General features: G+C 60.1%; 79 protein-coding genes, 1 tRNA gene, 1 pseudogene and 1 riboswitch (1 of these 82 only partly in view). Of the genes and pseudogenes, 29 read left to right on the top strand and 52 right to left on the bottom strand.

The features are described from left to right. Positions 1-74: 74 nt before the first annotated feature. Both ACXAHG_RS11435 and ACXAHG_RS11430 read right to left on the bottom strand, forming a co-directional pair. On the bottom strand, positions 75-1,421 hold the full coding sequence (locus ACXAHG_RS11435) for a hypothetical protein (RefSeq protein WP_475057350.1): 1,347 nt from the start codon (positions 1,419-1,421) through the stop codon (positions 75-77). Between the two features lie 8 nt (positions 1,422-1,429). Then, complete coding sequence (locus ACXAHG_RS11430; protein ID WP_475057347.1) at positions 1,430-1,978, bottom strand: hypothetical protein; 549 nt, start codon at positions 1,976-1,978, stop codon at positions 1,430-1,432. A gap of 315 nt (positions 1,979-2,293) precedes the next feature. On the opposite strand from ACXAHG_RS11430, the gene ACXAHG_RS11425 reads away from it, so the two are divergent. From ACXAHG_RS11425 to ACXAHG_RS11410, 4 genes are read left to right on the top strand one after another with little or no spacing between them, the layout of a single operon-like run. Then, positions 2,294-4,879, top strand: coding sequence for an ATP-binding protein (locus ACXAHG_RS11425; RefSeq protein WP_475057345.1), 2,586 nt, complete (start codon positions 2,294-2,296; stop codon positions 4,877-4,879). 17 nt (positions 4,880-4,896) lie between these two features. Continuing rightward, positions 4,897-5,547 (top strand): hypothetical protein, encoded by a 651-nt coding sequence (locus ACXAHG_RS11420; protein ID WP_475057342.1) that lies wholly within the window; start codon positions 4,897-4,899, stop codon positions 5,545-5,547. Continuing rightward, complete coding sequence (locus ACXAHG_RS11415; RefSeq protein ID WP_475057339.1) at positions 5,544-6,149, top strand: HNH endonuclease; 606 nt, start codon at positions 5,544-5,546, stop codon at positions 6,147-6,149. The genes ACXAHG_RS11420 and ACXAHG_RS11415 overlap by 4 nt, the downstream gene beginning before the upstream one ends. Next, positions 6,124-7,788, top strand: a complete 1,665-nt coding sequence (locus tag ACXAHG_RS11410) for an Eco57I restriction-modification methylase domain-containing protein (protein ID WP_475057336.1) — start codon at positions 6,124-6,126, stop codon at positions 7,786-7,788. Before ACXAHG_RS11415 ends, ACXAHG_RS11410 begins: the two co-directional genes overlap by 26 nt. A gap of 137 nt (positions 7,789-7,925) precedes the next feature. Here the strand turns inward: ACXAHG_RS11410 and ACXAHG_RS11405 are convergent, their stop codons facing one another. Together ACXAHG_RS11405 and ACXAHG_RS11400 are read right to left on the bottom strand one after the other, a co-directional pair. Further along, positions 7,926-8,114, bottom strand: coding sequence for a helix-turn-helix transcriptional regulator (locus ACXAHG_RS11405; protein WP_475057334.1), 189 nt, complete (start codon positions 8,112-8,114; stop codon positions 7,926-7,928). Between the two features lie 197 nt (positions 8,115-8,311). After that, complete coding sequence (locus ACXAHG_RS11400; protein WP_475057332.1) at positions 8,312-9,205, bottom strand: phage integrase N-terminal domain-containing protein; 894 nt, start codon at positions 9,203-9,205, stop codon at positions 8,312-8,314. A 942-nt stretch (positions 9,206-10,147) separates the two neighbouring features. Between ACXAHG_RS11400 and ACXAHG_RS11395 the strand changes: the two genes are divergently transcribed. Next, entirely contained in the window at positions 10,148-10,462 is a 315-nt protein-coding gene (locus ACXAHG_RS11395; RefSeq protein ID WP_475057330.1) for an H-NS histone family protein, read from the top strand. A 76-nt stretch (positions 10,463-10,538) separates the two neighbouring features. Here the strand turns inward: ACXAHG_RS11395 and ACXAHG_RS11390 are convergent, their stop codons facing one another. After that, on the bottom strand, positions 10,539-11,204 hold the full coding sequence (locus ACXAHG_RS11390) for a hypothetical protein (RefSeq protein ID WP_475057328.1): 666 nt from the start codon (positions 11,202-11,204) through the stop codon (positions 10,539-10,541). Positions 11,205-11,272: 68 nt separating this feature from the next. Further along, entirely contained in the window at positions 11,273-11,515 is a 243-nt protein-coding gene (locus ACXAHG_RS11385) for a hypothetical protein (protein ID WP_475057326.1), read from the bottom strand. A 649-nt stretch (positions 11,516-12,164) separates the two neighbouring features. On the opposite strand from ACXAHG_RS11385, the gene ACXAHG_RS11380 reads away from it, so the two are divergent. Further along, complete coding sequence (locus ACXAHG_RS11380; RefSeq protein WP_475057324.1) at positions 12,165-12,842, top strand: tyrosine-type recombinase/integrase; 678 nt, start codon at positions 12,165-12,167, stop codon at positions 12,840-12,842. Here ACXAHG_RS11380 and ACXAHG_RS11375 read toward each other — a convergent pair. Then, positions 12,839-13,180 (bottom strand): hypothetical protein, encoded by a 342-nt coding sequence (locus ACXAHG_RS11375; protein ID WP_475057322.1) that lies wholly within the window; start codon positions 13,178-13,180, stop codon positions 12,839-12,841. The genes ACXAHG_RS11380 and ACXAHG_RS11375 overlap by 4 nt on opposite strands. Before the next feature lie 447 nt (positions 13,181-13,627). On the opposite strand from ACXAHG_RS11375, the gene ACXAHG_RS11370 reads away from it, so the two are divergent. Then, positions 13,628-15,052, top strand: coding sequence for a tyrosine-type recombinase/integrase (locus tag ACXAHG_RS11370; protein ID WP_475057320.1), 1,425 nt, complete (start codon positions 13,628-13,630; stop codon positions 15,050-15,052). Positions 15,053-15,266: 214 nt separating this feature from the next. Here the strand turns inward: ACXAHG_RS11370 and ACXAHG_RS11365 are convergent, their stop codons facing one another. Continuing rightward, positions 15,267-17,438 carry a helix-turn-helix domain-containing protein gene (locus ACXAHG_RS11365; RefSeq protein ID WP_475057318.1) on the bottom strand — a complete coding sequence of 724 codons (2,172 nt, stop codon included), beginning with the start codon at positions 17,436-17,438 and terminating at the stop codon, positions 15,267-15,269. Between the two features lie 44 nt (positions 17,439-17,482). Beyond that, positions 17,483-18,595: a tyrosine-type recombinase/integrase gene (locus ACXAHG_RS11360; protein ID WP_475057316.1), complete on the bottom strand. Its 1,113-nt coding sequence runs from the start codon at positions 18,593-18,595 to the stop codon at positions 17,483-17,485. A gap of 85 nt (positions 18,596-18,680) precedes the next feature. Between ACXAHG_RS11360 and ACXAHG_RS11355 the strand changes: the two genes are divergently transcribed. Then, positions 18,681-18,781 (top strand) — tRNA-Cys (locus ACXAHG_RS11355). A 235-nt stretch (positions 18,782-19,016) separates the two neighbouring features. On the opposite strand, the gene ACXAHG_RS11350 is transcribed toward ACXAHG_RS11355, so the two are convergent. Both ACXAHG_RS11350 and ACXAHG_RS11345 read right to left on the bottom strand, forming a co-directional pair. Beyond that, complete coding sequence (locus ACXAHG_RS11350; protein WP_475057314.1) at positions 19,017-19,889, bottom strand: copper resistance D family protein; 873 nt, start codon at positions 19,887-19,889, stop codon at positions 19,017-19,019. Further along, entirely contained in the window at positions 19,886-20,227 is a 342-nt protein-coding gene (locus tag ACXAHG_RS11345; protein ID WP_475042196.1) for a copper resistance CopC family protein, read from the bottom strand. Before ACXAHG_RS11345 ends, ACXAHG_RS11350 begins: the two co-directional genes overlap by 4 nt. A gap of 278 nt (positions 20,228-20,505) precedes the next feature. Here ACXAHG_RS11345 and ACXAHG_RS11340 point away from each other — a divergent pair, with 278 nt between their 5' ends. Beyond that, a complete protein-coding gene (locus ACXAHG_RS11340; RefSeq protein ID WP_475057312.1) occupies positions 20,506-20,835 on the top strand; it encodes a DUF2322 family protein in 330 nt (109 codons plus the stop codon). A 103-nt stretch (positions 20,836-20,938) separates the two neighbouring features. Here ACXAHG_RS11340 and ACXAHG_RS11335 read toward each other — a convergent pair whose 3' ends face one another. Next, the gene (locus ACXAHG_RS11335; protein WP_475057310.1) at positions 20,939-21,373 is read right to left on the bottom strand and encodes a response regulator; all 435 of its coding nucleotides are present in this window, start codon (positions 21,371-21,373) and stop codon (positions 20,939-20,941) included. 464 nt (positions 21,374-21,837) lie between these two features. Here ACXAHG_RS11335 and ACXAHG_RS11330 point away from each other — a divergent pair, with 464 nt between their 5' ends. Both ACXAHG_RS11330 and ACXAHG_RS11325 read left to right on the top strand, forming a co-directional pair. Then, entirely contained in the window at positions 21,838-25,557 is a 3,720-nt protein-coding gene (locus ACXAHG_RS11330; RefSeq protein WP_475057308.1) for a chemotaxis protein CheB, read from the top strand. 10 nt (positions 25,558-25,567) lie between these two features. Then, complete coding sequence (locus ACXAHG_RS11325) at positions 25,568-25,981, top strand: response regulator (protein WP_475057358.1); 414 nt, start codon at positions 25,568-25,570, stop codon at positions 25,979-25,981. Positions 25,982-25,993: 12 nt separating this feature from the next. On the opposite strand, the gene ACXAHG_RS11320 is transcribed toward ACXAHG_RS11325, so the two are convergent. The 12 genes from ACXAHG_RS11320 to ACXAHG_RS11265 all read right to left on the bottom strand — a co-directional run bounded on the left by ACXAHG_RS11320 (position 25,994) and on the right by ACXAHG_RS11265 (position 42,038). Then, positions 25,994-27,607: an AMP-binding protein gene (locus tag ACXAHG_RS11320; protein WP_475057305.1), complete on the bottom strand. Its 1,614-nt coding sequence runs from the start codon at positions 27,605-27,607 to the stop codon at positions 25,994-25,996. A gap of 1 nt (position 27,608) precedes the next feature. Beyond that, positions 27,609-28,769, bottom strand: coding sequence for an acyl-CoA dehydrogenase family protein (locus ACXAHG_RS11315; RefSeq protein ID WP_475057303.1), 1,161 nt, complete (start codon positions 28,767-28,769; stop codon positions 27,609-27,611). A gap of 110 nt (positions 28,770-28,879) precedes the next feature. Beyond that, on the bottom strand, positions 28,880-29,686 hold the full coding sequence (locus tag ACXAHG_RS11310) for an enoyl-CoA hydratase family protein (protein WP_475042183.1): 807 nt from the start codon (positions 29,684-29,686) through the stop codon (positions 28,880-28,882). Continuing rightward, a complete protein-coding gene (locus ACXAHG_RS11305; protein WP_475057301.1) occupies positions 29,683-30,135 on the bottom strand; it encodes a MarR family winged helix-turn-helix transcriptional regulator in 453 nt (150 codons plus the stop codon). Before ACXAHG_RS11305 ends, ACXAHG_RS11310 begins: the two co-directional genes overlap by 4 nt. Next, complete coding sequence (locus ACXAHG_RS11300) at positions 30,132-30,857, bottom strand: SDR family NAD(P)-dependent oxidoreductase (protein WP_475057299.1); 726 nt, start codon at positions 30,855-30,857, stop codon at positions 30,132-30,134. The genes ACXAHG_RS11305 and ACXAHG_RS11300 overlap by 4 nt, the downstream gene beginning before the upstream one ends. Then, on the bottom strand, positions 30,854-33,148 hold the full coding sequence (locus ACXAHG_RS11295; protein ID WP_475057297.1) for a bifunctional salicylyl-CoA 5-hydroxylase/oxidoreductase: 2,295 nt from the start codon (positions 33,146-33,148) through the stop codon (positions 30,854-30,856). The genes ACXAHG_RS11300 and ACXAHG_RS11295 overlap by 4 nt, the downstream gene beginning before the upstream one ends. A gap of 159 nt (positions 33,149-33,307) precedes the next feature. Next, entirely contained in the window at positions 33,308-35,548 is a 2,241-nt protein-coding gene (gene ptsP, locus ACXAHG_RS11290; protein ID WP_475057295.1) for a phosphoenolpyruvate--protein phosphotransferase, read from the bottom strand. A 271-nt stretch (positions 35,549-35,819) separates the two neighbouring features. After that, the gene (locus ACXAHG_RS11285; protein WP_475042174.1) at positions 35,820-37,058 is read right to left on the bottom strand and encodes an aspartate kinase; all 1,239 of its coding nucleotides are present in this window, start codon (positions 37,056-37,058) and stop codon (positions 35,820-35,822) included. Between the two features lie 324 nt (positions 37,059-37,382). Further along, entirely contained in the window at positions 37,383-38,831 is a 1,449-nt protein-coding gene (locus ACXAHG_RS11280; RefSeq protein ID WP_475057293.1) for a TrkH family potassium uptake protein, read from the bottom strand. 47 nt (positions 38,832-38,878) lie between these two features. Further along, complete coding sequence (locus ACXAHG_RS11275; protein ID WP_475057291.1) at positions 38,879-39,670, bottom strand: hypothetical protein; 792 nt, start codon at positions 39,668-39,670, stop codon at positions 38,879-38,881. Between the two features lie 300 nt (positions 39,671-39,970). Further along, the gene (gene folE2, locus ACXAHG_RS11270) at positions 39,971-41,074 is read right to left on the bottom strand and encodes a GTP cyclohydrolase FolE2 (protein WP_475057289.1); all 1,104 of its coding nucleotides are present in this window, start codon (positions 41,072-41,074) and stop codon (positions 39,971-39,973) included. Between the two features lie 112 nt (positions 41,075-41,186). After that, complete coding sequence (locus tag ACXAHG_RS11265) at positions 41,187-42,038, bottom strand: LysR substrate-binding domain-containing protein (RefSeq protein WP_475057287.1); 852 nt, start codon at positions 42,036-42,038, stop codon at positions 41,187-41,189. A 110-nt stretch (positions 42,039-42,148) separates the two neighbouring features. Between ACXAHG_RS11265 and ACXAHG_RS11260 the strand changes: the two genes are divergently transcribed. Together ACXAHG_RS11260 and ACXAHG_RS11255 are read left to right on the top strand one after the other, a co-directional pair. After that, the gene (locus ACXAHG_RS11260) at positions 42,149-42,937 is read left to right on the top strand and encodes a HalD/BesD family halogenase (protein WP_475057285.1); all 789 of its coding nucleotides are present in this window, start codon (positions 42,149-42,151) and stop codon (positions 42,935-42,937) included. Then, positions 42,934-44,184, top strand: coding sequence for a M24 family metallopeptidase (locus tag ACXAHG_RS11255; RefSeq protein ID WP_475057283.1), 1,251 nt, complete (start codon positions 42,934-42,936; stop codon positions 44,182-44,184). The genes ACXAHG_RS11260 and ACXAHG_RS11255 overlap by 4 nt, the downstream gene beginning before the upstream one ends. 105 nt (positions 44,185-44,289) lie before the next feature. Here ACXAHG_RS11255 and metZ read toward each other — a convergent pair whose 3' ends face one another. Continuing rightward, a complete protein-coding gene (gene metZ, locus ACXAHG_RS11250) occupies positions 44,290-45,480 on the bottom strand; it encodes an O-succinylhomoserine sulfhydrylase (RefSeq protein WP_475057282.1) in 1,191 nt (396 codons plus the stop codon). 61 nt (positions 45,481-45,541) lie between these two features. Next, a riboswitch (SAM riboswitch) is annotated at positions 45,542-45,620 on the bottom strand. 134 nt (positions 45,621-45,754) lie between these two features. Between metZ and ACXAHG_RS11245 the strand changes: the two genes are divergently transcribed. Next, positions 45,755-46,444: a glutathione S-transferase N-terminal domain-containing protein gene (locus ACXAHG_RS11245; protein ID WP_475042161.1), complete on the top strand. Its 690-nt coding sequence runs from the start codon at positions 45,755-45,757 to the stop codon at positions 46,442-46,444. A 106-nt stretch (positions 46,445-46,550) separates the two neighbouring features. Here the strand turns inward: ACXAHG_RS11245 and ACXAHG_RS11240 are convergent, their stop codons facing one another. The 4 genes from ACXAHG_RS11240 to ACXAHG_RS11225 all read right to left on the bottom strand — a co-directional run bounded on the left by ACXAHG_RS11240 (position 46,551) and on the right by ACXAHG_RS11225 (position 50,064). Beyond that, positions 46,551-47,162, bottom strand: a complete 612-nt coding sequence (locus ACXAHG_RS11240; protein ID WP_475042159.1) for an inner membrane-spanning protein YciB — start codon at positions 47,160-47,162, stop codon at positions 46,551-46,553. A gap of 29 nt (positions 47,163-47,191) precedes the next feature. Beyond that, entirely contained in the window at positions 47,192-48,094 is a 903-nt protein-coding gene (locus tag ACXAHG_RS11235; RefSeq protein ID WP_475042157.1) for a DMT family transporter, read from the bottom strand. A gap of 84 nt (positions 48,095-48,178) precedes the next feature. Next, positions 48,179-49,348 carry a signal recognition particle-docking protein FtsY gene (gene ftsY, locus ACXAHG_RS11230; RefSeq protein ID WP_475057281.1) on the bottom strand — a complete coding sequence of 390 codons (1,170 nt, stop codon included), beginning with the start codon at positions 49,346-49,348 and terminating at the stop codon, positions 48,179-48,181. Positions 49,349-49,425: 77 nt separating this feature from the next. Next, on the bottom strand, positions 49,426-50,064 hold the full coding sequence (locus tag ACXAHG_RS11225) for a lysoplasmalogenase (protein ID WP_475045255.1): 639 nt from the start codon (positions 50,062-50,064) through the stop codon (positions 49,426-49,428). Positions 50,065-50,197: 133 nt separating this feature from the next. Between ACXAHG_RS11225 and ACXAHG_RS11220 the strand changes: the two genes are divergently transcribed. Continuing rightward, positions 50,198-50,593, top strand: a complete 396-nt coding sequence (locus ACXAHG_RS11220) for a hypothetical protein (RefSeq protein ID WP_475057280.1) — start codon at positions 50,198-50,200, stop codon at positions 50,591-50,593. Between the two features lie 41 nt (positions 50,594-50,634). Here ACXAHG_RS11220 and xseA read toward each other — a convergent pair whose 3' ends face one another. Then, positions 50,635-52,134: an exodeoxyribonuclease VII large subunit gene (gene xseA, locus ACXAHG_RS11215; RefSeq protein ID WP_475057278.1), complete on the bottom strand. Its 1,500-nt coding sequence runs from the start codon at positions 52,132-52,134 to the stop codon at positions 50,635-50,637. Positions 52,135-52,269: 135 nt separating this feature from the next. On the opposite strand from xseA, the gene purD reads away from it, so the two are divergent. Continuing rightward, positions 52,270-53,535, top strand: a complete 1,266-nt coding sequence (gene purD / locus ACXAHG_RS11210) for a phosphoribosylamine--glycine ligase (RefSeq protein WP_475057276.1) — start codon at positions 52,270-52,272, stop codon at positions 53,533-53,535. 1,273 nt (positions 53,536-54,808) lie between these two features. On the opposite strand, the gene ACXAHG_RS11205 is transcribed toward purD, so the two are convergent. From ACXAHG_RS11205 to ACXAHG_RS11195, 3 genes are all read right to left on the bottom strand, one after another. Further along, positions 54,809-56,575 carry a DUF1217 domain-containing protein gene (locus ACXAHG_RS11205; RefSeq protein ID WP_475057275.1) on the bottom strand — a complete coding sequence of 589 codons (1,767 nt, stop codon included), beginning with the start codon at positions 56,573-56,575 and terminating at the stop codon, positions 54,809-54,811. Positions 56,576-56,782: 207 nt separating this feature from the next. Beyond that, a complete protein-coding gene (locus ACXAHG_RS11200) occupies positions 56,783-57,592 on the bottom strand; it encodes an FG-GAP repeat domain-containing protein (RefSeq protein ID WP_475042146.1) in 810 nt (269 codons plus the stop codon). After that, positions 57,592-57,915: a 2Fe-2S iron-sulfur cluster-binding protein gene (locus tag ACXAHG_RS11195; protein ID WP_475042145.1), complete on the bottom strand. Its 324-nt coding sequence runs from the start codon at positions 57,913-57,915 to the stop codon at positions 57,592-57,594. Before ACXAHG_RS11195 ends, ACXAHG_RS11200 begins: the two co-directional genes overlap by 1 nt. Before the next feature lie 165 nt (positions 57,916-58,080). Here ACXAHG_RS11195 and ACXAHG_RS11190 point away from each other — a divergent pair, with 165 nt between their 5' ends. From ACXAHG_RS11190 to ACXAHG_RS11180, 3 genes are all read left to right on the top strand, one after another. Further along, the gene (locus ACXAHG_RS11190) at positions 58,081-58,530 is read left to right on the top strand and encodes an OB-fold nucleic acid binding domain-containing protein (protein WP_475057273.1); all 450 of its coding nucleotides are present in this window, start codon (positions 58,081-58,083) and stop codon (positions 58,528-58,530) included. Positions 58,531-58,602: 72 nt separating this feature from the next. Continuing rightward, positions 58,603-59,133 carry a peptidoglycan-binding domain-containing protein gene (locus ACXAHG_RS11185; RefSeq protein ID WP_475042141.1) on the top strand — a complete coding sequence of 177 codons (531 nt, stop codon included), beginning with the start codon at positions 58,603-58,605 and terminating at the stop codon, positions 59,131-59,133. 88 nt (positions 59,134-59,221) lie between these two features. Then, positions 59,222-59,890 carry a Crp/Fnr family transcriptional regulator gene (locus tag ACXAHG_RS11180; protein ID WP_475042139.1) on the top strand — a complete coding sequence of 223 codons (669 nt, stop codon included), beginning with the start codon at positions 59,222-59,224 and terminating at the stop codon, positions 59,888-59,890. A 350-nt stretch (positions 59,891-60,240) separates the two neighbouring features. Here the strand turns inward: ACXAHG_RS11180 and ACXAHG_RS11175 are convergent, their stop codons facing one another. Continuing rightward, positions 60,241-61,728, bottom strand: a complete 1,488-nt coding sequence (locus ACXAHG_RS11175) for a Do family serine endopeptidase (RefSeq protein ID WP_475042137.1) — start codon at positions 61,726-61,728, stop codon at positions 60,241-60,243. 343 nt (positions 61,729-62,071) lie between these two features. Between ACXAHG_RS11175 and ACXAHG_RS11170 the strand changes: the two genes are divergently transcribed. Continuing rightward, positions 62,072-64,249 carry a methyl-accepting chemotaxis protein gene (locus ACXAHG_RS11170; RefSeq protein WP_475057272.1) on the top strand — a complete coding sequence of 726 codons (2,178 nt, stop codon included), beginning with the start codon at positions 62,072-62,074 and terminating at the stop codon, positions 64,247-64,249. A gap of 107 nt (positions 64,250-64,356) precedes the next feature. Here ACXAHG_RS11170 and ACXAHG_RS11165 read toward each other — a convergent pair whose 3' ends face one another. From ACXAHG_RS11165 to rpiA, 5 genes are all read right to left on the bottom strand, one after another. Beyond that, positions 64,357-64,551 (bottom strand): DUF2065 family protein, encoded by a 195-nt coding sequence (locus ACXAHG_RS11165; protein ID WP_475057270.1) that lies wholly within the window; start codon positions 64,549-64,551, stop codon positions 64,357-64,359. Then, a complete protein-coding gene (gene hflC / locus ACXAHG_RS11160; RefSeq protein WP_475042133.1) occupies positions 64,551-65,432 on the bottom strand; it encodes a protease modulator HflC in 882 nt (293 codons plus the stop codon). The genes ACXAHG_RS11165 and hflC overlap by 1 nt, the downstream gene beginning before the upstream one ends. Next, a complete protein-coding gene (hflK, locus tag ACXAHG_RS11155; protein WP_475057269.1) occupies positions 65,432-66,580 on the bottom strand; it encodes an FtsH protease activity modulator HflK in 1,149 nt (382 codons plus the stop codon). The genes hflC and hflK overlap by 1 nt, the downstream gene beginning before the upstream one ends. Positions 66,581-66,659: 79 nt before the next feature. Continuing rightward, positions 66,660-68,015 (bottom strand): glutathione-disulfide reductase, encoded by a 1,356-nt coding sequence (gor, locus tag ACXAHG_RS11150; RefSeq protein ID WP_475057268.1) that lies wholly within the window; start codon positions 68,013-68,015, stop codon positions 66,660-66,662. 348 nt (positions 68,016-68,363) lie between these two features. Next, positions 68,364-69,152, bottom strand: a complete 789-nt coding sequence (rpiA, locus tag ACXAHG_RS11145) for a ribose-5-phosphate isomerase RpiA (protein ID WP_475057267.1) — start codon at positions 69,150-69,152, stop codon at positions 68,364-68,366. Between the two features lie 162 nt (positions 69,153-69,314). Between rpiA and ACXAHG_RS11140 the strand changes: the two genes are divergently transcribed. Next, complete coding sequence (locus ACXAHG_RS11140; RefSeq protein WP_475057265.1) at positions 69,315-70,091, top strand: methyltransferase domain-containing protein; 777 nt, start codon at positions 69,315-69,317, stop codon at positions 70,089-70,091. Positions 70,092-70,166: 75 nt separating this feature from the next. Here ACXAHG_RS11140 and ACXAHG_RS11135 read toward each other — a convergent pair. Then, a pseudogene (locus tag ACXAHG_RS11135) lies at positions 70,167-70,936 on the bottom strand (transposase); the annotation flags it as partial. Then, positions 70,926-71,228 carry a TrmO family methyltransferase domain-containing protein gene (locus tag ACXAHG_RS11130; RefSeq protein WP_475057356.1) on the bottom strand — a complete coding sequence of 101 codons (303 nt, stop codon included), beginning with the start codon at positions 71,226-71,228 and terminating at the stop codon, positions 70,926-70,928. The gene ACXAHG_RS11130 and the pseudogene ACXAHG_RS11135, both read right to left, overlap by 11 nt. A gap of 117 nt (positions 71,229-71,345) precedes the next feature. Here ACXAHG_RS11130 and ACXAHG_RS11125 point away from each other — a divergent pair, with 117 nt between their 5' ends. After that, on the top strand, positions 71,346-71,927 hold the full coding sequence (locus ACXAHG_RS11125; RefSeq protein WP_475057263.1) for a TetR/AcrR family transcriptional regulator: 582 nt from the start codon (positions 71,346-71,348) through the stop codon (positions 71,925-71,927). On the opposite strand, the gene ACXAHG_RS11120 is transcribed toward ACXAHG_RS11125, so the two are convergent. The 5 genes from ACXAHG_RS11120 to ACXAHG_RS11100 all read right to left on the bottom strand — a co-directional run bounded on the left by ACXAHG_RS11120 (position 71,928) and on the right by ACXAHG_RS11100 (position 75,938). After that, positions 71,928-72,599, bottom strand: a complete 672-nt coding sequence (locus tag ACXAHG_RS11120; protein ID WP_475057261.1) for a glutathione S-transferase family protein — start codon at positions 72,597-72,599, stop codon at positions 71,928-71,930. It abuts the gene before it with no gap. Positions 72,600-72,608: 9 nt separating this feature from the next. Then, positions 72,609-72,977: a protein tyrosine phosphatase family protein gene (locus tag ACXAHG_RS11115; protein WP_475057259.1), complete on the bottom strand. Its 369-nt coding sequence runs from the start codon at positions 72,975-72,977 to the stop codon at positions 72,609-72,611. A 58-nt stretch (positions 72,978-73,035) separates the two neighbouring features. Beyond that, complete coding sequence (locus tag ACXAHG_RS11110) at positions 73,036-73,920, bottom strand: DMT family transporter (protein ID WP_475042117.1); 885 nt, start codon at positions 73,918-73,920, stop codon at positions 73,036-73,038. Positions 73,921-74,189: 269 nt separating this feature from the next. Beyond that, positions 74,190-74,822 carry a tyrosine-type recombinase/integrase gene (locus tag ACXAHG_RS11105; protein ID WP_475057257.1) on the bottom strand — a complete coding sequence of 211 codons (633 nt, stop codon included), beginning with the start codon at positions 74,820-74,822 and terminating at the stop codon, positions 74,190-74,192. A gap of 192 nt (positions 74,823-75,014) precedes the next feature. Then, positions 75,015-75,938 (bottom strand): LysR family transcriptional regulator, encoded by a 924-nt coding sequence (locus ACXAHG_RS11100; protein WP_475057256.1) that lies wholly within the window; start codon positions 75,936-75,938, stop codon positions 75,015-75,017. A 90-nt stretch (positions 75,939-76,028) separates the two neighbouring features. On the opposite strand from ACXAHG_RS11100, the gene ACXAHG_RS11095 reads away from it, so the two are divergent. From ACXAHG_RS11095 to ACXAHG_RS11075, 5 genes are all read left to right on the top strand, one after another. Beyond that, positions 76,029-76,865 carry a TauD/TfdA dioxygenase family protein gene (locus tag ACXAHG_RS11095; protein WP_475057254.1) on the top strand — a complete coding sequence of 279 codons (837 nt, stop codon included), beginning with the start codon at positions 76,029-76,031 and terminating at the stop codon, positions 76,863-76,865. Positions 76,866-76,885: 20 nt separating this feature from the next. Further along, positions 76,886-78,517: an arylsulfatase gene (locus ACXAHG_RS11090; protein ID WP_475057253.1), complete on the top strand. Its 1,632-nt coding sequence runs from the start codon at positions 76,886-76,888 to the stop codon at positions 78,515-78,517. A 352-nt stretch (positions 78,518-78,869) separates the two neighbouring features. Further along, positions 78,870-79,577: a glutathione S-transferase family protein gene (locus ACXAHG_RS11085; protein WP_475057252.1), complete on the top strand. Its 708-nt coding sequence runs from the start codon at positions 78,870-78,872 to the stop codon at positions 79,575-79,577. Beyond that, entirely contained in the window at positions 79,577-80,950 is a 1,374-nt protein-coding gene (locus ACXAHG_RS11080; protein WP_475057250.1) for an L-serine ammonia-lyase, read from the top strand. The genes ACXAHG_RS11085 and ACXAHG_RS11080 overlap by 1 nt, the downstream gene beginning before the upstream one ends. A gap of 199 nt (positions 80,951-81,149) precedes the next feature. Further along, the gene (locus ACXAHG_RS11075; protein WP_475042105.1) at positions 81,150-82,064 is read left to right on the top strand and encodes a DMT family transporter; all 915 of its coding nucleotides are present in this window, start codon (positions 81,150-81,152) and stop codon (positions 82,062-82,064) included. Between the two features lie 3 nt (positions 82,065-82,067). Here the strand turns inward: ACXAHG_RS11075 and ACXAHG_RS11070 are convergent, their stop codons facing one another. After that, positions 82,068-82,733, bottom strand: a complete 666-nt coding sequence (locus ACXAHG_RS11070; protein WP_475057248.1) for a thiamine diphosphokinase — start codon at positions 82,731-82,733, stop codon at positions 82,068-82,070. A 119-nt stretch (positions 82,734-82,852) separates the two neighbouring features. On the opposite strand from ACXAHG_RS11070, the gene ACXAHG_RS11065 reads away from it, so the two are divergent. Beyond that, positions 82,853-85,045, top strand: a complete 2,193-nt coding sequence (locus ACXAHG_RS11065; protein ID WP_475057247.1) for a chemotaxis protein CheA — start codon at positions 82,853-82,855, stop codon at positions 85,043-85,045. Between the two features lie 138 nt (positions 85,046-85,183). Here ACXAHG_RS11065 and ACXAHG_RS11060 read toward each other — a convergent pair whose 3' ends face one another. From ACXAHG_RS11060 to nthA, 5 genes are all read right to left on the bottom strand, one after another. Beyond that, entirely contained in the window at positions 85,184-85,420 is a 237-nt protein-coding gene (locus ACXAHG_RS11060) for a DUF2842 domain-containing protein (protein WP_475042101.1), read from the bottom strand. Beyond that, positions 85,420-86,733 (bottom strand): adenylosuccinate synthase, encoded by a 1,314-nt coding sequence (locus tag ACXAHG_RS11055; protein WP_475057245.1) that lies wholly within the window; start codon positions 86,731-86,733, stop codon positions 85,420-85,422. Before ACXAHG_RS11055 ends, ACXAHG_RS11060 begins: the two co-directional genes overlap by 1 nt. A gap of 1,206 nt (positions 86,734-87,939) precedes the next feature. Then, complete coding sequence (locus tag ACXAHG_RS11050; protein ID WP_475057243.1) at positions 87,940-88,272, bottom strand: nitrile hydratase accessory protein; 333 nt, start codon at positions 88,270-88,272, stop codon at positions 87,940-87,942. Continuing rightward, entirely contained in the window at positions 88,269-88,946 is a 678-nt protein-coding gene (gene nthB, locus ACXAHG_RS11045; RefSeq protein ID WP_475057241.1) for a nitrile hydratase subunit beta, read from the bottom strand. Before nthB ends, ACXAHG_RS11050 begins: the two co-directional genes overlap by 4 nt. After that, entirely contained in the window at positions 88,943-89,569 is a 627-nt protein-coding gene (gene nthA / locus ACXAHG_RS11040) for a nitrile hydratase subunit alpha (RefSeq protein WP_475057240.1), read from the bottom strand. The genes nthB and nthA overlap by 4 nt, the downstream gene beginning before the upstream one ends. A gap of 174 nt (positions 89,570-89,743) precedes the next feature. Between nthA and secG the strand changes: the two genes are divergently transcribed. After that, on the top strand, positions 89,744-89,779 hold the start of the coding sequence (gene secG, locus ACXAHG_RS11035) for a preprotein translocase subunit SecG (RefSeq protein ID WP_475042091.1). 324 nt of this gene lie beyond the right edge of the window; the window shows 36 of its 360 coding nt (coding positions 1-36); the start codon lies at positions 89,744-89,746; its stop codon lies beyond the right edge, outside the window.

Here is an 89,779-nt window from a genome sequence, read left to right as displayed (position 1 = left end):
ACTATTTCCTCCGGCTTGTGCCGCTTGTTCGCCATTCTCAGTCCTCCGTTTCCTAAACATAACGGTGGGCCAATTCAGATGGGGCACTCCAGAGCGCCGCCGTCTTCCAAGAGTTCGCGCAGGGTGTGGATGGTCGCCCCCGGAATATGCAGCAGCAATCGCGTGATATAGCGGAAGATGACATTTTGCTTTTGGGTCATGCCCGCATCAAGAAGTGAGCCCAGCACGAAGTCATAGAGTTCTAAAATGGAGTTGGTTAGCCGTTCCCGATCTAATGGCGCGTATTGATCCAACCGCTCTAATCCAGCATCGAACAGATTGAGTGCTACAGGCCATTCAATGTCAGTGGGATCAATGTGCACCAACCGATCAGCTAACGCCCCTCCTGGGGCAAAAGCATCAAGCCCTGCAATGTTGTTGATAAGATCGCTTTGGCTGTCGATAACAATAATAGACGCGCTACCGGCGGCAACAGCCTCTAAGTCCCGTAAGATCAGGTGTTGAAGGGTTTGAGTTTTGCCGTGACCGCTACCCGCCACAATATGCATATGCTCAAATCGCGTGGCATTCGGGAGTGTTACTGGTACGGGGAAGTTCAGAAGGCTTTGAAGAGGTGTTCCGCCTAAATAAACCTTGGCGGCATCATGATCCGATATGGATTTGTTCTTTGTCGGCAGTTTAATTTGACGTGCAGAGAGTTCTTTTCCGGGAATGCCACCAGAAGCAATGATCAGATTGTGATTGAGGCGGGCACGTATCTGCTGGCAGAGCTTAAGAGGTGTGAGTTCCGGTGAGAACGAAACTTGAAGCATCTCCTCAACTCGCTCAGGAATGTTTTCCAGTAATCCCAAGAGATCCGAGTTAAAGCTGATTGCCGGTTTCTGTGTTTCTCCGGGAAGTAACAACCCGGAATTTCTCTGCACCAGCGGCCCAATGAGAACAGTTAGATAACGAATGATCAAAGCAGAGGCTTCTTCATGGCGATCACAAAAGGTTCCAACCCGTCGCACATGATCTTCCCATTCCCAAAGATCAGAACGCTGGACAGATGAGGTTGGTATTTGAGGCACAAAAAACCAGCCTTCATATCGAGCTATTTGCGCGATAATGCCAATCAAGTGATCGCGGAAAGCATCATGAGGAACACTGCCGCATGCAGCCTGCAATGCCTGATCTACGATTTGAATGCTCCATCGGCACACGTCGTCGTCAGACCTAAATCCTGCTGAACTGCGTTTTTCCGCAACTTCAGCCGCAAGTTCCCTCGCATCTGATAATTCATTACTGAACTGTTGGTCAGCAGACCGTTCTTTAATATCTCGCACGATCTGATCGCGTATGCCCCAGCCGGAATAGGCAGAGCCAATGCTCTCACCAATAAACCGGCCCACCTGCAATGCGAGACCAAAATGCTTCTGCATATGGAAACCTAGCTGGCCAGCTTCAGAATCGCGTGTTTGAGTTCGCTGCGGTCCAGAGGCTCAATGGTGATGGCCTCTCTATCATCCCAATACTTGCCGCTTTCGATCACTTGCCGGAGAAATTGGCACATGTGATTGAGTTCATTTTCTTTCTTGATCAGTGTCACAACGCTGTCGCAGTGAAAGAGCCGCCCTTTGCCGAGCAGGTCATTCACAATGATCTGTTCCCGCAATGACCGGAAATAAACAAAGGTCATAACCAGTGTCACGATGAGAGAAACTGAGAAAGCCAAGCTGGATGAGATCAAAAACCATGTCACAACGAAGCAGAGCAGCCCGAGCACAAGGGCAGGACGAAAGCCCTTCTTGAGGTCTTCAACAGTATCGCTCGTGACGAGAGCAGCGCTTTCCAGATCGTACTTCTGGAGAAGCTTCCGCTCTTCATCATCTAGTTCCAGGCTAGCTCTCAGTCTGAAGATGACACCGCTTCCGATCCTCAGCGGCACCAAACTGAAAACAGCACTGTCCGTCTGCCCTCGCTCCAGCAACAGCTTCATGGCTTCTCCTCCCACGACAAAACACTCTATACGTGATTCTTGATCACAAATACATCATATGGATGTTCACATGGCTAGCCGTGTCGCTTCATGAGAATACACGCTTGGGGGAAACACAGGGGGATACCGTAACCACCACTACACACCCATCACCGACATGAAAACTTGGATGCGGAGGGCTTTGCTTGGCCTTGGAATTTTATACCTTGAAGACACGCAATGCATACTTCTCAAACGTATAACAGCATGTTATTGTTCAGTAATTATGGACTTTGATATTGCTATTGAGGTCATCCAACAACAAGGCAAGATAGAATGTCGAAAGTTTCGTTTACAGTTTCTGCGCGGGCTGCACGCCTCATCGGTAAGGAGAATGTTGCAACTTCCCAAGGTGCAATTACTGAACTGGTAAAGAATGCCTATGACGCTGACGCCCTTGCGTGTGCAGTTCTTTTCTTGCCTCGTCATGGAGAAGTTCCTCAAAAACTCTCAAGCTCCGATTATTTCGAGCTATCAAAACACATCGAATCTCCGAATGATTTTTACTTTGAGGACGAGGATTCCTTTTCGATCAAAGAAAATTTAAGTGGCGAACAAACAAAAATCTTAGAACAGGCATTTTCGGATATTCTTGACCTCTGGATTATAGACAATGGTCACGGAATGTCTGAAGAGGTGATAAGAGATAAATGGATGGTGATTGGAACCCCTTCGAAAGAACTTGATGACCGTTCTGCTGGTGGTCGCGTAGTTACAGGGGCGAAAGGTATTGGACGTTTCGCGCTTGATCGTCTTGGACAGGAGTGTGAGTTTTATTCCGCGGAAGAAGGCCCTTCCAATCTAGTTCATTGGATGGTTGACTGGGGTGAGTTCGAAGGTGTTGGGAAGACAATTGGTGATGTCGAAGCTGTACTCGAGACAGAAAAAGGTTCCTTTAGAGAAGTTATTGGAGCATGCGGCTTGGAAGCTGTTTTACCAAAAGAAACGCCACGAAATAATGGAGAGTCAAAGGAAGTTAACTTCACCCAGGGAACAGCCATAAAAATATCCAAGCTGCATGATGCTTGGGACATGCGAGATAGTAAGCGTTTAAGGAACACCCTTGAAGCATTGCTTCCTCCAAGGGATCAGCGTGAGTTTAATATATTTGTGCATGATCATCGAGCGACTGAGGACAGCGGCTGGATTGAAAATCCTCCGCCCGATCAGTTCGACTACAAGCTAGAAGCAACAGTCCAGGAGTGTGGAACAGTTTCAGTTGATATCGTGCGGAATGAAATTGATTTTTCCAAAATTAGCGAAACAACTTTCACTTTTCCTGCAATGAAGGAAGCTCCCTTCACACGAGAAGATTTCGAAAGAGGACAGGTAACGTACTCCACCTCACTTAAAGATGTTTTACGCCTGCGCGACGAATCCTTACTAGATGATTACCTGTCAATTGGGCCTTTTAGTTTTACCCTTTACTTCTTCAAGCTCCAATCGCCAAACACAGATATTCTTAAGAAGTATCCTCAGAAATCCTTTGACGCCACAAAAAGGCGGCGTTGGCTGAAGTCCTCGGGAGGCATTCGTCTCTATCGAGATGATTTTAGAGTTCGCCCCTATGGGGAGCCAGGAACGCAAGGTTCTGATTGGTTGCTCCTCGGGCAAAGAAGAGGTGGCAACCCTGCAGCAGTTTCTAGAATGAGTTGGACAGTCCCACCGCAACAAGTCGCAGGTACAATCCACATAACTAAGGACAAAAACCCGCAACTTGGCGACCAGTCTAACCGCGAAGGAATTATGAACGACAGAGCATTCGCGAAATTCCGGGATATAGTAATCGGCCTTATATCCGAATTTGAGAGAGATCGATCCTACGCTTATTTTCACTTCGAAAAGGCCTACTCAATAGATAGTGAAGAAGAAGCCACTCTAGAAGAAGGGAAGAAAATCGCTGATCAATTGCGCAAAGACGCGCAGAAGGAAGGCAAGAAAGATAATTCCAAACCTAGCGACAGCTCTAATGAGGTCGAGGATGAGGATGAGGATCAGAGCGATCGATCTCAGTCTCAGGCACAAGCTGTTGCTGCTGCCCTCGATATTTCTGAAAAGAAAAGAAATGAGCTGAAGGATGACTTGCAGGTAATGAGAGGAATGGCGACGCTAGGAACAGTCTTGGTGTCATTTACTCATGAGCTCAAGCAAATCAAGGCTAATTTGGGCGCTCGACGCTTTCGAATGGAAGGGTTGCTAAGGCCAGTAGTCGACCAAGATCAGGTGTCCAGTCTTAAACCTGCGGCAAATCCTTATAATCTTTTGGATAGATGGGAGAGTGAAGATGAAAAGATTAGCCGATGGCTCGAGTTCGCTTTGGCGGCAGTCTCACCCAAGAAGCGTCGCCGCAAAGAGGTAGATATAGGACTTTACCTCAAGTCCGTACGTGAATATTGGAGTGATTTTTTGGACGACTCCCAGGTTCATATGGATTTAAGTGAAAATGAAGGTATGGGATTAAACTTGCTGGCGCACGAGATTGACCTGGACAGCATCTTCTACAATCTGATTGTCAACTCCATTGAAGCCTTCTGGAGGCCTCAAAATCTTGAAAAGCGAATAATTAAAATTAGGGCAAGTGAGCTAGATGGAGATAGGATTTTAATTGAATACCAGGATAATGGCCCCGGGCTGTCTGATATCTTCAGTGTTCCGGAGGATATTTTTATTTATGGCAAATCTGCCAAGGCAGAAGATGGCGTTGAAGATGGTGTAGGCACAGGAACAGGGATAGGTATGTGGCTTGCCAAAGGCATTCTGGATGACTATGGAGGAAGTGTTCAACGGATTTCTGAAATAGGTGAACCAGGTTTCAAACTTTCTATCAGCCTGCCAATTCACGCAAAAGACAACAATCAATAAATTTCGAAGGCAAACTAATGGCGGAATTTAAGCCCAACATTGCATATATTGATGAGCAACAAGACGAACGTGACAACTTTGAAACAGATGTGATCATAAGCGATCTATTTGGAGAAGTATTTACGCTTCACCCAGATGCCCAACTGGATGATCTAGTCAGCCGCCTTTTAGAGCTCAAGATTGATGCTCTTGTTACCGATTTTCAACTTACGCAAGCGGGCCCATTAGATTATTCGGGAGAAGATATCGTCTCGGCATTTCAAGCGGTGAGATTTGACTTTCCCTGTTTTATTAGAACCTCCTTTGAAGATGATGCCCTTTCTTCTGCCGCAGACGTCAATAAGGTGTACTCCAAGGAGCACCCGAAGGGCGAACACGGCGATGGAACACTCTTCAATAGAATTGTAAAGCAAATAGAACATTACCATGCTCGCCTCGAGTCTTGGCAGAACGAACTAGAGGAATTGATTGATATTCCGGCAGAGCAGCGCAACGGAAAGCAAGTAGATCGCATTATTCAGTTGGACGGCATGATCGAAGCAAGCTTAGGAGCCGATAGTGGGATGCCCTCAGTAGCGAAGGAAACCCTATTTGCAGGAAGAGATGAGCTTATTTCTGAAACTAGAAAGCTCATCGAAGAAATGAAGGCGGAACTTGATAAGTCATGAATAAAGTTCACAGCGTGAAACCTAACAGACGCACAGGCTCCCCAAAGAAAACTGCCTATCGAGACTATCGTCCCGAGCTTCGTGAAGATTTCAACCAGGCTTGCGGATACTGCGACGATAGTGACTTACGGACTGACCGTATTGCTTTTCACATAGACCACTTTGCCCCCAAGAATCAGTTCCCTGAGTTGGAGCTGGTCTACGAAAACTTGGTTTATGCCTGTCGGTTCTGCAATATTCCCAAGTCAAATCATTGGGTTGGAGAAGATTCAAGCCAACCCAACAATGGTTTTGAGGGGTTTGTTGATCCATGTGATGACGCATACGATGAGCATTTGGAGCGTCAGGCTTCAGGAAAAATCGTTGGTAGAACGGAACTTGGGCGTTACATGGCCAGAAAGTTACGGCTTGGCTTGCTGCGTCATGAGTTGTTGTGGCAAGCTAGACAGGCAAGGATGTTGCGCGCTGAAATCGAGCCGTTGCTGGTTCGTTATCGCGAAGCTGGCCTGCCAAAAGGTGAAAAATATATAGAGCTTCTTGAACGTTTTGAGGGGCTTACAAAAAAGTTCGAGCATTATGAGCTTTCCGCAAACAATCAGTGATAGAGAGCTGATACAAAAAACTGGGGCAGTTTACACACCATCTGTAGTGGTGCGGTCGCTGCTTGCTTACGCTCAGCCTCTATTACCCGAGCGCCCTCTTTCAATCCTTGAGCCGAGTGTTGGCGACGGGGCATTTCTTTCTAAACTTGACGAATTGTACAACAACATTTCTCATGTGACTGCTGTTGATATTGATGAGCGTGCGATTCAGATTTGCCGCTCTCACAACCATTTCAATCATTTTGAAATTGACTTTGTGAAGGGTGACTTCGCGGAGTTTTCCGTTAACAGAATTTCTTCCAGCTCTCAGAAATTTGACCTTATTGTTGGGAACCCGCCATTTATCAAAAAGCAAAACTTCTCTAGCTCATTCAAACAAGCAGTCTCAGAAATTGGCGAGCTGGCTGACTACCCCGTCTCAAAATTGAAGAACGCCTGGGCAGCGTTTTGGATTTCTGCAGTTAAGATGCTGAGCGATGATGGGGTTCTCGCGTTTGTGTTGCCTTATGAAATCATGACTGTGTCTTATGGAAAAGAAATATTAAAGAGAGCTCAGAACGAATTTGAGCGTGTGGATGTGTTCATCTCTCGTGAGCGTGCTTTTCGATCAATCGACCAGGATGCAGTATTGTTTGTAGGGCAACGAAAATCCAGGTCTGGATCCGGCTTGTTTTTGAATGCGGTAGGAAATTTTGCCACACTTGAAAACTCACAGACAACAAGTGTTGAGCTTGGCGAAAGTGATCACAACAGCTTGGAATTAAATGGATTTCTGCTTGATGAAGAAATCCTCACCCTACTACGAGAAATCCGAGGTAGGGTTAAGAAAGTCAGTGATTTTTCCGGCAGCGCCCCAGGCATAGTTTCAGGCGCCAATGATTTTTTCATTTTGCGAAAAGATGAGGCCCTTCGACGAGGGTTGGAAAACTTTGTTATTCCCATTCTGAAAAAGAGCAGCATTCCCTCAAATGAAATAGTTCTATCGCCTTCTGCATTTGATGATTTGACGAATAGCAACCCGTCATTTTTGCTATCCGTGAAGCAAAGGGATGCTGAAATCTCGACAAGTTTGCAAGAATATCTCGATGAAGGCGAAGACCTTGGGGTCAACTTGGGTTATAAATGCCGAAATCGCGAGAACTGGTATGAGGTCCCGATCGTCAAAAAGGAAGAGGCTTTTATCTTTAAGAGGTCACACAGCTATCCTAAAATGCACCTAAATGAGGCTGATGTTTACCTGACGGACACAGCTTATGGATTAAGAGTGCGCGACGGGTTTAGCGCACGCGGAGTTTGTTACTCATTTTACAACTCCCTAACGCTGCTGTTTTCCGAAATTGATGGTAGATTTTATGGTGGAGGCGTTTTGGAGCTGTCCCCCAAAGAGTTTCGCGGCCTCCCAATGGTTTACAAGGAACCTAGTGACCAAGAGTTCCAAGAATTTCTTGAGGTTCATAAAGAGGCAAACGGGGACATTCGATCTGTTATAGAATACGGTGATCGATGGTTGTTGAAAAACTCCAGTCTTACGCTGGATGAAATTGATACGATTAGGCGGGCACTGTTCTTGGTGCGAGGACACAGGTTTAGGCATAGCGGGCATGGCCAGAACTTGCCAACCGTTCCAAACAGCAAATAGTTTTGAACCACCGACTCGTTGATAGGAACGGTATCCTGTGACACATCTGGTGTTTAGCTGGTTCACCTAACAGCGGATTTAGAAGAAATAAAAAGGACTGACCTCTCGGCCAGTCCTCCCGCTCTCGCCAAGGAGAGTCATTGGCGTTGATCACGTGCGTCGATGCGACTTTGAAGCCAGTCCTGAACCTCATCCTCAACCCACCCCACGCGGTTGTGGCCCAGCTTTACCCTCTTGGGGAATTTGCCTGCCGCTTCCAGACGCGCGATGTGCTGCGGTGAATACAGAACCAATTCAGTCACCTGCCGCTTGCTCAACATCTTCATCACAATACTCCTCTTGTTGAGGAGCATCGCGATGCCCCAAGGAAAGCCCCAGGGTGGTTCTTTGATACGAAACACAGCTTAAAGATGATAGCCTTTTCATCGGATCAGCTTGCTGAGCAGCACAACGAGCCCATGCATGATGGCGTGTACTGCCATCGCAAGCAGCCAGATCAATTGCCCCAGGATGATGAACAGGCTCACAAACATAGCGCGGCCCCTCCCTGAAGAAGGCGGCCCAGATACACATCGGTGATCTCGATGCGGTTGTGGCCGAGCTCTTTGGAGATCCGCTGGCGTGCCTGGCGATCCAGCTCATATTGCTCTTCGCTCATCAGGGAGCGTCCAGGACCTCCATTGATAGGGCACTTCATGCCTGTGAGCTTTTCATATCGGGCTTGCGCGTATCTGTGGCGCAGGCCATGCGCCCGGGCGATACCTGCCTTGTGCACCTGGCGCTCATAAATCCGCATGTGCTGGGCATAGCTGCGCTCTTCCGGGATCAAACTGCCATCCATGGCGATCTGGCTCACCGCAGTCAGCACAACCCGCTGATACTGGGACACAATCGGCACCGTGCGCGGGCGCCCACCTTTGGTCCAGCTTCCCTTGAGTTTCAGGCAATCCTTTCTGATGGCCTCCTTCGGAATAAACTTCATCGCTTCTTCCCGGCGCAACCCAAATGCAGCTTGCAGCATGACAGCAGCCTGCACATGGCGATCAGTCAGCGCGTTCAATTGATCCGGGTGCAGCGTGAAGGCGATGTTCTGCCGTTCAGTGCGGTCATCATTGAGTTCATAGGTGGCGTTGTCCTTGTCCAATATCGAAATCTTGTCCACCTTTTGCGCCCACCATCGAAGCCAGCTCATCCGGTTCCGGATGGTGGCTTTGGTGAGGCCACTGTCCCGCCAGTGATCAACCAGGGCATTTACATGCTTTGGCTTGATGGAGCGGGCTGTTTTTAGGGAATAGCCCAGATGTTTCAGTTCTGCCGCCATGGCTGTCAGGCCTCGTTTACGATTCTTTTGCGTCCCAAAAGAACCATCGCGGTTACGCTTGGTGAGGCGCACCAAGTCCATAGTGAGATTGTCCATCTCCTTTTCTTTCTGTTGTTTAAATACTGTTTAGTGTTGATGGCCAACCGGCAGCCCTCAGGCTGGACGGTCCGCAGGAGCGGAAAACTGGCCCAGACGGACAAGCGCCCTTGGCGCTTGTGTCTGTTGCCCCAATGGGCGGAAATACGCCCGGAGGCAGGATTTCAGGTTATGTGCTGCGATGCGCAGCAGGTTCGGCGTGATGCCGTATCTTCGTGAACAGACCGCTCAAGGCGGTTTGAGATGATCCATGATCATGCAGTGTCTCCTTTGTAAAATGGGATGAGATGGTTCGGGAAAGATGGACAGCACGTCCTCTTTCCAGGTTTCATGGGGATTATACCGGCAAGCCGATTTTCCTGCGACGAAATGATCAGAAATGATGAGAGACCGTTCGTGTTTCAGCCCGTCATTTGCCCGTCACTTGTCATTTTCTCTTAATAATGGCGGTAAGGGAGGCAAACCGAGCGCCGTCACTCCCGCGTTGCTGGAGTGACGGCGCAGCCGTGCATGGCCGTTGGCCATCGGGGGATACCCCCGCCGAGGCGTTGCCTCGCCCCCAGTGCTGCCTGGCAGCACGCGCAAACAAGTTGCGCCATTACTGTTTAGTGCTCAGGGGCGCTGCCCCTCGCGCGGCCAATGGGTAAAGGCTTCGCCCGCACAGGTGATTATTTTCCCCTGCTGCTCAATTCTCCGAATTGATCACCATTCCTCGCGCACCAAAATAATCACCTGCGCGCCCTTGTCCTTGCTACCCCCGCGTTCGCCACGTGGCAGGGTTCCAAGATGCTCTTGAAACCCGTGTCCATTATAGAGGGGGCACACTGGCGGTTTTATTGGAACATGCCGGATTGACCTCATGGCTTTAATCATTTCAAGCTGGACAAAGTACATTTATACCGGCACACCCCATTCAATCTTATACATAGTGAAAGACAGGCAATGACTGATCTCAACAATATGTCTCTTGAAGAACTGAAGGCTCTTGAAAAGGAAGTTGGCGCAGCCATCAAAACCTTTGAAGCCCGCAAGCTGGCAGAAGCCCGTGACGTTTTGACCGCTAAGGCCAAAGAACTGGGCGTCAGCATTGACGAGGTTTTTGGCGCTAAGGGAGCCAAGGTTAAAAAGGTTGTTGAGCCGAAGTACCGCCACCCTGAAAACCCAGCATTGACCTGGAGCGGTCGCGGACGTCAGCCGGGATGGTTCAAAGAAGCCATTCAGGGCGGTACCGCTGAGGAAGATCTTCTGATTCAGTAACTCTGTAGCTGTCGGACTAAGAAAAAAGGGAGCTGAACAGTCAGCTCCCTCTTTTGGGCAATAGCTTGAGGAATACTCAGGTTTCGTCTTTCACAGAGAAGTCGTATCCCCACTTTTCTTTGAGGTACTTTTGCGCAACTCCTGCACATGCCAACAGGTTCTCTTTCTCTGAGAAATACATATGATCCACGTCAGCATATCCTGTGACGATCAAACGGCTGACCTCCATATTCATGGAAGCAATCGTCTCCCTGTCACTGGTGATTTCACCAAGCCTTAATCCATAATCGCCATCATCAAACTGCGTCAGCCCAATAATGCAATCTTCTGGTTTGAGCGGTTCAAAAACGCGCACTTCAAAAGAGGCATGAGGTACGGTGACAGTCCAGTTAATGGCATACATATACAGGGCAATTCGTGACGCGATCTGCGAGGGAACTTTGTCAGCTTCTATTTGTTCGTAGACCCATTCATATGCGGTCGCGATAGCCAGTTGCCCGGCATCTCCGCCATGCATAAAGGTTTGCAGTACAACGTCATCCGCTTCATCGTCATCAAGAACATTGACAGCATTAAAGTAGATGGCATTTGCAAGGATGATCCGTGCTGTCCAATCGCTGCTAATATCCTGCAAGGTACCGAGTTTCTTGGTTCCAACGAATACGGGGCTATCTTCACCGACCATCCAGCGATCCACTTTACTGGTCCCGTTCAGGCCGCATTGATTGTAGGTTTCCTGCATTATCTTTTTCCTTTTGGAATCAAAAGTGCCCCGGTTTCCCGGGGCACAGTGATGCAACTTTAGTGATATTACCAGAAGCTCTTTTTCTCCTTGGACTTACCAACGAACAGCGCGTCGATGTCGTTGGAGGCATCGTCTGCCGCGATTTGCTGGCCGACACTCAGGCCATGATTAATACCGCCGGAACGGTAGCGGTTGGTGCCAGACATGCCATCGGAAATTCCCGAGTGCCCGCCGATCTTGTCAAAGTCTGAATAGGGCTTCTTCTTGCTGCCGAAGAGATCGCCGTCGTCGTCGTCAAAAATGCCCATGAGAAACTCCTTTGCTGGGCGGTGAGATTGATGAAAGTGGGAAAGGGACGGCCTACGGCGTGTAGACCTTGAGCGTGCCGTCAGACATGCCAACGGTGCACGACTCTGCTGTCAGGCGCGGATAGCGCCCTTGCGGCGTCCGCATGACAGCCTCTCTGACTTTGCCCGTGCAACCTTGTGTGGCGAGGGGCTGATACCCCTTTCGAGCCATGCACTGACCGTAAGCCCGCTTTCGAGCGGGGATATTTTGGTCTGTGACGGTCGTTTGCCCGCCCGCCCAATAACCGCCCTGCCAGAAGCAGCCTTTGCTATTGCAATGCTGCCGTGCCGGAACCCAGTAGCGCTGGCTCGTATGAGAGACATTGGCCACCGGGGCACGCTTGGTTGCCTGTCTGGTACAGGCTTCAACATCCCGGTTCCGTTGAAGAGGTGTAATGCCTTCTTTGTACTGCAATTCGGTTGTGACACACCCAGAGCAGAGCAAAAGCCCCAGCATCCAGCCCATTTTGCGCATCGCGTAACTCCTGTAGGATCAAACAGAATTCCCCATTCTGTTCAGCGCCTTGCAAAAGGTTGATTTTGCGATTGAACAGGAGTCGTTGCTTCATGTAGGATTCCGGTAAGGGTTGCTTCGGCAATCTCTACACCTTTGAAACAAAGGGCATTTTTTCTTCACCGAACAGAATGGGGAAGACTGTTCGGCGGAAAAAGGCAGACAAACCTCAACGAAAGCAAAAACATCCTGGGCGAAGTTACAGCGCGCACCAAGGGGCATATTTTGATGTCCGGGCCGTCGCTTCTTACCTCCACCGGCCACCGCAAATATCTCAATGCCGTTGAACGTGACCGCTTTCTTGCTGCTGCCCATGAACAACCAGACAAAGCCCGGCTGTTATGCCTGACATTGCTTTGGACAGGCGGGCGATTGTCGGAGGTGCTGGCGCTGAAGCCGGAACACATATCCCTTGATGAGAGGGCTGTGATCTTCCGAACGCTGAAGAAACGCGGCCAGATCATATATCGGCAAGTGCCTGTTTCGAGATCTCTGATCACTGCTCTGTCAGATGGCTTTGAGCCTCTGTTCCCCTGGAAGCGCACCCAGGCATGGACCATTGTGAAAACGGTCATGCAAGACGCTGGTATATCTGGCCCCCAGGCAACCGCCAGAGGATTGCGTCACAGCTTTGCTGTCCATGCTGTCACCCGAGGTGTACCGCTCCATCTTATACAGCGTTGGTTGGGGCACAGCCGATTGGAGACCACCGCAATCTATTCCCAGGCACTCGGGCCGGAGGAACGGCAGATTGCGGAGCGCATGTGGGATTAGAACTGAGATTGCTCCCAGGCATTGGCAATATCTTCAAAGCACCACTCCCGGAAACCACCTGAGGACAGGGATTTGCGGCTGAAACAGTCATTGAGGCCACTCTTTACCTTGAATTGCTGGAACCAAGACTGTGATCTAGGTTTGCCGCGTGTGTTTGTCTTGATGCTTCGAATGTGCAGCCCATTGGCCCATTGATCACGCGGATTGGCAACTGACCGACGATCTGCGAGGTATCTCCGCAGTTTGCGGATCACGACTTCATTAGGATCAGTGCTCAGTTCTGATTTAAAACTGTCAATGACCTCTTGAGCAGCTTGTTTGGCTGTTTCGGTCAGCATGTGTTGGAGCTCATGCTCCAGAAATATCATGGCAGGTTGTCCACTCATATATATACACCCTTTATCTAAATTAACGAAAAAAGGGCGCCACCCGGCGCCCCAAAATAAAAAAGCCGCATAGCTGCGACATTGAAAATATTTAACCACAAATGTCCCGTTTTGTCAATTAATTTCACTGTTGAAATTACCCAAATCACCTCCGAGAAGTGAAATGCGAGATTGCCGAAATGCGTACATGAAACGTACATGGCGAGGTGTAGCTTTATGAGGTGTTGGGTAAGTTATTGAAATATATGGTCGGGGAGATAGGATTCGAACCTACGACCCTCTGGTCCCAAACCGATTTTGCATGCAATATGAATATTGAGGATGTGTGTATAAGTTATTGATTTTCAACAATATATCATAATTTTTAAAAAATTTAATATTGCAATTTTTTCACAATTTATGCCAAAATGCGTACACCAGACGTACACGAGAAACAAAAAAACTGAAGGAATTTTGGCACGATTATACCTTACCGACACACTTGTTAGAACATCAATTTGCGAACCCACCAAGTCTCAAGAAATCATCCGAGATTGTGCGCTTGGTGTGGACGGCAAAATGCGAAATGATTCTGTTTCCGGTCTCGGACTTCGCATAACATCTCAAGGCGCAAAATCCTTCATTCACAACTACCGCTATAATGGCAAGGCTCGAAGAAAAGTTATTGGCACTCCAGACACCATGAACGTGTCATCCGCACGTCTCATCGTCAAACAGCGCAATACGGAAATTGAACAAGGCATTGATCCTGACGCAAATGTTCGCGTGGATTACCGGAAAAAGCATGCCGAAACCTTCGGTGAGGTGATTGATGCTTACTACGCTCAGCAACTTGCCTCCAAGAGCAAAACACATCGATCAGAGTTTGGACGCTTGGTTGCACCGTGGACTTGGGAGCCGCCTAAAACCTCAAACCGGGGACAAAGACGCAAATACAAAGTCACGATTGGTGAAACCTTCCGCGATGTACCGATGATAGACATCACGCCGCGCCACATCGGGCCGTATATTCAACAGTTTCGGTCAGACAGCACAGCCAACAACGCTCTTCAGCAGCTAAAAGCCCTCTTCAACTGGGCCATCCGCATGCAGTACGTCGATATGCGCAATCCATGTGACCCATTCACGAAGAGAAAGGTCATCAAACAGCGCCGCGACTATACGCCTGAACAGGTTCGAGAAATTGCTTGGCACGTGTTCAATCCCCCAATGCGTACTGCTGTCAATCTGGAGGGGCTTGCAGGGGAGGAGAAGCGTCTAGCCGCCCTCCAGGCTGGCCACTTTACGCGTCAGCACGAACACCTAACAGAGCTCTGTGCTTTCATGGGCATATTGTTCCTCACGATGGCGCGTCCGGCAGAGGTGAAACAGGACAAGTTCGAGCACTTCGACCTCGAGCGCCTCATCTGGCACAAACACAACACAAAGGGGATCAAGCTTTCTCGCAATCGGTACGAGTATGCGTATCGGTCGGTTCCAATCCATCCGAAGGTCGCTGATCTGGTGAGGGAGCAACGAGGGCGCTGGCCTGAGAGTGGATTACTGTTCCCGAACCATTCAGACCCATCTCAGCCACGTGACAACTTCAAGAGATCTATTCAAAGCTTCAAGAAGCTTGATGGCGTTCCTGAGTATTTTCAACTCTATGATCTTAAACGCATGGCGATTTCCTTGATGATCACTGGTCAAGGTGTGCGACGGGAAGACGTGTCTCACTACGTTGATCACAGAGGAAACCTAGATACTACCATGATCTATGATCTTGGATTTGTAGACCCTATGCGACCGGTGACCCATAAATTGGGTGAGCTTCTGGGGGTGTAGCCAAGGAAAGCTCGCGGGTTACAACTTCTCTACAACTCTGTACAACGACAATTCTGTTTTCGGTTAGTAGCTTCATTTTGCGCAACATCGCGGGCCCGCTCTTTTAACAGGAGCACGCAAATGACCTACTACATATCCGGCATCATTCTATTCATTATGAGTGTCGCAGCATTATTGACATGGTTAGACTTCAGCAACAGAAGAATATTGCTGATCATCGCCTTAGCTCAGCTAGCACAATTCTTTCTGCACTGGCTATAAAACCAACAGGGTCGCCAGAACCACCTGGCGATCCTTTTTTAATCGACTCAACAAATCGAAATCCAAATTTAATATGATCTTGTGCCTCATCAGTAGCTTCAACCTGCTCTTCACCGTCCGCCATACTCTCAATTTTTTTCATAATATAGCTCTTGCAAAGTTCGCAGATCTTTTCAACTCGCCTCTTTTTTCGTTTCTTTGCAATTGACCTAATTAGCTCTATCCTGTGAGGTATGTCATTGTGGCAATACCCACCACGCACGGAAATAGTTCCCTCCAAGCCGAGCAAAGCCATCTTTGACAACCGCTTCATTTCCGTTTCACCATCAGTCCTTATCTGTTTCAATTGAATCTTCGTGAAATTATGCCACGCAATCCAAAATCTCTTTTCTGATTCCAGGTCCAGGCACAAATCATAGTAAGCTAAAGCGCCTTTTTGGGAAAACTCTAAAGCTTCCTCATACCCCCCCACGCGATCCAAAATGTTAGCTAAGGTAATATAAGAGTTGGCAAGAAGTTCTCGGTCTAAGCATTCACCCCCCTCCAAGGCTCCAATGATTTCTCTCGTTAACCCCTCTGCATTCTTCAACCGATCCAAATAAATGTAACGATGTGCAATATCTCGTTTCACTTCTTCACGTAGATTCATCTCCCAGGCTGCACCTTCGGATTGAAGTAAATTTTCAAGTATCTTGACAGAAGCTTGATGCTGACCCATTGCCGACAAGTAGAGAGCAACTCCCTGAACTGCAACAATCTCGCTTTTACTTGCACCTCCCAGCGATCGGTTCAGCAAATACCCCATTATATGTTTGACATATACTTGATATCTAGGCCAAGAAGCAGAATCCTCTGCGTCGGTTTCTTTCAGTTTTCTACAGTAGGGAAGTGACTTCAAACAGAACTTTACGATGGAATTCCATTCTTCCGATTCACCTATAGAATACCTAGCTTCCACAACTTTTCTATGCTGATCGGAAACTATTATTGACCTCGTGCGCTTATCATACTCCAAGATATTCCAAGAAATTATCTCTCGGAAAATTCCTCTAACATGATCCCCGTCAACATCGGAAATTAAGACTTGAACAAACTCAACTGCCACTTCGAATTTGACACCACTCTTATGTGCATTAAAAACAACAAAGACACACGCCTCCACGAGAGGCTTTTCAAAAATTGAACCAAGGGCGTCCAACGTTTCAATAACTGAATGCTTAAATAACTCCATAACTCGGTGCGCATAATCACCCTTTTCATGAAAATTTTCAACCAGTTTCTCAGCGGAAACATCTGGGCATTTTCGCAGCAATACACATACTTGATTGTAGATAATAGGTATGCCGCCACACAGTTTCGACAACTCAACAAAATCTGAGCTCCTGCCTCCTAGACGTTCTTTCAGAAAGCGCACCCCAACATCAAAGCTCCACCTTTCAACTTTCAGCTCCACTCCTTCAAAGTTAGAAAAGGCATAACGGCTTGTAAAAATACTTGTGATATTCGGAGTGAAGCGCGCCTCCTGAAAAAACTCTTCTGTTTCCACATTATCAAACACCAACACACAACGCTCAGGGAAACTGGCCAGCCATTGGTTGACAAATGCAGATTGTTTTTCTCTGTTACTGCTCTTACGCCCCGAATAAAATGGCTCCCATGCCAAATTGAAAAGAGCTTCATGATATGAAAGCGATCGACAGCTTAACCAAATAATGTGACACTTTTCCAAGGCCATCTCGTAGCAAAACTCTCGTGCGAGTGCACTTTTCCCAATCCCATGCAGACCTGATATCAGAATTTGTTGTCCAGGAAGTTCAAGATGTCCCTTTAGCTCATCCATTTTTTCCTCACGTCCGAGAAAAGAGGATATTCTGTTCTTGTCCACTTTGAAGATGCATCTGCTCTCAAACGAGAGCAGATGCATCCATAGATCTTGCACCGTCATTTCAAAGCGTGAGGCGATTTTTTGGAGAACTTCTGTTCCAGGTGTACGTGTCCCAGATTCGATTCTGCTGAGGTATGACTTCCCCCCACCAATGCCGCATTTCTCGGCAAATTCTTCTAGCGTCTCTTCATTATCTTCGCGCAACAGCTTTATGAGGAGACCAATTTTCTTCTTGTCCAAGGATCACCTGTGTGAGTTTTAAAAGTCAGAAAGTAGGGCAATTATTAGAATAAATAGTCTCCAATGTAGGCGTCAAAGTGTTGTGTGGCTCGTAGCATCTCATCAAAATAGGAGTGCCGATTGTAAACTGCGGCAACCCCACTGATTGTGCCTGTAACATGGTTTAGAAGCTTCTCTGTAACATGTATCGGGGTGCCAATTTGGGCGTGCACAGTGGCAAAGGTGCGTCGCAGGTCATGAAGGGTGTAAGGATCAACATCTTCTAACCCTTCATCAAACCTCGCTTTGTGCCAAGCCCAGGTGGAGAAAGGCTTTTCAGGATCAGTAGCCGCTGGGAACAGCAAGTCGCCGGTATCCGGCAAACCTGAAATCACGTCTTGAGCCAAAGGTGACAAGGGGATGCGGTGTTCTCGCTTGTTCTTGGCAAAACCTTCGGGGAATGTCACTTCATCCCCATTGATCCAGGACCTGCGCAGAAGCCCGATTTCAGTGCGCCTCTGTCCGGTTAGGATCAAGAGCTGTACAATTGGCCCGAATGGGAAGGGGGTCTCCAGAGCGCGCCGATACACTTGTTTGAGTTCATCTTCACTCAACACGCGATCTCGCGCCTTCATCGTCTGCTTCATCGGTGGCACGACGGAATGTTCAATGAGACCATGCCGCACACACCAGTTCATCATGGTGCGGATGGCTACATAGGCATGAGACTGCTCTGATGGTGTACCTGACAAGCTCGACACCACCTCCATCACCTGTTTGCGCGTGACGTCCTGAACATCCTCTTTGAAGTTGAAATGCCTGTTCAGCAGCCGAGTATAGTCAGCCACGGTACGTGGCTTGTTGCGTTTCTCGCAGTCGCTGAGGAAACGCTTCTTGGCATCTTCGAATAGTACAGCCTGTCGAGAAGGCGCATCTTCTTCATCTTCTATCTCAACGAAGAAGCGCTTAGCCTGCGCACGAGCATCAGACAGTGACAGGCTTGGGTAGCGACCCAACGTCTTGAGGCGGCGTTTTTCCCCGTACATGACCACAAAAGACTTGCTCTTTGTTGAGCACCGCAAACCAAATCCTGGCATGACTTCATCCCAGTGAGTCACCTGTCCCTTCTCAGGAAGAGACAGCTTCTTGATCGCCATGTCGGTCAGTCGCAGTTTCACTTTAGTCTCTTTTTAGTCTCATAGATCGTGAGTGTAAGGAGGTGTTGCTATGTTCAGCTATAATCACAATTGCCCTTATTTTCAAGGCTAAAGCAGGTGGCGCGCTCTTCTATGTTCACCTATGAAACGTGCATTTCACGGATTGCAAATCCGTGTACACCGGTTCGATTCCGGTACTCGCCTCCAGCGCTTTTCGGTTTTTTGGCGCCCATCTCTCAGCATACTCCTCAACATTCTTGCTTCAGTCCCGTTCTGTTCCCTCAGACTGCGCAGGAGAGTTTTATTCACAGTTGAACCGCGCAGAACCAGCAGCCTGGCCGGTTCTGCTCCCACAGACAAGGCGGCGGCCAGAGCTAATGCACAGGCTGGGTTTCTTGCTGGCAGTTTACCAAGCGCAGTACGATCAGAGTTCCTGCGCGCCTTATCCAGGAAGCGTCAGAACGCTGGTCAAGGTTGCCGTCGCCGCAAGCACGGCCAGCAGGATCATGGCCTCTATTTCGATCACACGTGCCAAATGCCTGCCGGCGCGCGCCCCGCCTGCCTGCAAGGCAGGGACAAACCGCAGCTTGTTCAGGGCCGCCAGGAACAGCACCGCAGCGATCAGCGCCAGCTTAAGAAGCAATGCCTGACCATAGCCTGTTGTCAGCAGCAGCCGCGGATCGCCAAGCAGCTGCCAAGCCATCAGCAGGCCAGCACAAAGCAAGCCGGGAACCGCAATCATGGCCGCCTGCCCGAACCTGCGGCCAAGCAATGCAGCTTGCTCCAGGTGCTCAGGCTTGCGGGACAGGTCCCGCAGCGGGCTCAGGACGCCGATCCAAAACGCGATGCCAGCAAGATGCGCAAAGAGCAGGACCCGCAGGGGCAGCTGCCCTTGCACCGGGATGTGACCGATCTGCGTGAAAGACCAGAGCAACAGGACGCCGCCCGCCAATGCGGTCCAAGGGCCTGCCCGAGGCAACAGAAGCCCCGCGAGCAGCAGTAGAGCGCCGGCCAGGCGGCAAACCAGCGCGCTGCCGGCGGCGGTCTGCCACAGCAGCCCCAGCATTTCCGGGTCGGTCATGCCATCGGCACTGCCGGTCAGCGCCGCACCGCGCAGAGCAAAGCCCAAAACCGCGGCGGCAAGGGCAACACCGGCCAGCACCGCGGCTTGCGCATTGATCCGGGCACGCAGCGGCGCAACCAGCCCCGGGTAGGCAAGGCGGATCAGCACCAGCCCTGTTGCGCCGGTCGCACCGGCGTACAGGATCAGCTTGGCAAGCAGCGCGCCCGCCCCCCAGATGTCCGGCATGCTCATTCTACCGTGAACTGAAATGCGCCCTGCATTGGATGCCCGTCAATTCCCAACCCCCGCCATTCGATCCGGTAGGTGCCTTTCCCCACACCCTGGAAAGGCAGCGTGAAGCTGCGGGAAAAACTCTTTTGCCCGTCCAGGTCCAGCACTGCCGGAGCCCCATCCCGGTGGATCGCCTCAACCCGGGTCAGACGGATTTCATCTGCAAAATCAAAGGCAATCTCCAGCGGAACGGCAGCAATCCGGGCACCATCCGCAGGTGTCGTTGTGTCCACCTGGGAATGCGCGAGAGCCCCCGTGGCAAGGGCGCTGCACGCCAGGAAAGCCATGATGAGTTTCATTCGGATATTCCTTCAGTTGATCCCGGTTGCACCCTGAACAGCGCGAATGTAGCCGGCTTTTTTTGCCGCGTCACCGCAGGCTTGCTCTTGGATACTGGGCATGTTCCGGAACAGCCAGCAAAGGCCCTCCTCCCCTCTGGCACCGCAATGCTGAAACCTTTCGCAGGCCTGGCAGCCGGGAATACAGGCGACGCGGCTCAGCGGTGGAGCCGAACCATGGCGGCAGCCGGCCAAAGCTGTTAATCACGCGCAAACGCTTGCCACAACAGGACTGAACGATGATCCAGCCCACTGCGTCCTTTAAGGACAACCTGCAGCTTCTGCCGCCGATCGGCGGCCTTGCCCGTATCGACCTTACCGCCCCGGATGGCACCGCCGCCGCGTCAATCGAAAACCAGCCGGGCAAACAGGGCTCGCTCGCCGTGTATCAGTATTTGCAACAGAATTTCACAGTCCTGGACGCCAAGGCCGCGGCACACGGCCTTGCTGTTTTTGCTGAGCACACCACAGATGCAAAGAACCGCCCCGGCGCGCATCCGAACATCGACCGCTTGCTGGAAATTGCTGCTGGCGCCGCGCCGCTGCAAATCCAGCTGATTGCAGCTTAACAAGGCTCAGTTAGAACGCGGCAGGTGGCGGCATTTTGCCAGGCCGCCGCCCATCGCCGCCGGCGGCAGCCCCGGTGGCCGCGCCGCAGTCCGACCCCCAGCTTCAGGAGCTTCGCAGCGACCGGTACAGCCCAAGATCGGCCGGCAGGTCGGCAATGTTCCAGCGGTAGTCGCCATCCATCAGAAACCGTGACAGCTTGCGCCAGTTCACCGGTTTGGTCATGAAGCCGTCAACGTCATAGGCCAGGGCCTCCGCCCTGGTGCGGTCATCTTCGCAGAAGGTCAGCATGACCAGCTTGTTGCGCAGCCCGGCCTCTGCCTGCCGGATGCGCTGCGCGACGCGGGCGCCACGGCCGTCCGGCAGATTCTGATCTATGAAAATCACATCGTACCGCCCCGCAGCGATCTCTCCGAGCTTGCCCAATGCTTTCTTTTCACTGTCGCACAGCTCCACGCTGGAGCCGTCCAAATGCGCCTGAACAAGCTGACGGAAGCGAAAGGCACAGAATTCGTCGTCTTCGATCAGCAGGACGTTCATCTGTCTACCCCTGGCACCTTGTCAGCTTCACTTTTAGATTCTCCTTTAGGTAGCATTCAGGGCGGGGCAGGTAAATAAAAACAAACCCATCAGCGCATTTTAACGATATAATAATAAATTAATAATTTCACATTGATCTCCACATGTTAACTCTTTTTTAAGCATAACATGACCCCCCTTTGTTCTGCTTCGGGAAGCTTGACGCTGCGTTTTCGGGGCGTTTCGACGGGCTGACCCCAACCTGCAGGAAAGCTGGGAGGCGCCTTGCAGCAGGCAAAGTCCTCCCCAGCCCCGCTTTACCTTCCAAAACCATTCGCCTTGTGGCAAAAACCGGGACAAGCGATACTCCCGGGAAGCGGGTAATCGTAGATTGCAGATGCACTTTCGGATGCAGCACCCACTGGCAGGCCGGAAACCCCTGCCATAGGGGCTGCAGGGCAAGTTTATTTAGGCGGAAAACAGTCATGGCTGGAAAACACTCTGACACACAGAACGCGAATCTGAACGGCAACGGCACAGCGGCTGACCCGGCACATTCGATCGGCAAGGTCGACTCATCCTTTTACATCGTCGGCGTCGGCGCCTCGGCCGGGGGGCTGTCGGCGATCAAATCCATGCTGGGCGACATGCCGGAAGGTTTTTCCCACAGCATTGTCATCGTGCAGCACCTGTCCCCGGATCATGACTCCCTGATGGGGGAAATTCTGCGCAAGGAAACCGCCGCGGATGTCTGCGTGGTTGAAAACGGCATGCCGCTAGAGCCGGGCAAGATCTATCTGCTGCCGCCCAAGTGGAATGTTGTCATCCAAGGCACCTCGGCGGATTCCTCAGAGGCAGGCCCCGCCAGCACCAGCGATTTCGAAGGCCTGCGCTTTGCCCTGACCAAGCCCAGCCCGCGCAATCAGCTGAACCTGCCGATCGACCTGTTCTTCTCTTCCCTGGCCGAGGCAGTCGGATCCCGCGCCGTGGGCGTCGTGCTGTCGGGCACCGGCACCGATGGCAGCCGCGGCCTGCGCAGCATCAAGGAGCGCGAAGGGATTGCCATTGTCCAGGATCCCGACACGGCGGAATTCGACGGCATGCCCTTTGCCGCGCTGGCAACAACCGAAGCCGACTTTACCCTGCCCCCTACTGACATCCTGCCCGAGCTGTCCAAGGTGTTCGAACTGGAGCGCAACAAGCTGTTCGACCTTTCCGGCATTTTCGAAAACAGTGAACGGGACTATCAGGAGATCCTCAAGCTTGCCGGCACAGTGGCTGGCATCAGCTTTGAAACCTACAAGGAAGGCACCCTGAAACGGCGCATCGTGCGCCGGATGGGGCTGACAGAGCAGACGACGCTCTCGGGCTACCTGACGCTGCTCACCAACTCGCAGTGCGAACTGGAAACCCTGCACCGGGAGCTGCTGGTGGGGGTCACTGCTTTCTTCCGGGATCCGGCCGCCTGGGATAAACTGTCGCGGCGTCTGCCGGAACTATTCGAGGGCGGCGACACAAGCCAGCCGGTCAAAATCTGGTGTATCGGCTGCTCCACCGGCGAGGAGCCCTATTCCGTCGCTCTGCTTCTGGAAACCTACCGCCAGGACAACAATATCACACGCGATTTCAAGATCATCGCGTCGGATGTGAATTCGGAATCCCTGGAATTCGCCAAGCGCGGCATCTATCCGCTTGCAGCCAATGATGAGATCCCCAAATTTTACCGGCGGCAAGAGTTCCTCTCCTTTGCGTCCGGCAGCATCCAGATCGCCAGCAGGCTGCGGCGCAAGATCATCTTCACGCCGCACAACGTGATTGATGAAGCACCCTATATTCACACCGACCTGATCATCTGCCGCAACGTTCTGATCTATCTGTCGGCGGAGGTGCAATCCAACGTGCTCTCCATGATGTCCTATTCGCTGCGCAAGGGCGGGCTTCTGTTCCTGGGCTCCGCCGAAACCACTGGCCGGGGACAGATGGGCTTTGCCCCTCTGGATCAGATTGAACGGATTTACTCGAATGCGCAGAAGAACCACAGCTTCATCGGGCTGCGGGTGCTGAACCAGCGCTACAAGGATTTGCCGCATCCGCCCCCGTCCCCGTCACAGATGCGGCCGTTCAGCGTGTCTGTCGGCAACGAGGAGGCGCATGAGCTTCTGAAGCACACATTTGCCTCGCTGGATGCCTGCCTGTTTGTCCTGGACACCTCCGGGAACATCCTGGAAACCTTTGGCAATTACCGGAAATTCCTGAGCTTCCCCAATGACGGCTTCTCGACCCGGCTGCTCGACCTCCTGGACCCGTCACTGCGGTCCACCCTGCTGCTGCTGCTGCGCAGCGTCGAACGGGAGGAAGTCGCCGAAAAATCAGGGCTGGTGATTATCTCTGACGGTGAAAAGACTGTGGTGGATCTGATCTGCCGCAAGTCAACCCTCTATGACCGCGAGGCGGTCTTTGTGACCTGCCGCTCCGCCTCGCAGGCGACCGAAGGCGCGCAGCTGTCGGTTGGCGGCGAGGAAAGCCGCGAGATCATTGCCGGGCTGCAGCGCGAAATCTCCTCGCTGGAGGAGCTTCTGGCCGTTACCACCCACGACCTCTCCGTGACCAACGAACAGCTGCAGGCCGCAAATGAAGAACTGCTGACCGCCAACGAAGAGCTGCAGGCGAACAACGAGGAGATGCAAAGCACCAACGAAGAGCTCCATACCATCAACATGGAAGCCAATGATCGGATCGCAGAGCTCGAAACCGCCTATTCCGACATCGAAAACCTGCTCAGCAATACGGATCTTGGCATTCTATTCCTCGACGGCAGTATGCGGATCCGCCGTTTCAGCAAGGGGATCGAAAACTACTTCGACCTCACCGCGACGGATTTCGGCCGCCCGCTGACGACGTTTACATCCAACCTGACCCATGAATCCATGGGCGCCCTGCTGGAAGACACCCAGGCGGTGCTGGACACCGGCGAGACCCGCAGCCGCAATCTCCGGTTCAAAAAGGGCGGCCACGCCATCCTGATTGTCCGGCCCTTCATCCATTCCGAAGGCGTCAAATCCGGTGCCGTGGTCAAGCTGGTGGATGTCTCTGAACTTGTCGATCTGCAGGAAGAGGTCCGACAGCAGCGCGACGCGCTCGAAGGGCTGTTGGAAACCGAGACCTCGGGCTGGTGGGACTGGAACATTCCCGGTCACACAGAATACATGAGCCCCCGTTTCAAGGAAATGTTCGGCTACCAGGATCACGAGGTCGAAAACACGCCCGACGCCTGGATGCAGATGATTCACCCCGACGACCTCAAAACTGCGCTGAAGAACTTTGACGCACATGTGCAGACGAAGGGCGCCCACCCGTATGATCAGGAGGTCCGCTACTTCCACAAAGACGGTCATACGGTTTGGGTTCTGTGCCGCGGGCATGTGACGGACTGGTCCAGCGATGGCGAACCGCTGCGGATGATGGGGGTTCATGTGGACATCACCCATCTGCGCGAACGCGAAGCGGATGTGCAGCGCCGCGCCGAGGAGATCCGCCGCTTTGCCTTTGTGGCAGCCCACGACCTGGTGCAGCCCTCGCAAACCATTCAGGACAGCATCTCCTCGCTGGTCGAGGACATGGACGGCCGGATGGAAAAGAGCGACCACAAGCTTGCCAACTTTGCGACCAAGGCAGCAGAGCGCCTGAGCCACCGTATTTCTGGTATCCTGGAATACGCACGCCTGCAGGACAACAGCGCAGACCCGGCCGTTGTTGACCTGGACACGGTGATCAAGGGCGTAGTTGAGGACCTGTCGCCGAAATTTGCTGAATCCAAGGCTGAAATCCGCATCGCTTCCTTACCGCAGGCACTGGGTCAGCCAGCGCTTCTTGGGCAGGTATTCCAGAACATTCTCAGCAACGCGCTAAAATTCCGGCGCAAGGACACCCTCTGCCGCATTGAGTTGAACCCCGTTGACGCGGTCCCCGGAACAATTGCGGTGCGCATTGCCGACAATGGCATCGGCATTGCCGAAGAAGACCGGGAAAGGATTTTCGAATTGTTTGTCCGCCTCCACGCTGCTTCGGAGTATGAGGGCTCCGGCCTTGGCCTCTCGATCAGCCGCCGCATTGTCGAGCAGATGAAGGGCGGGATACGGGTCGAAACCGGCATCGACGGCGGCGCCGCCTTTGTCGTCACGCTGCCCGCGGTTGCGCAACCATAGCAGGCGACAGATGATTATTGTAATTGACGACAGCGAAGAAGACCGTTTTTTCCTGCTGAGGGCGATCAGAAAGGTTCAGCCGGAGACTGAGGTGATCGAATTCACCTATGCCGAGGAAGCACTGGAGTTTCTGACGGCCTTCCCGCCGCCGCTGGGAACCCGGATTTTGCTGGACCTGAATATTCCACGGCTCGACGGCTTCGCTTTTCTCGACCGGCTGGCCGCCTTTCCAGCCATTTGGCACGGCCGCCTCAGCATCACGATGGTTACCAACTCCATCGACCCGCGGGACGAACAAAGGGCATTGCAGCATCCGCTGCTGCAGAATTTCCTCAAGAAATCAGACCTAAAACAGCGGCTGGGCGAAATTCTTCAACAGCCGCTGCCCGCCGTCACGGTGAAAACGGCCTATCGGTCCCCCTGAAAGCAATGCTGCCTATCCCTTCAGCCGGAACCGCTGGATCTTGCCGGTCTCCGTTTTCGGCAGGGCGTCCGTGAACACAACTGACCGCGGGTATTTATAGGGCGCAATGGTTGCCTTCACATGATCCTGCAGCAGCTTGACCAGCGCATCCGACGGCGCCTGGCCATCAGACAGCACCACATGCGCCTGCACGATCTCCCCGCGTGCCTCGTCCGGAACACCCACCACCGCACATTCCGCCACCGCCTCATGCGCCAGCAGTGCCGCCTCCACCTCGGGACCGGCGATGTTGTAGCCCGAAGAGACGATCATGTCGTCGTTGCGGGCGGCAAAGTGCAGGTAGCCATCTGCGTCCCGGACAAAACTGTCGCCGGTGATGTTCCAGCCGTCCCGCACATATTCCGCCTGACGCTCATCTGACAGGTAACGGCAGCCGGTCGGACCTTTGACTGCCAGCCGCCCAGCCTCGCCGCGGGGCACCTCATTGCCATCCCCATCCAGCACTTTCACTTGATAGCCACCAACCGGCTTGCCGGTGCAGGCAGGGCGGTGATCGCTGAACCGGTTGGTGATGAAGATATGCAAAAGCTCTGTCGCGCCGATCCCGTCCAGCATCGGCTTGCCGGTCTTATCCATCCATTCCTGATAGACCGGCGCAGGCAGGGTCTCCCCTGCTGAGACTGCCGCGCGAAGCGAGGACAGATCCGCCCCCTCCTCCATTGCCCGCAGCATCACGCGGTAGGCCGTCGGCGCGGTAAAGCAAACCGTGGCCTTATACTTCTCAATGATCTCGATGAGGTTCGGCGGCGTGGCGTTTTCCAGCAGCGTCGCCGCTGCGCCGAACCGCAGCGGGAAAATCGCCAGCCCGCCGAGGCCGAATGTGAACGCCAGCGGCGGCGAGCCGACAAACACATCCTCCGGCTGCACATCCAGCACTTCGCGCGCATACCCGTCGGCGATGATCAGCAGATCGCGGTGGAAATGCATCGTCGCCTTGGGCGACCCGGTGGTACCGGAGGTGAACCCCAGCAAGGCCACATCATCGCGGCCCGTCTTCACCGCCTCATAGGCAACAGGTTTCTCCAGCGCCAGCCGGTCCAGCTCCGCATCATGGTTGGAGGTGCCGTCAAAGCCGACAACCGTTTTCAGGAATTTTGATTCCTTGGCGCAGGCGACCAGTTCGTCCTTCAGCCTGGTGTCGCACAGCGCGTGGGAGATCTCGGCCTTGTCAACGATCTTGGCCAGTTCCCCCTTGCGCAACAGCGGCATGGTGTTGACCACCACCGCGCCTGCCTTGGTCGCCGCCAGCCAGCAGGCCACCATCGCCGGGTTGTTGGCAGAGCGGATCAGCACCCGGTTGCCGGGCTTCACGCCCAGGTCCTCGCTCAGCACATGCGCCAGCCGGTTGGTCCAATCCGCCAGCTCCTTATAGGTGCGGTAACGGCCGTTGCCGATCAGCGCGGTATGGTCGCCAAAGCCCTTCTCCACCATCGCATCGGTCAGCTCAACCGCGGCGTTCAGGTGATCCGGGTAGTCAAACCCCTCCAGCAAAAACTCCGGCCACTGGTCCATGGGCGGAAGGTTGTCCCGGGCAAATGTGTCCGCATGCGCTGATGGTCCCAGCATCTCAATTCCCTCCCTGAAAGGCGCCCAGAGCCTGACGTGCGATTACCACCCGCTGCACGTCGGATGCGCCCTCATAGATGCGCAAGGCGCGGATATCGCGGTAAAGCTCCTCCACCTTCTGGCCCCGGCGCACACCGTCGCCGCCATGCATCTGCACCGCCTTGTCGATCACTTGCTGCGCCTGGTCGGTGGAAAACAGCTTGGCCATCGCTGCCTCACGGGTGACGCGGGCGGCACCTGAATCCTTGGCCCAGGCGGCGCGGTAGACCAGCAGCGCGCTGGCATCCACATCCAGCGCCATATCGGCGATATGGCCCTGCACCATCTGCAGTTCGAACAGCGGCGCGCCCTGCACTTGGCGTTCCGTCACCCGCTGCAGCGCCTCGTCCAGCGCCCGGCGGGCAAAGCCCAAAGCCGCCGCCGCCACGGTGGAGCGGAACACATCCAGCACCGACATGGCGATCTTGAAGCCATGCCCCGGCTGCCCCAGCAGCGCGGATTTCGGGATGCGGCAATCCGTGAACCGCAGAGTTGCCAGCGGATGCGGCGCGATCACCTCCTGGCGCTCCGCAACTTCGAACCCAGGCAAGCCTGCGGGCACGACAAAGGCCGAAAGCCCCTTCGCCCCCGGCGCCTCGCCGGTGCGGGCAAACAGCGTGTAGACATCGGCAATCCCACCGTTGGAAATCCAGGTCTTCTCCCCATTCAGCACATAGTGATCGCCATCCAGCGTGGCGGTCATGGTGGAATTCGCCACATCCGATCCCGACTGCGGCTCGGTCAGGGCAAAGGCGGAAATCGCCCTGCCCGCGCGCGTCAGCGGCAGCCATTCCGCCTGCTGCTCCGGCGTGCCGAACAGCGAGATCGCCCCGGTCCCCAGCCCCTGCATGGCAAAGGCAAAATCCGCCAGACCGTCGTGGCGCGCCAGCGTCTCGCGGATCAGGCACAGGCTGCGCACATCCAAGGTCTCGCCGGCTTCGGCACCGCTGTGCCGGGTCCAGCCCGCCGCGCCCAGCGCCGCCACCAGCGAGCGGCAGGCCGCATCCGTGTCGGAATGATCAATCCCGCCCAGATGCGCCCCGGCCCACTCGTCCAGCTCCGCCGCCAAGGCACGGTGCCGGTCTTCAAAGAACGGCCAGGTTAGAAAGCTCTTGTCCGCCATCCGCGTCTCCTCCCGGTGAACAGGCTGCGCGCCCGCTTCATCTTTCCCCAAATACTCCCGCCGGAGGCACTCGCGCCCTCCTCCGGCGCAGGTTCCAGCGGTGCCGCGGCTCAGTCGCCCTCAAACAGCGGCTTTTCCTTGTTCACGAAGGCATGATAGGCGCGCTCGAAATCCGCGGTCTGCATACAGATCGCCTGCGCCTGCGCCTCCGCTTCGATCGCCTGCTCAATCGACATCGACCATTCCTGCGCCAGCATGGTCTTGGTCATCATGTGGCCAAAGTTCGGCCCTGCCGCGATCCGCGCGGCCCAATTCTGCGCCTCCGCTTCCAACTCATCCGCCGCAACCAGCTTGTTGTGGAAGCCCCAGGCGTGGCCTTCTTCGGCGCTCATCGACCGCCCGGTATAAAGCAGCTCCGCCGCCCGCCCCTGGCCGATGATCCGGGGCAGGATTGCGCAGGCGCCCATGTCGCAGCCCGCCAGACCCACACGGGTGAACAGAAACGCGGTCTTTACCTCCGGCGTGGCAATCCGGATATCGGCGGCCATGGCGATGATCGCGCCCGCGCCCACACAAATGCCGTCAATCGCCGCAATCACCGGCTTGCCGCAGTTCACCATCGCCTTGACCAGATCGCCGGTCATCCGGGTGAAAGCCAGCAGCTCCTTCATGCTCATCTTCGTCAGCGGCCCGATGATGTCATGCACATCGCCGCCCGAGCAGAAATTGCCGCCGTTCGAGGCAAAAACCACCGCCTTGATGCTGTCATCATAGTGCAGATCGCGGAACCAGTCGCGCAGCTCTGCATAGCTGTCAAAGGTCAGCGGATTCTTCCGCTCCGGCCGGTCCAGGGAGACGGTTGCGATACCGTCCTCGACCTGACACTGAAAATGCTTGGGCTCCAGGTTCACCTTCATGCCTTGCTCCCCTCTTCCAGCCGCCGCGCCACCGCATCCAGGCTTTCGGCAATCCCTTGCGCCTCATCCGCGGTCAGCCCGTCAAAGGCCGCATTGATCCAGCCTTCATGCGCCTCCGCCTGGCGGGAAAACTCAATCCGGCCCGCTTCCGTCAGCCGCACCAAATTGGCACGCCGGTCGCCCTCGACCTTCTCGCGCTTCACATGGCCGTCCTCGACCAGCCGCTCGACGATCCCAGTCACATTGCCGTTGGAGACTTTCAGAACTCCCGACAACTCACTCATCTTCAGGCCTTTTTCGTGCTGCATCAGCGCCGCCATCACATCGAACCGCGGCAGCGTTGTCGCAAACTCCCGCCGCAGGTTCTCGCGCACGTCGCTCTCCACCGCCTTGGTGGCCTTCAGCACCTTCAGCCACAGCCGCAGCCGGTCTTTTGATGTCGTGCTCAAATTTCCCCTCCCGAAACGCTCATCGCGTGCCCATTGATTGAGGCCGCGCCATCGGAGGCCAGGAACACCGCCGTGGCCGCCACTTCCTCCGGCGCGATCAGCCGCTGCATCGGATTGCCGCCAACCACCATCTTCAGCGCTTTCTCCCGCGGGATATCATGCCGGGCCATCAGCCCGGTGACCGCGCTCTCTGCCATCTCGGTATCGACAAACCCGGGACAGATAGCGTTGCAGGTGATGCCGCGCTTAGCCACGTCTTGCGCCACCGAGCGCACCAGCCCCAGCACCCCGTGTTTAGAGGCCGCATAGGCCGGGATCTGCGACCCGCCCTGCAACGACGCAGTGGAAGCGATGGCAATCAGCCGCCCGCCGGGTTTCATCCCCGCACGCAGCGCCGCCCGGAAGGTCAGGAAGGTGCCGGTCATGTTGACGGTCAAGGTCCGCTGCCAGTCCTCCAGCTCAACATCCTCGATCCGCGCCGCCACACCGGTGCCGGCATTGGCAATGACCACATCATAGGGCGCATCAAACAGCGCCTCCACCTGCGCCTCATCAGTGACATCCGCGATCCGGATTTCCAAATCCAACCCCTTCGCGGCCTCTTCCAAAGGTGCCCGTCGGCGCCCGGCGATGGTAACCTGGCAGCCTTCCTTGGCAAAAGCATGGGCGATCGCCCGTCCGATCCCGGTGCCGCCGCCTGTGACAAGAACCCTGCGTGTCATGCCCGGATCACCTCCGCCTCACGGTCCGCCAGGCGCCAGGCCTGATCCCGGCCCGCATGATAGGGCAGCGGCCAATCGCCCTGCCGGTCGCCGATCCGCGCGGCCTCATGCAGCGTCCAATAGGGATCGGCCAAATGCGGCCGGCCGACGCAAACCAGATCGGCCCGCCCCGCCATCAGGATCGAATTGGCGTGATCGGCCTCATAAATGTTGCCGACCGCCATGGTGGCAATCCCGGCCTCATTGCGGATGCGGTCGGAAAACGGTGTCTGGAACATGCGGCCATAGACGGGCTGTGCATCGGTCGAGGTCTGCCCGGCGGAAACATCAATGATGTCGGCACCGGCGGCGGTGAAGGCCTTGGCGATCTTCACCGCCTCCTCCGGCGTTATGCCCGCGTCCCCAACCCAGTCATTGGCGGAGATCCGCACCGACATCGGTTTGCCTTCCGGCCAGACCGCGCGCATCGCCTGGAACACCTCCAGCGGGTATCGCAAGCGGTTTTCCAGGCTGCCGCCGTACTCACCACCCCGAATGTTCGATTTTGGCGATATGAAGGACGAAATCAGGTAGCCATGCGCCGCATGAAGTTCGATCATGTCAAACCCGGCTCGCTCCGCCATTTGCGCTGATGCAGCAAATTCGTCGCGAATTTGATCCATTTCGTACCGCGTGATCTCCCGCGGCGCCGGGTTGTTTGCCGACCAAGGGATCGCGGAGGCCGAGACCGTCTCCCAGTTCCCCTCCGGCAAGGGCGCGTCCATCTCCTCCCAGCCCAGCTGGGTTGAGCCCTTACGCCCCGAATGGCCGATCTGGCAGCAGATCTTGGCACTGGTCTCCGCGTGCACAAAATCCACCAGCCGCTTCCACGCCGCCTCATGCTCCGGCGCATAAAGCCCCGGACAGCCCGGCGTGATCCGGCCTTCAGCAGAAACACAGGTCATCTCGGTATAGACCAGCCCGGCCCCGCCCTTGGCACGTTCGCCGTAATGGATCAGATGCCAGTCTGTCGGGCAGCCATCGACCGCCTTGTACTGCGCCATGGGCGACACCACGATACGGTTCTGCAGTTCCATCCCGCGTAAGCGGTACGGCGCAAACATCGGCGGCCGCACCGGCGCGTCGGCAGGCGCGCCTGCCTTGTCCTGAAACCATTTCTCGGCACTTGCCAGCCACTCCGCATCGCGCAGGCGCAGGTTCTCGTGGCTGATCCGCTGCGAGCGGGTCAGCAGCGAGTAATTGAACTGCACCGGATCCATATCCAGGTAGCGCTCGACCTCCTCGAACCACTCCAGCGAATTGCGCGCCGCCGATTGCAGCCGCAGCACATCCAGCCGCCGCTCGTCCTGATACCGCTCAAAGGCACGCTTCAGCGTCGGCTCGGTGCTGACCAGCTCCGCCAGCGCAATTGCGCTGTCAAACGCCAGCCGCGACCCCGATCCGATAGAGAAATGCGCAGTGGCGGAGGCATCGCCCAGCAGCACGACGTTCTCGTGGTGCCACTTGTCGCAGAGCACCCGCGGGAAGTTGATCCACACCGCCGCCCCGCGCAAGTGAGCTGCGTTCGACATCAGCGCGTGGCCATCCAGATGATTGGCAAAGATCTCCTCGCAGGTGCGGATGATCTCCTCCTTGCTCATGCCCTCGAACCCCCAGTTCTCCCAGGTCTCGGCAGAGCATTCGACGATCACCGTCGCGGTGTCCGCGTCAAACTGATAGGCATGAATCCACATCCAGCCGTGCTGGGTTTTCTCGAAGATGAAGGTGAAGGCATCGTCGAATTTCTGATGGGTGCCCAGCCAGATGAACTTGCAGGGCCGCACGTCGATTTCCGGTTTAAAATGTTCCGCGAACTCATTGCGAACACTGGAATTCAGACCATCGCAGCCGACCACCAGATCGTACTCTTTCTGATAATCTGACGCGGGCTTGGCCACGGTTTCAAACTGAAGGTCCACCCCCAGTTCCCGCGCCCGGTCCTGCAACAGCAGCAGCATCTGCTTGCGCCCGATCCCGGCGAACCCGTGCCCGCCAGACACCGTGCGGGTGCCATCATGCACCACGGCGATGTCGTCCCAATAGGCAAAGTTTTCGCGGATCAACTCAGCGCTTTTCGGATCATTGGCGCTCAGGTTCTCCAGCGCGTCATCAGACAGCACCACACCCCAGCCAAAGGTATCATCAGGCTTGTTGCGCTCGACCACCGTGACCTCGGCCTCCGGCTGGCGCAGCTTCATCGAGATGGCAAAGTAGAGGCCCGCAGGGCCCCCTCCCAGACAGACGACTTTCATGATCATCCCCTCCCGCTCAGCGCACGTCTCTGAGGATCAGGATAAGCAGGTCCGGAAAAACTTCAAGCCTAAAGTTTTAAGCTTGAAGCAGTTGCGCAAGCAAAGCGGCAGCGCCGGTCACAGGACCGGGAACACAAGCTGCCCGCTCATGAGTTTGGCTCACAGTCCCCGCAGGTATTCCATCACCGCCGGGCGCACCGCCTGGTCACCGCGGTGGCGTGCGTCAGATATGATCTTGCGCAGCTCGCCCAAGTCCACCCGCAACAACAGCGATTTGACTGGCCCGATAGAGGCCGGACGCATCGACAACGTGCGGATGCCCATTGCGGCCAGGCACACCGCCTCAACAGGGCGGCCTGCATCCTCGCCGCAGAAGCTCAGCGGCGTGCCGGAGATCGCGCAGCGCTCAACGATCCGCTCGATAAAGCTCAGGAAACTGACGTTCAGCGTATCATATCGCTTGCGCACCCGCTCATTCTCGCGGTCGGCGGCAAAGAAGAACTGCTTCAGGTCATTGCCGCCGATCGAGAGGAAAGCCACCTCGTCAAAAAACTTCTGCGGCGCATAGGCCAGCGAGGGCGTTTCCAGCATTGCCCCCACCTTCAGCTCCGCAGGCAGCACATGGCCCAGGATCCGCTCCCGCTCTATGGTCTTTTCGACCTCAGCCTTGGCGGCGCGGTATTCCTCGAACTGCGCCACAAAGGGGAACATGATCGACAAGGGCCGCCCCTCGGCCGAGCGCAGCAGCGCCTGCAGCTGCATCCGCATCACACCCGGCTTATCCAGGCCCACCCGGATCGCCCGCCAGCCCAGGGCTGGATTCGGCTCATCGGTGGGCTTCATGTAGGGCAGAACCTTGTCCGACCCGATGTCCAGGGTCCGGAACACAACCGGTTTGCCGTGCGCCGCGTCCAGAACCCGCTTGTACAAAGCAACCAATTCCGACCGTTTCGGCATCTGGTTCCGCACGAGAAATTGCAATTCTGTGCGAAACAGCCCCACACCCTCTGCACCAGAGCCATCCAGCGACGGCAGGTCGGCCATCAAACCGGCATTCATCACCATATTGACGCGTTGACCGTCCACGGTCACCGCCGGCTTGTTGCGGATCGAGGCGTATCGCTCCTGCGCCTGCGCGTGCATCGCGATCTTGTCGCGGAAGGCCCCCACCACGGTTTCATCCGGGCGCAGATGCACCACCCCCTGATCGCCGTCCACCATGATATGGTCGCCGTTCAGCGCCTCGGTGGTGACCCGCTTGGCATTCACCACCAGCGGAATCGCCAGTGCCCGCGCAACAATCGCGGCGTGAGAGCCCACGGAGCCCTCCTCCAGCACGATCCCGCGCAAGGAGCGGCCGTATTCCAGCAGGTCGCCGGGGCCGATGTTGCGGGCAATCAGAATCGGGTTGTCAGGCAGCTCCGCGCCCGTGTTGGCGCCCTGCCCGGTCAGAATCCGCAAGAGCCGGTTCGACAGGTCGTCCAGATCACTCAGCCGTTCGCGCAAATACGCGTCCTGCACCTGGCTCATCCGGGTGCGGGCCTGGGACTGTTCCTTCTCCACCGCCGCCTCGGCGCTCAGCCCGCGGGCGATGTCTTCCTCCATCCGCCGCATCCAGCCTTTGGAATTGGCAAACATCCGGTAGGCTTCCAGAACCTGCAGCTGTTCCTTGTCACCGTTGCGCGACACCTCCAGCATCTTGTCGACACCGACCCGCAGTTCCTCAACCGCATCGTTCAGCCGTTCCAGCTCGCGCTGGGGATCATCGGCGATCGGGTTGGTCACGATCACCCGCGGCTCATGCAGCCAGACATGGCCCTCCGCCGCGCCCTCCTGGGCTGAGGTGCCGTGGATCAGAACCGCCTGCTGGTGCAAGGGCGACAGCGCCGCGCCCTCGCCGACAAAGGCGCCCAGCTCGGTCATCTCGGCGATCACCATCGCCACCACTTCCAGCGCATAGACCGCATCCGCCGAGAACTCGCGCGCCTCCTTGGATTGCACCACCAGGACGCCCATCATCTCGCCCAGCCGCTGCACCGGCACGCCCAGGAAGGATGAAAACCGCTCCTCCCCGGTTTCCGGCATGTAGCGGAAGCCCTTGGCATTAGGCGCATCCGGCGTGTTCACCACCTTGCCGTATTTGGCAACGCGGCCCACCAGCCCCTCGCCGATACGCATCCGTGTCTGGTGCACCGATTCGAGGTTCAGACCCTGGGTCGCGCACAGCTCCAGTGTCTCATCATCGCGGAACAGGTAGACTGAGCACACCTCAGTCCCCATGCTGTCGGCGATCAGATGGGTGATCTTATCCAGCCGCGCCTGGCCGGCATCATCACCCGCCATCGCCTCGCGCAAGCGAACCAGAAGCTTCCTGCTTTCGGATTCCGTGGTATCGGCCATTCTCACCCTCTCCCGAGGTTTCTTCCCTGTACGCTGCCGCCCAGATTGCTCCCTGGAAACGGACACCGCCCAGAGTAGTACGCCAGCGCTCTCTCCTCCACCCACTTGTCCCACCCCGGCGGGAAAAGTCCAAGTGTTTTTGCAGCATTGCCCGCAATCGCCGCAGCCTGCCGCAGCTTTGGGCAGAAGTCCGCCATCGGGTTGCCGCACACAACAAAGGCGCCAAAACGGCGCCTTTGCAGAGTACGGAAAATTCTTGGAACAGAGCCGCTTAGGCTGCTTTCTCCAGTTCGAATGCATCATGCAGCGCCTGCACGGCCAGCTCCATGTACTTGCGGTCGATCAGCACCGAGATCTTAATTTCAGAGGTGGTGATCACCTTGATGTTGATGCCCTCATCCGACAGCACTTTGAACATCTTCGCCGCCACACCGGACTGCGACCGCATGCCGATGCCGACCACCGACACCTTGGCCACATCCTTGTCGGCCAGCAGCTCGGCATAGTTCAGCTCGCCCTTCCCCTTGATCGCCAGCAGCGCCTGCTCGGCACGCGCCACCTGGTCGGTCGGGCAAGAGAAGGTCATGTCGGTGCGGCCGTCCTCAGAGACGTCCTGCACGATCATGTCGACATTCACCCCCGCATCCGAAAGCGTGGTGAAAATCGTGGCCGCAATACCGGGGCGGTCGGCCACCGACTGCACGGTCAGCTTGGCTTCGTCGCGGGAATAGGCCACGCCGTTAACAACATTGGATTCCATGATTTCCTCCTCGTCGCAGACCAGGGTTCCGGCCTCGTCGGACTGTTCCTCAAAACTCGACAGCACGCGCAGCTTCACCTTATAGCGCATTGCCAGCTCAACAGAGCGGGTCTGCAGCACCTTGGCGCCCAGCGAGGCCAGCTCCAGCATTTCCTCAAAGGCGATCTTATCCAGTTTGCGCGCCTTGTCGCAAATCCGCGGGTCGGTGGTGTAGACACCATCCACGTCGGTGTAGATATCGCAGCGCTCTGCTTCGAACGCCGCGGCAAAGGCCACTGCAGTGGTGTCCGAACCGCCCCGGCCCAGGGTGGTGATACGGCCCTCGGGGCTGATCCCCTGGAAGCCTGCAACCACAGCCACCTTCATGCCCTCGGCAAATTTGGCGCGGATGTTTTCCGGCGGGATCTCCTCGATCCGGGCCTGGCTGTGCGCCGAGCTGGTCTTAAGCGGCACCTGCCAGCCCTGCCAGCTGCGCGCAGGGACATCCATCTCCTGCAGCGTCAGCGCCATCAGGCCCGCGGTCACGTTCTCGCCTGAGGAGACCACGGCGTCATATTCGCGCGCGTCATAGAGCGGCGAGGTCTCGTCGACCCAGCCCACCAGCTCATTGGTCTTGCCGGACATCGCCGACACGATGACGATCACGTCATAGCCCTTGGCCACTTCGACACCGACGCGTTTGGCAGCGCGGCGGATGCGGTCCAGATTGGCGACAGACGTGCCGCCGAATTTCATCACAAGTACGGGCATATGGAACGGGTCTCCCTGCCTTGCGGGTTTCGGTCCTGTGCCTCATAGGCGAGCGGCTACTCAAGGGCAAGTCCGCGTATTGTAGCAATACAAGAGACCGGCTGATATTCCGCCCTCAAACCCTATGCGGCCGAGGCGGGCGTGTCGGGAAAACGGAATTCGAACGCGAATTCCGCCCGGAAATCCTGCGAGGATTTCCGGCTGCCACGGCCTGCACCCGTCTGCCCCCGGTTTCCGCGCCGGAAACCGGACCGAATTCCTCGCAGGAATTCGGCTGCCCGCGCATATGCGGCGGCCTTGCCCCTCGGGGCTGGCCCCATGAAGTCAGGCCCGCCAGAACCGCACGGTCAGGATCGCATAGACCGCCATCAGCTCCAGCCGCCCGATCAGCATCGCCGCGCTCAGGATCCACTTGGCCGGATCATTCAGCGTTGAAAAATTCCCTGCAGGCCCGATGATATCGCCCAGACCGGGGCCGATATTGGCCACCGCTGTCGCCGCGCCGGACACAGCGGTCACAAAGTCCAGCCCGGTCAGCGCCAGCATCCAGGCAACAATGCCCAGCGTCACCACAAAGAACATGAAAAAGGAAATCACCGAGCTCAGCACATCGGCATCCACCGGGCGCCCCTCATAGCGCGTCAGAAACACCCCGTGCGGCGAGCGGATCCGCTGGATCTGCACCTTGATCGAGGCAAACAGCAACTGATAGCGGAAGATCTTCACCGAACAGGCGGTCGACCCCGCGCAGCCGCCGATCAGCCCGGCAAAGAAGAAGATCATCACCAGGAAGCTTCCCCATTGCATGTAGTCCGCGCTGGCATAGCCGGTGCCCGACATGATCGAGGTGATGTTGAACAGCGCCGAACGCACCGCCTCTTCGCCGCCATGAGGCCGGGCATAATACAGCACCGCCGCCGCCACCGCGACCAGCAGCCCCAGCGTCAGCATGAAACCGCGGATCTGGCTGTCCCGCAGCATCGGCGTGCCATGGCCGTTGATCAGCTGCACATAGCGCACAAACGGCAATGCGGCGAGGATCATGAAAACCGCGGCCGCGTATTCCACCGGCCCGGCAAAGGCCCCGAAAGAGGCGTCGTAATTGGCAAAACCGCCGGTGGCGATGGTGGTCATCGCATGCACAAGCCCGTCAAACGGCCCCATGCCCATCACCATGTAGACCAGCATGCAGGCCATGGTCAGCGACACATAGATCAAGCTGATCTGCTTGGCGATCGCCTGCGCCCGCGGCAGGATTTTCCCAAAGGTGTCAAAGCTTTCGGATTTGAAGATCTGCATGCCGCCGACCCGCAGTTCGGGCAGGAACACCATCGCAACAACAATGATGCCGATGCCGCCCAGCCACTGCAGGATGCCGCGCCACAAAAGCAGCCCGCGGGGCAGATCATCCAGCCCGGAAATCACCGTCGATCCGGTGGTAGTCAGGCCCGACATTGCCTCAAAAAACGCATCAACAAAGCGAAGCTCGGTTGCCCCCAGCATCAAAGGGATCGCCCCGAACAAGGGCAGCGCCAGCCACACGGTGGTGGTCAGAAGAAAGGTCTGGCGGATATTCAGCCCCTCCTTCACGCCATTGGCGCAGCTCAGCGCCAGCAGTCCGCCCACCAGGATGGTGAACACCGCGCTTTCCAGGAACACATGCCATTCGCCGCGGCCGTCCAGCAGGTCGACCAGCAGCGGGAACAGCATCATCGCTCCCAGAATGACGACCAGCAGGCCGATGACATACCCGACAGGGCGCAGATCCAACATGCGGCGCAGCGTTGGACCTGCGCAGGGCCAGTGTCAAGTGTGCCGCCCTATTCGCCGCTGCCAGAGGTCTGCGCAGCGTTGCGCCGCGGCATCTGCGGCAGCGCCGAAGGCTGGCGCGGGCGCTTGGACGGCTCGCCTTGCGGCTCCTGCGCCTTGGACCCGGCTGCAGCCGTCTCCGCCTTGGCCACGGGGGCTGGCGAGACCCCGCCGGCACCCTGCGCCCCGTCACTGCTGCGGGCGGCGGAGACGCTGCGGAACTCCGCGGGTTTCGCCTCCGCCTTCTCCCCGGCAGTTGTTCCGGTCATAGCGGCTGGTGTGCCCGCAGGCGCCGGCTTCACGCCCTTTGCCGCGTCCTTGACCGGTTCTGTGCCGGCAGCTGCGGCCTTGCCTGCCTCTGGCTTTGCGGCCCCCGGTTTCACAGCCTCCGGCTTGGTTGCGGCAGATGCAGCAGCAGCCTGCGCCGGTTTTGGCGCCGGGCGCTTGCGCGCGGGCGCTTTGCGGGCAGCTGTCTTGCGGGCGGCGGGCTTACGGGCTGCCGCCTTGCGCGGCGCGGGCTTTTTGGCCTTGCCCTCAGTCGGCTTTTCCGGCGGGGCCGCCTCGGCCTCCGGGGCCGTTGCGGAGTCACCGGCATCCTCTCCCGCCGCCGCAGCCGGAGCACCGGCCCGCAGCAGCCGCTGCTGGGCTTCCAGCATCGAATGCGCCAGCCGCATCTGTTCCAGCGGCGCCTGCAGTGCGGCCTCTGCCGCTTGGCGCCACAGCTTCAGCTGCAAACCGGCCGCATAGCCGGCCCACTCATGCGTTCTGACCGTCAGGCCCGGGATTTTGTGAAAGCTCGTCATTTGTTACTCCTACAGTCCTGAACTCACCTTGCCCCGGGCCGGGAATGCAGCATGGGGCAAGCAATACAGGGAGCAGGCGCCGGATGCGGTCCGGGCCGGATGCAGCGGAAAACAGGCCGTCAATTGCAGACAACAGCGCGCAATGCCCCCTCTCCCCCGGCAGGGCGGCCAGGGGGATTCGTTCTGACGCTAGCATGAACTTCTGCATCGCGGCGCAAAAAATGCGGCAACGCAGAAATTGCCGCATGCCGTATAGATGGCTCAGCGGGAACCTGCCTGAAAATCAGGCAGGCCGCGGGGTCAGCCCTGGTGAATCAGGGTGGAGAACAGTTTCGGGTCCAGGCTCATCGCCTTGAACAGCCCGCCTTGCGTCAGCACGCTGACCGCATCATGGCTGTGCAGGCTTTCCTGATGGCTCGCCACCACCCGGAAATCGCCGATCCGCGCATCCGACTGCAGCGCCTCGCAGAACAGCCGCGCCGCATCTTCCACAAAGATCGGGTTGGCGGCGTTCAGCTCGGCAAAGGCCTGCTCATCCTCGCGCTTCACCATCACCTGGGTCTCGGTCGGCACCGCCTTGCGGCACAGCTCAATCAGGTCCTCGAACCACAGGCAGTCGCTGCCGGGCACTGACTGAACGGAAATCCGCGCGACGGAGCGCTGCGAATGCGGTGTCGCCAGCTGGCCGCGCGCCTGGCGGGCGTGCTCCGACAGCTCCAAGGAGCACGGGCAGGTCGAGGAGTAGACATAGTCCAGGTGCATGATCTTCTCGCGCACCCCGTCATGGTCCACCAGCTCCAGCGCAAAGTCGTAATACTGATAGCCGCTGAGACCGGAGCGCAGGCTGTTCACCCGCGCCGGGAAGGAGAACCGCATCTGGATGCGCGCATCCGGGCTGTCTAGGTCGCTCAGGTAATCATCCAGCGCATTCGCCATCACTTCGAAACTGAAGGTGCGCTCCGCGTGTTTGTAGAAGGTGCGCATGATCCGGGACATGTTGATGCCCTTTTTCCCCGCATCCAGGGACACGGTGCCGGTCACGCTGGTTTCCAGCGTCAGGTCGCCGTCGTCGCGGGTGTGGAAGCGGATCGGCAGGCGGAAGTTCGAAATGCCCACATGCTGGATCTGCTCCTTGGCGCCGCGGATCAGGCTGGTCGGCCCGTTCTGCAGATCAGGCAGCGTCGCGCGGTAGGCCTCATCGGATTTGAAATCCTCGGGGTAGGTCCGCGACAGTTCCGGATAATTGCCGACCTCACGGCCGGGCAGCAGCCGCGCCACCGCCGGGTCCAGCTCCGCAATCTCGGTCTCAGTCACGGTGCCGGCCCAGGCCCGCAGCACATCCAGCGCGGCGGCAGCAGCCTCGCGGTCCGGCGCCTCGGCAGCGTCGCGGTTATGAATGTTCATCGGCACATCCCCCAGTGATACGGCCCCCATATAGGGTCCGGCAGGCCTTCCCCATATACTGTTACGCGGCAAAATTCAAAACGGATCCGCCATTTGCGGCAGAACCGGCGCCTTATCGGACCCCCAGCACCTCCGCAAGGGTCCGCAAGCGGCGGGAACGCGACTTGTAGTGGGCCGTGACCAGCACATAGGGCCGCGGCATCTCCAGCACCGGCCCGTCCAGGCGGTACAGCCTGCCTGCGCGGATTTCTCTGCCCACAACCTGCTCTGGCAACAGCGCAATGCCCAGCCCCGCCTGCACCAGCGCCACCACCGAAGGCACCGACTGCCCGGTAACCGCCGCCGCGCCGTCGCGGGTAATCCTGTGCTGTACGAGATACTGCCGCCAGCCCGGCACTGAGGAAATCGTCTCGCCCCAGCTGACCTCCACCAGCGGCGCCGTCCGGATGTCTGTTTGCGGGTTCAGGCCAACCGGCACCAACCGGTCTGTGAACAGGGGCTGCGTCCGGTGCTCGGGATGCTCGCCGCCATAGGTCAGCCGCGCATCAATCCCCTCCGCCTCCAGGTCGATCCGGTCATCCTCGATTCTGAGCCGCACCGGCACATCGGGCCGCGCCTCCGCAAAGGCTTTCAGCCGCTCCGGCAGCCACAGCTGCGCCAGTGCGGGCGTGGCCGAAATCACCAGCGGCCGCCGGGTGCCGCCTTCGGTCAGCGCCTCTGTGAAGCTGGCAATCTCCGCCAGCGACATCGCCGCCTTCTGATAATAATCCCGCCCCGCATCGGTAAGCCGCACCTGATTGGCGCGGCGGGTGAACAGCTTCAGCCCCAGCCACTCCTCCAGGTTCTTCACCTGCATCGACACCGCCGCAGAACTGACCCCCAACTCAGCCCCGGCAGCCGAAAAGCTCCCGGTGCGGGCGGCGCACTCAAAGGCGCGCAGGGCGTTTAAGGGCGGCAGTTTCATGGCCGCACAGTGCAAGATAATCTTATGCTCGCCAAGATATTTTATAGTGGTCAGATCCCGCCCCGGCGCGCAGGCTTGGGAAAAGCCCGAAAGACCCCAAGGAACACCCCATGCGCGATATTCTCGATCTCGACCGTTACCCGCTCGACCGTCCCGGCACCCCGGAATGGCAGGCCCTGGTAGACCGCTGCCGTGCTGAGCTGGCCGCGGACGGCATGTTCAGCCTCGAAGGGCTGATGAAACCGGAGGTCGCCCAGGGCGCCGCCGATGCGCTGAAGGGCAAGTTCGAGACCGAAAGCTTCCACCACAAGCGCTGGCATAACATCTACTTCAAGGACACGGTCGAAGGCCTGGCGCCGGACCACCCTGCCCTGCAAAAGGTCGAGACCTCGAACTTCACTCTCTGTGCCGACCAGTTCCCGAACTCGCCGGTGCTGCGCCTGTACGATTGGCCGCCCTTTGCGGAATTCCTCGCCGCTACAATGGACAAGCCCGCGCTCTATACCATGGACGACCCGCTGGCGCGGCTGAACATCATGTCCTACGGCGCAAGCCAGGCGCTGAACTGGCATTTCGACCGCTCCGAATTCACCACCACTATGCTGCTGCAGGCGCCCGAAGATGGCGGCGAATTCATCTACAGCCCGGAACTGCGCACGGATGAGGAACCGAACTACGAAGGTGTCGAGCGGCTGCTGGCGGGCCAAGACCCCAACATGCGCACAATCACCCTTGACCCCGGCACCCTCAACATTTTCCGCGGCAAGAACTCCCCCCACCGCGTCGGCACAGTGAAGGGGGACAAGACGCGGGTGATCGCTGTTTTCACCTTCTATGAAAACCCGGGCGTGCGGTTCACGGACGAGGAAAACATCGGCTTCTACGGCCGCGCGTCATGACGGAACTGGCCGTTTTCAAGGACGAGCGCAAACGCACCTTCCTGAATGCCGAAGGAGCCGACAAGCCGCTGAAATCGCCGCTGGGCCAGGACGTTCTGGACCGCGCCCGCGCCTTCCGCCTGCAACGGCTGCGCGATGAGATGGCGCGGCAGGACGTGGCAGGCCTCCTGCTCTATGATCCGGTCAACATCCGCTATGCATTTGACTGCTCCAACATGTCGATCTGGACCGCTCACAACCCGATCCGCTATGCGCTGATCCTGAACGGCGGCCCCGGCATCATGTTCGAATTCAAGGGCTGCGAGCATCTGAACGACGGCCTGCCCGGCATTGACGAAATCCGCAACGCCATCGGCTGGATGTTCATGTGCGCCGGCGACAAGGCCACCGAGCGCCTCGCCCCCTGGGCCGCCGAGATCGCAGACCTGGTCAAGCAATACGGCGGCGGCAACATGCGCCTCGGCGTCGACCGGATGGAACCCGAGGGCGTACACGCCCTGTCCGAACACGGCCTCCAGGTCATCGACGGCGGCCAAATCACGGAAACCGCCCGCGCCATCAAATCCGCCGATGAGATCGAACTGATGCGGTGGACCATCCGCGTCTGTGAGGCCGGCATGGCGCGGATTTACGAGCACTCGGTGCCCGGCGTCACCGAACAGGAGCTTTGGGCGCATCTGCATTTCGAGAACGCCCGCTCCGGCGGCGAATGGCTGGAAACCAAGCTGCTCACTTGCGGGCCCAACACCAACCCCTGGTACAAGGAATGCTCCGCCCGCGAATGCCGCGCGGGTGAGATGATCTCCTTCGACACCGACATGATCGGCCCCTACGGTTATTGCGCGGATCTCTCGCGCAGCTGGACCTGCGGCTATGTGCCGATGAATGACACGCAGAAACGGCTGTATGCGGCGGCGCGGCAGCAGATCGACCACAACATGGCGCTGCTGCAGCCGGGACTGAGTTTCGCGGAATTCAACGCCAAAAGCTGGCAGATCCCCGAGCCCTACCAGCCCTACCGCTATTCCTTGGCGGCGCATGGCGTCGGCATGGCGGATGAATGGCCGGTGGTGCCGCTGCATGTGGACTTCGACGGGGCCCATGGCGGCCAGTTCGAAGAGAACATGGTGATCTGCATCGAAAGCCTGATAGGCGAGATGGGGTCCGAGTCAGTCAAGCTGGAGACCCAGGTGCTGGTCACCGCAGACGGGCCGGTGCGGCTGGACAGTTTCCCCTGGGAGATGTGATCCAGGCGAAAAAGAGAGGGGGCTGTCTGCCCCCTCTTGAGCCTGCGGCTCAATTCACCCCCGAGAGTATTTCAAGAAAGATGAAATCCCGCCGGGTCTTTGGTATCAAGCTTGCGAGGCCTCCAGCGCTGCCTTCAGGTCGGCGATCAGGTCATCCGCATCCTCAAGGCCCACCGAGAAACGCACCAGGCCGGGCGTGATGCCCAGCTCGTCCTTCAGCTCATCCGTCAGCCGCTGGTGGGTGGTGGTTGCCGGATGGGTGGCGATGGATTTCGCATCGCCCAGGTTGTTGGAAATCACCGGGATGGTCATTGCGTTCAGGAACTTGAACGCCGCCTCCTTGCCGCCCTTCAGGTCCAGCGACAGGACGGTGCCGCCCTTGCCGCCCAGCTGGGTCTGCACCAGCGCGTTCTGGGCGTGGTCCTTCAGACCCGGATAGATCGTGCGTTCCAGCGCCGGATGGCCGGTCAGGGCTTCGGCGATCTTCAGGGCGCTTTCCGCCTGCGCGTTGACGCGAAGAGAGATCGTCTCCAGCCCCTTCAGCATCACCCAGGCATTGAACGGGCTAAGGCTGCCGCCGGTGTGTTTCATATAGGGTTCCAGGGTGCCGCGGATGTAGTCCTTGGTGCCCAGCACCACCCCGCCCAGCGCCCGGCCCTGGCCGTCGATATGCTTGGTCGCGGAATAGATCACCACATCGGCGCCCTGTTCGATCGCGCGGGAAAACACCGGGGTCGAGAACACATTGTCCACCACAACGGTGGCACCTGCGGCGTGGGCGATCTCCGCAACTGCCTCGATGTCGATCACCTCCAGCGTCGGGTTCGACATGCTCTCGAAAAACACCGCCTTGGTGTCCGGGCGCACGGCCGCCTTCCAAGCCTCCAGGTCGGTGCCGTCGATGAAGGTCACCTCAACCCCGAAGCGGCCAAGCACATCCGCCAGGATATAATTGCAGGAGCCAAACAGCGCCTTTGCCGAGACAATATGGTCGCCCGCCTTCACCAGCGAGGTCAGCGCGCCGTTCACCGCCGCCATGCCCGACGCAGTGGCAAAGGCGTCCTCGGCGCCTTCCAGCGCCGCGATGCGCTTTTCAAACATGTCGACAGTCGGGTTGCCGTAACGGGCATAGATGAACTCATCCGGGCCGGTCTCAATGAACCGCGCCTCGGCCTGCTCGGCGCTGTCGTAGACGAATCCTTGCGTCAGGAAAATCGCCTCGCTCACCTCGTTGTACTGGCTGCGGCGGGTGCCGCCATGCACCAGCGTGGTGCGCTTGTTCCAGTTGTCGCTCATCTCTTCTGTCTCCTCGTGCCCATAGCGCACAAAAAACCCCCAATCGGCCAAGCGAAAGGGGGTCCTTCACGTCCTGACCTCTTTAGCGGGATTGTTTAACGTGGCCCGCAATCCGGTAACAAATCGCCACGATGTGATGCTTGGGCTTTACGCATCTTGCGGGATTCGGTCAAGCGGCAGCATGTCCGGCTTTCACAGCGATGTGAGACGCCGCGCCCCTTGCCAGCCTGCCGCCCCCATGCTCCTGTGGCCGGGCAATTGACGGAGGCGCAAGATGCAGGACCCCATCCAGCTTTACTACTGGCCAACCCCCAATGGCTGGAAAATTTCCATCGCGCTGGAGGAGATGGGCCTGCCCTATGCCGTTACCCTGATCGACATCGGCAAGGGGGATCAGTTCGCGCCGGATTTCCTGAAGATCGCGCCCAACAACCGGATGCCCGCCATTGTGGACCCGGACGGGCCGGACGGCGCGCCGGTCTCCCTGTTCGAAAGCGGTGCCATCCTGCAATACCTCGCCCGCAAGACCGGACGGTTCTACGGTACGGATGAACGCGCGCGGCTCGTCGTGGATCAATGGCTGATGTGGCAGATGGGCGGCGTCGGTCCGATGGCGGGCCAGGCGCATCATTTTCTGAAGTATGCACCCGAGGATCTGCCTTACGCCAAGGACCGCTACCGCAGCGAGGTCGCGCGGCTTTATGGCGTGCTGGACCGGCAACTGGCGGAAAATGAATTTGTGGCAGGCGCAGACTATACGATTGCCGACATGGCGATCTGGCCTTGGGCCTCGCTCTGGGAAGGCCAGCAGCAGGTGCTGGACGGCAAGCCCCATCTGGCCCGCTGGCTGGATCTCATGTGGTCCCGCTCCGGCGTCATCACGGGCCGCGCGCTGCATGCGGATTTGCGGGCCGACCGGTCGGACACCAAGGCCCAGCAGGTGATTTTCGGGCAAACCCGCTAAACGGCGCAACCGCGGCGCACCGCAGGTGCGCTGCGGGGCCCAAGGCTTTGCGCTTCATCTTTGATGATGCGACAAGGCGCGGGAGCCCCGCCGCTGCTGCAGCCAGTTATTCTGCCGGGCCGGCCTCTTCCTCGTCGCCGTATTTCTGGAACAGCTGCCCCTGGAACATAAAGAAGGCAAACATCGCTACCGGCAGTCCGAAGGTCTTGAAATAAACCCAGGCCTCGGTGCTCTGGGTGCGCCAGATCAGCTCATTCGCCACCGCGAGGCCAAAGAAGAACGCACACAGCCGCCGCGTGAGGATCATCCAGCCTTCCTGCTTCAGCGGCATCAGCTCCTCCATCACCACCTTCAGCCAGCTTTGGCCCCGCATCAGGCCGATCCCTAGCAATCCGCCAAACAGCACATACAGCATCGTCGGCTTCATCTTGATGAAACGGTCGTCGTTGAACCACACCGACATGCCGCCGAACAGCACCACCAGGATCAGCGTGGCAAACTGCATCCGCGACAGATGCCCGGTCAGCTTCCACAAGGCCAGGGTGGAGGCCACCATCAGCGGGATAAACGCCGCGGTGATGACGATGAAGCCTTTGTACTCGCTGCCGCCGATCAGAAACACCTCATCCTTCAGCTTCAGATAGCCGATGAAGAACAGGACAATCGGGCCCAGCTCCAGCAGCATCTTCAGGGTCGGGTTGATCTTCTTTGCGGCCATGGGGCCTCCTGTCAGTTCTGCACGCGGCTTTAGCCGCCCATTTCCACTATCACGGCGCCCACGGCGATCAAAGCCATCAGCGCAATCCGCCGCGGCCCCACGGTTTCCTTCAGCACCAGCCAGCCGATGAGGGCGGCAAAGACGGTGGAGGTCTCCCGCAGAACCGCCGCCTCGCCCACCTTGTCCAGCCGCGTCGCCAGCATGATGGCGCCAAAGGAGGCAAAGGCCACCAGCCCGCCAAAGAACCCCTTGACCATCAGCGGCCCAGGCGAGGGCGGCTCTGCCATCCTCCGCCAGCGGGCCAGCGCAATGAAGGGGAACACCAGCCCGTCGATCATGAAGAACCAGGCCAGGAAGGTGAAAGGATCTGCCGTCGCCCGGATGCCATAGGCGTCATATGTGGTGTAGCCGGCCACAAACAACCCGGTGATGAAGGCAAACAGCAGCGCAACCCCGAAGGTGTCGCGGTTGGCTTCCAGAAACACAAAATTATAGGCCGCAAGGCCGAATATCCCGGCCAGCAGCACCGCTACTCCAAGCCATTGCAGCGGGGTGAACACTTCGCCGAACAGGAAGAAGGAGCCGATCACCGTGAACAAGGGCCCGGTGCCGCGCACCACCGGGTAGACCACGGTGTAGCTGCCCTTGGTATAGGCCAGCGCCTGGAACAGCTTGTAGAAGACGTGGATAACCCAGGCGATGCCGAAAATCAGCCACATATGCGGCTCCGGCCAGGGCACCACGAACAGCGCAAACGGCACCGCCATCACGCAGTAGGAGAAATCGATCGCCCCGCGCGACAGCCAAGGGTCGTGGCGCCCCTTTTGCAGCGCGCCGAAAACCGCATGCAGAAAGGCGGCCCAGATCGCCAGGAGCAGCGCCGCCTGATGCCCGGCTGCGGTGCCTTCCAGGGAGATCAGCCAATCGCTCAAATCAGGGGCCTTTGCTCAGGCCGGCAGAGCCGGGGGTTTTCCACCCCCGGTCCCCCGGAGGATATTTTCAGCCAGAAGAAGAGATCAGGATTTTTCCAGGCCGGTAAGGGCCGCGGCAAATTCTTCCGGATCAAACGGCGCCAGATCGTCGATCTGCTCGCCGACGCCGATGGCGTGGATCGGCAGGCCGAATTTGTCGGCCAGCGCCACCAGCACGCCGCCTTTGGCGGTGCCGTCGAGCTTGGTCATTACCAGACCGGAGACATCCGCCAGCTGCTGGAAGGTGCCAACCTGGCTCAGCGCGTTCTGGCCCGTGGTGGCGTCCAGTACCAGAAGCGTGTTATGCGGCGCGGTCTCGTCCTTCTTGCGGATGACGCGGACGATCTTGGCCAGTTCCTCCATCAGGTCGGCGCGGTTCTGCAAGCGGCCCGCGGTGTCGATCATCAGAAGGTCGGCGCCATCCTCCTGCGCTTTCGTCATCGCATCAAATGCCAGCGAAGCCGGATCGGAGCCTTCGGGCGCGGTCAGCACCGGCACGCCCGCGCGGTCGCCCCAGACCTGCAGCTGTTCGACGGCGGCGGCGCGAAAGGTGTCGCCCGCAGCAATCACCACCTTCTTGCCCGCGCCCTTGAACTGGCTGGCCAGCTTGCCGATGGTGGTGGTCTTGCCAGAGCCGTTGACACCAACGACCAGCACCACCTGCGGACGCTTGGCATAGATCGGCAAGGGCTTCGCCACCGGTTCCATGATGCGCGCCACTTCCTGCGCCAGCAGTTCCTTGATCTCGCGGCTGGAAACCTTCTTGCCCATCCGCCCCTCGGCCAGGTTGGCAGTGACGCGCAGCGCGGTGTCCACCCCCATGTCGGCGGCGATCAGCAGCTCCTCCAGCTGCTCCAGCATGTCGTCATCCAGCGCCCGGCGCGGCTCGGCGGCGGCGGTGCGGCCCATCAGGCGGCCCAGAAGGCCCGGCTTCTTCGCCGGCTCCGGCGCGGGCGCGGGCGCGGGCTCCGCTTCGTGCGCCGGCTCCGGCTCGGCAACAGGCTCCGGCTCAGCAACAGGAGCGGGCTGCGGAACCGGCGCAGGCGCGGGCTGCTCCGGCGTGACCGCCGGGGCCTCTGCCAGGGTCTCAACCTGGGTTTCCGCAGCCTCCGCCGCGGGGCTGTCCGCGCCCTCTTCGACAATCGCATCAAGCCCTTGCTCGAGCTTGGAGGAGGATTTGAACAGCCGCTCCTTGAGCTTTGAGAAAAACGCCATCTTGGTCTCCGCAAAAGGGTCTGCACCCCACCTAATGCGGATTTACCGGGAGTGCAAAGCGCAAGGCGCCGCAGAAATCAGGAAAATGCTGCCAGAAAGCCCGCTTGTGCCCCCCAGTAAAGCGGCCAGACCGCGTAGGGCGTGATCCGGCGCAGCGGGTGATCCTCCGGCAGCACGAAGGTTTCCGCCGCCAGAACCATGTCCGACAGCATGAAGGCGCAGGCTGCGGCAAAGACCCAAGAGCCGGACGGCAGCGTCAGCGCCGCAGCCCCCATGCCGAGGATGATCGGGATATAGGCCAATACCGGCCCTTTCAGCGCCCCGGCCCGCGGCGCCAGGATTTTCGCCATCACCAGCCCCAGAACCAGCAGAACCGCCGCAAAGGCGGCTCCGGGCATCTGCAGCAGCCGCGCCGGATCGCTTGCCTGCTGCGTCAGGAACAACAGCGCATAACCCAAGTGGCCTGCGGCAAATGCACCGACACCCGCCATGAACGCCACTTCCCCGTCGCGCGACAGGAACAGATCGCCCAGCGCGCAAAGACCCAGCGCCGCGGCCAGCAGAAACGGCGCGCCCATCAGCAGCGCGGCCAATGCCAGCAGGGCGACCGATGCCGTTTTCAGCACGCTGCGCAGCAACCCCGGCGGCTGCGCGGCCATCAGCAGATAGATCAGCGCACAAGCTGCCGCACCCGTCCACAGCATCAGTTCCGCCATCATCGCCTGCCTCCCTGTTCTTTTCCGGCACTCTGCCGCCTGCGGCCGCGCCCGGTCAAAGGTGACCCTGCGGGAGGCAGCGCAGAAACACGCAACGCTTGGAGGCCCCGCACGCCTGAGGCACAATGGCCTCATGCGCTTACTGATGATTCTCCTGCTTGCCGCCCTGCCCGCCCCGCTGGCGGCGGGTGAGCCGCTGAGCGCCCGCGAATTCGACCGCTACACTCAGGGCCGCACATTGTTCTACGGGTTTGGCGGATCCATGTACGGGGTCGAACGCTACCTGCCGGGCCGCCGGGTGATCTGGTCTTTCCTGGACGGCAAATGCCAGGAAGGCCGCTGGTACGAGGACGCAGGCCGGATTTGCTTTGTCTACGAGAACCGCGATGACCCGCAGTGCTGGACCTTCGAGCTGACGCCGCACGGGCTTACCGCGCGGTTCGAGGACGACCCCGCCGCCACCGAACTCTATGAGGCCGAGGACATCGGCGAGGACATGCTGTGCTACGGCCCTGACGTTGGCGTCTGAGGCCGGCCGCAGTGCAGTGAGTATTTAAGACCAGAAAGAAGCTAGAACAGCGAGCCCTGGCTGCCGCCGTTCTCTGCCGAAGGCTTCGGCGCGGTCTTGTTTGGCGCCTGACCGGTGCCCCCCTCCAGATCCAGCGTGCCGTCGGCGAATTCAATCTGCAACGGCCCGGCCTTGGCTGCAGCGGCCTTGCTGGTCAGGATTTCATCGCCCGAACGCACCACCGCATAGCCGCGCTCCAGCGTCGCCTTGTAGCTCAGGATCTCCAGCTGGCGCCCGGTGGCGGTCAGAGCCTGGCGCTGGCGGTCGATGCGTGCGGCCTGCGCCGCATCCAGCCGCTGCGCCAGCCGCCCCAGTGCATCTTTTTGCGCCGTTACTTCCCGCTGGATCGGCCGCAGGCTGAGGCGCGAGGTGAGGTTCTGCAGCCGGTCCCGCCGCCCCGCAACCAGCTGCCGCAGGGTGGCCGGGCGCAAGGACGCCGCGGTTTCGCTCAAATGCAGCCGCCGCCGCTGCACGCCGCTGATCAGCGCGCCGGGCAGCCGGTCGGAAATCCGGTCCAGCCGCTGGCGCGGGGTTTCCAAGAGCGTATCGGGCTTGGGCAGCGCCCGGGCCAGGTCGCTCAGCCGCTGGCGCCGCAATTGCACCGCCTGCCCGGCGGCACGGGTCAGCCGCGCGCCCTGGTTTTCACTCCAGGCCATCAGTTCCAGCCGCACCGGCACTGCAAGCTCCGCCGCCGCGGTCGGGGTCGGCGCCCGGCGGTCGGAAACGAAATCAATCAGCGTGGTATCCGTCTCATGCCCGACGGCAGAGATCAGCGGGATCTGCGAGGCCGCGGCGGCACGGGCCACGATCTCCTCGTTGAAGCCCCACAGATCCTCGATCGAGCCGCCGCCGCGGGCGACAATGATCAGATCGGGCCGCGGCAGCGCGCCGCCCGGCGTCAGCCGGTTGAAACCTTCGATGGCACGGGCCACTTCGGGCGCACAATTCTGCCCCTGCACTGCCACCGGCCAGACCAGCACCTTGCGCGGGAAGCGGTCGCGCAGCCGGTGCAGGATGTCCCGGATCACCGCACCAGAGGGCGAGGTCACCACCCCGATGATCTGCGGCAGATAGGGCAGCGGCTTCTTGCGCTCCGGCGCAAACAGACCCTCCGCCTGCAGCTGCTTCTTGCGTTTCTCCAGCAGCGCCATCAGCGCGCCCTGGCCGGCAACCGCAACCTCATCCACGTTCATGTTGTACTTGGACTGAGCACCAAAGGCGGTCAGCCTGCCGGTGACAACCACCTCCAGGCCTTCCTCGGGCACCACCGACAAGCCGCTGACCTGCCCCTTCCAGGTGGTGCAGGCCAGCACAGAGCGGTCATCCTTGATGTCATAGTAGAGATGCCCGGAACGCGCCTTGAACACGCGCCCCACCTCGCCCTTCACCCGGATGCGGCCAAAGGTGCCCTCCAGCGTGCGTTTCACTTCGCCGGAAATCTCCGAAACGGTGAATTCCGGGGCGTTCTGCCCGGGCTGCGGATCGTCAAACAGGTCGGACATCGGGGGCTGCTCTCCTGCGGCCTTTGGCCGGTCTTGTTTTGAAGTCGCGCGCAGCATAGAACGCGCGGCAAGCAAGGCAAGCCCCGGGTGGCACCCCGCGGGCCACAGGGCTCAGGCAGATCGGAGAATGCGCCAATGAACATCCTTATCCTCGGCAGCGGCGGGCGTGAACATGCACTGGCCTGGGCAGTGATGCAGAACCCCAAATGCGATCGTCTGATCGTGGCGCCGGGCAATGCCGGCATCGCCCAGATTGCCGATTGCGCGGCCTTTGACATCGAGGACGGCGGCGCGGTGGTGGCCTTCGCCGAGGAAAACGCCATCGACTTCGTGATCATCGGCCCCGAGGCGCCGCTGGCCGCAGGCGTCGCCGACCGGCTGCGCGAGGCAGGATTGCTGGTGTTCGGCCCCTCCGAAGCGGCGGCAAAGCTGGAAGCTTCCAAGAGCTTCACCAAGGAAATCTGCGACGCGGCAAATGCCCCCACCGCAGGCTACGGCCATTTCACCGATGCTGAGGACGCCAAGGCGCATGTCCGCCAGCACGGCGTGCCCACCGTGATCAAGGCGGACGGCCTGGCGGCTGGCAAAGGCGTGATCATCGCAATGACTGAGGACGAGGCCATGGCGGCCATCGACGATATGTTCGGCGGCGTCTTCGGCGGCGCCGGCGCCGAGGTGGTGATCGAGGAATTTATGGAAGGCGAGGAAGCCTCCCTGTTTGTGCTGGTCGATGGCGAGGACGTGCTGGCGATCGGCTCCGCCCAGGACCACAAGCGCGTCGGCGAAGGCGATACCGGCCCCAACACCGGCGGCATGGGCGCCTACTCCCCCGCGCCGGTCTTGTCGGCAGAGGTCGAGGCAAAAGCGATGGAAGAGATCGTGAAGCCCACCATGCGGGTGATGGCAGAGCGCGGCATGCCCTACCAGGGCGTGCTCTATGCCGGCCTGATGATCCAGGACGGCCAGCCGCGGCTGGTGGAATACAACGTCCGTTTCGGCGACCCGGAGTGCCAGGTGCTGATGATGCGCCTGGGCGCCCAGGCGCTGGACCTGATGCACGCCGCGGCTGAGGGCCGCCTGGCCGAGGCGCAGGTGAACTGGGCGGATGACCATGCGATCACCGTGGTGATGGCGGCAGAGGGCTATCCCGGCTCTTACGAGAAATTCTCCGAGATCAACGGCCTGGACGCGCTGCCCGAGGACAGCAGCAATATGGTGTTCCACGCAGGCACCAAAGCGCAGGACGGCAAGGTGCTGGCAGTTGGCGGCCGGGTGCTGAACGTGACCGCCCGCGGCAACACCCTGCAGGAGGCCCGCGACCGTGCCTATGCGATGGTGGACGGGGTGGACTGGCCGCAAGGCTTTTTCCGCCGCGACATCGGCTGGCGCGCGCTGAAGTAATACCGGTGCAGCAGGCCCTCCCGCCTGCTCCGGGCCAATCGCAGATTGCCCCTCGCAGTTGGGCGTGGCCGGGCGCAGCCGCGCCCGGCGGCAGCGGTTGGACCGCCCCGGATTGCAAATGTGCAGCAACCGCTGCACCGCCTTCCCAGCCGAAGTGAAAGCACCGGCCGGAGGAGTTCTTTTCGGGAAGTTGAACAGGCAGGTCCTGCCGGGCAGCAGGCCCTACCTCCGTGCCCTGACGTGACGGGACCGCAACGGGAACACCCCGGCGCCCCTGCCGCGGCAGGGCAAGCAGGCTTCCAAATGCGCAGCTTTGCCCGCAAATTCGCATGGTTGAGATGAGCTCCACCGTCCTCCGCGCAATTTAACCGCCAGCCATGGCTATGGCACCGGAGCTATTCAGCTCCGGCCAGGCGAACCCGGCGGTCTGCTTCCCGCTTGCAGCCAACAGGTTTCAACCGCCGCAATCGCACTGCCTGCCCCCAGCCAAGCCGGCTGCGGATACCACTGCCGTTCAGCTGCTCCAAGGCTGCAGGCGGAACCGGCGAAAGGTTCGCACCCGGGCTGGAACGGAGCGGCAGAATTCACAGCGCAAAGGCCGGTTTCGGCCTCCCCCGCGCGCAAGGGTTCTGCTGCAAGTTCCCATAGAGAAGCCAGGCGCGGATCAGCCTCAGCCATTCATTCGGCAAAGACGCGGGGACAATCCTGAGTCTTTTGCATCCCCGCATTGGTATTCCGCCCCCGCCGCCATCCTTGGCGGAGTCCCGTAACAGCGCGGTGTATGCGTCTGAGCCTTGTGGCATTGACCACGCCTCCTAGCGCACCAGCAACGCTCTCTGCATCGTCCCGGGCAGCTGAATGCAGCCGCCCTGGACCCCCGGTCAGAAGGCAGAAAAACCGCACATAGCCAGCATTTTGCCGCTGCCCGCAAGCAGCCAGCACTCGCTTAAACCCTCTGCAATCCCGCCGGAATTGGGCCGCCCAGACCGGCTGAACAAGACAGTTGCTTTGGTCAGGACCCATTAACCCTGCACCGCTGGTTCCTCCGGTTTTGTGCCTGACCAGGCACGCCCCCGCAGGAATAGCGGTTCTATTCCAAGGGCCTGTAACGCAGTTCAGGGGCAAAATCAGTCAAATCCTGCGAACGCGTGAACCGCTGCAATGCAGCGGCCTTGGCCGCTTGGAATTGACCGCGCCAGCCCCGGCGCGCTCAAAACCCCTGTTTTTTTTTGCGGTTCGCGCGCCAGCAGTACAGTATGAGTGCGTCCGGCCCCTAGAACAGCGACAGGATTGGATCACTGACTCCACCGCTGGCCCCGGTTCCGTTCAGATCGGCCAGCAGCAGGAACCTGTTTCGGAATTCATCCAGCTTGCCGGGCTCCAGAAAATCCGCGGGATGGCTGGTTCCAAAGGCCGCAAAGGCACGCTCCTTCATTTCGTCTACTTGCCGGTCAATATCCAGCTGGCCAAAGCTCGAAGGGAGACCCAGTGCAGTTTCAAATACCGACTTCAAAGGCGGCGACCCGATAATGTTGTACCAATGGGCATCCTCGCTGCCGCCTTCATCGGCGACGTCCTGCAGCTCCCGCTCAAGAGCAAGAGCCAAGCGCATGTTCTGATCCGTCTGACCGATTTCGATTTCAAACTGGCGCGTGGTGTAAAGCTCTGCAATTTCCTCGGCAAAACCTTCCGGATACTCCCGCTCGCTCACGCCCTGATTGAAACCGAATGCATGGGCCATAGACCGCAAGTTATCCTCGTAATGAAGATTTGCATAGGAGATGTCAGAGGAGAGATCGGATTCAAACGCACGGATCACCACGTCGAAATCGAGCCTGCGGTGATTCAGATTGAACACATCCAGTGTTGCTTCGAACAGGCTGATATCAAACACCACCTGGCGCGGGTCGGCAAATGACCCCAGCTTGTCCGTGATCTCGTCGGACAGCACCTGTATTTTGCCCGGCTGCTCGGGCCAGCCATTCTGGAAGGCGTCCGCAAAATCGTAGTAGGCCAAGTTTGCCGGCTGGTTCACAAAGGAGTTCGGATCGGACAGGTCTGACTCCAGAACCTGCCGAAGGAAATCTTCCCCGCGGTTGCTGACGTTGAACTGATCCAGAGCTTCCTCCAGCAGCGCCGGCCGCTCCAGCAGCTGATCCGGGCTGGTGAACTCATTGATATCCGGCCAGCCAAATCCGAAGGCCCGGGACATCGCCAGGTATTTTTTGTCGTCCAGCTGGTTCACATAAGAACTGGGATCCGTCGGATCGGACTCCAGAACCCGCTTCAGAAAAACCGGGTTTGTGCTGTCCACACCAAAGGTATCCAGCGCCGCCTGCAGCAAATCTGCGTCCGCCAGCAGGTCATCGGCCGTGGCAGGCCCGCCATCGTGCTGGTTGAATTCCGTTACCAGAGCCTGAATGCTGTTTTCATACTCTGGCGGCTGGTTAAAGCTGAACTGGCTGGCAAAATCGATCAGCTCAGTTTTGCCCAGCTTGTTCGCAAAGGATTCCGGGTCGGACAGATCCGACTCCAGCACCCGCATCAGAAAGAACTCATTGCCCTCGTATTTGCTCAGCCCGAAATCGCCGAGAGCCTGCCGCAGCAGCGAAGGGTTTGACAGCAGGTCTTCAGGCGAATTCACGCCCGCATAGGGATTTTCGGCCCGCCTGCTGGGCATCTGGGGGCCATTCGGACTGTTGAACCCGAAGGTTTCGGCCAGCGCCATGTATCTGCTGTCATTCAGGCGGTTCACAAAGGACGCCGAGTCGCTCAGATCGGATTCCAGAACCTTCTTAATGAAGGCGCGGTTGTTGATGTCCTCATCCAGGCCAAATGCGCCCAGCGTCACTGTCAGCAGGCTGAAATCATCCAGCAGTTCATCGGCGGATTGCACCTGGGTGATCTTCTGGGTGAAATTCTGGATATTCCGGTCAAGCACCGGGGATTTCTCGTAAATCTCCTGCTGCTGCTCGCGGGTCCGCTGCAGGAAATTCCACCCGGCAATCCCGGTGCCGAACACATATGGTGTGAAACTCACGCGCAAGACTCCTTGAATACCGGCCCGGACGGCCTGCGCCCGGCTCTGCTCATCAGCATCAAGGTAAACCGGAAATGCTAAGCAAAGCTAAAGCGCCCCTGCCCCAAGGATCATTATTAAGGCAATGATTTTAGGTAAATTTCAAAGGCCCTGCAGCCACTCAGGGGGGGCAGGGCTCCCGCCTGCTCCCAACCGCGGCACGCCTGCTCAACGGCAGGCCAGTACCGCCGCCAGGCCCGTTGCCGGATCAAAGGCGCCCATATCCCGGGTGGTGATTTGATCACCCTGCAGCCGCGCCGCCATAATCCGGCGCCAATCGCCGCTCACCATCACCAGTTCCGCCCCCTCACCGCAGCTGCGGATGCCGGAGGTGATGAAATCCTCGCCGATGCGGTGATTGGTCAGCCCGGATTTTCTGGCCACTTCGTGCAGCGCGCCATCCCGGAACCGCCAGATCCGCAAAGTCTTGGCCAAATGCGGCCGGTCGACATAGGCGATCTCGGCATATCCGTCGCCATCCAAATCCGCGGCGCCGATGGGCGCCAGCCAGCGGTTGCGGGTGCCGATATGCGGGGTTTCGGCAATCTTTGCGCCGCCCGCATCATAGACGGCCAGCTGCGCGCCCAGTGCCATGTCGGTCTCGACCGCCAGCACCTCCGGCCTGCCATCGCCATCCACATCCGCCAGCCGCGGCGCAATGTCCTCGAACACATGATCCAGCGGCAGCCGGATCAGAATCCCGGATGTCTGGCAGACAGCCTTGGCGGGCAGACAGCCGTCAGAGCCGGTCTTCTCCACCGTCAGCTCCAGCGCGCCGTATTCCACATCATCACCCAGCACCGCATGGCCATAGCGGCTGGTGGGCTCGCCGTAGCGCGCCGAGACGATCCTGCTCTCGGCTGCCAGCGCAGAGGGGCCGGCCAGGGCCAGCCCCAAACACAGCGCCCGCCAAACGCGGCGGGCGGAACCGGGCCGGGCGCGCAACGGATGACGCCGCGCCGCCGGCCCCGCAGTCATCAGATCTGCTTCTCGGGCATATGCACAACCAGGCCGTCCAGCGAGTCGCTCACCTTGATCTGGCAGGTCAGGCGCGAGCGGGCCGGATCGGGCTCATAGGCGAAATCCAGCATGTCCTCTTCCATATCATCCTTCGCGGGCAGCTTCTCGACCCAGTCCGGCGCGATATAGACATGGCAGGTCGAGCAGGCGCAGGCGCCGCCGCAATCGGCTTCGATGCCCGGAATGTTGTTGTCGCGCGCGCCTTCCATCACGGTCAGCCCGTTGGCCACATCCACCACGTGCTCGGTGCCGTTGTGCTCGATATAAGTGATCTTTGCCATTGTCAGCTCTCTTCCCTTTTCCGGTACTTGGGCGACTGTGTAGCCAAGCCCCTGCGCAGGCGCTACCCCCAATTGCGACGCCGCCCTGCCGCTGCTGGACTTTCCCGCGACATGTTCTATATTTGTTCACGATCAAATATTCTCAACCGCAGGGCCGTTTTCCTCATGCCAGCCCCCGCCACCGCCATCCCCGCAGCCGCCGCAGCCGCTTTGCGGACCGGCCAGCAAACCAGCCTGTCCCCCTGGCCGCGCCCGCCCCACTGCCTGCCTGCCGCCCGGCTGCAGGAGCCGCCTCAGGACGCCCGCATCACCGTCGCGGGCCTGGTGATCCTGCGCCAGCGCCCGGGCACCGCCAAAGGCGTGATCTTCGTCACGCTCGAGGATGAGACCGGCATCGTCAACGTGATCGTCTGGCGCAAGATCTACGAGGCCTTCCGCCGCGCGGTGATCTCCGGGCGGCTGCTGCGCGTCACCGGCCGGCTGCAGCGGGCGCATTCCGTGACCCATGTGATCGCCGAAACGGTGGAGGATATTTCGCCGATGCTCGACCTCCTGCTGGCGGAACAGGGCCGCCGGGACGATCCGGCCTTTGCGCCAGGCCCGGAACTCGGCTAGGCTGCTCCAAAAGCACCAGCGCCCGGCCCCGTCAGGGGAACAGACAAGGGCGCCGGCAAGAGGCACCCGGGCATGATGCCATCAAACCTGATCCCCAGCCGGCGCCTGGCGCCCGCCCTGCTGCTGGCAGCCCTGATTGCGCTGCCCGCCTGCGTTGCGCCGCCGCCCGGCAGCAGCGCCGCCGCCGCAGGCCGCTATGCCCCGCCTGGCGCGCCGCCCGATACCTGCTGGAGCAAACAGACCTCGCCCGCGGTGATCGAAACCGTCACCAGCCAGGTGCTGGACCGGCCGGCGGAAACCGACGGCAGCGGCCGCATCACCCGCCCTGCGGTGTTCCGCACCGAAACCCGCCAGCAGATCGTGCAGCCGCGGCAGGAACGCTGGTTCGAAATCCCCTGCCCCGCCATGATGACCCCGGACTTCATCCGCACCATCCAGCGCGCCCTGGCTGCCCGCGGCCTCTATCGCGGCCCGGTCCACGGGCAAATGGATGCCGCCACCCGCAAGGCAGTGCAACGCTACCAGGCCCCCCTGGGGCTGGACAGCGGAACGCTGTCGCTCACCTCCGCCCGCAAGCTGGGCCTGGTGGCCGTGACTGGCTGAACCATCCGGTTCAGTTGCATGGTTCCCCGGTGCCCCGGCCTCTGCTAAGGTCCGCCGGACCGGGCCCGCAACACAAAGAGACTTGGCCATGCTGACAACCCGCCTGCCCGACACCGGCTTTCTCTCCGGCGCCTCCGGCCCGCTGCGCCGGATGCTGGAAAGCCAGGCAACGGAAGTGCGCCTGCGCCAGGGCGAAGTGCTGTTCGAACAGGGCGATGCGGGCGATGCGCTCTATGCCATTGCCGAGGGCGCGCTGGAGTTTTCGGTGCTCTCCGCTTCCGGGCGCAAGCTGTCGCTCGACATGATGCGCCCCGGCGCGGTCTTCGGCGAGATCACCCTTTTTGATCCGGGCGAGCGCACCGCCACCGCCATCGCCGCCGAACCCAGCCGGGTGCTGCGCCTGCGCAGCGGCGACGTGCTGGAGCAGATCCGCCGCCACCCCGACCTTGCTGCCGACCTGCTGCGGCTGGCCGGCCAGCGGATGCGCTGGATGAACACCCAGCTGAATGAGCAGGTCTTCCTGCCGATGCCGGTGCGCCTGGCCCGCAAGCTCCTGTATCTCGCCCCCGAAGGCCGCGACGGCCGCATCGCCCTGTCCCAGGCAGAGCTGGCGGAGTTTGTCGGCGCCACCCGCGAAGCGGTCTCCAAGACACTGTCCGCCTGGAAACGCAGCGGGCTGGTCGGCATCAGCCGCGGCGGCGTGCAGATCCTCGACCGGGGCGAACTGGCGGTGCTGGCGGAACCGGATTCAATCTAATCCCGGCGGCAGAAAATTCTGCAGCGAAATCCGTGCTCTGTAATCCCGGTCACAGAACTGGCGCCCGCACTGCGCCATAACACCTGCATAGACAGCCATTATCCGTTCCATCCCAATGGCTGCCTGTCCAACAAGAGCCATGTGCCCGCCAGCACATGGCTCTTCCCCTTTTGCGTACCGGCTATCCCGCAGGGCAACGGAATTCTACGCGAATTCCGGCCCGGGAAACGGCCAAAAGTTTTCGAAAACTTTTGCCAAGACTTTTCCAAAAGTCTTGTGCCGCAGAACGGAAAAAGGCCGGGCACCCGCCCGGCCTTCGCCATGATTTCAGGCTCTCTCTGCGCGCCGGATCACTCGGACAGGTTCAGCGCCACAAAGCGCGGCTCGCCGCCGCGGCGCACCAGCAGAAGCAGCGACTTGCGGCCCGCTTCCCGGGCCTCTTCCACACGCGCTTCCAGCTCACCGATAGAGGCCACTTTCTGCTGACCCGCCTCGGTGATCACATCACCCGCCCGCAGGCCCTTTTCCCAGGCCTCGGAGGTCTCATCCACCGACAGGATCGCCAGCCCGTCGATGCTGCTGTCCAGGTTCAGCTCACCGCGCATCTGCTCGGTCAGCACCCCAACCGACAGTCCCAGCAGCTCCTTCTCGGACACATCCGGCGAGCCGCCATTGCTGTCCGGGCCAGAGGCCACGCGCTCGGCATCCTCGCGGCGGCCCAGGGTCACCCGCAGGGTTTCCGTCTTGCCCTCGCGGTAAACCACCAGCCGCACAGTCTTGCCGACTTCCGCGTTGCCGACCTGGCGCACCAGGCCGCGGGTGTCCTTCACGTCCACGCCGTCGAAGCTGACGATCACATCGCCGGCCAGCACCCCGCCCGCCTTGGCAGGCCCCTCCGGAACATCGGTGACCAGCGCGCCGCGCGCTTTCTCCAGGCCGATCGCCTCAGCCAGGTCGCTGTCCACATCCTGGATCTTCACACCCAGCCAGCCGCGGCGGGTCTCACCGAATTCCTTCAGCTGCTCGACCACCTTGACCACCACGTTAGAGGCCATCGAGAACCCGATACCAATGGAGCCGCCATTGGGCGACAGGATCGCGGTGTTCACGCCAACCACGTCGCCATCCATGTTGAACAGCGGCCCGCCCGAGTTGCCCCGGTTGATCGCCGCATCGGTCTGGATGTAGTCGTCATATGACCCCGACAGTTCGCGGTTGCGCGCCGAAACGATACCAGCCGACACCGAAAACCCCTGCCCCAGCGGGTTGCCCATGGCCACCACCCAGTCGCCGACGCGGGCGGTGTCGCTGTCGCCGAACTTGACGAATTTCAGCGGCGCCGGCGCCTCGACCTTCAGCAATGCGATATCGGTGTTGGGATCGGTGCCGATCACTTTGGCCGGCAGCAGCTCCTTGGGCTGGCCGTCGCCGGGAAAGAACTCGATCTCGATCTCATCGGCGCCTTCGATCACATGGTTGTTGGTGACGATATAGCCATCCTCGGAAATCACAAAACCCGAGCCCAGCGCCGACGACCGGCGCGGCCGGTTGCCATTGCCATTGCGGTCCTGGAACTCGCGGAAAAAATCCTCAAACGGCGAGCCTTCAGGCACAATGCCCTGGGGGCCGGTGCGCCCCTCGACCACCGTGGTGGTGGTGATATTGACCACCGACGGGCTGACCGTCTCGGCCAGCGGCGCCAGGCTCTCAGGCCGGGCCTGGGCGGTCGCCGCCTGCATCAGCAGGACCGCCATGCTCAGCACCGCAAGCCAGATCCAGCGCAGTGCCGCGCCGCTGCCGCTTGCCCGGCGGGAAATTGCAATTGCCTGTGGCTGCACGGGTCTACTCCTTGTCACTTCTAATTCTTCTCCTCTGCCCGCCTTTGCGCCAATACCGCAGGGCCCGGGCGGAGTCTTATGCCTCCAATGTAGGAACTTCCGCCGGGCGCGCAACCGATGTTGCAGGCATTCAATACAGCGTGACCGGCAGCAGGCCGCCTTCAGGCGCGCAAACCGCCCCGCAGAGCCTGCCCGGACGTCCTGCAACAGGTACCGCAGGCAGATCCGGCCGGGTCCGGACTGCTGCCCGTTTCTTGTCCGCTTTCTGCAGATGCACCCTTTCTTAGGACCCTTCTGGTAAGCAGCAGCCATCTGTATTTGTTAATTGCCCGGTGACCTGAAGATGCTGAAAACCTCCATCAAGACAGCGATTCTCACGATTGTCCTCCTCGCCGCGGCGGCCATGGCCGCTCAGTTCGGCATTGCCCGCTACTCCGATACCGTCAAAAGCGGCAAACAGGCGGAACTGGACAGGATCAGCTCCCTTGCCGCGACCCTCGACAGCCTGGAAATCGCCTTTCTCTCCGCCCGGCGGGCTGAAAAAGACTTCCTGCTGCGCCGCAATGAGGAAAGCGCCGAACGCCATGCGCAGGTGATGGGGCGTCTGCGTTCTGACATTGAAACAGCCCGCAGCCTGGGGGCCGCCATTCCCGGCATCGCGGAACAGGCAACCGGTTTCACGGCCCTGACAACAGCGGTTGACGCTTATGGCACCGCCTTCCTGCAGCTGGCGGACAGCCACCGCCGCCTGGGCCTGGATGAGAAATCAGGCCTGCAGGGCAGCCTCCGCGCCGCGGTGCATGAAGTCGAAACCAGGCTGAAGGAGATCAACCGCCCGGAAATGCAGGTCAAAATGCTGATGATGCGGCGTCACGAAAAGGACTTCCTGCTGCGCGGCGCCCCCAAGTATCTCGACCGCCTGAATGCCCGCGTGGCGGAGTTTCTTGAGTTTCCCGCCAGCTCTTATGCCACTCAGGCCCAGCAGTCGGAGATCCAGGCCCTGCTGGCGGCCTACCAGGGCGCGTTTCAGGATTTCGTAGCCGAATCCCTGGCTGAAAAGCAGCTGCGCAAGGAACTGTCCGCCCGCTTCGCCGAAGCGGAACCCATCCTGGCAGAACTGCGCAGCCGCGCCCGCGCGCTGCAGGACGGCATCCGCGCCGAAGCCATCCAGGCAGAGCAGGCCGCCCGGCAAACCGCCCTTGCTGCAGGTCTTGGCGGGCTGGTTCTGTTCATCCTGGTCGCCCTCCGGCTCGGCCTGGGCATATCCCGCCCGCTGGCGCGCGCCAACAGTGCTCTCCAGGGGATGATGGCGGGCGACTACAGCAACGATCTGCCGCGCTCCCGCATCACAGAGGTTGCCTCGATCTCCAGCGCGCTGGAGGTGTTCCGCAAGGATCTGCAGCAGCGCGACCGGCTGATGGCCGACATTGCAGAGGTGATCACCGCCTGCGGCGCCGGCGATTTCTCCAAGCGGATCGGCACCGGCGGCAGCGACGGCGGCTTTGCCGGCCTTGCCCGCGGCGTGAACCAGATCGGCGAGGCTGCGGAACACGGTGTCGGCGATGTCATGAAGGCGCTCAGCGCCCTGTCTCAGGGCAATCTGACCCACCGCATGCCAAACGGCCACCAGGGGGTGTTCAAGGAAATTTCCGATACCATCGACACTCTGAACGCAAACCTCACCGGCATTGTCCGCCAGCTGACCAGCAGCAGCGGCGCCGTTCTCAGCACCTCGGATGAAATCGCCGGCGCCGCCGAAGACGCCTCGCGCCGGGGCGAGCATTCCGCCGCCTCGCTGGAAGAGACGGCCGCGTCGCTCGACACCCTGAACGCAGCAGTGCTCAGCACTGCCGAAAATGCCAAACAGGCCGACGGCCATGTGAGCGATGCGCAAAACCAGGCGCGGGCGGCCCATGAGCTGGCCAGCGAATCGATCGACGCGATCCGCCGGGTTGCAGACTCTTCGCAGGCAATTGCCAAGATCACTGACCTGATTGAGGACATCGCCTTCCAGACCAACCTCCTGGCTCTCAATGCCGGGGTTGAGGCCGCCCGCGCAGGCGAGGCCGGGCGCGGCTTTGCCGTGGTCGCCTCGGAGGTGCGCAACCTCGCCCAGCGCTCGGCCGGCGCCGCCGGGGAGATCAACGAGCTGATCAAGAACAGCGGCCGCGAGGTCGACACCGGGGTCGGTTTGGTGGAACAGACCGGCGAGGCGCTGGCGGTCATTCAGCAGGTGGTCGACCAGATCGTCGGCAAAGTGCGCGAGATTTCAGAGGCCGCCACCGATCAGGCCGGCAGCCTCAGCGAAGTGAACGCAGCGGTGACCGCGCTGGACCGCAACGCCCAGCAAAACGCCGCCATGCTGGAAGAAACGGCAGCCGCAGGCCAGCTGCTGCGCCGCGAGGCCGGCAATCTGGTCAATGCAGTCGGCGGCTTCACCATTGAAGAGACCGGCGGCTGGCAAGACGGCAGCCGGCAGGCGCAGGACAGCGGCAAACCCGGGCTGGCCTCCGCCGCCTGAAGGCGGCTCAGGGCTATTCCCTGCCCTGGCATCGCAAAACCGAAAACAGCGCGGGCTGCTGCCAGCCCGCGCTGTTTCTTGTTTCAAGGACAGGCGGGACGGGCCCGTCAGACCCCCAGCCGGAACGCCAGCCAGACCAGCATCAGCCCCAGTGCCAACGCCGCCAGCCCGGCATTGCGGCGCTGCTCCTCGCTCAGGGCGCGCAGCATTTCCAAGAGCCGCTCCACAAGCGAAGGGGCCAGTGCGTACACCAGCCCCTCTGCAATCAGCACCAGCCCAAGGGCCAGGAGGATAAACCCCATTACCGCGTCGCCGTCTTGCCGCCCGAGGACTTCAGGTAGTTGAAGAACTCATTGTCCGGCGACAGCACCAGCGAGGAGTTTCCGGCCAAGAGCGAATTCGCATAGGCGTTCAGCGAGCGGTAGAATTCAAAGAACTCCGGATCCGCGCCATAGGCCGTAGCAAAGATCCCGTTGCGCTCTGCGTCCGCTTCACCGCGGATCACCTCGGCTTCGCGTTCCGCCTCAGAGACCAGCTCCACCTCGGTCCGGTCGGCCTGCGCGCGCACACGCTGCGCCGCCTCTTCACCGCGGGCGATCTCATCCGCCGCTTCCCGCTCACGCTCGGCGCGCATCCGGGCAAAGGTGGCTTCCAGGTTGGCCTGCGGCAGGTCGGTGCGCTTCAGCCGCACGTCGATCACCTCCAGGCCCAGCTGGCGGGCCTGGGCGATCGCCCCATTGCGGATCCGCAGCATCAGCGCGAAACGGTCCGACGACAGGATATCGTTGGAGCTGACGGAACCCAGCACCTCGCGGGTCTGCGCCCGCATGATCTTGTCCAGACGCAGCTCGGCACCGCCGATGCCGCCGCCGCCAACCGCTTGGCGGAAGGTTTCCACATCAGCAATCCGGTAACGCGAGAACGCATCCACGATCAGGCGGCGGTCATCCAGCGGCGTGACCTCCAGCGGGCCCACTTCCAGGCTCAGGATACGGTCGTCATAGCGCACCACATTGTCGATAACCGGCAGCTTGAACGCCAGGCCCGGGGTCTCCTTGACGTCAACCACCCGGCCAAAGCGCAGCACCAGCGCCTTTTCACGCTCGTCCACGATAAAGATCGAGGACAGCACCGCGATGGCCGCAACCACCAGAACAGGCAGAAGAAGAGTAGATTTCCGCATCAGTTGCCCCCCTGCGGCTTGCGCAGCTCATTCAGCGGCAGATAAGGCACAACGCCCTGGCCTTCACCGCCTGCGTTCTCATCCAGGATGATCTTGTCGACCCGGCCCAGAACCTCTTCCATGGTTTCCAGGTACAGGCGCTTGCGGGTCACTTCCGGCGCTTTCTGGTATTCCTCCAGAACCGCGGTAAAGCGGCTCGCCTCACCCTGGGCCTCGTTCACGACCTGGGCGCGGTAGGCCTCCGCCTCTTCCAGCGTCTGCGCGGCCTGGCCGCGGGCGCCTGCCAGCTTGCGGTTGGCATAGGCGTCAGCCTGCTTTTCCAGCCGGTCGCGTTCCTGGCCTGCGGACTGCACTTCGCGGAAGGCGTCCTTCACCGGCTCCGGCGGGTCGGCGCCGTCAAAGTTCACCCGGATGATGTTCACGCCGCTGTCATAGCTGTCCAGCGTCGACTGGATCAGCTCTTCCAGGCGGGCGGTGATGGCGCCGCGGTCGCGGTTCAGGATCGGTGCCAGCTCGGACTGGGCGATGATCTCGCGCATCGCCGATTCCGACACCGCGTTGATGGTCGAACGCGGGTCGCGCAGGTTGAACAGGAACCGCGCCGGATCGGAAATGTTCCACACCACCTGGAAATCCACGTCGATGATGTTCTCATCCCCGGTCAGCATCAGCCCGGCATCCGAACCGCGCGCACCGGAGCCGATGTTCTCGGTCTGCTCCACCCGCACCGGGATCACCTCCTTGGTGACCAGCGGCCAGGGCGCAAAGTTCAGGCCCGGCTGCCCGGTCGAGGAGTATTCGCCCAGGAACAGCTCAACTGACTGTTCTTCCGGCTTGACGGTGTACACGCTGGCCATACCCCACAGCACCGCGCCGGCAATCACTGCCAGCCCCAGGGTGCCCTTGGTGAACAGCGGCGCACCGCCGCCCGGGCCGCCGCGTCCGCCGCGGCCGCCGCCAGAGCCGCCGCGCCCGCCCATCAGCACGCGCAGCTGCTCCTGGCCTTTCTTCACCAGTTCATCAATCTCGGGGATCTGAGGTTCCTCCGGCTTGCGGCCGCCGCCGCCTCCGCCGTTGTTGCCCCGGTTGCCTCCTCCGCCGCCGGAAGAGCCGCCGCCCCCCCAGGGGCCACCGCTATTGCCCGCCATTTGTCTCCTATCCGTTTGCTGCCGCCCATGATGCATGACAATGGGCGGCATGAGTTCTGGTTCTTGCCGGAACGCCCGATCAGGTCGAACGCACCGGAGTCTTCAGGGTTACCAACTCTTCCGACATTGTCGGATGCACTGCAACAGTCCGGTCGAAATCTTCTTTGGTTGCACCCATTTTTACGGCAATACCGGCCAGCTGGATCATCTCGCCCGCACCAGGTGCGACGATATGGCAGCCCAGCACCTTGCGGGTTGCCTTGGAAACCACCAGCTTCATCAGCACTTTCTGCGCCCGGCCCGCAAAGGCCTGCTGCATCGGCTTGAAGGAAGTGGAGTAGATCTCGACCGCCTCCTGCGCCGCCGCCTCTTCTTCGCTAAGGCCCACGGTGCCCATTTCGGGCTGGGTGAAGATCGCAGTCGGGATCAGGTCATGGTCGGGGCTGGTGGGGTTGCCTTTGAACACGGTCTCGACAAAGGCCATGCCCTCGCGGATCGCCACCGGCGTCAGGTTCACCCGGTCGGTCACATCGCCCACCGCAAAGACCGAAGGAACGGCCGTCTGGCTGTAGGCATCGACCACGATGGCGCCGCCCTTGCCGCGCTCGATCCCGATCTCTTCCAGCCCCAGGTTATCCGCATTCGGCGCCCTGCCCGTGGCATACATCACCTTGTCGAACAGATGGGTATTGCCATGGGTGTCTGTCACCCGGATCTTGCTGCCCTCCTGGCGCATTTCGGTGACATTGGTGTTCACCCGCAGGTCCACGCCAGCCTCCACCATGCCTTCCGCCACCACGCCGCGGGCTTCCTCGTCAAAGCCGCGCAGGATCTGCGGGCCGCGGTAGAACTGGGTGGTCTTCACGCCCAGCCCGTTCATGATACCCGCAAATTCCGAGGCGATATAGCCGCCGCCGACAATCAGGATCGATTCCGGCAGTTCGTCCAGGTGGAAAATCTTGTTCGAGGTGATCGCCAGCTCCGAGCCGGGGAACTCCGGCACTGTCGGCCAGCCGCCGGTGGCAATCAGGATATGCTTGGCGGTCTTGCGGGTGCCGTCGGCCAGTTCCACCGTGTGGGCATCGGCCAGCCTGGCGCGCTGGTCAAAGCTCTCAACGCCGTTGTTCTTCAGAATGTTGCGGTAAATGCCTTCCAGCCGGTCCAGCTCTGCGTGCAGCTTGCCCTTGAAGGCGTCCCAGCTGAAGGCACCGGGCTGGATGTCCCAGCCATAGGCCTGGGCGTCTTCAACCATGCCCGAATATTCGGAGGCAAAAACCATCAGCTTCTTCGGCACGCAGCCGCGGATCACGCAGGTGCCGCCATAGCGGTCTTCCTCGGCCAGCGCCACCTTGACGCCCTCTTGCGCCGCAACGCGTGCTGCGCGCACCCCGCCGGAGCCGCCGCCGATGACAAACAGATCGTAATCAAAGCTCATGTAGTTCCGCCCTTTGCATTTCTTGATCAAGTGTATCCCATAACGGACCACCAAACGCCATATGCCCAAGTGGGCGTTCCCGCGCCGCATTCAACCTTTTGCAGTGAATTTGCACTGGGTTGTGAGGCGGAAACCCGGCATTTCGCCCGGCCAGGCCCGCCGCCGGCGGCGGAAACGGAATTCGGCGCGAATTCCGTCCCGAAATCCTGCGAGGATTTCGGGACAGGTTTCAACAGCCACCCGCCAGCCCCCGGTTTCCGCTCCGGAAACCGGGCCGAATTCCTCGCAGGAATTCGGCTGCCCGCGCTTTCCTCCCACACAGCCCCGCGCGCAGAGCCAGGCGGAATTTCAGTCCATCAGATCGGTGAACAGATTGTCGCTCTCGACAAAATCCAGCTTATCCTTCTCGACGGTGCCCTCGTTGATATCGCGCACCTCGACCCGGCCGTCGCCGTAGCCGATCACCACGGTGTCGCAGATGTCGATAAACAACCCGTTCTCAATCACCCCGGGGATCTGGTTCAGGACCAGCGCCAGCTGCCGCGCGTTGCCGATCCGCTTCAAATGCAGGTCCAGGATGTAATTCCCCTCGTCGGTCACAAAGGGCGCATCGCCATTCATCCGCAGCGTGGTGCTGCGGCCCATCACATCCATCGACACCAGGGTTTCTTCCAGCAGTGCCTGGCTGCTTTGCCAGCCGAACGGCAGCACCTCCACCGGCAGCGGGAAGGCACCCAGGGTTTCGACCGATTTGCTGGCATCCGCAATCACCACCATCTGGTCCGAGGCAGTGGCGACGATCTTCTCCTGCAGATGGGCGCCGCCGCCGCCCTTGATCAGATTGAGGTCCGGGTCGAACTCATCGGCGCCGTCAATGGTCATGTCCAGCCATTTGGCCTCATCCAGCGGCACCACATGGACACCCACATCCCGCGCCAGCGCGGCGGTGCGGCTGGAGGTCGGCACCGCGGTGATCCGCAGCCCCTCCCCGCGCACCCGCTCACCCAGGCAGCGCACCAGCCAGGCGGCGGTGGAACCGGTCCCCAGCCCCACCCGCATGCCGTCCTCGACCATCTCCGCCGCCCGTTTGGCCGCGACGAATTTCGCCTTGTCGATGGGGGAAAGCTCGCCGGTCATCCAATGTCTCCAAGAATTCGCATCTCTGCGCGGTTATAGGCGGTTTTCCGCCTCCGTGCGAGGGGGGATTTTTGCCGCCCCGCGCTGCCCCGCGGCTGGAAACCGAGCCATTCCGGGCTACTGATCAGCCTGTCAGAGGGGGTCAGAGGGGGGAGGAAGACCATGCTGCAATTCGACGAGGACACCACCCGCGTTCTGGAAGACGCCTATCAGGGCGCCGACATTTCCCGGCGGCGGCGGGCCAATTTCGACGCGTTGGCCCCTCAGCCTGGCGACCGCATCCTGGACCTGGGCTGCGGCAACGGGCTGTTGACGCTGGAGCTTGCCCGCACCGTCGGCCCCGCGGGCCATGTGACCGGGCTGGACGCCAGCCCCGACATGCTGGCCGCCGCCCGCCAGCGGCTGGACGGGCGCGCCAACACCACCCTGACTGAAAGCGATGCCGCCAGCCTGCCGTTTGAGCCAGACAGCTTCGACAAGGCCGTGTCGGTGCAAGTGTTCGAATATATCACCAGCCGCCGCCCCGTGCTGCGCGCCCTGCACCAGGTGCTGAAACCCGGCGGCCGCCTGGTGATCGGCGACATCCACTGGGACACGCTGGCCTGGCACAGCGACAATGCCGCGCGGATGCAGCGGTTTCTGGCGATCTGGGACGCCCATATGGCCGAACGCGCCTTGCCCGCCTGCCTGCCAGAGGAGTTGCGCGGCTGCGGTTTTGCCCCCGGGGTGCTGCAGCCGCTCACCATCTGCGACACCAGCCTGCGCCCGGACGGCATGGCGGCCATGATGATCCGCCTGATCCGCGCCTATGCCGTTCAGACAGAGGCCACCGACGCCGACGACGCCGCCGCCTGGGCGCAGGAGCAGGAGGAACTGGCAGCCGAGGGCCGTTTCTTCTTTTCCCTCACCCATTTCGTCTGCACCGCCCGGCGGCTCTGAGCCGTTTCTGCGGAAAAACAACGTGTTGCCAACGCAGAAAATGTGATGCTGAACACGGCGCGAGCGCCTTTCCGATCAGGCTTTGCGTGTTTGCTGCGGTGCGGGAAAGATTTTGGCCAGTTTGCGGAGGTTCCGGGCGGCGGCGGCGAGGAGGAATTCGCCGTTTGCGCCGCATGGGCCTCGCAATCGCAGACGGCCCAGGCCGGAAATGCGTTTGAGGTGGGCGCAGAGCATCTCGAGCTTCTTTCTCAGCTTCATCGAGATGCCGTATTGGCGGGTCTTTGCCCCTCTCGTGCATGTAAACATGCACTGCCGGGCGGTGGATATCGCGGGCAACCTGGCGGGCGTCTTCATGATCCTCGCGGGTGATCGGCCGGAAGTCCATGTTCGGGCAGCAGAACTGCTTTGAGGGACAGGCCTGGCAGGTGTTCTTGAGACTGCGGTATTTGGCGCACCCTTGCCAGCCGGTCCCCGGTTCGGGCCGGAGTAGTTCCGGCGTAACTGCTTCAGAGCGTGGCTTTCGGGGCAGATGTACCGGTTGCTCTCGGCGTCCCATTCAAAATCAGTGCGGGTCCAGGCGCCATCCCTGCGGCCAGCCTTGCCGATAACAGGGAAATGCAGGGCCTTTACGCCGCAGTCCATTGACTGGCCGGATCGGAATGCGATGTGAACTTGGGCTGAACAGGTGTTGCTGCACCAAAGGCCGCCTCGTCCAGCACCTCAAGGCATTCCTTCACGGCACGAGGCGCATTGTCCGGATCAATGGTGCTGTGATCCCAATCTTCCTTGGGTGCGGAGTTTTGCTTGCTGGCATCGGCCTCGATCAGGCTGGCATCAACAGCCATACATTAAGGCCGCTAGTGGGTTTGGCCGATGCGGTGAACAAAGGGCCAATGTGCCAACCTCTCTTCCGTCAGCACGCGGTCCGCGCGCTTGCGTGACCAGAGTTCTGCCAACACTCTCGAACCAATACAGCAAAAGAACCGATTGGCCCACTCGCAGACCGTTCAGGCCGGGTGCAAACGCTTCGTCCAAGATGACCTCACATTCAGGCCCATCCGCCTGGGTATTGTTTGGACAATCTTCAAGTCGCTTGTGTGGCGTTTTGATACAGCCGATCTGGTTGAGTTCAACCATTAGCCCGCCTCCATAATCATGCTCTTGAGTTTGATTTTCTTGCGCTTGAGCTGAAGTCAGTATTTTCATACTAATGAGGATGAAAATTTGGAGGCTGGCTCTAGCACTATGGGCAGAATGGAAGAAAAAAGAGAAGCGAAGCGCCTCTCAATCTTGAACGCAGCGCGGGAAGAATTTCTCTCAGCAGGCTACGAAGCCGCAAACATGGACAGGATTGCGTCACTCGCGGCCGTTACGAAACAAACTGTCTATCGCTATTTCCCGTCCAAGATCGAGCTGTTCGAAGCTACTGTCAGGTTTGTGGGGCAATCAAGCAATGCTGACTTCGCGCGTCACTTGACAGATCCTGACACCCGGGCAGCGTTGGTGGGCTTCGCCCAGGGATTTATCCGCTGGTACATTGCAGATGAGCCCTTGCGCATTTTCAGATTGCTGGTCGCCGAAAGCGCCAAGTCGCCTGAGATCATAGAGAGCTTTTTTGCCGTGGCGCCGGATGAGACGAGTGCGGCTTTGTCACAATTTCTGAAGGAACGGCTATCCGTTGCCGATCCAGATGAGACTGTGCTTCTTTTTACATCGATGCTCTTCGCGTTCCGGGATGACGTTCTCTTCGGAAGAGGCCGACCGGACGAACAAGAAATCGTCCAGCTTGCTGAGGCCGCAACACGGGTGCTGCTGGCCGATCTAAAAAACGGCTGATCAAGCCGCCGAGCTTGAATGCAAACGGGCTGCAATAGCATGGCTGCGCACGATTTTTTCAGCCGACCTTGTGTCAAAGCTCTCTACGACAGAGGTTCGCACCGATGGTCTGTCAAGGATATTCATTGACCACCTTGCGACATTCGGCAAAGCGTCAAGAATACCCGCAGCGAACTGGCCATCAAGCAAGGCGATGGACCTGAACACAGGTGCAAAGGCCCCATCAATCAAGCTAAAATCTGCGCCATTGAAAAATGTGTTCTCGCCAATTGTTTCATCAAGGGCACGAAGCTTCGTTCTCAGCTTCATTCTCTCAGCGTGGAATATATCCTGGTTGTCCGTGGTTTTCAGCTCGTAGATATGATCCAGCAGACCATAGCTGCGGCTGATCCACATACGGTTTTGCGCTTTCAGGAAGGCATCTCGGGGATGCAGATCGCCGCTGGTTGCCTCGTTGACGAATTCATTTATGGCAGCGGATTCAAAGAGAACCTTGCCATCCGCCAACAGAAACGGCGTCATGCCTTCTGGCGAGACCTGGCGCACCCAGCCCGGCATTTCGCCGGGCTCGATGTAGGTCACGGTGAATGCGGCCCCCTTTTCCTTCAAGGTAATAATCGCGGGCTGGATGAAAGGGCAAAAGTCATAACCCACGACTTCAAATTTGATCATGGCGGCCTCTTAGTTCAGGATTTGGTCAGGAAGATCATTCAGCGCTTGCTGTTCCTGCAGCAGGGCGCACAACGATGCAGATCGCTTACCCGAACCGCAGAAGGCCAAGACCGGGCTTCCGAGATCACTCAGCGCTTTGACGAATGCCACCGCATCGCTATTTGAAACCGCGCCGGGCTGAACTGGCACATAACGCAATTTCAATCCAATTTTGCTTGCAGCTTTTTCAAGGTCAGCAAACCTGGGCTGATCCGCGCTCTCACCATCGGGCCGATTGCAGATGATCCCCTTGAACCCCGCGGCCTTTACTGCCGCCAGATCATTCACTGAAATCTGCGGGCTCACACTGACCTCGGATGAGATCCGTTTAATATCCATCTAAAGCTCCTTGTCAGAAAAGGCGGGTGCAGGCGGAGAGAGCTGAAGCCTGCCAGCTTCAGCCTTCCTCTCTGGTTAGATGCAGTGTGTAGGCGATGATCGTGACCAGGATGATGGCACCACCGGCCAGGCTGTTGGCACCCGGCACCTCAGTGAAGAAAAGGAATGCCCAGATCGGAGCCAAGACAGTTTCCAGCATCAGGGTCATCGACACTTCGGTCGCAGTGGCATAGCGGGTTGCGACCATCGACAGAACCCGGCCAAACGGAGCGGTAAGCAGGCCCATCGCGCCCATGATCAGCCATGTGTTCAAGCTGAAGGCCGATGGCTCGGTGAAGAAGAACATTGCCACTGCCAGCAGGAAGCCTCCAACACCCACTGCCCCCATGCGGCTCACGTCGGGAAATTTGCGCAAGAGTGTCATCATCAGGGCAAGGCACGAGACCGCAAACACAGCCAGCATGTCGCCGAACCAGTTGCTGGTGCCGGTCGAGCCAGACACCACAACTGCAATGCCGGCAAACACGCCGGCAATGGCGAACAATGTTTGTCCGGACACTTTTTCACGCAGGAATATCCAGCTGAACACCGCTGCAATCGCTGGTGTCGTGCTGAAGATCAGGAACGTGTTTGCGACAGAGGTGTTCTTAATCGCGAATACCAGCCCGCTGGCGCTTCCCAGCATCAAGAGCCCTGCTGCCAGCAAGGGCCACCCGCTTTCTCGCAATACCTTAATAACACCTCGCTTGTCGTTCAGCTGAATGACGGCAGCCATTGAGATCGCGGTGAAGAGGCCGAAGAGAAACGAGGTTTCAAGCTCTTCCACGCCGGAAAACCGGATGAAAACCGGATCCAGGCTCATCAGCGCTGCCCCAATGAGCGCGATCCCAATGCCTTTGAGACGCACGTTCCGGCTTGGTTGGATGCTTGTTGTTTCAGACATTGCCATACCCTTCGTTTTGCAGGACAGGCCGTCGATGTGCGGGCGTCCAAAAATCATACTCACAAGTGTGATTATGAAGATTCGGATCGCCAGTCAACAAAATCATACCGTCAAGTATGCTTTTCAGATGCGGCAAACCCAAGCAGCAATAGCAGTCGTTCAGGAAGGTCGCAGCATTTCCCAGAATGGGCTCGCTACCGGCCAAAGCTGCGTTTAGGCTGGACCTCTGCTTCGGAATGGCGAACGGCTGCATCGTTCGCCAAGGCAGGTCATCTGCCGATACGCGCAGCGATGCTCAAAGCATCTTCAAGTTCAACACCCAGATAGCGCACCGCGCTGTCGACCTTGCTGTGACCAGGCAGAAGTTGGACTGCGCGGAGATTGCCAGTCTTCCGGTAAATTTCCGCTGCCTTCGTACGGCGGAGCGAATGCGTGCCGTAGGCGCTTGGTTCCAACCCAATGGCTGTTACCCAGTCGCGGACCAGCCGACCGTACCGGCGTGTCGAGATGTGAAGCCGATCATGGAAGCGGCTTGGGAACATGAACGGGCATGCAAACATCCCGGGCGACTTGCCCCAGGCCAGAACAGTTTCTCTGGTATTTTCGGTCAGTTCGAACCGCACAGGTCGCTTAGTCTTGCTTTGGATCACCGAAACGCGCTCCTGGACGCGATCATCCTTCACTAGATCAGTCCCTGTAAGTTTGACCAAATCGCAGCCGCGCAAATTGCTATCTATGGCGACATTGAAAAGAGAGAGATCACGCAGGTTTCCGGCAAGTTCGAGCCGTGCCCGGATCGCCCAAACCTGCTTTGGCAGCAGCGGCCGCTTCTGCCCGATGATCCGTCCTTTATTCCAAGCCTTGCGTTTTGGGGTTGCTGCGGGAAGTTGGACTCTTGGCATGATTTGCCCTCCAATCCTCCCTCCGCACCCAGTCATCAGCACCGCGCTGACAGGGCCTTTTTGCACGTGGGACTGAGCCGCCGGTTCGGGCGGCAAATCAATTTGCGGTCTCCGCGCGCGCATTGGACGGCTGTGCACCCATTGCGACAGATGCTGCAGAAATTACGAACGGCAGCATCACAGGTTTGCAGATCATTGAATTCCTGCAAGACCAGAAATAGAGATCGGCGCCCTGCAGATCTCTAGAAACCGGTCAGTCAGCCCTGACTGAACCGCTTGACGCGAGCGGGCAATCACCACCCTGTAGTGCCCGATGCTTTCCTTAAGCGGCCGCGCAACGATTGGGTCGCCTTCAGTCGTGCAGTCCTGTTTGGGCGGGAAGCCTGCAAGCGTGAAACCGAACCCCTTGCCGACGTAAGCCTGAACAAGCTCGCGGGATTGGGACTTGAACGGCACTTCGGGGTGAACGCCCGCGGCCTGCAGCAGTTGCAGGTAGCTGGGGCCGGGCCCAGCGGGCGAGACGGAGATATAGGGCAGACCAGTCAGGTCGGACAGGCTGATCCGGGCTTTCGCTGCCAAAGGGTGCGCGCCTGACAACAGAACCAGGGGCGGCAGTTCCAAAAGAACTTCAACCTCATGCCGGCCGGGGTCGAACCCCTGGTCAAAAACCACCAGCGCATCCACCTCGCCAGTGTCCAGCGCGGCCACCAATGCCGGATAGTCTGCTTCCTTCACCTCGATACGGACGCCCGGATGGCTTTCGCGGAAAGCAAGCACTGCAGGCAGAACGATCTGCTGCGCAAGTGCGTGATGGGTGCCGATGTGGATCCTGCCGGTGCGGCCAAACGCCAGATCCGCGGCCTGCCGGTCCAGTGCAGCCGCCTGCGTCAGCAGCGCCTCGGCCTGGGTGGCGAAGGTCTCGCCAGCGCGGGTCAGCCGCATACCTTGTGCCGGAAACCGGTCAAACAGGGTCAGGCCGGTAGCGGCCTCCAGCTTGTCCAGTGCCGAGGCGATAGCCGCGGCAGAGACATTCAGCTGCCGCGCCGCCTGGGCAATACCGCCCTGCCGTGCGGTTTCCGTCAGGTAGGTGAGCTGGCGAAGGGTGAAGCTAACCATTGGGAAAATCTTCCTTTGAAGCAGGTTAAATCAGTTTTTCCAGTTTTAGGACAGACCCTATGCTGCCTGCAGGCGACAGCGGAGGATATCATGGAAATATTGCCAATGACCGGCGGTTTGGGCGCGGAAATCCTGGGGGCGGATATCCGCCGCGGCAAGGATTTCAGCACCATCCGGGACGCATTTGCGGAATTTTCGGTGATCGTGCTGCGGGGGCAGACCGCAGGGCCAGAAGATCACCTGGCCTTTGCCCGCCGCTTCGGGCCGGTGAATGTCAACCGGTTCTTCAAACCGGTCAAGGGCCACCCGGAAATCGCCACTGTCCTGAAAGAGAAGGACCAGAAAGAGGCCGTTGGCGAGGGGTGGCATACCGATCATTCCTATGATCAGGAACCGGCGATGGGCTCTATTCTTCACGCCATCGAGATGCCGCCCTATGGCGGCGACACCCTGTTTGTCTCCATGGGCGCCGCCTATGAGGCGCTCTCAGCGCCAATGCGCCGGTTTCTTGATGGTCTCACAGCCGTGCATTCCTCGCGCCATGTATTCGGCGCCGCCGCGATGGACAGCGAGGCGGTGAAATCGGGCCGTCTGGGCAATGCGGAGGCCGCCACCCAGGACGCCCGGCATCCGGTTGTCATCACCCATCCGCTGAGCGGGCGGCGCGGCCTTTTTGTGAACCCGGTCTTCACCACCCGCATTGAAGGGCTGAACCCGGAAGAATCCTCGGCGCTTCTGGCCATGCTCTATGCCCATTGCCAGCAGCCGGAATTTCAATGCCGCGTGCGCTGGCGGGCCGGTGACATCACAATGTGGGACAACCGTGCCACCTGGCATAAGGCGATCAACGACTATCACGGTTTCCGCCGCCTGATGCACCGGGTCACCGTCGAAGGCGTCCCGCTTGCCTCCGCACCCGCATCCTGACCGCTGATGAAAGCTCAGTCATGACCAGCCACAGCTCTCAGACAGACACCCTCCGGCCCAATGTCATCCTGATCCTGGCGGACGACATGGGGTTTGCCGACCTCGGCTGCACCGGGTCAGAGATCCAGACCCCCAACATCGACGCCCTTGCGCGGGGCGGCGTGATGCTGTCTGCGATGTACAACTGTGCCCGCTGCTGCCCGACGCGGGCGTCGCTGCTGACCGGGCTTTACCCGCATAACGCCGGCGTCGGGCATATGGGCGCCAATCTGGGCACGCCCGCCTATCAGGGGTTCCTGCGCAATGACAGCGCCACCATAGCCGAGCATCTGCGCGCCAGCGGCTATGCCACGCTGATGTCCGGCAAATGGCATGTGGCCGGCGATTTCGAGCCGCGAAGCGTGGACAGCTGGCGGGTTGGTGACCTTGAGCACCCGACACCGCGCCAGCGCGGCTTTGACCGGTTTTACGGGATCATGGACGGCGCCACGCATTTCTTCTCGCCGCATTACATGCTGGAGGATGACAGCCGGGTCGAAACCTTCCCGGATGATTTCTACTTCACCGACGCCATCACCCAAAAGGCCATCGGCATGATCGAAGGCGCGGTGGCGGACGAAAAGCCATTCTTCCTCTACCTCGCCCATACCGCGCCGCACTGGCCGCTGCATGCCCATCCTGAGGACATCGCAAAATACGATCACGTCTATAACAAGGGCTGGGACTATATCCGCACCGCACGCCATGAAACGATGAACGGCAAGGGCGTGTTCCAGCGGAACTGGGACATCTCCCCGCGTGACACCACCGTGCATGGCTGGGAACAGGAAAAGAACCAGGACTGGGAGGCCAGCAAGATGGCCACCTATGCGGCGATGGTGGACCGCATGGACCAGTCGGTCGGCACACTGATTTCGGCGCTGAAACGGCTCGGGCAGTTTGAGAACACGCTGATCCTTTTCCTCAGCGACAACGGCGGCTGCGCCGAGTTTATGGCCGAAGACGGCTGGGCGAAGTTCTACCCGGACAAAACGCAGGACGGCAGGCAGATCACCATGGGCAATGTGACCGGCCTGCGCCCAGGCGATGCCCAGACATTTCAAAGCTATGACAAGCCCTGGGCCAATGTCTCCAATGCGCCGTTCCGCCTGTACAAGCATTATGTGCATGAAGGCGGCATCTCGACCCCTCTGGTCGCCCATTGGCCAAAAGGGTTCAAACCGCGCAGTGCTGCCCATGCGGCCTGCCACGTGGTCGATATCCTGCCGACCATCCTGGAAGCCGCCGGCGCTGCCTATCAGACCGAGGCCGGCGGCCATGAGATCCAGCCGCTGCAGGGAGAGTCACTGCTGGGCCTCTTTCAGGGCAAGGACTGGCAGCGCGCGCAGCCAATCTTTTGGGAGCACGAGGGCAACGCCGCGATCCGCCTGGGTCAGTTCAAGCTGGTGCGGCTGCATGATTGCCCCTGGGAGCTCTACGACATCGAGGCCGACCGCACCGAACTGACCGATCTTGCGGGCCGTAACCCCGCATTGGAGAAAGATCTGATCCGCCAGTATCAGGCCTGGGCCCAAGCCGCTGGTGTGCTGGACTGGAACGAAGCGCTGCCGAAATTGCTGGCGGCGTGGAAGATGGAAACCCCGAATGGCTGAAACTGATGGCTAAGCGGCGACTGGGGGTCCACTGGTAAAGGACGGGATTGTCCGCTACCTGCAGATTGCCCGCTTCATCGCCGCTGCGCGCTGAACCAATGGCCGGTATTTCCGCCGCTGCGCGGCGGAACACTTTGTGCCAACACAGCGGTATTCACGCTGCGTGCGCGTGCAGCAATAAATCACAATGACCGGTCCGGGCTCTCAACAGCCATCGCTGCGCCGGACCCGCACAGCGCCTTTCCGCCGCTTCGCATCCCGCCAGCCAAACATGCATCACAAAGGCGGGTTTCCTATTGGAAACGCCGGAAACGGACACATATTCCGCCGGTCCGAGTTATAATGTTGCGCTATGAAACCCGAATACCGCCTGCACTACGCCCCCGACAACGCCTCGCTGGTCATCCGGCTGGTGCTGGAGGAGCTTGGCCAGCCCTATGAAACCGTCTTGGTCGACCGCCGGGCAGAAGCGCAGAACAGCCCCGAATACCGGGCGCTGAACCCGAACGGGCTGATCCCGGTGCTGGAAACCCCGGACGGCCCGGTGTTTGAGACCGCAGCCATCCTTCTGTGGCTCTCCGAACGCCATGGTGCCTTGGCACCGCAGCCCGGCAGCCCGGACCGCGCCGCTTTCCTGAAATGGCTGTTCTTTGCCTCTAACACGCTGCACGCCGACCTGCGGATGCTGTTTTATCCCAAGAAATACATCGGCGCCGATCCGGCCCAGCAGGCTCAGCTGCAAAAGGTGCTGCGCCAGCGGCTGCACACCCATCTGAGCAGCCTTGACCATGCCGCCGCCGCCCGCCCCGTCTGGTTCGGCGCGCCGCATCCTTCGGTGCTGGACTATTACCTGGCTTGCCAGATGCGCTGGATGGCGCTCTATCCCGCACAGGCCGACAAATCCTGGTTCACCCTGGCCCATTACCCCAGCCTGCAGCGCCTCTGCGCCGCGCTGGAACACCGCCCCGCTGTTGCCGTGGCCCGCGAGGCCGAGGGCCTCGGCGCCACCCCGTTTACATCCCCGGCCTACGCCAATCCCCCAGAAGGATCAGCCACCTAATGTTCCTCTCCGTCTTCGACATGTTCAAAGTGGGCATCGGCCCGTCGTCCTCGCACACCATGGGCCCGATGGTCGCCGCCGCGCGCTTCCTCGACATGATGCGCGCCTCGCCCTTTGAATTCCACGGGTTGCGCGCCTCGCTGCACGGCTCGCTCGCCTTCACCGGCGTCGGCCACGCCACCGACCGCGCCACCATCCTCGGCCTCGGCGGCTTTGTCGCCCATGACTATGACGACGGAAAGGCCGAGGCTTTCCTGGCGGAGCTGAACAAGACCCATACCATGCACCCCGAGGGGCTGGGCGAATTGCACTTCGACCCCAAGGCCGACATGATCTTCGACTATGATCACGCGCTGCCGGGCCATTCCAACGGCATGATCCTGATGGCCACGGATGCCCAGGGCGACGTGATCCTGAAACAGGTGTTCTACTCGATCGGCGGTGGCTTTGTCGTGACCGAGGAAGAACTGGCCGCAGGCAAGGCCACCGACGAAGGCGATCCCGTCCCCTACCCGTTCAAATCCGCGGCCGAAATGCTGGAGATGGCCAAATCCAGCGGCAAATCCATTGCCGGCATGAAACGCGCCAACGAGATCGCCCGCGGCTGCGAGGACAGCCTCGCCAAGGGCACCGCCCGCATCTGGCAGGTGATGAACGACTGCATCAACCGCGGGCTGGAGCGCGACGGCATCCTGCCTGGCGGCCTCAAGGTGCGCAGGCGTGCCAAGGGCATCTATGACGCGCTGATGGCCGAACGCGGCATGAACCTGACCGCGCCGCACACCATCAACGACTGGATGAGCGTCTATGCGATGGCGGTGAACGAGGAAAACGCGGCCGGCGGCCAGGTTGTGACCGCGCCGACCAACGGCGCCGCTGGCACCCTGCCCGCAGTGATCCGCTACTACCTCGACCATGTGCCGGGTGCCTCGGAAAGCCATGTCGAGGACTTCCTGCTGACCGCCGCCGCCATTGCCGGCCTGGTGAAATACAACGCGTCTATCTCGGGCGCTGAGGCCGGCTGCCAGGCTGAGGTCGGCTCGGCGTCGGCAATGTCCGCCGCCGGCCTCTGCGCGGTGATGGGCGGCACGCCCGAGCAGGTGGAAAACGCTGCCGAGATCGCGCTGGAGCATCACCTGGGCATGACCTGCGACCCGGTCAAAGGGCTGGTTCAGGTGCCCTGCATCGAACGCAACGGCCTGGCGGCAATCAAGGCGGTCTCCGCTGCCTCCCTCGCCCTGCGCGGTGACGGCCAGCACTTCGTGCCGCTGGACGCCTGCATTGAGACCATGCGCCAGACCGGCGCCGACATGCATGACAAATACAAGGAAACCTCGCTCGGCGGCCTCGCCGTGAACGTGCCGAACTGCTGAGGTTCAAATCTCAGACTGCCGCTGCCGGAACGACCAAACACAGGTTCGCGCCCGGCACCGAGGGTGGGCGTTTCGCGCCCGCCCTGGGGGCGGGGACGGGCGCGAACCGGGCCCCAAACGGCCCGGGGTCTATGTCCACAAATTGTCTCGCCTTCAACCGCACCTTGTAAGTTTCCCCCGCCCCGCCTAGCGTGGCGCCATGACACAGGACCGCCCCCTCCTCGGCATCGCCCTGATGCTGGGCTTCTGCGTGACCATCCCGGTCTGCGACGCCATCGCCAAGCTGCTGGGCGCCCATATCCCCGTCGGGCAGATGGTCTTTGCCCGCTTCGGCTTTCAGGCGGGCCTGCTGATCCCCTTTGCCCTGCTGCTGGGCTACTCCCTGAAGATGCCGCGCCATGTTCTGCCCTATGTTCTGCTGCGCACCCTGCTGCAGATGGGCGGTGTCGGCGCCATGTTCACCGCCTTTAAATACCTGCCGCTGGCCGATGCGGTGGCAATCGCCTTTGTCATGCCCTTCATCATGCTGCTCCTGGGCAAATACGTGCTGAACGAACAAGTCGGCCTGCGCCGCCTCGGCGCCTGCGTGGTCGGCTTCACCGGCACCCTGCTGGTCATTCAGCCCAGCTTTGCCGCGGTCGGCTGGAACGCGCTTTGGCCGGTGCTGGTGGCGGTGATCTTTGCCCTCTTCATGCTGGTCACCCGCAAAATCGCCAAGCAGACCGAGCCGGTCTCGCTGCAGGCGGTCTCCGGCCTGCTCGCCAGCCTGTTCATGCTGCCGCTCCTGTGGTTCGGCGACTCGGCTGGCCTAGAGGGTCTCAACCTCAACGCCCCGCCCAGCCATACATGGTGGCTGCTGGCCGCCACCGGCGTGCTGGGCACTATCGCGCATCTTCTGATGACCTGGAGCCTGCGCTATGCCCCCACCGCAACGCTGGCCTCGATGCAATACCTGGAAATCCCGGTGGCGGTGTTCTTCGGCTGGCTGATCTTCTCCGAACTGCCGAACACCTTGGCGGCCTTCGGCATCCTCCTGACCATCAGCGCGGGGCTTTACGCGGTGCTGCGCGAACGCAAGGCCTCGGAAACCGAAGAACGCATCAATCCCGCCTGAGATCTAGCGGTCCAGCCGCACCGCCCCCAGCACATCCGCCAGCAGCCGCCGCGGCACGATCACCAAAAGGCCAGGCCCCTCCGGCTCCAGCCGCACCAGCCCCAGCGCCCGGTTCGAGGTGCCGATCCGCCCCATCGGCGACATCCGCAGGCCTTCAATCGGCCATTCCAGCCCTTCGGACCGCCCGCTGACCGCCTGCATTGGAAACAGCGAAATCACTTCCCCCGCCCTTGCCGGCAGCGCAACCGCATGGGTCAGATGAAAGATCACCTCCGTCTCCCCCACCAGCACGCAAGGGCTGTCATGCCCCTGCACCAGCGTGTTAAAGGCCGCCAGCTGATGGTCCACCCGCGCGCCCAGAAACCCCACCGCCAGCACCGCCGGCGCCGCCACCATCCGCAGCGCCTTGTCGAAGTCGGTGCTGTCCTGCTCGGCCACCGGATGCAGGCTCTCTGCCGGCAGCTGCGCCCGCACATCCTCCGCCAGCGAGTCGAAATCCCCGATCACCGCCCGCGGCACATGCCCCGCCGCCAGCGCCGCCGCCGCGCCGCCATCCGCCGCCGCCAGCACCGGCGCCAGCGTTAGCGCCGCCTCCAGATCGCCAGCAGCCAGCGCACCGCCGCCCACCAGGGTGATTGGTTCCGATACATCAACAATCTTCGCGTTCATGGGCGCAATTCCTGCCAGTTTTGGAAACAGGTCACAATGTGAACACAAAATGATACGATCAATTGCACGGATTCGAGCAAAATTGGTCCTTCCAGCCTTTATGGTGAATGGCAACGTATGTGGCGAAGACGAGCGAGCTGATGGTACATAACAACAAAGTCTTGACCGTATCCTATGGAACCTTTTCCTGCACATTGGAAGGGTTTGAGGATTCCTTCGGCACGATGAAGGCGATTGCCGAGTATTTCCGCGACCTTGCCGCGGATGACCGCTACTTCGGCGCCGAGCCGCCGCAGCCCGATGCAGACACGCTGGCCCGCATCGCCCAGCGCGAGATTGCCCGCCAGGTCGAGGCCCGCACCAGCGAGGGCGGCATCCACCTGCGTGCGGCCACCCCGGCGCTTGGCGCCGCTGCTGCCGAAGCCCCCGCACCGGCCCCGGCCCCGGCGCCCGCTCCGGCTCCGGCCCCTGCCGCAGAACCGGTTGCCGAACAGCCCGCGCCCGCTCCTGCCCCGGCAGAGGCTCCAGCCGCCGAAGCTGAAGCCGTGGAAGCCGAAGAAGAGACCATTGCCGAAGAGACCGCCGCCGCAGACGTGATTGCCGCCGAAACCTCCCAAGCCGCGGCTGAGGCCGCCGCCGAAGAAGCCCGGGCCGCAGCAGCAGAAATTGAAGACGCGGCGGAAGAAGTGGAAGCAGAGCAAGCCGAAGCCGAAGCCGAAGCCGAAGCCGAAGCCGAAGCCGAAGCCGAAGCCGAAGCCGAAGCCGAAGCCGAAGCCGAAGCCGAAGCCGAAGAAGCCATCGCAGCTGTGCTGGGAACCGCAAGCGAAGAAGAGCCGGCCCCCGCCGTTGAATTGCTGGAAGTCACCGAGGCAGAGGCCGAAGCGGACGAACCCCAGCCCGTTGCGGAACCGGCCGAAGCCGCAGAAGACACCGCCCCCGCCGCCGACAGCATCGCCGCCAAGCTGCAGCGCATCCGCGCCGTGGTCGCCCAGGCGCCTGAGGAAGACTTCAGCGAAGACGAACATGCCGACGACGTGCTGGAGTCCGCTGCCGAAGACATCTCCAGCGCGCTGCAGGCAGACGCCGATGACGGTGCTCCGGATTTCGACGACGAAGGCGACGATGAAATCGCTAAGGCGCTGGACCGCCTGGACCTGAATGCGCAGGACGCCGCTGAGGAAGGCTCCGTTCCGCTGTCCGGTCTTGGCGACCCGGATCAGGCCTTTGACGACAGCCTGTTCGTCAATCTGCAGGCAGATGCAGCGGCCGGTGCGGATGAAGGCCTGAACCTGGATGAGGACGGGGACGAGGACCGCAGCTCTGACAATCTGCTGTCGGAAGACGCCGCAGAACAGACCGCAGCAGAACCGGAAGAAACCCCCGTTCCGCGCGTGCGGATCACCAAAGTCAAGCGTGCCGATTTTGAGAAGGCCATCGCCTCCGGCCGCCTGCAGGAAGCCGCCCCAGCCGCAGAACCGGACACGGCACTCTCAGAGGAGGACGAAGCCGACCTGATGCGGGAACTGGCCGAGGTCGAGGCTGAGATCCTGGCCGCCTCCGAACTGCAGGAGGCGGATGACGCCCCGGAAGCAGAGGCCGTGGCAGAGGCCGAGGCCCCGCAGGCAGAACCCTACCAGCCGGCCGCGGCAAGCCTGGACGACAGCGATGTCTCCCGCCTGATGGACGCCGCCGACCAACGGCTCGAGGATCCGGAAACCGCCTCCTCCCTCGAGGCCTACAGCCAGCTGCGCGCGGCCGTTGCCGCCACCAAGGCCGACGGCGGCGCTGGCGGCACCGCAGGCGCCGACGGCGCCCAGCCCTACCGCGAGGATCTGGCCAGCGTGGTGCGCCCGCGCCGCCCGGAACCGCGCCAGGCCGCCTCCGAACGCCCGGCTGCCGCACAGCCCCGCCCCGCCCCGCTCAAGCTGGTGGCGGCGCAGCGCATCGACGAAGGCAGCGCGCCGCAGCAGCCGGTGCGCCCGCGCCGGGTCTCCGCCGCAGTCCTGGAGGATGAGGCCGCCGGCTCCGGCAGCGGTTTTGCCTCCTATGCCGCCGAACGCGGCGCCGCAGAGCTGCACGAGCTGCTGGAAGCCGCCGCCGCCTATATGAGCTTTGTCGAAGGCCGCGACCACTTCTCGCGCCCGCAGCTGATGAGCAAGGTGCGCAGCGCCGGCGGCGATGAGTTCAACCGCGAGGACGGGCTGCGCTCCTTCGGGCAGCTCTTGCGCGACGGCAAGATCGAACGCTCCGGCAACGGCCAGTTCACCGCTTCCGGCGACATCGGCTTCAAGCCCAAGCGCGCCGCGGGCTGAGCAGCCCGAAAGACCAATAGAAAAAGGCGGCCCCTGCGAGGCCGCCTTTTTATTTTTCAGACCGGATCCTGTTTCATCTGGCCAAAAATATCCCGGGGTGAATTGACCGTCAGGTCAAGAGGGGCAGCGCCCCTCTCTTTACTGATTCCCGGCGTCCGGGTCTTCCTTGCCGACACCGCGGAACACAAACTTGAACGGCAGCACCCAGACAATGCCCAGGGCCACATAGACGATCAGCTCCAGCCACAGCGGCGGCCGGTCGAGCCAGTTCAGCACCGTGACCGCCGCCACGATATAGACCGGCATCCCGATCAGCAGGATCACCAGGGCCCAGCGCCGCCGGGCCTTGTAGCTCAGGCCCTTGCTCTCAGCCATCAGTCAGCGAACGGGTCGGTCACCAGGATGGTGTCGTCCCGCTCCGGGCTGGTGGACAGCAATGCGACCGGGCAGTCGATCAGCTCTTCCACGCGCTTGACGTATTTGATGGCATTGGCCGGCAGATCGTTCCAGCTGCGCGCGCCTTCGGTCGACTCGCTCCAGCCCGGCATTTCCTCGTAGACCGGCTTGCAGCGGGCTTGGCTGTCGGCGGCGGTCGGCAGGTAGTCCAGCATCTCACCGTCCAGCTCATAGCCGGTGCAGATCTTCAGGGTCTCAAACCCGTCCAGCACGTCCAGCTTGGTCAGGCAGATGCCCTTGATGCCCGAGGTGGCGCAGGTCTGGCGCACCAGCGCGGCGTCGAACCAGCCGCAGCGGCGCTGGCGGCCGGTGGTGGTGCCAAACTCATGGCCGCGCTCGCCCAGCCGCGCGCCATCCGCATCCGGCTTGCCTTCCGCGTCCAGCAACTCGGTCGGGAACGGGCCTTCGCCGACGCGGGTGGTATAGGCCTTGACGATGCCCAGAACGTAATCGATCGAGCCCGGGCCGATGCCCACGCCGGTCGCCGCCTGGCCTGCAATCACGTTCGAGGAGGTCACAAACGGGTAAGTGCCGAAATCAATGTCCAGCAGGGCGCCTTGCGCGCCTTCAAACAGGATCCGCTTGCCCGCCTTGCGCTTCTCGTTCAGCACCTTCCAGACCGGCGCCGCATAGGGCAGGATCTTCGGTGCAATCTCTTTCAGCTGCTCGATCAGCGCATCGCGGTCGATGGGATCGACGCCCAGCCCCTTGCGCAGCGGATCATGGTGCTGCAGCGCCCGGTCAACACGCGCAATCAGGGTCGCCTCATCAGCCAGATCGGCCACGCGGACCGCCCGGCGGCCCACCTTGTCCTCATAGGCCGGGCCGATGCCGCGGCCGGTGGTGCCGATCTTGGTGCCCTTACTGGCCGCTTCCTCGCGCGCCCGGTCCAGCTCGCCATGCAGCGGCAGGATCAGCGGCGTGTTCTCGGCGATCATCAGCGTCTCAGGCGTGATCTCAACCCCCTGCGCGCGGACCGTTTCGATTTCCTTCAGCAGATGCCAGGGATCCAGCACCACGCCATTGCCGATGACGCTCAGCTTGCCGCCGCGCACCACACCCGAAGGCAGCGCGTGCAGCTTGTAGACCTTGCCGTCAATGACCAGCGTGTGGCCGGCGTTATGGCCGCCCTGGAAGCGCGCGATCACGTCCGCGCGCTCGCTCAGCCAATCCACGATCTTGCCTTTACCCTCGTCGCCCCACTGGGCGCCGACTACGACGACATTGGCCATATCCGGTCCTTTACAGTCTGGTTCAAACCCACGCTCATATAGCGATGCTGCGCAGGCAGGGGAACCGCAAATTCGCCGCAGAAGAAGGCTTAGCCAAGGTTTTCGCCCAATCGCAGAGGGCTGCACCTGCCTGGGCGGGCGCGAATGCGCCTGCCGTCGTGCTGGAAGCACGCCATAGGCGTGACGGGCAGGCAGGCGCAGCCCGGCGGCGCTGCGCGCCTTGATCCCGGGCGGAAAAACCTCCCCGCCCGGGGTCACGCCGCAGACGACGGGCGAGCGCCTGCCAACCCTTTGCAGATAGGGGGGTATCATTTGAAAAAATTGGAGCTAATTCTTAAGGCGCTACACTGTGTGAATGGGAACTTCCCTTGCCATATTGTCACGCTGTCAGCTACGCTTTGTCTACACTCTCGTGTTGTTAAAGTTGTTTTGGGGGTAACTAGATGTTTTCCTCATGCGGACGGTTCATACTAACTGCACTTGTTATTGTCCTACCGGGTGCAAGTCTTGCGGATTGGCAAGTCCTAGGGGCTGTAAGTGTTACGGATTGTGGATTTACTGGCATTCTCTGTAGCATTGAAAAAGCTGATGCGGTTATTTCAGGGGGTACTGTGTACGCCTTGCCAAGTACTTTGTCATCCGTTGACCAAGGACCGCGAAACGTTGGGCAGACAGGTCAATGTGAGTCAACACTGGGAGTTTTCCAGAGATTCGCTAAGTATATTGGCGGCGATAGAGGGTTGCCATCCAGCTATGAGGAACTGGGTGAGCGTACCGGCGTGTTTAAGTGTAAGCGTATCAACTAAGGGATTGTATTCTTATTGCCTTACCTATCCATCAAGCCCTCCTGAAAGAAGGTGTTGCGCACCCGGCGCACGGTGCCTTCACGCGATCCTCATATCCCTCTGCCATGCTGCCGGAAGATCGCGATCCCCCAGCCATGGTTCCCGCGCGCGGGGCCATGATACGAGGCGCAGGCATCTGTGAGGCTGCCTGCGCGACACCCGGAGACCGGCCCTGATAAAAAGGGGGTCGTCCAGGAAATCCTGTCCGAGCAGGCCCCCCGTGGGGTCTGTCCACCTCCACCCCGGCGGCGCCGCCCCCTTAACTGGGACACAGCGCTACACTGAAGCGAACGAAACACCAGACACGAAAAAGAAAAACCGCCCCGGCCCCAATCGGCCCCGGCGGCCAAAGCTGCGCGCGCTAGCCCCGCAGCCGCACCGGCGCGCCATGCGGGGTGCTCAGATACGCCTCCTCCCAGCGGCTGCGCATCACCTCCGCCTCCGCCCGGCTGGCCGCGCCGTCCTCGGCCAGAAACACCTCCAGCGTCTCCAGCCAGGCGCGGAAGTAATCCTCGCCGCCGTCCAGCTCCCGGCTCAACCCATGGCGTTTCAAGGTGGCCGAAAACCGCTCCACCCACTCGCTCCAGCTGAACCGCCCGGCCTCGTTCAGATGCACCGTCAGCGCAAAGACCTGCGCGTGCCAGGGTTCGGCAAAGACCGGTTCCGGCGCTGCAACCTCAGGACATCCCCTCATAGCGGCTCCAGGTAACTCTGCCACAGGTCCAGCACCACTTCGTCTTCCGGGTGCTCAGGATGCGCCCATAAGGCGCTGGCATGAAAGCGCACCGCATAAAGCGGCTCCGGCGCCTCGCCCAGCCCGTGGGCGCTGCTGTCGGGAAACACATGGGTGCCATGCAGCCGCAGGATATAGCCCTGCGCGCCGGCGGCATAGGCAGGCAGCCTTGTGTGGCCGCCCTCCACCAAGGCGTTGCCCTGCGGCAGCCGCGCCCGCACCGCCTGGCCCGGATGGAACCGCGGCGCCGGCCCGCCGTCGCGGTCCGCAGGCCCGCCCTTGGCCAGCGCAGCGGCAACATTCTCAGCCTTCAAGGCCCGCTCGGCCAGCGCATGCAGCCCGGCAGCGCCCTTGCCCTGCAGGTCCTCGTGCGTCAGCACGCCCTTTTCGACCAGCAGATCCGCCAGCGCCGAGATCCACTTCTCATAGTAGGAAAACCGTGTGTAATCCTTGGGCGAAAGCCGCTCCCGCGCGTGCCGCGAGGTGTCGATGTTCCACTGCCCCAGCGCGCCGCAGGCCAGCGTCACTGCCAGGGCGCGGGCGTGCCAGTCCTCAGCAAAGACCGGCGCGCCCTCCGCTTCCGGCACCACCGGCCCGTCACCGAATCGCCCGCCCATGTCATGCACCCGGGTCATGCCGGCGCCTCCCCCGGCACCTTTGCCAGGCCGGTGCCGATCATGCTGTCACGGGTGACAAGGGCGGCCAATTCATCCTCACTGAAGCCTTCCGTGCCCCCGGGCCGCATCGGCAGCACCAGATAGCGGACCTCCGCCGTCGAATCCCAGACCCTTACCGCGGTCCCGTCAGGCAGGGTCACGCCGAAATCCGCCAGCACCTTGCGCGGCTCGCGCACCGCGCGGGCGCGGTAGGCGTCGGATTTATACCAGCCCGGCGGAATGCCCAGCAGCGGCCACGGGTAGCAGCTGCACAGGGTGCAGACGACCATATTGTGCTGCTGGGCTGTGTTCTCCACCACCACCATATGCTCGCCCTGGCGCCCGTAATACCCCAGCGCCGCCAGCACCGGATCGGCATCCGCCAGCAAGGCCGCCTTGAACTCAGGATCGCTCCAGGCCTTGGCCACTACCCTTGCGCCGTTCTGCGGTCCGATCCTGTTCTGATAAGTGTCGATGATCTCCTCCAGCGCGGCCGGATCAATCAGGCCCTTCTGAGTGAGAATCGTCTCCAGCGCCTTGACCCGCAGGGCAGGATCGGGCGGCAGCAGGGCGTGCGGGTGGTCGGGATGATCATGAGGCATAGCCCATGCTGCGCCGCTGCGGACGGCCCTGTCCAGTCATGTTTCATGATGCTGCATATCACGTTGCGTGACGTTCAGGGCAGCTTCCCCGCCGCGCCTGCAACTCCGCCCTTGCCCCCCCGGTCAATCTTGCCTATTTACCGCCCGATACTCAGCCAACCGCCGCAGGGACCCATGGAAAACGTTGTTCTCATCATCCATCTTCTTCTG

It is taken from the genome of Leisingera sp. ABD4_442 (genome assembly GCF_056160905.1).
Note: the sequence above shows the minus strand (reverse complement) of the source record. Positions and strands in the feature narration are given on the sequence as shown.

Excerpts from the sequence above, each read along its gene's own strand:
- ACXAHG_RS11435 (WP_475057350.1), bottom strand. The coding sequence starts at position 1,421 with ATGCAGAAGCATTTTGGTCTCGCATTGCAGGTGGGCCGGTTTATTGGT.
- ACXAHG_RS11430 (WP_475057347.1), bottom strand. The coding sequence starts at position 1,978 with ATGAAGCTGTTGCTGGAGCGAGGGCAGACGGACAGTGCTGTTTTCAGT.
- ACXAHG_RS11425 (WP_475057345.1), top strand. The coding sequence starts at position 2,294 with ATGTCGAAAGTTTCGTTTACAGTTTCTGCGCGGGCTGCACGCCTCATC.
- ACXAHG_RS11420 (WP_475057342.1), top strand. The coding sequence starts at position 4,897 with ATGGCGGAATTTAAGCCCAACATTGCATATATTGATGAGCAACAAGAC.
- ACXAHG_RS11415 (WP_475057339.1), top strand. The coding sequence starts at position 5,544 with ATGAATAAAGTTCACAGCGTGAAACCTAACAGACGCACAGGCTCCCCA.
- ACXAHG_RS11410 (WP_475057336.1), top strand. The coding sequence starts at position 6,124 with ATGAGCTTTCCGCAAACAATCAGTGATAGAGAGCTGATACAAAAAACT.
- ACXAHG_RS11405 (WP_475057334.1), bottom strand. The coding sequence starts at position 8,114 with ATGAAGATGTTGAGCAAGCGGCAGGTGACTGAATTGGTTCTGTATTCA.
- ACXAHG_RS11400 (WP_475057332.1), bottom strand. The coding sequence starts at position 9,205 with ATGGACAATCTCACTATGGACTTGGTGCGCCTCACCAAGCGTAACCGC.
- ACXAHG_RS11395 (WP_475057330.1), top strand. The coding sequence starts at position 10,148 with ATGACTGATCTCAACAATATGTCTCTTGAAGAACTGAAGGCTCTTGAA.
- ACXAHG_RS11390 (WP_475057328.1), bottom strand. The coding sequence starts at position 11,204 with ATGCAGGAAACCTACAATCAATGCGGCCTGAACGGGACCAGTAAAGTG.
- ACXAHG_RS11385 (WP_475057326.1), bottom strand. The coding sequence starts at position 11,515 with ATGGGCATTTTTGACGACGACGACGGCGATCTCTTCGGCAGCAAGAAG.
- ACXAHG_RS11375 (WP_475057322.1), bottom strand. The coding sequence starts at position 13,180 with ATGCTGACCGAAACAGCCAAACAAGCTGCTCAAGAGGTCATTGACAGT.
- ACXAHG_RS11370 (WP_475057320.1), top strand. The coding sequence starts at position 13,628 with ATGCCAAAATGCGTACACCAGACGTACACGAGAAACAAAAAAACTGAA.
- ACXAHG_RS11350 (WP_475057314.1), bottom strand. The coding sequence starts at position 19,889 with ATGAGCATGCCGGACATCTGGGGGGCGGGCGCGCTGCTTGCCAAGCTG.
- ACXAHG_RS11345 (WP_475042196.1), bottom strand. The coding sequence starts at position 20,227 with ATGAAACTCATCATGGCTTTCCTGGCGTGCAGCGCCCTTGCCACGGGG.
- ACXAHG_RS11340 (WP_475057312.1), top strand. The coding sequence starts at position 20,506 with ATGATCCAGCCCACTGCGTCCTTTAAGGACAACCTGCAGCTTCTGCCG.
- ACXAHG_RS11335 (WP_475057310.1), bottom strand. The coding sequence starts at position 21,373 with ATGAACGTCCTGCTGATCGAAGACGACGAATTCTGTGCCTTTCGCTTC.
- ACXAHG_RS11330 (WP_475057308.1), top strand. The coding sequence starts at position 21,838 with ATGGCTGGAAAACACTCTGACACACAGAACGCGAATCTGAACGGCAAC.
- ACXAHG_RS11325 (WP_475057358.1), top strand. The coding sequence starts at position 25,568 with ATGATTATTGTAATTGACGACAGCGAAGAAGACCGTTTTTTCCTGCTG.
- ACXAHG_RS11320 (WP_475057305.1), bottom strand. The coding sequence starts at position 27,607 with ATGCTGGGACCATCAGCGCATGCGGACACATTTGCCCGGGACAACCTT.
- ACXAHG_RS11315 (WP_475057303.1), bottom strand. The coding sequence starts at position 28,769 with ATGGCGGACAAGAGCTTTCTAACCTGGCCGTTCTTTGAAGACCGGCAC.
- ACXAHG_RS11310 (WP_475042183.1), bottom strand. The coding sequence starts at position 29,686 with ATGAAGGTGAACCTGGAGCCCAAGCATTTTCAGTGTCAGGTCGAGGAC.
- ACXAHG_RS11300 (WP_475057299.1), bottom strand. The coding sequence starts at position 30,857 with ATGACACGCAGGGTTCTTGTCACAGGCGGCGGCACCGGGATCGGACGG.
- ACXAHG_RS11295 (WP_475057297.1), bottom strand. The coding sequence starts at position 33,148 with ATGAAAGTCGTCTGTCTGGGAGGGGGCCCTGCGGGCCTCTACTTTGCC.
- ptsP (WP_475057295.1), bottom strand. The coding sequence starts at position 35,548 with ATGGCCGATACCACGGAATCCGAAAGCAGGAAGCTTCTGGTTCGCTTG.
- ACXAHG_RS11285 (WP_475042174.1), bottom strand. The coding sequence starts at position 37,058 with ATGCCCGTACTTGTGATGAAATTCGGCGGCACGTCTGTCGCCAATCTG.
- ACXAHG_RS11280 (WP_475057293.1), bottom strand. The coding sequence starts at position 38,831 with ATGTTGGATCTGCGCCCTGTCGGGTATGTCATCGGCCTGCTGGTCGTC.
- ACXAHG_RS11275 (WP_475057291.1), bottom strand. The coding sequence starts at position 39,670 with ATGACGAGCTTTCACAAAATCCCGGGCCTGACGGTCAGAACGCATGAG.
- folE2 (WP_475057289.1), bottom strand. The coding sequence starts at position 41,074 with ATGAACATTCATAACCGCGACGCTGCCGAGGCGCCGGACCGCGAGGCT.
- ACXAHG_RS11265 (WP_475057287.1), bottom strand. The coding sequence starts at position 42,038 with ATGAAACTGCCGCCCTTAAACGCCCTGCGCGCCTTTGAGTGCGCCGCC.
- ACXAHG_RS11260 (WP_475057285.1), top strand. The coding sequence starts at position 42,149 with ATGCGCGATATTCTCGATCTCGACCGTTACCCGCTCGACCGTCCCGGC.
- ACXAHG_RS11255 (WP_475057283.1), top strand. The coding sequence starts at position 42,934 with ATGACGGAACTGGCCGTTTTCAAGGACGAGCGCAAACGCACCTTCCTG.
- metZ (WP_475057282.1), bottom strand. The coding sequence starts at position 45,480 with ATGAGCGACAACTGGAACAAGCGCACCACGCTGGTGCATGGCGGCACC.
- ACXAHG_RS11245 (WP_475042161.1), top strand. The coding sequence starts at position 45,755 with ATGCAGGACCCCATCCAGCTTTACTACTGGCCAACCCCCAATGGCTGG.
- ACXAHG_RS11240 (WP_475042159.1), bottom strand. The coding sequence starts at position 47,162 with ATGGCCGCAAAGAAGATCAACCCGACCCTGAAGATGCTGCTGGAGCTG.
- ftsY (WP_475057281.1), bottom strand. The coding sequence starts at position 49,348 with ATGGCGTTTTTCTCAAAGCTCAAGGAGCGGCTGTTCAAATCCTCCTCC.
- ACXAHG_RS11225 (WP_475045255.1), bottom strand. The coding sequence starts at position 50,064 with ATGGCGGAACTGATGCTGTGGACGGGTGCGGCAGCTTGTGCGCTGATC.
- ACXAHG_RS11220 (WP_475057280.1), top strand. The coding sequence starts at position 50,198 with ATGCGCTTACTGATGATTCTCCTGCTTGCCGCCCTGCCCGCCCCGCTG.
- xseA (WP_475057278.1), bottom strand. The coding sequence starts at position 52,134 with ATGTCCGACCTGTTTGACGATCCGCAGCCCGGGCAGAACGCCCCGGAA.
- purD (WP_475057276.1), top strand. The coding sequence starts at position 52,270 with ATGAACATCCTTATCCTCGGCAGCGGCGGGCGTGAACATGCACTGGCC.
- ACXAHG_RS11200 (WP_475042146.1), bottom strand. The coding sequence starts at position 57,592 with ATGACTGCGGGGCCGGCGGCGCGGCGTCATCCGTTGCGCGCCCGGCCC.
- ACXAHG_RS11195 (WP_475042145.1), bottom strand. The coding sequence starts at position 57,915 with ATGGCAAAGATCACTTATATCGAGCACAACGGCACCGAGCACGTGGTG.
- ACXAHG_RS11190 (WP_475057273.1), top strand. The coding sequence starts at position 58,081 with ATGCCAGCCCCCGCCACCGCCATCCCCGCAGCCGCCGCAGCCGCTTTG.
- ACXAHG_RS11185 (WP_475042141.1), top strand. The coding sequence starts at position 58,603 with ATGATGCCATCAAACCTGATCCCCAGCCGGCGCCTGGCGCCCGCCCTG.
- ACXAHG_RS11180 (WP_475042139.1), top strand. The coding sequence starts at position 59,222 with ATGCTGACAACCCGCCTGCCCGACACCGGCTTTCTCTCCGGCGCCTCC.
- ACXAHG_RS11170 (WP_475057272.1), top strand. The coding sequence starts at position 62,072 with ATGCTGAAAACCTCCATCAAGACAGCGATTCTCACGATTGTCCTCCTC.
- ACXAHG_RS11165 (WP_475057270.1), bottom strand. The coding sequence starts at position 64,551 with ATGGGGTTTATCCTCCTGGCCCTTGGGCTGGTGCTGATTGCAGAGGGG.
- hflC (WP_475042133.1), bottom strand. The coding sequence starts at position 65,432 with ATGCGGAAATCTACTCTTCTTCTGCCTGTTCTGGTGGTTGCGGCCATC.
- hflK (WP_475057269.1), bottom strand. The coding sequence starts at position 66,580 with ATGGCGGGCAATAGCGGTGGCCCCTGGGGGGGCGGCGGCTCTTCCGGC.
- gor (WP_475057268.1), bottom strand. The coding sequence starts at position 68,015 with ATGAGCTTTGATTACGATCTGTTTGTCATCGGCGGCGGCTCCGGCGGG.
- rpiA (WP_475057267.1), bottom strand. The coding sequence starts at position 69,152 with ATGACCGGCGAGCTTTCCCCCATCGACAAGGCGAAATTCGTCGCGGCC.
- ACXAHG_RS11140 (WP_475057265.1), top strand. The coding sequence starts at position 69,315 with ATGCTGCAATTCGACGAGGACACCACCCGCGTTCTGGAAGACGCCTAT.
- ACXAHG_RS11130 (WP_475057356.1), bottom strand. The coding sequence starts at position 71,228 with ATGGTTGAACTCAACCAGATCGGCTGTATCAAAACGCCACACAAGCGA.
- ACXAHG_RS11125 (WP_475057263.1), top strand. The coding sequence starts at position 71,346 with ATGGAAGAAAAAAGAGAAGCGAAGCGCCTCTCAATCTTGAACGCAGCG.
- ACXAHG_RS11120 (WP_475057261.1), bottom strand. The coding sequence starts at position 72,599 with ATGATCAAATTTGAAGTCGTGGGTTATGACTTTTGCCCTTTCATCCAG.
- ACXAHG_RS11115 (WP_475057259.1), bottom strand. The coding sequence starts at position 72,977 with ATGGATATTAAACGGATCTCATCCGAGGTCAGTGTGAGCCCGCAGATT.
- ACXAHG_RS11110 (WP_475042117.1), bottom strand. The coding sequence starts at position 73,920 with ATGTCTGAAACAACAAGCATCCAACCAAGCCGGAACGTGCGTCTCAAA.
- ACXAHG_RS11105 (WP_475057257.1), bottom strand. The coding sequence starts at position 74,822 with ATGCCAAGAGTCCAACTTCCCGCAGCAACCCCAAAACGCAAGGCTTGG.
- ACXAHG_RS11100 (WP_475057256.1), bottom strand. The coding sequence starts at position 75,938 with ATGGTTAGCTTCACCCTTCGCCAGCTCACCTACCTGACGGAAACCGCA.
- ACXAHG_RS11095 (WP_475057254.1), top strand. The coding sequence starts at position 76,029 with ATGGAAATATTGCCAATGACCGGCGGTTTGGGCGCGGAAATCCTGGGG.
- ACXAHG_RS11090 (WP_475057253.1), top strand. The coding sequence starts at position 76,886 with ATGACCAGCCACAGCTCTCAGACAGACACCCTCCGGCCCAATGTCATC.
- ACXAHG_RS11085 (WP_475057252.1), top strand. The coding sequence starts at position 78,870 with ATGAAACCCGAATACCGCCTGCACTACGCCCCCGACAACGCCTCGCTG.
- ACXAHG_RS11080 (WP_475057250.1), top strand. The coding sequence starts at position 79,577 with ATGTTCCTCTCCGTCTTCGACATGTTCAAAGTGGGCATCGGCCCGTCG.
- ACXAHG_RS11075 (WP_475042105.1), top strand. The coding sequence starts at position 81,150 with ATGACACAGGACCGCCCCCTCCTCGGCATCGCCCTGATGCTGGGCTTC.
- ACXAHG_RS11070 (WP_475057248.1), bottom strand. The coding sequence starts at position 82,733 with ATGAACGCGAAGATTGTTGATGTATCGGAACCAATCACCCTGGTGGGC.
- ACXAHG_RS11060 (WP_475042101.1), bottom strand. The coding sequence starts at position 85,420 with ATGGCTGAGAGCAAGGGCCTGAGCTACAAGGCCCGGCGGCGCTGGGCC.
- ACXAHG_RS11055 (WP_475057245.1), bottom strand. The coding sequence starts at position 86,733 with ATGGCCAATGTCGTCGTAGTCGGCGCCCAGTGGGGCGACGAGGGTAAA.
- ACXAHG_RS11050 (WP_475057243.1), bottom strand. The coding sequence starts at position 88,272 with ATGAGGGGATGTCCTGAGGTTGCAGCGCCGGAACCGGTCTTTGCCGAA.
- nthB (WP_475057241.1), bottom strand. The coding sequence starts at position 88,946 with ATGACCCGGGTGCATGACATGGGCGGGCGATTCGGTGACGGGCCGGTG.
- nthA (WP_475057240.1), bottom strand. The coding sequence starts at position 89,569 with ATGCCTCATGATCATCCCGACCACCCGCACGCCCTGCTGCCGCCCGAT.